The 115343-nt window shown below is 59.5% G+C and carries 105 protein-coding genes and 1 pseudogene (1 of these 106 running past the window's edge); 56 read left to right on the forward strand and 50 right to left on the reverse strand.

What is annotated here, in order from left to right; translation table 11 throughout:
- Positions 1–9 precede the first annotated feature (9 nt).
- On the reverse strand, positions 10–885 hold the full coding sequence (locus tag P3G59_RS04780; protein WP_141128500.1) for an AraC family transcriptional regulator: 876 nt from the start codon (positions 883–885) through the stop codon (positions 10–12).
- Positions 886–1024: 139 nt separating this feature from the next.
- Between P3G59_RS04780 and P3G59_RS04785 the strand changes: the two genes are divergently transcribed.
- Entirely contained in the window at positions 1025–1927 is a 903-nt protein-coding gene (locus P3G59_RS04785; protein WP_277760649.1) for a DMT family transporter, read from the forward strand.
- 19 nt (positions 1928–1946) lie between these two features.
- On the opposite strand, the gene P3G59_RS04790 is transcribed toward P3G59_RS04785, so the two are convergent.
- Both P3G59_RS04790 and P3G59_RS04795 read right to left on the reverse strand, forming a co-directional pair.
- Complete coding sequence (locus P3G59_RS04790) at positions 1947–2456, reverse strand: DUF2165 domain-containing protein (protein ID WP_277760650.1); 510 nt, start codon at positions 2454–2456, stop codon at positions 1947–1949.
- Positions 2457–2604: 148 nt separating this feature from the next.
- Complete coding sequence (locus P3G59_RS04795) at positions 2605–3579, reverse strand: D-glycerate dehydrogenase (protein ID WP_277760651.1); 975 nt, start codon at positions 3577–3579, stop codon at positions 2605–2607.
- 288 nt (positions 3580–3867) lie between these two features.
- On the opposite strand from P3G59_RS04795, the gene P3G59_RS04800 reads away from it, so the two are divergent.
- Positions 3868–5046: an IS481 family transposase gene (locus P3G59_RS04800; protein ID WP_277758418.1), complete on the forward strand. Its 1179-nt coding sequence runs from the start codon at positions 3868–3870 to the stop codon at positions 5044–5046.
- A gap of 401 nt (positions 5047–5447) precedes the next feature.
- On the opposite strand, the gene P3G59_RS04805 is transcribed toward P3G59_RS04800, so the two are convergent.
- From P3G59_RS04805 to P3G59_RS04815, 3 genes are all read right to left on the reverse strand, one after another.
- A complete protein-coding gene (locus tag P3G59_RS04805) occupies positions 5448–5942 on the reverse strand; it encodes a hypothetical protein (RefSeq protein ID WP_277760652.1) in 495 nt (164 codons plus the stop codon).
- A 321-nt stretch (positions 5943–6263) separates the two neighbouring features.
- Positions 6264–6638 carry a DUF6124 family protein gene (locus tag P3G59_RS04810; RefSeq protein WP_277760653.1) on the reverse strand — a complete coding sequence of 125 codons (375 nt, stop codon included), beginning with the start codon at positions 6636–6638 and terminating at the stop codon, positions 6264–6266.
- A 412-nt stretch (positions 6639–7050) separates the two neighbouring features.
- Positions 7051–8019 (reverse strand): LysR family transcriptional regulator, encoded by a 969-nt coding sequence (locus P3G59_RS04815; protein WP_007914118.1) that lies wholly within the window; start codon positions 8017–8019, stop codon positions 7051–7053.
- A 281-nt stretch (positions 8020–8300) separates the two neighbouring features.
- Between P3G59_RS04815 and P3G59_RS04820 the strand changes: the two genes are divergently transcribed.
- The 4 genes from P3G59_RS04820 to P3G59_RS04835 all read left to right on the forward strand — a co-directional run bounded on the left by P3G59_RS04820 (position 8301) and on the right by P3G59_RS04835 (position 13202).
- Positions 8301–9800, forward strand: a complete 1500-nt coding sequence (locus P3G59_RS04820) for an efflux transporter outer membrane subunit (protein WP_277760654.1) — start codon at positions 8301–8303, stop codon at positions 9798–9800.
- A gap of 142 nt (positions 9801–9942) precedes the next feature.
- On the forward strand, positions 9943–12135 hold the full coding sequence (locus P3G59_RS04825; protein WP_277760655.1) for an FUSC family protein: 2193 nt from the start codon (positions 9943–9945) through the stop codon (positions 12133–12135).
- Positions 12125–12325 (forward strand): DUF1656 domain-containing protein, encoded by a 201-nt coding sequence (locus tag P3G59_RS04830; RefSeq protein WP_007914106.1) that lies wholly within the window; start codon positions 12125–12127, stop codon positions 12323–12325. Before P3G59_RS04825 ends, P3G59_RS04830 begins: the two co-directional genes overlap by 11 nt.
- Positions 12326–12335: 10 nt before the next feature.
- A complete protein-coding gene (locus P3G59_RS04835) occupies positions 12336–13202 on the forward strand; it encodes an HlyD family secretion protein (RefSeq protein ID WP_277760656.1) in 867 nt (288 codons plus the stop codon).
- Between the two features lie 109 nt (positions 13203–13311).
- Here P3G59_RS04835 and P3G59_RS04840 read toward each other — a convergent pair whose 3' ends face one another.
- From P3G59_RS04840 to P3G59_RS04865, 6 genes are all read right to left on the reverse strand, one after another.
- A complete protein-coding gene (locus P3G59_RS04840) occupies positions 13312–14136 on the reverse strand; it encodes an SDR family oxidoreductase (RefSeq protein WP_277760657.1) in 825 nt (274 codons plus the stop codon).
- 38 nt (positions 14137–14174) lie between these two features.
- A complete protein-coding gene (locus P3G59_RS04845; protein ID WP_095112632.1) occupies positions 14175–14639 on the reverse strand; it encodes a multidrug transporter in 465 nt (154 codons plus the stop codon).
- Positions 14640–14904: 265 nt separating this feature from the next.
- Positions 14905–16356, reverse strand: a complete 1452-nt coding sequence (locus tag P3G59_RS04850) for a mannose-1-phosphate guanylyltransferase/mannose-6-phosphate isomerase (RefSeq protein WP_277760658.1) — start codon at positions 16354–16356, stop codon at positions 14905–14907.
- Between the two features lie 207 nt (positions 16357–16563).
- A complete protein-coding gene (locus P3G59_RS04855) occupies positions 16564–17220 on the reverse strand; it encodes an alginate O-acetyltransferase AlgF (protein WP_277760659.1) in 657 nt (218 codons plus the stop codon).
- Positions 17221–17234: 14 nt separating this feature from the next.
- Positions 17235–18410 carry an alginate O-acetyltransferase gene (locus P3G59_RS04860; RefSeq protein WP_277760660.1) on the reverse strand — a complete coding sequence of 392 codons (1176 nt, stop codon included), beginning with the start codon at positions 18408–18410 and terminating at the stop codon, positions 17235–17237.
- Between the two features lie 10 nt (positions 18411–18420).
- Positions 18421–19986 carry an MBOAT family protein gene (locus tag P3G59_RS04865; RefSeq protein ID WP_277760661.1) on the reverse strand — a complete coding sequence of 522 codons (1566 nt, stop codon included), beginning with the start codon at positions 19984–19986 and terminating at the stop codon, positions 18421–18423.
- Positions 19987–20080: 94 nt separating this feature from the next.
- On the opposite strand from P3G59_RS04865, the pseudogene P3G59_RS29445 reads away from it, so the two are divergent.
- A pseudogene (locus P3G59_RS29445) lies at positions 20081–20188 on the forward strand (metal ABC transporter ATP-binding protein); the annotation flags it as partial.
- A gap of 12 nt (positions 20189–20200) precedes the next feature.
- Here the strand turns inward: P3G59_RS29445 and P3G59_RS04870 are convergent.
- From P3G59_RS04870 to yaaA, 9 genes are all read right to left on the reverse strand, one after another.
- Positions 20201–21325, reverse strand: coding sequence for a mannuronate-specific alginate lyase (locus P3G59_RS04870; protein ID WP_277760662.1), 1125 nt, complete (start codon positions 21323–21325; stop codon positions 20201–20203).
- A gap of 8 nt (positions 21326–21333) precedes the next feature.
- Complete coding sequence (locus P3G59_RS04875) at positions 21334–22794, reverse strand: alginate O-acetyltransferase (RefSeq protein WP_277760663.1); 1461 nt, start codon at positions 22792–22794, stop codon at positions 21334–21336.
- Positions 22795–22804: 10 nt separating this feature from the next.
- Positions 22805–24391, reverse strand: coding sequence for a mannuronan 5-epimerase AlgG (algG, locus tag P3G59_RS04880; RefSeq protein WP_277760664.1), 1587 nt, complete (start codon positions 24389–24391; stop codon positions 22805–22807).
- 26 nt (positions 24392–24417) lie between these two features.
- Positions 24418–25905, reverse strand: coding sequence for an alginate export family protein (locus tag P3G59_RS04885; protein ID WP_277760665.1), 1488 nt, complete (start codon positions 25903–25905; stop codon positions 24418–24420).
- Positions 25902–27407: an alginate biosynthesis TPR repeat lipoprotein AlgK gene (gene algK, locus P3G59_RS04890; RefSeq protein ID WP_277760666.1), complete on the reverse strand. Its 1506-nt coding sequence runs from the start codon at positions 27405–27407 to the stop codon at positions 25902–25904. Before algK ends, P3G59_RS04885 begins: the two co-directional genes overlap by 4 nt.
- Before the next feature lie 9 nt (positions 27408–27416).
- Positions 27417–28586 (reverse strand): alginate biosynthesis protein Alg44, encoded by a 1170-nt coding sequence (locus tag P3G59_RS04895; protein WP_277760667.1) that lies wholly within the window; start codon positions 28584–28586, stop codon positions 27417–27419.
- A 35-nt stretch (positions 28587–28621) separates the two neighbouring features.
- Positions 28622–30103, reverse strand: coding sequence for a mannuronan synthase (alg8, locus tag P3G59_RS04900; protein ID WP_277760668.1), 1482 nt, complete (start codon positions 30101–30103; stop codon positions 28622–28624).
- 85 nt (positions 30104–30188) lie between these two features.
- Positions 30189–31505 carry a UDP-glucose/GDP-mannose dehydrogenase family protein gene (locus P3G59_RS04905; RefSeq protein ID WP_277760669.1) on the reverse strand — a complete coding sequence of 439 codons (1317 nt, stop codon included), beginning with the start codon at positions 31503–31505 and terminating at the stop codon, positions 30189–30191.
- Between the two features lie 808 nt (positions 31506–32313).
- A complete protein-coding gene (yaaA, locus tag P3G59_RS04910; protein ID WP_277760671.1) occupies positions 32314–33093 on the reverse strand; it encodes a peroxide stress protein YaaA in 780 nt (259 codons plus the stop codon).
- 328 nt (positions 33094–33421) lie between these two features.
- Between yaaA and P3G59_RS04915 the strand changes: the two genes are divergently transcribed.
- From P3G59_RS04915 to P3G59_RS04940, 6 genes are all read left to right on the forward strand, one after another.
- A complete protein-coding gene (locus tag P3G59_RS04915) occupies positions 33422–34546 on the forward strand; it encodes a polysaccharide deacetylase family protein (protein WP_277760672.1) in 1125 nt (374 codons plus the stop codon).
- A 337-nt stretch (positions 34547–34883) separates the two neighbouring features.
- Complete coding sequence (locus P3G59_RS04920; RefSeq protein ID WP_277760673.1) at positions 34884–36278, forward strand: PhoH family protein; 1395 nt, start codon at positions 34884–34886, stop codon at positions 36276–36278.
- 226 nt (positions 36279–36504) lie between these two features.
- A complete protein-coding gene (moaC, locus tag P3G59_RS04925; RefSeq protein ID WP_007914310.1) occupies positions 36505–36978 on the forward strand; it encodes a cyclic pyranopterin monophosphate synthase MoaC in 474 nt (157 codons plus the stop codon).
- A complete protein-coding gene (locus P3G59_RS04930) occupies positions 36975–37217 on the forward strand; it encodes a MoaD/ThiS family protein (RefSeq protein ID WP_277760674.1) in 243 nt (80 codons plus the stop codon). The genes moaC and P3G59_RS04930 overlap by 4 nt, the downstream gene beginning before the upstream one ends.
- A gap of 3 nt (positions 37218–37220) precedes the next feature.
- Complete coding sequence (moaE, locus tag P3G59_RS04935) at positions 37221–37673, forward strand: molybdopterin synthase catalytic subunit MoaE (protein ID WP_016771590.1); 453 nt, start codon at positions 37221–37223, stop codon at positions 37671–37673.
- Between the two features lie 267 nt (positions 37674–37940).
- The gene (locus P3G59_RS04940; RefSeq protein WP_277760675.1) at positions 37941–38717 is read left to right on the forward strand and encodes an ABC transporter substrate-binding protein; all 777 of its coding nucleotides are present in this window, start codon (positions 37941–37943) and stop codon (positions 38715–38717) included.
- An 84-nt stretch (positions 38718–38801) separates the two neighbouring features.
- Here P3G59_RS04940 and P3G59_RS04945 read toward each other — a convergent pair whose 3' ends face one another.
- From P3G59_RS04945 to P3G59_RS04965, 5 genes are all read right to left on the reverse strand, one after another.
- Positions 38802–39428: a PAS domain-containing protein gene (locus P3G59_RS04945; protein WP_007914317.1), complete on the reverse strand. Its 627-nt coding sequence runs from the start codon at positions 39426–39428 to the stop codon at positions 38802–38804.
- Between the two features lie 93 nt (positions 39429–39521).
- Positions 39522–40649, reverse strand: coding sequence for an FAD-binding oxidoreductase (locus tag P3G59_RS04950; RefSeq protein ID WP_277760676.1), 1128 nt, complete (start codon positions 40647–40649; stop codon positions 39522–39524).
- A gap of 123 nt (positions 40650–40772) precedes the next feature.
- The gene (locus tag P3G59_RS04955) at positions 40773–41717 is read right to left on the reverse strand and encodes an ornithine cyclodeaminase family protein (RefSeq protein WP_277760677.1); all 945 of its coding nucleotides are present in this window, start codon (positions 41715–41717) and stop codon (positions 40773–40775) included.
- A 135-nt stretch (positions 41718–41852) separates the two neighbouring features.
- A complete protein-coding gene (gene rhlB, locus P3G59_RS04960; protein WP_277760678.1) occupies positions 41853–43331 on the reverse strand; it encodes an ATP-dependent RNA helicase RhlB in 1479 nt (492 codons plus the stop codon).
- A gap of 96 nt (positions 43332–43427) precedes the next feature.
- On the reverse strand, positions 43428–44084 hold the full coding sequence (locus tag P3G59_RS04965; protein ID WP_277760679.1) for an alpha/beta fold hydrolase: 657 nt from the start codon (positions 44082–44084) through the stop codon (positions 43428–43430).
- 467 nt (positions 44085–44551) lie between these two features.
- On the opposite strand from P3G59_RS04965, the gene P3G59_RS04970 reads away from it, so the two are divergent.
- The 4 genes from P3G59_RS04970 (at position 44552) to P3G59_RS04985 (ending at position 48712) form a co-directional block, all read left to right on the forward strand.
- A complete protein-coding gene (locus P3G59_RS04970) occupies positions 44552–45583 on the forward strand; it encodes an amino acid ABC transporter substrate-binding protein (RefSeq protein WP_103305207.1) in 1032 nt (343 codons plus the stop codon).
- A gap of 66 nt (positions 45584–45649) precedes the next feature.
- Positions 45650–46831, forward strand: coding sequence for an amino acid ABC transporter permease (locus tag P3G59_RS04975; protein ID WP_277760680.1), 1182 nt, complete (start codon positions 45650–45652; stop codon positions 46829–46831).
- A 10-nt stretch (positions 46832–46841) separates the two neighbouring features.
- A complete protein-coding gene (locus P3G59_RS04980; RefSeq protein WP_277760681.1) occupies positions 46842–47936 on the forward strand; it encodes an amino acid ABC transporter permease in 1095 nt (364 codons plus the stop codon).
- 11 nt (positions 47937–47947) lie between these two features.
- The gene (locus P3G59_RS04985) at positions 47948–48712 is read left to right on the forward strand and encodes an amino acid ABC transporter ATP-binding protein (RefSeq protein WP_008080191.1); all 765 of its coding nucleotides are present in this window, start codon (positions 47948–47950) and stop codon (positions 48710–48712) included.
- A 52-nt stretch (positions 48713–48764) separates the two neighbouring features.
- Here the strand turns inward: P3G59_RS04985 and P3G59_RS04990 are convergent, their stop codons facing one another.
- Complete coding sequence (locus P3G59_RS04990; protein ID WP_277760682.1) at positions 48765–49256, reverse strand: type II toxin-antitoxin system MqsA family antitoxin; 492 nt, start codon at positions 49254–49256, stop codon at positions 48765–48767.
- Entirely contained in the window at positions 49253–49561 is a 309-nt protein-coding gene (locus tag P3G59_RS04995; protein WP_277760683.1) for a type II toxin-antitoxin system MqsR family toxin, read from the reverse strand. The genes P3G59_RS04990 and P3G59_RS04995 overlap by 4 nt, the downstream gene beginning before the upstream one ends.
- A gap of 166 nt (positions 49562–49727) precedes the next feature.
- Between P3G59_RS04995 and P3G59_RS05000 the strand changes: the two genes are divergently transcribed.
- The 5 genes from P3G59_RS05000 to P3G59_RS05020 all read left to right on the forward strand — a co-directional run bounded on the left by P3G59_RS05000 (position 49728) and on the right by P3G59_RS05020 (position 53722).
- Positions 49728–50387 (forward strand): FadR/GntR family transcriptional regulator, encoded by a 660-nt coding sequence (locus tag P3G59_RS05000; RefSeq protein WP_277760685.1) that lies wholly within the window; start codon positions 49728–49730, stop codon positions 50385–50387.
- The gene (locus P3G59_RS05005) at positions 50377–51681 is read left to right on the forward strand and encodes a CynX/NimT family MFS transporter (protein WP_277760686.1); all 1305 of its coding nucleotides are present in this window, start codon (positions 50377–50379) and stop codon (positions 51679–51681) included. The genes P3G59_RS05000 and P3G59_RS05005 overlap by 11 nt, the downstream gene beginning before the upstream one ends.
- 208 nt (positions 51682–51889) lie before the next feature.
- Complete coding sequence (locus P3G59_RS05010) at positions 51890–52360, forward strand: nuclear transport factor 2 family protein (RefSeq protein WP_277760687.1); 471 nt, start codon at positions 51890–51892, stop codon at positions 52358–52360.
- A 39-nt stretch (positions 52361–52399) separates the two neighbouring features.
- A complete protein-coding gene (locus tag P3G59_RS05015) occupies positions 52400–52702 on the forward strand; it encodes a GIY-YIG nuclease family protein (RefSeq protein WP_277760688.1) in 303 nt (100 codons plus the stop codon).
- 84 nt (positions 52703–52786) lie between these two features.
- Positions 52787–53722 (forward strand): glutathione S-transferase family protein, encoded by a 936-nt coding sequence (locus P3G59_RS05020; protein ID WP_277760689.1) that lies wholly within the window; start codon positions 52787–52789, stop codon positions 53720–53722.
- Between the two features lie 116 nt (positions 53723–53838).
- On the opposite strand, the gene P3G59_RS05025 is transcribed toward P3G59_RS05020, so the two are convergent.
- On the reverse strand, positions 53839–54189 hold the full coding sequence (locus P3G59_RS05025) for a glutaredoxin family protein (protein ID WP_034154584.1): 351 nt from the start codon (positions 54187–54189) through the stop codon (positions 53839–53841).
- Entirely contained in the window at positions 54189–55193 is a 1005-nt protein-coding gene (yejK, locus tag P3G59_RS05030) for a nucleoid-associated protein YejK (protein ID WP_016984999.1), read from the reverse strand. Before yejK ends, P3G59_RS05025 begins: the two co-directional genes overlap by 1 nt.
- A gap of 395 nt (positions 55194–55588) precedes the next feature.
- On the opposite strand from yejK, the gene P3G59_RS05035 reads away from it, so the two are divergent.
- Positions 55589–55870, forward strand: coding sequence for an HU family DNA-binding protein (locus P3G59_RS05035; protein WP_003221909.1), 282 nt, complete (start codon positions 55589–55591; stop codon positions 55868–55870).
- Between the two features lie 195 nt (positions 55871–56065).
- On the opposite strand, the gene rlmF is transcribed toward P3G59_RS05035, so the two are convergent.
- The 5 genes from rlmF to P3G59_RS05060 form a co-directional block, all read right to left on the reverse strand.
- A complete protein-coding gene (gene rlmF / locus P3G59_RS05040; protein WP_277760690.1) occupies positions 56066–57085 on the reverse strand; it encodes a 23S rRNA (adenine(1618)-N(6))-methyltransferase RlmF in 1020 nt (339 codons plus the stop codon).
- 232 nt (positions 57086–57317) lie between these two features.
- The gene (locus tag P3G59_RS05045; RefSeq protein WP_277760691.1) at positions 57318–60164 is read right to left on the reverse strand and encodes a valine--tRNA ligase; all 2847 of its coding nucleotides are present in this window, start codon (positions 60162–60164) and stop codon (positions 57318–57320) included.
- A gap of 194 nt (positions 60165–60358) precedes the next feature.
- Complete coding sequence (locus P3G59_RS05050) at positions 60359–60751, reverse strand: DNA polymerase III subunit chi (RefSeq protein WP_277760692.1); 393 nt, start codon at positions 60749–60751, stop codon at positions 60359–60361.
- 8 nt (positions 60752–60759) lie between these two features.
- Positions 60760–61188, reverse strand: coding sequence for a DNA polymerase III subunit chi (locus P3G59_RS05055; RefSeq protein WP_277760693.1), 429 nt, complete (start codon positions 61186–61188; stop codon positions 60760–60762).
- Positions 61189–61245: 57 nt separating this feature from the next.
- The gene (locus P3G59_RS05060) at positions 61246–62736 is read right to left on the reverse strand and encodes a leucyl aminopeptidase (protein ID WP_277760694.1); all 1491 of its coding nucleotides are present in this window, start codon (positions 62734–62736) and stop codon (positions 61246–61248) included.
- A gap of 308 nt (positions 62737–63044) precedes the next feature.
- On the opposite strand from P3G59_RS05060, the gene lptF reads away from it, so the two are divergent.
- The 8 genes from lptF to pdxJ all read left to right on the forward strand — a co-directional run bounded on the left by lptF (position 63045) and on the right by pdxJ (position 71449).
- A complete protein-coding gene (gene lptF / locus P3G59_RS05065) occupies positions 63045–64166 on the forward strand; it encodes an LPS export ABC transporter permease LptF (protein WP_277760695.1) in 1122 nt (373 codons plus the stop codon).
- Positions 64159–65220, forward strand: coding sequence for an LPS export ABC transporter permease LptG (gene lptG, locus P3G59_RS05070; RefSeq protein ID WP_277760696.1), 1062 nt, complete (start codon positions 64159–64161; stop codon positions 65218–65220). The genes lptF and lptG overlap by 8 nt, the downstream gene beginning before the upstream one ends.
- Positions 65221–65393: 173 nt before the next feature.
- Complete coding sequence (gene lepA / locus P3G59_RS05075; protein WP_007909029.1) at positions 65394–67193, forward strand: translation elongation factor 4; 1800 nt, start codon at positions 65394–65396, stop codon at positions 67191–67193.
- 5 nt (positions 67194–67198) lie between these two features.
- Positions 67199–68053 carry a signal peptidase I gene (lepB, locus tag P3G59_RS05080; protein ID WP_277760697.1) on the forward strand — a complete coding sequence of 285 codons (855 nt, stop codon included), beginning with the start codon at positions 67199–67201 and terminating at the stop codon, positions 68051–68053.
- 169 nt (positions 68054–68222) lie between these two features.
- Positions 68223–68912 carry a ribonuclease III gene (gene rnc, locus P3G59_RS05085; RefSeq protein WP_277760698.1) on the forward strand — a complete coding sequence of 230 codons (690 nt, stop codon included), beginning with the start codon at positions 68223–68225 and terminating at the stop codon, positions 68910–68912.
- Entirely contained in the window at positions 68905–69807 is a 903-nt protein-coding gene (gene era / locus P3G59_RS05090) for a GTPase Era (RefSeq protein ID WP_016771562.1), read from the forward strand. Before rnc ends, era begins: the two co-directional genes overlap by 8 nt.
- 166 nt (positions 69808–69973) lie before the next feature.
- The gene (gene recO, locus P3G59_RS05095; RefSeq protein ID WP_277760699.1) at positions 69974–70663 is read left to right on the forward strand and encodes a DNA repair protein RecO; all 690 of its coding nucleotides are present in this window, start codon (positions 69974–69976) and stop codon (positions 70661–70663) included.
- A gap of 39 nt (positions 70664–70702) precedes the next feature.
- Entirely contained in the window at positions 70703–71449 is a 747-nt protein-coding gene (gene pdxJ, locus P3G59_RS05100) for a pyridoxine 5'-phosphate synthase (protein ID WP_047292711.1), read from the forward strand.
- 83 nt (positions 71450–71532) lie between these two features.
- Here pdxJ and mltF read toward each other — a convergent pair whose 3' ends face one another.
- On the reverse strand, positions 71533–72993 hold the full coding sequence (gene mltF, locus P3G59_RS05105; protein WP_277760700.1) for a membrane-bound lytic murein transglycosylase MltF: 1461 nt from the start codon (positions 72991–72993) through the stop codon (positions 71533–71535).
- Between the two features lie 285 nt (positions 72994–73278).
- Between mltF and purL the strand changes: the two genes are divergently transcribed.
- The 4 genes from purL (at position 73279) to P3G59_RS05125 (ending at position 79350) form a co-directional block, all read left to right on the forward strand.
- Positions 73279–77175: a phosphoribosylformylglycinamidine synthase gene (purL, locus tag P3G59_RS05110; RefSeq protein ID WP_277760701.1), complete on the forward strand. Its 3897-nt coding sequence runs from the start codon at positions 73279–73281 to the stop codon at positions 77173–77175.
- A gap of 5 nt (positions 77176–77180) precedes the next feature.
- A complete protein-coding gene (locus tag P3G59_RS05115; RefSeq protein ID WP_025112172.1) occupies positions 77181–77492 on the forward strand; it encodes a YqfO family protein in 312 nt (103 codons plus the stop codon).
- A gap of 789 nt (positions 77493–78281) precedes the next feature.
- A complete protein-coding gene (locus P3G59_RS05120) occupies positions 78282–78920 on the forward strand; it encodes a DUF6036 family nucleotidyltransferase (protein WP_277760702.1) in 639 nt (212 codons plus the stop codon).
- Positions 78904–79350 carry a hypothetical protein gene (locus P3G59_RS05125; protein ID WP_277760703.1) on the forward strand — a complete coding sequence of 149 codons (447 nt, stop codon included), beginning with the start codon at positions 78904–78906 and terminating at the stop codon, positions 79348–79350. The genes P3G59_RS05120 and P3G59_RS05125 overlap by 17 nt, the downstream gene beginning before the upstream one ends.
- A 56-nt stretch (positions 79351–79406) precedes the next feature.
- On the opposite strand, the gene nagE is transcribed toward P3G59_RS05125, so the two are convergent.
- The 7 genes from nagE to P3G59_RS05160 all read right to left on the reverse strand — a co-directional run bounded on the left by nagE (position 79407) and on the right by P3G59_RS05160 (position 88161).
- The gene (nagE, locus tag P3G59_RS05130) at positions 79407–81122 is read right to left on the reverse strand and encodes an N-acetylglucosamine-specific PTS transporter subunit IIBC (RefSeq protein ID WP_277760704.1); all 1716 of its coding nucleotides are present in this window, start codon (positions 81120–81122) and stop codon (positions 79407–79409) included.
- Between the two features lie 23 nt (positions 81123–81145).
- Positions 81146–83659: a phosphoenolpyruvate--protein phosphotransferase gene (gene ptsP / locus P3G59_RS05135; protein ID WP_277760705.1), complete on the reverse strand. Its 2514-nt coding sequence runs from the start codon at positions 83657–83659 to the stop codon at positions 81146–81148.
- 182 nt (positions 83660–83841) lie between these two features.
- A complete protein-coding gene (locus P3G59_RS05140) occupies positions 83842–84864 on the reverse strand; it encodes an SIS domain-containing protein (protein ID WP_277760706.1) in 1023 nt (340 codons plus the stop codon).
- Positions 84845–85951: an N-acetylglucosamine-6-phosphate deacetylase gene (gene nagA / locus P3G59_RS05145; RefSeq protein ID WP_277760707.1), complete on the reverse strand. Its 1107-nt coding sequence runs from the start codon at positions 85949–85951 to the stop codon at positions 84845–84847. Before nagA ends, P3G59_RS05140 begins: the two co-directional genes overlap by 20 nt.
- Positions 85952–85973: 22 nt before the next feature.
- Complete coding sequence (locus P3G59_RS05150) at positions 85974–86705, reverse strand: GntR family transcriptional regulator (protein WP_277760708.1); 732 nt, start codon at positions 86703–86705, stop codon at positions 85974–85976.
- Between the two features lie 340 nt (positions 86706–87045).
- On the reverse strand, positions 87046–87561 hold the full coding sequence (locus tag P3G59_RS05155; protein WP_095050942.1) for a L,D-transpeptidase family protein: 516 nt from the start codon (positions 87559–87561) through the stop codon (positions 87046–87048).
- Between the two features lie 48 nt (positions 87562–87609).
- Positions 87610–88161 carry an NUDIX hydrolase gene (locus tag P3G59_RS05160; protein WP_095119357.1) on the reverse strand — a complete coding sequence of 184 codons (552 nt, stop codon included), beginning with the start codon at positions 88159–88161 and terminating at the stop codon, positions 87610–87612.
- 147 nt (positions 88162–88308) lie between these two features.
- Between P3G59_RS05160 and P3G59_RS05165 the strand changes: the two genes are divergently transcribed.
- From P3G59_RS05165 to purT, 5 genes are all read left to right on the forward strand, one after another.
- Positions 88309–88908: a CoA pyrophosphatase gene (locus P3G59_RS05165; RefSeq protein WP_277760709.1), complete on the forward strand. Its 600-nt coding sequence runs from the start codon at positions 88309–88311 to the stop codon at positions 88906–88908.
- Positions 88909–88953: 45 nt separating this feature from the next.
- The gene (locus tag P3G59_RS05170) at positions 88954–89478 is read left to right on the forward strand and encodes a gamma carbonic anhydrase family protein (RefSeq protein ID WP_034154816.1); all 525 of its coding nucleotides are present in this window, start codon (positions 88954–88956) and stop codon (positions 89476–89478) included.
- Positions 89475–89687 carry a DUF1289 domain-containing protein gene (locus P3G59_RS05175; RefSeq protein ID WP_277760710.1) on the forward strand — a complete coding sequence of 71 codons (213 nt, stop codon included), beginning with the start codon at positions 89475–89477 and terminating at the stop codon, positions 89685–89687. Before P3G59_RS05170 ends, P3G59_RS05175 begins: the two co-directional genes overlap by 4 nt.
- 244 nt (positions 89688–89931) lie before the next feature.
- Positions 89932–90399, forward strand: coding sequence for a VUT family protein (locus P3G59_RS05180; RefSeq protein WP_277760712.1), 468 nt, complete (start codon positions 89932–89934; stop codon positions 90397–90399).
- A gap of 100 nt (positions 90400–90499) precedes the next feature.
- On the forward strand, positions 90500–91681 hold the full coding sequence (gene purT / locus P3G59_RS05185) for a formate-dependent phosphoribosylglycinamide formyltransferase (protein ID WP_277760713.1): 1182 nt from the start codon (positions 90500–90502) through the stop codon (positions 91679–91681).
- A gap of 88 nt (positions 91682–91769) precedes the next feature.
- Here purT and P3G59_RS05190 read toward each other — a convergent pair whose 3' ends face one another.
- The 3 genes from P3G59_RS05190 to ccsA all read right to left on the reverse strand — a co-directional run bounded on the left by P3G59_RS05190 (position 91770) and on the right by ccsA (position 95463).
- A complete protein-coding gene (locus P3G59_RS05190) occupies positions 91770–93086 on the reverse strand; it encodes an MFS transporter (RefSeq protein ID WP_277760714.1) in 1317 nt (438 codons plus the stop codon).
- A 310-nt stretch (positions 93087–93396) separates the two neighbouring features.
- On the reverse strand, positions 93397–94638 hold the full coding sequence (locus P3G59_RS05195; protein ID WP_277760715.1) for a transporter associated domain-containing protein: 1242 nt from the start codon (positions 94636–94638) through the stop codon (positions 93397–93399).
- A gap of 12 nt (positions 94639–94650) precedes the next feature.
- The gene (gene ccsA / locus P3G59_RS05200; protein WP_277760716.1) at positions 94651–95463 is read right to left on the reverse strand and encodes a cytochrome c biogenesis protein CcsA; all 813 of its coding nucleotides are present in this window, start codon (positions 95461–95463) and stop codon (positions 94651–94653) included.
- 210 nt (positions 95464–95673) lie between these two features.
- On the opposite strand from ccsA, the gene ffh reads away from it, so the two are divergent.
- The 6 genes from ffh to P3G59_RS05230 all read left to right on the forward strand — a co-directional run bounded on the left by ffh (position 95674) and on the right by P3G59_RS05230 (position 99799).
- Positions 95674–97050 (forward strand): signal recognition particle protein, encoded by a 1377-nt coding sequence (gene ffh, locus P3G59_RS05205; protein WP_277760717.1) that lies wholly within the window; start codon positions 95674–95676, stop codon positions 97048–97050.
- A gap of 249 nt (positions 97051–97299) precedes the next feature.
- Positions 97300–97551 (forward strand): 30S ribosomal protein S16, encoded by a 252-nt coding sequence (gene rpsP, locus P3G59_RS05210; protein WP_003185073.1) that lies wholly within the window; start codon positions 97300–97302, stop codon positions 97549–97551.
- Between the two features lie 5 nt (positions 97552–97556).
- Positions 97557–98093, forward strand: a complete 537-nt coding sequence (rimM, locus tag P3G59_RS05215) for a ribosome maturation factor RimM (protein WP_007908985.1) — start codon at positions 97557–97559, stop codon at positions 98091–98093.
- Positions 98094–98095: 2 nt separating this feature from the next.
- Entirely contained in the window at positions 98096–98848 is a 753-nt protein-coding gene (gene trmD, locus P3G59_RS05220) for a tRNA (guanosine(37)-N1)-methyltransferase TrmD (protein WP_090281920.1), read from the forward strand.
- A 45-nt stretch (positions 98849–98893) separates the two neighbouring features.
- A complete protein-coding gene (gene rplS / locus P3G59_RS05225) occupies positions 98894–99244 on the forward strand; it encodes a 50S ribosomal protein L19 (RefSeq protein WP_003175895.1) in 351 nt (116 codons plus the stop codon).
- A 141-nt stretch (positions 99245–99385) separates the two neighbouring features.
- Complete coding sequence (locus P3G59_RS05230) at positions 99386–99799, forward strand: acyl-CoA thioesterase (protein WP_277760718.1); 414 nt, start codon at positions 99386–99388, stop codon at positions 99797–99799.
- Positions 99800–99827: 28 nt separating this feature from the next.
- Here the strand turns inward: P3G59_RS05230 and P3G59_RS05235 are convergent, their stop codons facing one another.
- A complete protein-coding gene (locus P3G59_RS05235; protein WP_277760720.1) occupies positions 99828–101636 on the reverse strand; it encodes a sodium:proton antiporter in 1809 nt (602 codons plus the stop codon).
- A 108-nt stretch (positions 101637–101744) separates the two neighbouring features.
- Between P3G59_RS05235 and xerD the strand changes: the two genes are divergently transcribed.
- The 7 genes from xerD to P3G59_RS05270 all read left to right on the forward strand — a co-directional run bounded on the left by xerD (position 101745) and on the right by P3G59_RS05270 (position 109005).
- The gene (xerD, locus tag P3G59_RS05240) at positions 101745–102641 is read left to right on the forward strand and encodes a site-specific tyrosine recombinase XerD (protein WP_277760721.1); all 897 of its coding nucleotides are present in this window, start codon (positions 101745–101747) and stop codon (positions 102639–102641) included.
- A 254-nt stretch (positions 102642–102895) separates the two neighbouring features.
- On the forward strand, positions 102896–103627 hold the full coding sequence (gene dsbC, locus P3G59_RS05245) for a bifunctional protein-disulfide isomerase/oxidoreductase DsbC (RefSeq protein ID WP_277760722.1): 732 nt from the start codon (positions 102896–102898) through the stop codon (positions 103625–103627).
- Positions 103628–103758: 131 nt separating this feature from the next.
- Positions 103759–105063, forward strand: a complete 1305-nt coding sequence (locus P3G59_RS05250; protein ID WP_277760723.1) for a homoserine dehydrogenase — start codon at positions 103759–103761, stop codon at positions 105061–105063.
- A gap of 66 nt (positions 105064–105129) precedes the next feature.
- Positions 105130–106539: a threonine synthase gene (gene thrC / locus P3G59_RS05255; RefSeq protein ID WP_277760724.1), complete on the forward strand. Its 1410-nt coding sequence runs from the start codon at positions 105130–105132 to the stop codon at positions 106537–106539.
- A 120-nt stretch (positions 106540–106659) separates the two neighbouring features.
- Positions 106660–108033 (forward strand): transporter substrate-binding domain-containing protein, encoded by a 1374-nt coding sequence (locus P3G59_RS05260; protein WP_277760725.1) that lies wholly within the window; start codon positions 106660–106662, stop codon positions 108031–108033.
- A 116-nt stretch (positions 108034–108149) separates the two neighbouring features.
- Positions 108150–108557: a response regulator gene (locus tag P3G59_RS05265; RefSeq protein ID WP_277760726.1), complete on the forward strand. Its 408-nt coding sequence runs from the start codon at positions 108150–108152 to the stop codon at positions 108555–108557.
- A 166-nt stretch (positions 108558–108723) separates the two neighbouring features.
- Positions 108724–109005, forward strand: coding sequence for a DUF3509 domain-containing protein (locus P3G59_RS05270; RefSeq protein ID WP_134174817.1), 282 nt, complete (start codon positions 108724–108726; stop codon positions 109003–109005).
- Between the two features lie 176 nt (positions 109006–109181).
- On the opposite strand, the gene P3G59_RS05275 is transcribed toward P3G59_RS05270, so the two are convergent.
- Together P3G59_RS05275 and P3G59_RS05280 are read right to left on the reverse strand one after the other, a co-directional pair.
- The gene (locus P3G59_RS05275; RefSeq protein WP_277760727.1) at positions 109182–110132 is read right to left on the reverse strand and encodes a TIGR02285 family protein; all 951 of its coding nucleotides are present in this window, start codon (positions 110130–110132) and stop codon (positions 109182–109184) included.
- Positions 110089–111288: a CaiB/BaiF CoA-transferase family protein gene (locus P3G59_RS05280; RefSeq protein ID WP_277760728.1), complete on the reverse strand. Its 1200-nt coding sequence runs from the start codon at positions 111286–111288 to the stop codon at positions 110089–110091. The genes P3G59_RS05275 and P3G59_RS05280 overlap by 44 nt, the downstream gene beginning before the upstream one ends.
- Positions 111289–111434: 146 nt before the next feature.
- On the opposite strand from P3G59_RS05280, the gene P3G59_RS05285 reads away from it, so the two are divergent.
- The 3 genes from P3G59_RS05285 to P3G59_RS05295 all read left to right on the forward strand — a co-directional run bounded on the left by P3G59_RS05285 (position 111435) and on the right by P3G59_RS05295 (position 115103).
- Positions 111435–111977: a YaeQ family protein gene (locus tag P3G59_RS05285; protein ID WP_007908961.1), complete on the forward strand. Its 543-nt coding sequence runs from the start codon at positions 111435–111437 to the stop codon at positions 111975–111977.
- 55 nt (positions 111978–112032) lie between these two features.
- Positions 112033–113742: a single-stranded-DNA-specific exonuclease RecJ gene (recJ, locus tag P3G59_RS05290; protein ID WP_277760729.1), complete on the forward strand. Its 1710-nt coding sequence runs from the start codon at positions 112033–112035 to the stop codon at positions 113740–113742.
- 254 nt (positions 113743–113996) lie between these two features.
- A complete protein-coding gene (locus P3G59_RS05295) occupies positions 113997–115103 on the forward strand; it encodes an NADH:flavin oxidoreductase/NADH oxidase (RefSeq protein ID WP_277760730.1) in 1107 nt (368 codons plus the stop codon).
- A gap of 206 nt (positions 115104–115309) precedes the next feature.
- Here P3G59_RS05295 and P3G59_RS05300 read toward each other — a convergent pair whose 3' ends face one another.
- Positions 115310–115343, reverse strand: the 3' portion of a protein-coding gene (locus tag P3G59_RS05300; RefSeq protein ID WP_277760731.1) for a glucan biosynthesis protein D. The gene runs 1595 nt beyond the window's last position; only the last 34 of its 1629 coding nucleotides appear in the window; its start codon lies beyond the right edge, outside the window — the gene reads right to left on this strand; the stop codon is at positions 115310–115312.

Below are 115343 nucleotides of genomic sequence, written 5' to 3' on the forward strand. Positions count from 1 at the left end.
GAGAAGGGCTCAACGCAAAAACGCCTGCCGATACTCACCCGGCGTCCCGCCCAACACCTGCTTGAACCGATTAGTGAAATGACTCGCGCTGGCAAAGCCGCACGCCAGCGCAATCTCACCCAATGGCAACGCCGTCCCGCGCAACAATTCCCGTGCCCGACTCAAGCGCCGCGCCAGCACGTATTGATGCGGCGGCAGGCCGAAACTGGTGCGAAACATCCGCGCAAAGTGGTATTCCGACAGCGCACACAACCCGGCCAGTTGACCGAGGCTGATCGGCTCGGCCAACTGAGTGTCGATGAACTCCACCAATTGCCGACGCTGATGCGGTGCGAGCCCGCCCTTCAAACGCAGACCCTGACGCGCGCCGACCTGACTGAGCAAGGTGTGGCTGATCAGTTCATGGGCGAGGCTGCTGGTCAGCAAACGTTCGGCGGGTTCGTCCCAGTTCAGCGTCAGCAACTGCCGGAAGCGTTGTGCTTGTTGTGGGTCTTCGAGGAAGGTCTGCTCGCGCAATTGCATCTCTCGGGGTTCGCGATCGAGCAACGTGACGCAACCGAGGGCAAATTGTTCGGCGCTGAAATACAGATGCGCCAAGCGAATATCGCCGTTGATCACCCAACCCGATTCATGGTCGGCCGGAAGGATACAGAGCTTGTCCGGCCCGCCTTTTTGCCCGGGTTGATCGCGACGGAAGGTACCGGTACCTCCGGCGATGTAGCAGGACAGGGTGTGATGGCTCGGCGCTTCATAATCCTGCGCATCGTGGTGGTTGGTCCACAAAGCGGCAGACAAGCCGTCGCCGAGCTCGGCGCTGTGCACAAGGCGTGCGTTCGGCGAGCTGTTCAATGCTTGAAAGACTTGCAGGGTATCGATGGCGGCCATGGTCGGTTCTCTTCAACGCCTTGCATCCTACTCCGTAGACACCGCCCTGCCAGCCTGCCGCCAGACAAAAGCGCAAGAATCTGCAAGCGCTCGAACCAGGTCCGGGCTGACACTCAAGGCCTATCGAGGAGTGTGTGCCATGAACCTGTCGTTGTATTTGTTGACCGTGCTGATCTGGGGCACCACGTGGATTGCCTTGAAATGGCAACTGGGCGTGGTAGCGATTCCCGTATCGATCGTCTATCGCTTCGGCCTCGCCGCGCTGGTGCTGTTTGCGTTGTTGCTGCTCAGCCGTCGCCTGCAACCGATGAACCGTCGCGGGCACTTTATCTGCGTGGCTCAGGGGTTGTGTCTGTTCTGCGTCAACTTCATGTGCTTCCTGACCGCCAGTCAATGGATCCCCAGCGGTCTGGTCGCGGTGGTGTTCTCCACCGCAACGCTGTGGAACGCGCTGAATGCGCGGGTCTTTTTTGGCCAGCGCATCGCGCGCAATGTGCTGCTGGGTGGCGGGCTCGGGTTGTTTGGGTTGGGCATGTTGTTCTGGCCGGAACTGGCCGGGCATCAGGCCAGCCCGCAAACCTTGCTCGGTCTGGGCCTGGCGTTGTGCGGCACGTTGTGTTTCTCGGCGGGCAACATGCTCTCGAGCCTGCAACAGAAGGCCGGACTCAGACCGTTGACCACCAATGCCTGGGGCATGGCCTATGGGGCGGCGATGTTGTCGGTGTGGTGCCTGGTCAAAGGCATTCCATTCGACATGGATTGGAGCCCGCGTTACGTCGGTGCGCTGCTGTATCTGGTGATTCCGGGTTCGGTCATCGGTTTTACCGCGTATCTGACGCTGGTCGGGCGCATGGGGCCGGAGCGCGCGGCGTATTGCACGGTGCTGTTCCCGGTGGTGGCGTTGAACGTCTCGGCGTTTGCTGAAGGTTACCAATGGACAGCGCCGGCGCTGGTCGGGCTGGTATTGGTGATGCTGGGCAATGTGCTGGTGTTTCGCAAACCGAAAGCGCGTGTGGCGCCGGTGCAGGGAAAGTTGGCCTGAAGTAAACGAGCGCTGAACCTCAGCGCTCGACTTTCAAGGTGATGTAAATCATCACCGGGAACATGAAGTCAACGATATGACGCGCCCAATCCTTAGCGTTCCATGATTGCGAAGTGTCCATGTCAAACCATTCAACTCCCACGGTTTGCAGGCACACGTAATAAATGAAGATGGCCGCGAGTATGCCCATGATCGAGAACTTCTTTGCCTCATGGAAGACCTCGGCAGGGGCATTGATATGGCGCAACAACTGATACGTGCCCATCAGGCATAGCACCGTGTAGATGACTTCCAGGGTGATGATGAACCAGTAGATACGGTGATGAATCATCGGTGATTCGATGGCCCGATACTTGATGGTTTCGCTGGCCGTGGTGGTGTCCATGCTCAGGATATGGGCCACGTAAATGTAGTTTGAGTCATAGTCGGTGAAGTTGTGGATCATCACCAGCAGGCCAAAGAAACTGATGTAGGCCATTAATATAACTTTGCTGTAACGGATAAGTTTGTCGGTGGTCAGGGTGTTCAAGGTTTTAGCTCTCCATAGCGCTTGTCGATTATTCGGCAGCCAGGCAGAGCTTATAATGCTGTTGTTTAAATTGGTTTGTTGTTCAATTTCAAGTTGTGTATGGCAATAACTAACGGGCAAGTGCGAGGTTGCACTTGCCCGTATTTTTTTATCCGCGCCAGACTTGCGGGTTGACCAGATCCTGCGGGCGTTCGCCGAGCAGGGCGCTACGCAGGTTGGCGACTGCACGATTGGCCATGGCTTCGCGGGTTTCATTTGTCGCCGAGCCGATGTGCGGCAGGGTCACGGCGTTGCTCAGCTGGAACAGCGGCGATTCGGCCAGCGGTTCTTTTTCGTAGACGTCGAGGCCGGCGCCGCGAATGCGCTTGTTTTGCAGGGCTTCGATCAGTGCCGGTTCATCGACGACCGGGCCACGAGAGATGTTGACCAGGATGGCGCTCGGCTTCATCAGGGCCAGTTCGCGGTGGCTGATCAGGTGGCGGGTCTTGTCGCTGAGTGGCACCACCAGGCAGACGAAGTCGGCTTCGGCGAGCAGTTGGTCGAGGCTGCGAAATTGCGCGCCGAGTTCCTGTTCGAGTTCAGTCTTGCGGCTGTTACCGCTGTAGATGATCGGCATGTTGAAGCCCAAGCGTCCACGGCGGGCGACGGCGGCGCCGATGTTGCCCATGCCGACGATGCCAAGGGTTTTGCCGTGCACGTCAGTGCCGAACAGCGGGGCGCCGACGCTGGCTTGCCATTGGCCGGCCTTGGTCCAGGCGTCGAGTTCGGCGACGCGGCGGGCGCTGCTCATGATCAGGGTGAAGGCGAGGTCGGCGGTGCTTTCGGTGAGTACGTCGGGGGTGTTGGTGAGCATGATCCCGCGTTGGTTGAAGTAGTCGAGGTCGTAGTTGTCGTAGCCGACGGAGACGCTGGAGACCACTTCGAGTTTTGTCGCGTTTTCGAGTTGGGCCTGGCCTAGTTTGCGGCCGACGCCGATGAGGCCGTGGGCGTGGGGGAGGGCTTCGTTGAATTGGGCGTTGATGTCGCCGGCTTTTGGGTTGGGGACGATGACGTCGAACTCTTGTTGCAGGCGTTCGATCATGGGCGGGGTGATGCGGCTGAAGGCCAGGACAGTTTTTTTCATCGTTTTTGGCTCTTGTTCGGGCTTGATACCAAGCACGCTAACATTTCTGCCTTGGGGTTGTCTTGGCGGCCTCTGGGCCGACCAGGCTTTGGGTGGTTTTGTGTGTATATCCGTTTTTTGGGTGATGGCGGGTTAGGGTTCCGCCCTTACGGCGGGTCACTTTTTCCAGACGCCGAAAAAGTAACCAAAAAGGCTTGCTGGTATGACTCACCCACATAGGTAACAAAACAGTTCAAGCACATAGGTAACAGTTTTTAACTGGCACTGGTCGATTCCGAGGATCTGACCATGCCGTGGCGAGAGCTGAAACCTATGGACCTTAAAGTGATGTTCATCGCCGACTATCTGTCCGGTCGGCTCAACTTCAGTCAACTCTGTGCGGCTCACAGCATCAGTCGCAAGACTGGCTACAAGTGGGTGGCCCGCTACAACGCGGACAGCATCAATGGCTTGGCGGAGTGCAGTCGCAAGCGTCATTCTCAAGCACAGGCTGTGCCGTTTGCGGTCAAAGAAGCCATTCTTGAGCTGCGGCGCCAAGGTCAAACCACGCCGGGCCCGAAAAAGATCCAGACAGCCCTGCAAGAGCGGTTTCCAGATCAGCCGCCGCCCTCCAAAACCACGATCTACAACGTGCTTAAAAAAGCGGGGCTAGTGGTGTCTCGACGGTTGCGTCAGCGTGTCGCTGTCTATCCAAAACCACTCCAGAAAGCCGACCTTCCTAATCAGCTCTGGAGCGCTGATTACAAAGGCCAATACCTGACAGGAGACGGTGTCTGGTGTTACCCGTTGACGGTAATGGATCACGCCAGTCGATTTTTACTGGCTTGTGAAAGTATGCCGAGCACGACTTTCAAGGACGCCAAAGCCACCTTCGAACGGTTATTTAAGACGTATGGGATGCCTGAGCGGATCCGCACTGATAACGGTGTCCCTTTTGCCAGCGGCGGGCGTGCGGGGTTATCACAATTATCCATTTGGTGGGCTCGTCTAGGCATCATTCATGAGCGGACTCAACCTGGGCGACCTGAGCAAAACGGACGGCATGAACGCATGCACCGCACGCTTAAAAGTACATTGCCAAGACCGCCGGAAATTGAGTGGGGAGCTCAGCAGAAGCATTTTGATCTGTTCATGCAGCACTATAATCATGAGCGTTTTCATGAGGCATTGGGGCAGAAAACCCCGGCCTCTTGCTACATCAGCTCTTCACGGGTATTTCCGAGAAAGTTGCCGGAGATGAAATACCCCAGCCATGTTGAGGCATACCGAACGGACTCCAACGGCGTAGTGAACAAAGGAAGGCTCAGAATCTATGTGGGCTATGTCCTGAAACATCAGATAGTCGGATTGGAGAGCATCAGCGAGGGTGTTTGGGACATCATCTTTGGGCCTGTTCTACTGGGACGTGTTGATGAACGAGACGCTAAGGATGGTTATCTGACGCTCAAAGTAATCAAAAATAAGTGATCAGGTGTTACCCATGTGCCTGAACTTAACTGTTACCTATGTGGTTGTCCCGTTCATGCTCCTACGTGCGGCCCGCTCGCTGGGGCTCGGGGTTCCTTCGCTCCGGGATCGATCCGGGCGCAGCGCCTACGGTTTGCTTCGCTGCACCTCCTCTCGCTGTGTTTGGCTGCGCCAAACGGTCGCTGCGCTCCCACGCCCGGATCGATCCCTGCGCTCAGCCTTCCGACGTCGCCCGTGGATCAAGATCAAGAGCTGCAGCCGAGCTAACGCTCATCCTGTTGAGTGGTGAGAGCCGATGGGGTGGAGATGGCGCTGCTTGAAGAAAAGCGGACGCAGCAAGGCGGCGTCCTCAAACAATGGAGTTCATAAGTTTTATTTGATAATCATCGAGCTATCAGTTGCTAATCATTAATGATGAGTCCGGATGCGAATAAGCTGACATTGTCGATGCTGATGTTTGCTTTCCCGTTTTTTTGTGCGAGTTTGATGTTGTGAAGTCGCGCCAGCAACGTGCCGTGGTTCTTGTCAAAGACAATATACACAAAACCTTCGTTATCTCTGACACCCTCGAATGCAGGAGTGTCATAGTCATAATTTTCGGCGTATTGAATAACACCGATGCGGCTCTCTTCGTTAAAGTAATGCTCTCCATCGGGTAGATCGTATGGAAAGGTAAAAAAAATAGTTTTGCCGTAGGGGTTTTTGTTTCGATCTGGATCCGTAGCTAAAACAATGACGGTTTTTTCTGTAACCGAAAAACTGGAAATCTTTAAGTCAATTTCATTGCTGGTACGTTGCCCTAAAGTTCCTTTGGCGAAATCAGTGCCTGAACTGGTTTCTGTAATGTTTTTAACAAGGCTTGCATCTGAATTGCGTTTCTTGAGGAAGTCGAGCATTTTGTGCACCTTCTGAGTGGGTAATATGCAGCCTTAGTTTTTCTTAATTCAGAAAGGTTGGTAACTGTCACATTTGACAGGTTCTTAGCTCGTTTCGCGATATAGGCAATAGCCAATAATCAGGCAAGTTTGCGAGTAAGCGTTTTGGCTCCCCTGCTGTTGGAATAGGAAGCACGTGCAACCACAGGAGCCCACTTGTGGGCCTTCAGAATCTGAGTTCGACTCGGTATCGCACGTCGGCGTAACTCTCGCAAACACCTCGGTCAGTCCCCTCTCCCTTTGGGAGAGGGTTAGGCGGGCGGCGTTCCGATGAGGGGCTTCTCAGTTGTGTGCCTCGGGTTGTGGGATTTCGTGGTTATCCAGCACGCGGTTCACGGCCAGTTCGGCGAGCATGATGATCTGCTGAATGGCCAGGATCGTGCGCCTTTGCGGCAGGTCGATGTAGGCGGCGATGTCGCTGGTCATGAGGCTGGCCTGTGCCAGTGATTCGCAGGCGTGGACCAGCAGGCTTTCGCTGTCTTGGTCGGGGGCGACCTGGAACATGGTGCTGGGTTTGTGGAAGCGCAGGGTTAAGGCGTTGGGCTTGAGGTAGTGGTCGAGGGCGCGGTCGGCGGCTTCGTGGAATTTCTTTGAGCCGGGGAATTCGTAGGGGGTGGTGTCGTTGGTTTCAGGTGGATTAGGCGTTGGTTTGAACATAGGAAACATACTCGTGGCAAGTTGAGTTGAAGCTGCCACTTTTCGTTTTCCAGACGATAGGGTGGCAGCTGTACGCGGACTGGAAAAAACCGGCCCAACTCACCAAAACCGGCAGGCCCAAGGGCCTCCCGCGCACAGCCGCCATAACATTGCGAGCTAAAAAGCGCCGCAGTATGCCATGAGCTTTGGTAGTTGAAATCGGGTTTTCCAGACCCGGTCGCTGATTCGTCAGCGACCCCCAAACCCTATCCACCGCACTTCCGACGAGCAACCTGCAAAACCTGTCGGAAACTTCCGCGAAATTCCCGCAATGTAGGAGCTGCCGTAGGCTGCGATCTGTTGATTTTTAAACAGCAAGATCAAAAGATCGCAGCCTGCGGCAGCTCCTACGGGTTTCGGGGGGTGTTGAAAATCAGTTGGCGACGCGCGCGCCGGCGAGGCTGCCGCTTAATTCGTAAGCGGCCAATTCGGCCTGATGCGCTGCGAGAATTTCCGGCAACGACCCGCGCAGATACTCAACCCACGTCTTGATCTTCGCATCCAGATATTGCCGCGACGGGTAGATCGCATACAGGTTCAGCTCTTGCGAGCGGTAGTTCGGCATGACCCGCACCAGTGTGCCGTTACGCAAGCCCTCGATCGCCGCATACACCGGCAACACGCCCACGCCCATGCCGCTGGTGATCGCGGTTTTCATCGCGTCGGCGGAGTTGACCAGAAAAGGCGAGCTGTTGATGGTGACCATTTCCTGGCCTTCCGGACCGTCGAAGGCCCATTTTTCCAGGGGGATCACCGGGCTGACCAGGCGCAGGCAGGCATGGTTGAGCAGGTCGCTGGGCTTTTGCGCGGCGCCGTTGGCTTTCACGTAGGCGGGTGAAGCGCAGACTATGCTGTAGGTGATGCCCAGCCGTTGCGAAACAAAGCCTGAATCCGGCAGTTCGCTGGCGAGCACGATGGACACGTCGTAGCCCTCGTCGAGCAGGTCCGGCACGCGGTTGGCCAGGGTCAGATCGAAAGTCACGTCCGGGTGGGTCTTGCGGTAGCGGGCAATGGCGTCGATGACGAAGTGCTGGCCGATGCCGGTCATGGTGTGCACTTTCAATTGCCCGGCCGGGCGCGCGTGGGCGTCGCTGGCTTCGGCTTCGGCCTCTTCGACGTAGGCCAGAATCTGTTCGCAGCGCAGCAGGTAGCGTTTGCCCGCTTCGGTGAGGGCAATGCGCCGCGTGGTGCGGTTGAGCAAACGGGTTTGCAGGTGGGCTTCCAGGTTGGAGACCGCGCGCGAGACGTTGGCGGTGGTGGTGTCGAGTTGCACGGCGGCGGCGGTGAAGCTGCCGGCTTCGGCGACACAACTGAAGGCGCGCATGTTTTGCAAAGTGTCCATGGGGTGCTCTCAAGGGAGATGGCAAATTGTGACACGAAGTTTCGGGGGCTGAGACCCCAGACTTAAGGATTATCTCGTTAACCGTAACAAAGATTCACAGAAATCCCAGCTTATCGCCGTACAGGGCCTTCCATAGAATTGCGCCGATCCCATGTAGGAGCTGCCGCAGGCTGCGATCTTTTGATTTTGTTTTAAGGGAATCAAGATCAAAAGCTCGCAGCCTGCGGCAGCTCCTACAGGAAACAAGCCCCGCCTTATCCTCTTCTCAGGAATTCGCAGCTGTGCCGCGTCGCATCAACAGAGCGCTTTTGCCGCTCAGTGTTCTGGCTTTTACCCTGGGTCTTGGCGGCTGCATCTCAACGGACGGAATTGCCCCACAGGGCAACGCATTGGAGGCCAATACACTGGCCACCGACGACGCCATCGCCCACGCCGCCCGTGACGCCCACTGGCCCACCGCGCAATGGTGGCAAGCCTACGGCGATCCGCAACTCAATCGCTGGATCGACCTCGCCGTGCAAGGCAGCCCGAGCATGGCCATGGCCGCTGCGCGGGTGCGTCAGGCCAAAGCCTTGGCCGGTGTCGCCGAGGCGGCCGAGTCGTTGCAGATCAACGGCGAGTCGACGCTCAAACGGCACAACTGGCCGACCGATCAGTTCTACGGTCCGGGCGAGCTGGCCAACACCACCACGTGGGACAACAACGCCGCGCTTGGCTTCAGCTACGCCCTCGATCTCTGGGGCCGCGAAAGCAATGCCAGCGAGCGCGCGGTGGATCTGGCGCACATGAGCGCCGCCGAAGCGCGGCTGGCGCAGCTCGAATTGCAGAACAACATCGTGCGCGCCTATATCGAACTGTCGCTGCATTACGCCCAACGCGACATCGTTGCCGCGACGCTCAAACAGCAGCAACAGATTCTCGATCTGGCGCAGAAGCGTTTGAACGGCGGGATCGGCACGCACTTTGAAGTCAGCCAGGCCGAAACGCCGCTGCCGGAAACCCATCGTCAGCTCGATGCGCTGGATGAAGAAATCGCCCTGAGTCGCAACCAGATCGCCGCGCTCGCCGGTAAAGGTCCGGGGGCGGGCGCGCAGTTGCAGCGTCCGACCTTGTCCCTCGCTGCCGCACTGAAATTGCCGTCGGCGTTGCCCGCCGAACTTCTTGGTCAGCGCCCTGACGTGGTCGCCAGCCGCTGGCAGGTCGCGGCGCAGGCGCGCGGTATCGATGTGGCGCATGCCGGGTTTTACCCCAACGTCGATCTGGTCGGCAGCCTCGGCTACATGGCTACCGGCGGGGGCGCGCTGGAGTTTTTGACCGGCAAGAAACTCAACTACAACGTCGGCCCGGCAATCTCGCTGCCGATCTTTGACGGTGGTCGACTGCGCGCCGAATTGGGTGAAGCCTCCGCTGGTTACGACATCGCCGTGGCGCATTACAACCAGACACTGGTCAATGCGCTGAAGAACATCTCCGATCAGTTGATCCGTCGTGAGTCGATGGACAAGCAACAAGGCTTCGCTGCCGAGTCGGTCGCCACAGCGCAGAAGACCTATGACATCGCGATGATTGCTTATCAGCGCGGCCTCACCGATTACCTCAACGTGCTCAATGCGCAGACGTTGCTGTTCAAGCAGCAGCAGGTGCAGCAGCAGGTGCAGGCGGCGCGGTTGACGGCGCATGCCGAGTTGGTGACGGCGTTGGGTGGCGGCCTCGGTGCTGGCAACGATGTGCCGACTGCCGAGCAAACCCAAGCGCCGAAAACCCCGGCCCTCCTGCGTTGAACACACGACCCAATGTGGGAGCGAGCCTGCTCGCGAAAGCGGTTTACCCATCGACATCAATGTTGAATATGAAAACGCATTCGCGAGCAGGCTCGCTCCCACAGGTCCTGCGACCAAACCGAATCTCATTGAGCACCTCTGAATGACTCCCTTGCCCGCACCACTGCGCTGGCTCTACGCCCTGGAATGGCGCCGCGGTTTCTTCGACTGGGCGCGCAGCGATGGCGTGACCTGGGTCTACATCTTCAAGGTATTGCTCGCCGCATTCCTCACCCTGTGGCTGGCCATGCGCCTGGAACTGCCGCAACCACGCACGGCGATGATCACGGTGTTTATCGTCATGCAGCCGCAGAGCGGCCAGGTATTCGCCAAGAGTTTCTATCGCTTCCTCGGCACGTTGGCCGGCTCGGCGATGATGGTCACGCTGATCGCGCTGTTCGCGCAGAACACCGAACTGTTTCTTGGCTCCCTGGCGATCTGGGTCGGCATCTGCTCGGCCGGTGCCGCGCGTTGTCGCAACTTCCGCGCTTACGGTTTTGTCCTCGCGGGCTACACCGCCGCGATGGTCGGCTTGCCGGCGCTGGCGCACCCGGATGGCGCGTTCATGGCTGCCGTGTGGCGGGTGCTGGAGATCTCGTTGGGGATTCTCTGCTCGACCCTGATCAGCGCCGCGATCCTGCCGCAAACCGCCAGCGCCGCCATGCGCAACGCCTTGTATCAGCGCTTCGGCGTGTTCGCGCTGTTCGTCACCGATGGCTTGCGCGGGCGCAGCAAAGCCGAGTCCTTCGAGGCGAGCAACGTGCGCTTCATTGCTGAAGCCGTGGGGCTGGAAGGGCTGCGCAGCGTGACCGTGTTCGAAGACCCGCACATGCGTCGGCGTAACGGTCGACTGAGCCGGTTGAACAGCGAGTTCATGGGCATCACCACGCGCTTCAACGCGCTGCATCAGTTGCTCGAACGCCTGCGCGGCAATGGTGAAGAACACGTCGTCGCGGCGATCAGACCGGGTCTGCAGGATCTCGCCGAAGTGCTCGACGGCTTCAGCGGTCGCGCCCTTACCAGCCCCGATGCCGCCCGTCTGGCGACTGCGCTGGCGACCTACAAGGAAGGCCTGCCGGCGCGGGTGCGCAGCCTGCGTGCGATCTTTCAGGAAACCGATCCAAGCGACGCCGAACAACTGGATTTTCACACCGCGTACGAATTGCTTTATCGCTTCGTTGACGATTTGCACAGTTATGCACAGACCCACGCCTCACTGGCCGATCACCGCCACGAACGCGAGCGCTGGGATGAACCGTTCACCCCGCAAACCAACTGGTGGGCCGCCGCTGCGTCGGGCATTCGCGCCTCGTTCATCCTCATCGTGCTGGGCAGTTATTGGGTTGCCACCGCATGGCCAAGCGGCGCGACCATGACCCTGATCGCTGCCGCCACCGTGGGCCTCTCGGCGGCCACGCCGAATCCGAAACGCATGGCATTCCAAATGGCTTGCGGCACTTTTCTGGGAGCGTTGATCGGCTTCGTCGAGATGTTTTTCATCTTCCCGTGGATCGATGGTTTTCCGCTGCTGTGCGTGATGCTCGCACCGGTGATCGTGCTCGGCTCGTTTCTCACTTCACGGCCGCAATACGCCGGTGTCGGCCTCGGTCTGCTGATCTTCTTCAGCACCGGTTCGGTGCCGGATAACCTGACCATTTACAACCCGTACACCTTCATCAACGACTACATCGCCATGGTCATGGGCATGCTGGTCTGTGCTGCCGCCGGGGCAATTATTCTGCCGCCGAACAGCCGCTGGTTGTGGAAGCGTCTGGAGCAGGATTTGCGCGGGCAAGTGGTCTATGCGATCAGCGGCAAGCTCAAAGGCCTGGCCTCGAGTTTCGAGAGCCGCACCCGCGATCTGCTGCATCAGGCTTACGGTCTCGCGGCCGGGCAGCCGACAGTGCAGAAGAACCTGCTGCGCTGGATGTTCGTGGTCCTGGAAGTCGGTCACGCGATCATCGAGTTGCGCAAGGAACAGGCGATCTTGCCGGTGCACCCGGCCTATGCCGAATCGCAGCCGTGGCGCCAGGCGATCCGCGTGATGGGCCGGGCGCTGGTGCGCCTGTTCCTGCAACCGAACACCAGCAATCTCGAACGCGCACTGGTCGCGGTCGATCACGCGATCAGCCGCGTCGCGGCCACCGATGAGCCGTTCGCACCACACTTCGATACCTCGGCATTGCGCCGGGTGAAGAGCTACCTGCACTTCATCCGCACCTCGCTGCTCGATCCGCAATCACCGCTAGCCGCCTACGCCATCGCCAAGCCCGAAGGACTTGCCCATGCCTCGTGAAATCGCCTTCCACGGCGTGTACATGCCGACCATGACCCTGATGTTTTTCATCGCTGCGGCACTGGCCTGGGCGGTGGACCGGTTCCTGTCCGGGTTCGATCTGTACCGCTTTTTCTGGCACCCGGCGCTGCTGCGTCTGAGTCTGTTTACCTGTCTGTTCGGCGCCATGGCGCTGACTGTCTACCGTTGAGACTATCTTGATGAAAAAGTTTTTCAGCCTGCTCGCAACCCTGCTGGTGCTGGCCCTGGCGCTGTGGATCGGCCGCACGTTGTGGGAGCATTACATGAACACGCCGTGGACCCGCGACGGCCGCGTGCGTGCCGACATCATCAACGTTGCCGCCGACGTCACCGGTGAAGTGATCGACGTGCCGGTGCGCGACAACCAGTTGGTGAAAAAGGGCGACCTGTTGATGCAGATCGACCCGGAGCACTACCGCATCGCGGTCAAACAGGCGCAGTCGCTGGTCGCCTCGCGCAAGTCGACGTGGGAGATGCGCAAGGTCAACGCCCATCGCCGCGCCGACCTCGACAACCTGGTGATCTCCAAGGAAAACCGCGACGACGCCAGCAACATCGCCGACGCCGCGCTCGCCGATTACCAACACGCGCAAGCACAACTGGAAGCCGCCGAACTCAACCTCAAACGCACCGAAGTGCGCGCGGCGGTCGACGGTTATGTGACCAACCTCAACGTGCATCGCGGTGACTACGCGCGCATCGGCGAAGCGAAAATGGCCGTGGTCGACATGAACTCGTTCTGGGTTTACGGCTTCTTCGAAGAAACCAAACTGCCCCACGTGAAAGTCGGCGACAAGGCCGACATGCAGTTGATGAGCGGCGAAGTCTTGAAGGGCCACGTCGAAAGCATCTCGCGCGGCATCTACGACCGCGACAATCCGGAAAGCCGTGAACTGATCGCCGACGTCAACCCGACGTTCAACTGGGTGCGGTTGGCCCAGCGAGTGCCGGTAAGGATTCACATTGATGAAGTGCCGGAGGGGGTTTTGTTGGCGGCGGGGATTACGTGCACGGTGGTGGTGAAGCAGGACGCTGGGGATAACTGACAGACTGAGGTGCTGCCATTCGCGAGCAGGCTCGCTCCCACACTGGATTCGCGTTGCACTGAAGATCCCTGTGGGAGCGAGCCTGCTCGCGAAGAACGGTAACGCGGTGTCAGAGTTGGCCGCGCAACCCGAACCGCCGCATCAACGTCGACTCCAGCAACCCCTTCGGCAGCAAAGCAGCCAACAACGGCAGCGCCCGACTGCCGTTGCCGATGCGGATCAGCCGTGGCGGCTTGCTCTGTTGCACTGCTTTTAACATTTGAGCGGCAAACTCACTGGCCGGTGTCGGCTTGTCCTGCGACGCCTTGGCCCGCGCGCGAATGCCCTCACGCAGCGGAAACCACGGCGATTGCTCATTGATCAATTGTTCGGCTTCATGCCCGGCGTTCTTGGCAAAGCTCGACTGGATCGCCCCCGGCTGCACTTCCATCACGCGAATGCCGAAAGGTGCCAGTTCCATGCGCAGCGCATCGCTCAACGCATGCACCGCTGCTTTCGAGGCGCAGTAAGCACCGGCAAATGGCGTGACCAATACGCCGGAAACACTGCCGATGTTCACCACCAGTCCTTTGGACCGGCGCAGGACCGGGAACAGCGCGCGGGTAACCCCGACAATCGAAAACACATTGGTTTCGAACTGGCGCTGCATGGCCGCTACACCGCCATCGAGCAACGGCCCCATGGCACCGTAACCGGCATTGTTGATCAGCACATCGAGGCCGCCGTGTTGCTGGTTGATGCGTTCGCCGAGTTGTTCCAGCGCTGCACCGTCGTTAACGTCCAGCTGGATCGCGGTGAACCCGGCAGCGGCCAGTGCGGCGACATCTTCAGCCTTGCGCGCCGTGGCCCAGACTTCGAAACCGGCGCTTTTGAACGCATCGGCGAGGGCGCGGCCAATACCGCTGGAGCAACCGGTTATCAACGCAACGGGCATGGCGCATTCCTTGTGCAAAAAGAGTGGGGAAGGGAGGATCAGTCGGAGAAACTACCCTGCAATCGCTCGGCGCGAAACTCCAGGGTTTGCGGGCGATAACCGGGACGCAGTGGCGGCATGGGCAGGCAGTCTTCCCAGTCGCCGCCGGCCTGCAACTCGCCGGGGCCACGATAGCGTGGCGCGGTGTATTGGTTGTCGGCCAGATTGACCGTGTCGCCCGGCGCATAGGCGGCGATGCGCCAGCGCAGTTCGGTCAGGGGCACGTCGTTGGCGTTTTTCATTTTCAGTTGCAGCGGGCGATCTGCTGGGCATTGTTCCGGGGCGTAAGCGATACGCATCTCAAGACGCGCCAGTTGCTTGACCTCGCGGTTGTCCAGCCACACCACCCACATGGCCACGAAACCCAGGCCAATCGCCGCCGCCACCGAAACCGGCAAGGCTTTGGCCGGGTAGCGTAAAAGGAGGATCAGCCAGGTGATGACCAGCAGAATGCCGATGAACATGTCGCACAACCTCGAGAGGAGAGAGGGTCATCCTACCTAAGCGTAGGTGAGGTTGGCGATGGGCAGGGGGACTTGAGGTGTCCGGCCGGGCCTCTTCGCGAGCAGGCTCGCTCCCACAGGGGAATGCATTTCAAGTGTGGGAGCGAGCCTGCTCGCGAAGAGGCCATTTCCGGCGACACAGAGTCAGGACAAAAAAAGCCCCCGCCCAACCCGCTGCGGATAGGGGACGCAGCGGGCTGGACGGGGGCTTCTTATTGCAGATCGATCACTGCGCGATGGTTTTCACCGACACGCCGCGCTCGATCGGGGTGGAGCGGCCGTAGATATCTTCGAAACGCTCGATATCGTCTTCACCCAGGTACGAACCCGATTGCACTTCGATGATTTCCAGCGGGATCTTGCCCGGGTTGCGCAGGCGATGCACCGAGGCGATCGGGATGTAGGTCGACTGGTTTTCGCAGAGCAGGAACACGTTGTCATCGCAAGTCACCTCAGCGGTGCCGCTGACCACGATCCAGTGTTCGGCGCGGTGGTGGTGCATCTGCAGCGACAGGCACGCGCCCGGTTTCACCGAGATGTGCTTGACCTGGAAACGCCCGCCCATATCCACCGAGTCATAGGAGCCCCACGGGCGATAGACTTCGCAGTGGTTCTGGGTTTCGCTGCGGCCCTGCTCGTTGAGCGTGTTGACCATCTGCTTGACGCCCTGAACCTTGTCTTTGTGGGCGATCATCATGGCGTCTTTGGTTTCGACCACGACGATATTTTCCAGACCGATCACCGACACCAGTTTGCCGTTGCCGTGGATCATGCAGTTCTTGCTGTCCTGAATCACCACATCACCTTTGGTGACGTTGCCGTTGGCGTCTTTCTCGTTGACTTCCCACAGCGACGACCAGCAACCGACATCGCTCCAGCCAGCGGTCAACGGCACGACGCAGGCGCGCTGGGTTTTTTCCATGACCGAGTAGTCGATGGAATTGTCCGGGCAGCAGGCGAAGGTGGCTTCGTCCAGCGTGACGGTGTCGGCGTCCTGCTGGCTGCGCTCGAGGGTCAGCAGGCAGGTGTCGTAGATGTCCGGATCGTGCTTTTTCAGCTCTTCGAGGAAGCGGCTGGCGCGGAACAGGAACATGCCGCTGTTCCAGTAGTAGCCGCCTGATTCGACGTACTCGGTGGCACGTTTGACGTCAGGTTTTTCAACGAAGTGCGAGACGCGGCTGACGCCTTCGGGCAGCAGCGAATCGCCGGTGGATTTGATGTAGCCGTAACCGGTTTCCGGTTTGGTCGCCGGTACGCCGAACAGGACCATTTCGCCATTTTCGGCGGCGACGGTGGCCAGGGCGAGGGCGCGTTGCAGGGCTTTCTGATCTTCCAGCACGTGGTCGGCCGGCAGCACCAGCATCAGTTCGTCACGACCTTCGTTGACCAGCATCATCGCGGTCAGCGCCACGGCCGGCGCGGTGTTGCGGCCGAACGGTTCCATGAGGATGCGCTGGCATTCCAGATTGCGATTGGCCAACTGCTCGTTGACGATGAAGCGGTGATCCTTGTTGCAGACCACGATCGGGGTGTCCATGCCTTCGAACACCAGACGCTCGAGGGTTTGCTGGAAGAGGGTGTGTTCGCCAGTCAGGGCGAGGAATTGCTTAGGGAACTGCTTACGCGAAAGCGGCCAGAGACGCGAACCGCTACCACCTGACAAGATCACCGGAATCATATTGTTTACTCCATAAAATCGATTGGTTAGAGGCACGAACGCTGTGTCGTTTCACTCTTGTTTTTGTCTCGTACCGAGAGGCCGCCGCATTCCCCTGTAGGAGCTGCCGAAGGCTGCGATCTGTTGATCTTGATCTTCAAAAACAAAGTCAAAAGATCGCAGCGTGCCGCAGCTCCTACAGGGGTCAGCGTCTCATCGGAAAAATAATTAGCGGGTCGATACCGGACGTTTCACCCAGACTGGCGACAGGCTGCTGCCGCTGCCGGTGACGTACAGCACCGCGGCTTCACCGCGTTCCAGCGCGACCGGCTTCACGTCGCCGACTTTCTTGTCGCCTTCGTACAGCGCCAGGCTGACTTTCACCGGGTTGATTTCACGTTCGCCACGGCCCTTGGCGGCCACGTTCGGCACCACGTCGGTCTTGCCGTCGGCGGTCTTGAGAGTCAGCGGTTTGTCGCTGAGGTTCTGCACGCGCACCAGGGATTTCTGCTTGTTCTTGAACGGCGGCTCTTCGATCAGTTGCGGCGCGCCGGAAGCGTTGTTGACCAGGGTGTAGTAGTGGTCACCGGCGAGTTTCACCGGCAGGGTCTGGCTGCCGATTTTGGCGCTGTAATCACCGCCCGGCATGAAGCTGAAGTCGCTGCTGGCCAATGGCGCAACGTCGCTCAGGTTGGTGCTGCCGACAGTCGCGCTGACTTCAGCGTTGCTGGCGTTGTAAACGCGCACAAAGGTCGAGCCTTTCGGTGCGGTCGGGCCGTACAGCGCAGCGTCGCCACCGGCGAAAGCCTGAACCGACAACACGCTCAGACCTGCAACCAGTGCAATGCGTTTTGCGAGACGACGAGGAGTAGTAGTGAAAGTCATGGTGTACCTCTCTTTCAGTTTTGCGCCCGATCGGGCGTCTCGGATTTAGTGTTGATGGCTACGTTTTGTTGGCGCGCGCCGGCTTGTTTAAGCTCTGCGACCCACTGCGGGTCGGCGTCACCGATTTCGTTGTTCACAGGCAGATAACGTTCAGGAAACTCCCAGATCAGCACCTGTGGCGGGCTGTTCTTGAAGTCATCGCTTTTCAGGTAGCTGAGCATCGGCAGGATCGGGCCGTGGCCGTCTTCGGCGTAGCTCACCACGTCGCTGTGCAGCGCTTGTTTCAGCGCACCGACGAAGTTCCAGTTGGGGTTGGCGCTGTAGCTGGTACCGACCAGTGCCACCGGCACTTCATGGCTGGCGAACAGCGCGTCGTCACCGGCAGGCTGATCGCCGGCCGCGACGGTGTTGCGCTTTTGCAGCGGCTCTTGCGCCGGCATCAGGTTTTCAAACAGCGGATCGAGCGGCAGGAACAAACGCAGGTCGCCCTTGTGCGTGACCTTCTCCGCCGGTGTGGTGACGAAGCGCTGCGGCTCGCCGCTGAGCGGGAACTTGTCGGCGATGGTTTTCGCCAGGGTGTTCGCCGCAATCTCGGCGCCCTCAGGTGTCCAGTGCGTGTCGGTGCGCAGGAACACTTGCTGACCGTTCTGCTTGGCCTGCTGGAAGGGCTTGAGCAGGTCGGGGGCGAGGATCTTGTCGGCTGCCACACGGTTGTGGAAATCCTGATACAGGTTGGCGTGGATGCTCGCCGGTTTCACTTCACCCAGATGCTCCGGGTACAAGCGAACCTTGGCCGGCACAATCGCCATCACCAGTTTCACGCCTTTCTCTTTCAGGGTCTGGCGCACGCCTTCGACCAGCGCATAGTTACCTTGCAGGTTCAGCTCTTCATTGACGATCGGGTTGAATTCCTCATCGCTGTACAACCACTGATCGCGACCGAGCACCACGCCCGGACGACCTTCGTTGAACAGTTTGAAATCCAGCGCGGCCCAGAGGTTGGTGCCCAGACGCTTGATCGGGAATTCATCGTCGTAGTGCGTTTCCACAGCCTTGGTCCAGCGGCCGTTGAGCACCGTTGCATCGGCGTTGGTGCTGAAGCCGAAGAAGCTGCGTACCGACCACAGACCGAGCACCAGCAGGGTCACCAGGAACAGGGCGATGTAGAAGATGCGTAATGAGCGGGTCATGTCAGATCCCTCAGAACTGGAAGTAAAGGAACGGCGAGAAGCTTTGCGCCGAGAGTTTGAGAATCGAGGCAATGAACAGCAGCAGGATCAGGCCGCGCATCACGTAATGTGACCAGTCAGCGCTCCAGTAGGCCGGTTGCACCTGGGCTTCGACGCCGACGGTGTAGCCAGGCTCATGGATGCTCGCCGGGTTTTCGCCAGGCGCTGCCTTGATCATTCCCGGGGTCGCGGTGGCAGGGCCGTTGGCCTCGACGTTGACTTCAGGTTTGGTTTTGGCTGGCGGCTGGTTGGTGTACAGATCGCGCAGGCCGAAGAACGCCAGCGTCACGTAAGCCACAACGAGGGTCGCCACTTGCAGACCGGTGAGGCTGGCCTGATTGAGTTCCGACAGCGACCAGTCGCCGAAGCTGAACATTGCGCCGTACATACGCCCGGCAACGTGCAGGTTCTCGGCACGGAAGATCACCCAGCCCATGACCACGAGCAGGAAGGTCAGCGCCCAGCGGATCGGGTTGAGGCTGCGTGGTGAAGTGTTCAGGCCCAGGGCTTTTTCAATCGCCAGCCACATCCCGTGCCAGGCACCCCAGACGATGTAAGTGATGTTCGCGCCGTGCCACAGACCACCGAGCAGCATGGTCAGGAACAGGTTGCGATAGGTCATCAGCGTGCCTTTGCGGTTGCCGCCGAGGGTGATGTACAGATAGTCACGCAGCCAGGTCGACAGGCTGATGTGCCAGCGGCGCCAGAACTCGGTGATCGATTGGCTGATGTACGGCTGCTTGAAGTTTTCCATGAAGCGGAAACCCATCATCAAGCCCAGACCGATGGCCATGTCGCTGTAACCGGAGAAGTCGAAATACAGCTGCGCGGTGTACGCCAGCGCGCCGAGCCAGGCATCGCCCGTGGTCGGGTTTTGCAGGGCGAAGCAATGGTCGGCGACCACCGCGAGGGTGTCGGCGATGAAGACCTTCTTGATGAAACCCTGCATGAACCGCGTGCAGCCCTCGGAGAACTTGTCGAGGGTATGGGTGCGGTTGTTGAACTGGTCGGCGAGGTCGCGGAAGCGCAGTACCGGGCCGGCAATCAGGTGCGGGAAGATCGCCACGAATGCAGCAAAGTCGATCAGGTTACGGGTGGCCGGGGTGTCGCCGCGATACACGTCGATGATGTAGCTGATCGACTCGAAGATGTAGAACGAGATACCGATCGGCAGCAGCACGTGGGTGAGGATGAACGGCTCAAGACCGACCGACGTCATCATCGCGTTGATGCTGTCGACGCCGAAGTTGGCGTACTTGAAGTAGCCGAGGATGCACAGGTCCACCGCGACGCCAAGCAACAGCCAGCGCTGCGCCGGTTTGGTTCTGACACCGGCGGCACCGACTTTGAGGCCGATCCAGTAGTTCCACAGCGTGACGGCGGCGAACAGCGCGAGGAAGTCCACACGCCACCAGGCGTAGAACACGTAGCTGGCGATCAGCAGCAGCAGGTTGCGATAGCGTTGCCCGCTCAAGTAGTACAAGCCGAGAAAGATCGGCAAGAACAGAAACAGGAACACGTTGGATGAAAATACCATCCCGATCTCTCCATGTTTGAACCAACAGTCAAGGGCCAAAGCCCCCCCAAACCCCCCACGAAAAACCGGCGGGCCAACTCACAAATCTCTAAACCTGACACTGGCCCCTGTGGGAGCGAGCCTGCTCGCGAAAGCGTCGTGTCAGTCGACATCACTTTTGAATGTCAGACCGTATTCGCGAGCAGGCTCGCTCCCACAGGTTTTGCGTCTGGTCTTACGAACCCTTGTTGCCCTTTTCATGGAACGGGTCGTAGACCTTGGTCAGGTCCCCGCCGAGGCGGAAGGTCTTGAACGGCTGCATGCCGCGCTTCTTCTCGATGACATCCGCCGGGCAGGTGTAGAGCGTGCAGAACGGTTCAAGCCAGGCGAATTTCATGTCCTCTTTCAAGTCGGTCATGTCCTGCTTTTTGCCGTTTTTCTTCTCGAATTCGTCCGGGTCTTTCACCCCCGACAACACTCGATCACCCAGACGTTTCAGCGCACCATTGTTTTCCTGACGCAAATCAACCCCGTTGACCTGGGCGAAACTGGCGATCATCGCCAGCGGCGGCAGGGCGTAGTTGTGATAGGCGAGGGCGCGTTGCTGGCGCTTGAGTTCGTTCGGCAGGTAACCGTCGGCATCGACTTGATTGGCGCCGACCTTGTATTCCTTCACCGCCCAGTCAAACAGGTCGCGGCGGTTGGTCGCGACCGAGGTCGCCATCACCGACCATGCGGCCCAGTACGAGTGGTTGTTGGTTTTTTCCAGTGGCAGGTTGTCCCAGTCGCTGACCACCTGATCGGCCATTTTGCTGAACCACGCTTCGATCTCCTGCGACTCTTGCTGGTGTTGAGCCAGCGGATGCGAGTCGGAGAATTTCAGGCGAATGTACGAAGACGCCATGCTGCCCAGCGCCCATTTGCGCATCGACTTGCCGGTGTGGTTGAAGTCTTTCGACATCAACGCGTCGGCCTTGGCCCACGCGGTCAACCAGTTGAGCGTGCAATCAAGCTGCTCCGGACGACCGTCGCGCATGAACTGCATCACCCGTTTGGCGGTGCCGCGTTCCAGCGTGGTGATGTCTTTGGTGGTGTCGCGGAAGGCTTTTTCCGACTGCACGTTCAGGGTCGAACGGGCCTTGTCCGAGCCTTCGTATTTGCTGCGAAATTGCAGCGGCCCGGTGTACGGCGCCGGCATTGCATCGCAGCCTTCGCTGTTATCGCCGGTCTTGAATTTATCCACAGGCGCGAAATAGCCCTGAGGTGGACGCAGTGGCGCGGCGGCCTGAGTCGCCCCGGCGAACATCGCCAGGCTCAGCAGCGTCGGTGCCAGAAAAGATTTCAATTTCGGATTTCGCATAGCAGACCTCATTGCCCGACCTGAGCGGTTTGTGGCCCAGCGCCCGGGAATACGTTGCGTTTGCAGATTTTCGCTTCGACTTTCTGTGGCGCGGTACCCGCTTCCGGGCCCTGGACTTCGACCGCCAGCAGGTTTTGCGAGGCCCAGTCTTCGTCCGTGCGCAGCTCAAAGGCGAAACGACCGTCGGTGTCGGAGGTTTCCGGTTTCTCGATCTTGATGTCCTCGTGGCGACCGTTCATGTACCAGAGGGTGGCTTGCAGGGTTTTCACCGAGGGGTCGGCGAAGCGGATGTCGACCTGATGGCTGCTGTTTTGCAGGTTCAGGTTCTTGCTGTTGACCAGCAGTTCTTGTTTGCCGCCAGGCTTGAGCGTGGTGCTCGCGGTCATCTGTGCGTCTTTGCCTTCGCAGCCGTTGTCGAGAAGAGACATCATCTGGCGATAGATGGTTTCCTGGTCGAGGCGGTACAGCGGCGAGAATTCCCAGATGAGAATTTTCGGCGGGGTCTTCTGGAATTCGTCGCTGCCGAGGTACTGCAACATCGAACCTTCCAGACCACCGCCGGGGAACGCGACGTTGAGAATGTCAGCACCGATGGCTTCTTCGAGGAAGCCGGCGAAGTTGTAGTTCTTGCCGCTGTGCGAAGTACCCACGAGGGTGATTTGCGGGTTGCCGGAATCGCCGAACAGATCGCCGTCGCCGGCCTCACCTTTCGGCTCGGTGGTGAACTGGTCCATGTACTGGATCGCGTAACTGGTGCCGCACAGTTGCCCGGCCATGTTGTGCAGGGTGCCGGTCTTGCCCATGCGCCCGGAGCGTTTGGTTTCGAATTCACGCTTGGGCACGTCGGCGAAGGCCGGGATCTGCTTGACCTTCTCGGCGACGATTTTCGCCGTGCGCTGCGCACCGTAGGGCGTCCAGTGCTGGTCGCCGCGGAAGTAGAAATCGTGGGCGGGCAGGGTGTCCGGCAGCGATTCGTTGGTCAGCGGCGACAGGTCTGGCACCACGTAGCCCATCTTGGCGAAACGGCCGAGCATGGTCTTGTAGTTGCCCAGCGCTTTCTCGTAATCGAACGCGGCTTTTTCCTGCGGGTTGAGCTTGTTGCGATTCACCAGACCTCGGGTCGGCTGGTAAACGATCACCAGCTCGACGCCTTTGGCCTTGAACGCATCGTGCAGCTGTTGCAGGCGTTTGTAGCCGGCCGGGGTGGTGTCGAACTCGGTACGCAGGTCTTCCTGAGTCCGGAACAGCCAGTCGCCTTGTGCCTGCACCAGGGTGGTGAAGTTCTGCTGGTAACGCGTGGTGTAGTTCTTCGCGTCATGGGCGGCCGGGCACAGGTTGCAGCACGGTTCGGCGCTGAACTTCGGCGGCGTGGCGGCGGCGCCTTCATCGGCGCGGGCGCCGTTGCTGGCCGCGAGAATGCCCACGGTCAGGGCCGACAGGCTGAGTAATCTGATCAAGTGTGGGTGCATAAAATTATCCTCAGTCCTGCAGTTCGGTCTGGCGTTCGACAGGGTCGATCAGCACGGCTTTCTGCTGGCGCACCAGCAGGTCGAGAATTTCATCCTGGCGCTCGCCGAGGATGCCGTTGAAGCTGATGCCGCTGGATTTGGTCGGCGCCAGCATCGACACGCGATACAGCTCGACACTCAAAGGCGAATCAATCGACAGCGGGCCGCTGCCGTTGGCCGCCAGTTCACCGCCGACGACGATCAGCGACACCTGCGCATCGAACGGGTCGAGCTTGATGTCACGGTCGGTGTCGGTGAGGTCCTTGATGTGCCCGTAGACGCCGGTCAAACCGTTGGCCATGGCGACGTTTTCGTAGAGGCGAATGTTCACGCTGTTACGAATGCGGATGCCGTGGCGCTTGTTGCTGATGACCTTGTTGCCCCACAGCAGGTTGTCGGCGGACTCGTAAAGGGTGATGCCGTCAGTGTGGTTCTTGTAGATCTCGTTGTAGGCAATGATGTTGTTGACGCTGTTACGGTCGATCACCAGGCCCGAGAGGTGGTTGTCGAAGCTTTTGTTGTTGAAGATGAAGCTGTCGTTGACCTCACGGGAAATAATGATCCCGTGCTTCTTCTTCGTACCGTGCACGGTGTTCTCGGCAATGATCAGGCCGTGGGAACGGTCGTGCGGGTCGATGCCGTAGACGATGTTGTCTTTGTAGGTGTTGCCCTTGACCACGAAGTCGCGGGTCTCGTAGCAGTAGAAGCCGTACCACATGTCGGAGAACTCGGAGCCGACGATCCAGCCCGTCGGCTCAGGACGCTTGAGGACCTTGGCCATGTTCGGCGTGTACTGGGAAATACTCACGCCGTACGACTTACTGTTGGCGTAGCCGAAACTGGCCATCTTGCTGTTGACGATGTAGGTCTCGGTGCCACCCCAGGCGAGCAGGAACGGACGGAATTCCTTCGGCGAGCGGAAGGTCGCCGGGCCGTTGTCCTTCTCGCGCCAGCCAGTGATTTTGGTGTCACGCACAAACAGCTGACCGTCGTTGACCAGGAACGAACCGGCCTCTTGCGACAGGCGCAATTCCTGGGTCTGACCGTCGATTTCGAGAATGCCTTTACGGCCGACCACGATCGGCAGCTTCGACAGGTACACGCCCGGCGAGGTCTCGCTGAAGTACTGCTTGGGCAGTTTCTGCGCCAGATCCTTGAGGTTCATGTAGCCGTCGTCGACGAAGATCGCCTGCGGGATGCCGTGCTGACGCACCACCCATTCGGCCATCTTGTTGTCGCCGCCGATGAAGTCCTTCAGCGCGTCTTCCTGCATCATCCGGCGCACGCTGATCTTGCCCGCTTTGCTGCGGTTGATCTTCGCGGCGGCGGCCTCGGCGGTGAAACCGGACAGGTCAGGCAGCTTCGGCTTGGCCAGTTGCAGCGCCTCGGTCGGCGCGCTGCTGACGGTGTAGGTCTTGGCTTGTTGCAGCTCTTTGGCGGTGGTCGCCGGTTTGCCCTGTTGGGGCACAGTCGGTTCCACCGTGGCGAAGGCGCCAGCGGAGGCCAGCAGCATGGCGCCGGCCAACAGGCTGAGCGAGCCTTTCCTTGCATGGTGCATGTCGGGCACTCCCTTGGCGGTTTGCATCAGAAGCGCCAGATCACGTCGATGAACGCGCGGTGCATGTACGAATCAACCTGCTTGCCATAGGCATCGCCCGGTTTGAACACACCGCCACGGAAACGCACCAGGGCCGATGGCTCGTCGATCGACTGGCTCAACGCCGCCGGCAACAGGCCTTGCTTGAAATACTTGGTGACGACCAGGTCCATCTCCTGACCCAGATCCTTGTTGCCGTCTTCAAGCGGCAGCGAGGTGCTGGAAAGGATCGCGCCGGTGGCGTCGTCGGTGTTGTTTTCCACGGCGTTGATGCCGTTGCTGCCCACCGGTTTGTTGCCGTCGACGCGCCAGAACTTGTGGTAAATCAGGCTGGCGTCGTACTCGTCGTTGACCATCCACGAACCGAACAACGTCGCGGTCTGCATGTTGTTCATTTCGCCACGGAAGGCTTCGCCGAAACGGTGAACGCGCGAGCGCGTACCGGTGTAGTTGGAGCGGTTGCTTTCCAGACCGTTCTGTTCGTAATCGGCGCTGGCGCGGGCGTAGGCACCACCGACTTGCCATTGCGGATCGAGGCGCAGACGCACGCCGATGTCGGTGGCCCAGCCGTTGACGTCATCGCTGCGCTTGGCTTGTGCCGGGCGCGAACCATCGGCGTTGAGGGCGTTGACCGAGTCGCGGTCGCCGCTCATGCCGGTGATGCTGCCCCAGTAATTGACGGTGTTGGTGTTGCGCCAGTTGTAGGCGTCGCTGTCGGCGGTGAGGCCGAGCCAACTGATGTCGCCGTTCTCGGTTTTATCCAGCGAGTCGCGGGGTACGCCCGGCTCGGCATAATCGAGTTTGCCGTCATCGTGGGTGTGGTGACCGCGAATGCCGACCCATTGCCCCGGTGTCCACTGGTAAGCGGCGTCGGCATAGGCGTGCAGGCGATCCTTGTCTTTCGGCGCCAGCTCTTTGAGGTCGGTGCGGTATTCGCTGAAGCGTTCGGCGACACCGGCGTTGGCGCGCAACAGGGTGGTGTCGAAGGTCCAGTTCAGCGCTTCGATGTTGGTGTCGCGCCATTGGCCGTCGTCGTTGCGCAGGCGCTGGCGACCGAACTTGAGGATCTCGCCCGGGTACGGAGTGAGGCCGCTGTAGCCGACCCAGAACTCGCGCATCGCCAGGTAGTTTTTCTTGGTTTTGCGATCACCGTTGTCGGTGGTCTGTGCGCCTTCGCTGTCGGACTGCTGCAGGGTGTCGGTTTCGATGATGTCGGTCGAGGTCACGGCCTGGCCCATGGCGTAAGCGCTCCACGCGCCGCTTTCGCCGTAGACCCACGGACGCAGGTCAAGGCCGACGCCGTTGACGTCGCCGCCCTTGGCGGTGCCGAGGTCACGGTCGTCTTCGGACTGGCCGGTGACTTTCACTTCGAGGCCGAAGTTTTTGCTTTCAGTCATCGCGGCCAGGGTCGGGCAAGACCAGATCAGCGCGAAGGTGAGGCCAATACCGGCTTTCACGAATGGATTCAACTTCATAATTTTTCCTCGCCGTCTTCTTCTTGCAGGGCGTGCAGTTGCAGCGTGTTCTGGTTCAGAGCGCCACGGCTGGCTTGCTCTTGTTGCAGCAGACGTTGGGCTTGGGCCAAGCGCTCGGGCGGCAGTTGCGCGGCGAGGGTGGTCGCCAGCTCATCGGCTTGCGGGGTGTTTTGCGCCTTGGCCAATTGGCTGAAGACGTAGGCGTTGACCGGGTCGGGCTGGGTGCCTTTGCCTTGCGAGAACAGTTGGGCGATGGCGAAATCGGCGCTGTTCTGGCCGTTGCGCGCAGCGGTCAGCAGATGATCGAGGGCTTTCTGCGGATAGACCTTGCCGAGGTAGCCCCGGCGATAGATCTGCCCGAGGTAGTAGTCGGCGGCGACTTCGCGGCCAACGGCTTTCTGGAAATGTTCTTCGGCGACTTTGGCGTCGGCCGGGACCATTTTGCCTTCGTAGTAGAGCTTGCCCAGCAACAGCTCGGCGCGCGGCTGGTCGGCGGCTCGGCCGTTGTCGAGGTACTTCATCATCTGGTCGACGTCGCCCAGTTCCGGGTAGTCGTAGAGCAATTGCGCGAGGGTCACCCACGACGCCGGGTAGCCCGGAGCGATCGGCTCGAGCAGCGACTGCGCGGTTTTTTCGTCAGGTTTGCCCAGGGTCGAATCGGCCAGTACACGGGCCACGGAATCGACGCGCTGCGCGGTGACGGTGCCACGGCTGTAACCGGCCTGCAGCTGCTTGATCAGCTCGGCCTGCTGCTCTGGCTGAGCACGTTTCTGGTAAACGGTGGCCAGTTCGACGTAGCAGATGTCGGTGGTGTTGAGCGCGGCTTTGCAGATTTTTTCCACGTCATCCAGGTGCTGGTCGTAGGTGCCTTGGGTGCGATACAGCAGCACCTGCGCCAGACCCGCTTCCGGGTAACCGGATTTGCGCCACTGATCGATCTGCTGCTGCGCGTTGATGTTCGGGAAGCTGTGCGGGTATTGCAGATACAGCATCGCCAGCGGGATCAACGTGTTGCCTTCGCCATTGGCGGCGGCTTTTTTCAGCAGGCTTTCGGCTTCCTGATGCTCGGCTTCGGTGGAACCCGGTTTGGCCACCAGCAGGCGACCGAGACGCGCCTGCGCACGCGGCGAAACACTGGCGGCGGCGCGGTAAGTCGCCTCGGCCTGTTTCATTTGCGCAGGGTCACGGCTGTCGACCTGGATATCGGCGAGGCCGACTTGCGCCTCGCTGTAACCCAGATCGGCCAGTTGCTGATAGTTCTGCGCGGCGGTGGCGGTGTCGCCACGCTTGAGCGCTTCGTTGGCCAGACGCTGATCGGGCAGGCCGGCGCAACCGGCCAGACTCACCGCCAATGCCAAGGCGCACACCGTCCCCCTGTAGGAGTGAGCCTGCTCGCGATTCAGGCAACTCGGTACATCAGACAAACCGCGGCGCTCCCATCGCGAGCAGGCTCGCTCCCACAGGGTCGGCGGTGTGTTGAAGATATGAGTAGTCACAGGCATGTCCTCGACTTAAAGACCGGCAGCCATGGCTTTGTCGATCAGCCAGTTCAGGTTCGGGCCACGGTCGCTGTTCACTTCCACCGGGCGGCCGGCGAGGCTGCTGTCGAGCGGCTCGTCAGGCTTGATCTGCACGCGGATGTCGGAGGACAGGTCTGCGCTTTTCAGGCTGGTGCTGCTGACAATCTTGCCGGAGCGGGTCTTGTCTTCGCCGGCAATCTGGAAGTTCACCGGGGTGCCCGGACGCACGTCGCCGAACTGGCGATAGGAGAAGCGCGCATCAACGTTGGCCAGGGTGTTGCGCGGCACCAGTTGGAAGATCACATCGCCCTTGCTCGCGTACTGACCGTCAGCCACCAGTTGCTGGGCCACGGTGCAGTCGCACGGCGAAGTCAGGGTGCCGGTCATTTGCTTGCCGAACAGTTCTTCCACCTTGGCCGGGGACAGTTGATCTTCTTCCAGATGGCCCTTGAGGACGTCGAGCATGCTGGTGCTGAAGGTCGCCAGTGGCGCGCCTTTGGCCGCAACGCCGTCGGACTTGACCAGGCTCTGCACGGTGCCGTCGCGCGGCATGGTGATGTTCATCCCCGGCACGCTGACGAGGCCAGCCTGCGCGTGGCTGACGAAGTACATGCTGTACACCGATTTGAAAATGAAACCCGCCGCGACCAGGCCTACCGCGAAAATGCCGGCGCTGAAGGTCACCGCTTTCAGGCGACCGAACGGGGTCATGCCAGAGCCGCCGTCCTTGACCTTGCGTGCCTTGGTGAAGTTGTCGCGCTGCAGGGTCGCCAGCACTTCACCGATGCTGACGATGTCGCCGGCCAGGTGCGAGGTGATCAAGTGGCGCAGGGTGGAAATGTCCTGCTGCTCGAGGTTCTGGAACTGGCAGCCGACTCGACCGGTCTGGCGGTCGTAGGAACGCACTTGCAGTTCAACGTCCATGGCCAGGCCGAGGTTGTCGATGACGAATTGCAGACGCGCCTTGTACACCTCGCCGAGGGTCAGCGGCATTTGCCCGGCGTTGAACGCCAGACCACCGGCGGACAGGTCGAGAACCCGCGCTTCAACCGGTGTCCGGTCGGGACCGAAAAAGCGCAGCTTGGCCGGGATTTTCACGCGGGCGTGTTGGCGCTGGGCTTCGGATTCATGCACTACGTTGGCGTTGACGGCGGTATTCATGGGGGCGATTTCCTTGTTAATTCAATAGGGGCAGGTCAGACCATCATCAGCAGCACGGCGACGAAAATGCTGCCGGCGGAGAAGGTCATGGTCCGAGACGACCAGGTGTTGAACCAACGTTGAAAGCTGGCGAGATCACGGGTCAGGGATGTGGGTTGGCGAGTCCAGGATTGTTGGTCGAGGCGGAAGAACACGTAGATCTTCACCAGCGCGCCGACGATCTGGTTGTAATAGAGAATCACCGGGTAAGCCGGGCCGATGCGGTGACCGGAGCACGACAGCAGCAGGGTCAGGATCAGACGGGTGATGCCGATCCACAGCAAGTAAACGAGGATGAACGCGGTGCCGTATTTGAAGCTGGCGATGAGCGCCACGGTCAGGCCGAGCAAGGAGGTCCACATCGACACGCGCTGGTCGAACAGCACCACCGAGGTGAAGGCGCCGAGGCGTTTCACACCCAGGCCCAGCGCTCGCGAGTTCTGGCGCAGGTTGTTGCCGTACCAGCGGAACATCAGTTTGCGGCTGGCCTTGATGAAGCTTTTTTCCGGCGGGTGTTCGACGGTGTTGATCGCTGCGTCAGGCACGTAAAAGGTGTCGTAGCCGAGGCGCATCAGGCTGAACCAGCTCGACTTGTCGTCGCCGGTCAAGAACTTGAAACGGCCCAGACGCCAGTGTTGCAGCGAATCGCTTTCAACGTCGGCGATGAATTCCGGGTTGGTCACCACGGTGGCGCGGAACACCGACATACGACCGGTCATGGTCAGCACGCGTTTGGACAGGGCCATCGAGCACATGTTGATGTGGCGCTGGGCGAAGCGCAGCTTGTGCCATTCGCTCATGATGTAGCCGCCGCGCACTTCGCAGAATTCGTTGGTGGTCAGGCCGCCGACGTTACCGAACAGCTGGAACCACGGCACGGTCTTGCGCACGGTGCCTTCGCCGAGCACGGTGTCGCCATCGATCACGGCCACCACGGCGCGGTCGTCCGGCAGGTGGCGGGAGATTGCGCGGAAACCATAGGCCAGGCCATCACGTTTGCCGGTGCCGGGAATGCGCACGAAGTCGAGCTTCACGCGGTCTGGCGGATTCATCCGCGCCCACAGTGCCTTGACCAGCAGCTCATCGGACATTTCGACGATCGAGCAGACCACGGTGGTCGGCAGTTCGCAGTCGATGGCTTCGCGGATCACCGAGCTGTAGACCTGCGCAGTCGTCAGCGCGTCGATACGGAAACTGGTGACCATCAGGAACACATGCGACGGGTCCGCCGCCTTACCCAGCTTGCGCACTTTGCGGCGCAGGTGCGGGTAAACGATGTAGAGAAAAATCATGCCGCGCACAAAGTGCGTTGCACCCATCGAGTAGCGCCAGATACCCACGGCGCCAATCAGGAAAATGAAGTCCTTCGACTCGGAGTCGAACGTGGACGTGGGCAGCATCAAGGCCAGGCCCATCAGCAGACTGAGATAAAAAAGCCAGCCGGCGGATTGCAGAAAAAAATGTTTGAGCTTGCTCATCAGCGTCATCCGAAGGTGATGGAGGCTTCAAGCCGCAAGCGTGGTGCCTTTGCTTGCGGCTTGAAGCTTGAGGCTTGCTGCTGCCTTACCAGCAAATGCCTTCGGTACGGGTGCCGGCGTCGGTGGCCTTGGCCATGAAACCGACTAGGTCGATGACCTGTTTGCCGTGCGGTGCCTGCTGCGCCAGCGCGCGGAACTTCTCGTCGCGGTTACCCAGGATGATCACGTCGGAGTTGTCGATCACCGAATCGAAGTCCGCGTTGAGCAGGGACGACACGTGCGGGATTTTCGACTCGATGTAGTCCTTGTTCGCGCCGTGAACACGGGCGTACTCGACGTTGCTGTCGTAGATGCTCAGGTCGTAACCCTTGCCGATCAGCATTTCGGCCAGTTCCACCAGCGGGCTTTCGCGCAGGTCGTCGGTGCCGGCCTTGAAGCTCAGGCCGAGCAGGGCGACTTTGCGTTTGTCGTGGCTTTCAACGATGTCGAAGGCGTTCTGCACTTGCGATTCGTTGCTGCGCATCAGCGAGTTGAGCAGCGGCGCTTCGACGTCCAGGGAACCGGCGCGGTAGGTCAGGGCGCGCACGTCTTTTGGCAGGCACGAACCGCCGAAGGCGAAGCCCGGGCGCATGTAGTACTGGGACAGGTTGAGGGTCTTGTCCTGGCAGACCACTTCCATCACTTCACGGCCATCGACGCCGACCGCTTTGGCGATGTTGCCGATCTCGTTGGCGAAGGTCACTTTGGTCGCGTGCCAGACGTTGCAGGTGTACTTGATCATCTCGGCAACGGCGATGTCCTTGCGGATGATCGGTGCGTCGAGTTCTTCGTACAGCGATTGCAGAACGTCGCCCGAGGCCTTGTCGAACTCGCCGATGACGGTCATCGGTGGCAAGTCGTAGTCGGCGATGGCGGTGGATTCGCGCAGGAACTCAGGGTTGACCGCAACGCCGAAGTCGACACCGGCCTTCTTGCCCGAGCAGTCTTCGAGAATCGGGATCACCACGTTGGCAACGGTACCCGGCAATACGGTGCTGCGCACGACAATGGTGTGGCGGGTGGTTTTTTCACGCAGGACAAAACCGATCTCGCGGCATACCGCTTCGATGTAGTTGAGTTCCAGGTCGCCATTCTTCTTGCTCGGCGTGCCGACGCAGATCATCGACAGGTCGGTGTCGCGAATCGCTTCGGCGAAGTTGGTCGTGCCACGCAGACGACCGGTCTGAATACCTTGTTGCAGAAGTTCGCCCAGACCCGGTTCAACAATGGGGGATTTGCCAGCGTTGATCATGTCGATCTTGTCTTTGGCAACATCGACGCCAACCACGTTATGGCCCCGTGCAGACAGGCAACCGGCACATACTGCGCCAACGTAACCCAAACCAAATATGCTGATGCGCATCGCAATTACCTCTGTATATATCAGGCCTTAGAGGGCCGGAGTTAATGGTGTTCAGCGTTCACTAGTGCACTCGAAAGTGCGGCTTACAGGCGCCACAATGCCGTGTGCAGGCATAGAAAGTTCCGAGTGTCTAAATAAGTGCACTCAAGATGTGCGCAACCAGGCCTTATAGTTATGACTTGCCCTGTTATGCAGCGGATCTTCTTTGTGGAAGACTCTCGTGCAATCGTCTTGCGCGCTCAATGTCAGGCGAAAAGCCCGTAGATCAAGCGGTCTGGTGCTCTGGCGAGCACGTTTATAGGGGCGCGGCCATGGCCTTGTAGGGGATATTAATGCTGCCTATCTCCTGTCCTTCGTTTGTTTTGAGACTAGTTAGTCATCTAGGCAAGTTGCTGTGACAACTTGGTTACATGGCTATCTGCTCCGCGTAAGTTATCTCGTACAAACTCGGCGAGAATCGTTACCGGTGGTATGAGCTACGCATTTGGACATAGTTCCAGTCCGCTCATCGCGCGATCTGAAATTTCTTGAAATATTGCCGAAGATGGCACTGGTCTCAATTTGATAGCACTTTCCGTTTCGCCCTTTATTACTAGGCGGATACTAGCGCTCGATAGTTTTGTGCCACTACTGTGAAAAAATTTAGGTGCCACTACTGAAAAAAATGATCAGTGTCGAGTGAAACTAAAATTAGAAAGGATAGGGAATATTTTCTGGCGCCATAAAAATGGCGAAATAAGGCGAGGGATTTTTGACATCGTGCGAGCTGCACGACTCTTTATAGAAAGAGTCGTGCATTGGGCATGCTTTATTCGGGGGCGTGGTCGCGCAAAAACACCAGATTGTCCGGTTTCGACTGCTCGGCGCTGTAGCGATAACCCTGCACATCGAACTGCTTGAGCAGGGCCGGATCGTTGATCTTTTCCTGGATCACGAATCGGCTCATCAGGCCACGGGCCTTCTTTGCATAGAAGCTGATGATCTTGTACTGGCCGTTCTTCTGATCCTTGAACTCGGTGTTGATGATCCGCGCGTTCAGCGCCGTGCGTTTAACCGCCGAAAAGTATTCGTTGGAGGCGAGATTGAGGAGTACATCGTCGCCCTGTTCGACCAGCGCTTCGTTCAGCCATTCGCTGATGCGCGTGCCCCAGAAGGCGTACAGGTCTTTGCCGCGGGCGTTGGCCAGTTTGGTGCCCATTTCCAGGCGATACGCTTGCATCAGGTCGAGCGGACGCAGCAGCCCGTAGAGGCCGGAGAGCATGCGCAGGTGTTTTTGCGCGTAATCGAAGTCGGTTTCGCTGAAGGACTGTGCGTCGAGACCGGTATAAACGTCGCCCTTGAACGCGAGCAGCGCCTGCTTGGCGTTTTCCGGGGTGAATGCTGGCGTCCAGCTGCCGAAACGTGCGGCGTTGAGCCCGCCGATCTTGTCGGATACGTGCATCAGTTCGCTGATCTGCGCCGGTGTCAGATCGCGCAATTGCTGGATCAGCTCCTGGGAATGGTCGAGGTATTGCGGCTGGGTGAAGCGCTGGGTCGCCGGCGGTGTTTCGTAATCGAGGGTCTTGGCGGGGGAAATCACCATCAGCATGAAGTCTTCTCCTTTAATCGTGGGGGCGATTCTAGGGGGTTGGGGCGGTTGACTCCAGCTATGGGGGTTATAGGCATGTTCCAGCCCGGGCATTTGCGACGGCTGGTGGATTTTTCCCTCACCCTAGCCCTCTCCCAGAGGGAGAGGGGACCGACCGAGTGGCTCTTTCGATATCCGCCGACCTGAGCTATCGAGTTGAATGCTGATTTTGAAATCAACGAAGATCGGCTCCCTCTCCCTCCGGGAGAGGGCTGGGGTGAGGGTAGCGTCCGTGAATCTTGCACATCAGCTATAGTGCCGCGCGGGTTTTGTTATGGAGACATCCCTTTTGCGCATTGTTCTTTTATTCGCCGCGTGGCTGTTGAGCGTCGGTGCCGTCGCGGCGCCGGGCGATGTGGCGACGCTGGATCGCAGCACCTGGCCTGAGCAGCTCAGCAACCCGACGCTGTTTGACGTGGCTTCACGGGCGGAAATCCTCATGTTCGCCCGGGGCCTGCTCGGCACTGAATCGATGGACGAAGCCGCGCTGGCTCAGCGTCTGGGCCTGCGCACGGTCAATATCGACGCGGTCAACAGCCTGCGCCAACGCCTCTGGCAGCGCCTGTTGAGCAACTACAACTACGCCCAGCAAAGCTGTGATCAGGACGCCTCGTTCTGTTTCCTCGTCGAAGACCTGCCGACCCTGCGCGAGCAAGCCGCCAAGTTCGTGGTCAGCGACGACAGCTATTACACCAAGTGGGCTGAACCGAGCCGGATCTTCCATTTGCAGTATCTGGATGAGTTGATGCGCAAGGCGGCGTTGTCACCGCAGACCAGCAATGAATTCGATCGTTTCGGTGACTACGAGCGCAACGGCGACGAGATGCACGACCGGCTGTTTCTGCTGACCTTCGATAGCGCCGCCAATGTGCAGCCGGACAACACTGACTGGCTCACCGAATACCTGCGCAAGTCGAACCTGAGCGGTACCTTCTTCGTATTGGGCAAGGATATTCAGGCGCGCCTGGCTGATCGTTCGGTGAGCGGCCTGCAGGCCGGGTTCTCGAAACAGTGCGTCGGTGTGCAGGGTTGGGAGTTCCGCTCCCACAGCCATTGGCAGGACTGGCAGGATTCGGTGCGGCGCAGCGCTGATCTGGTGAAAAGCAAGTTGCCGGAAAACTACGTGCCGCTGTTCCGGCCGCCGGAAGGGCAGCGCCGCAGCGACGCCCAGGGTTTCTTCAACACCCAGGGCCTGCAAGTGGCGCTGTGGGACATCGATGCCCAGGACGGCGCCGGCAAACTCAAGGGTGCCCCGAGCGCGCAGCGGGTACTGACGCTGATGTTGCTGTGGCGACACGGGGTGATCAATTTCAACCTGAAACAGGACGCGGTGAAGACCTCGTTGCCGTGGCTGATCACGCAAACCGCGCAGAGCGGCATCGGTTGGGAAGACTGTCAGGACGCATTTCGCTGAGAAACGCTGAAAGCCCGGAAACATTGGGCTTGGGGCGAATTTTTTGAAGAATTCGTTGCAGGCGGACTTCCGACTTTAGCGGGCTATGGACAGTCCGCCAAGGGCTTTTCGTCACTCTGCAAAATAAACTTAAAAAAACCGTCAAAGTACTTTTTTATGTCATCGGTTTTGGAGTATTACGAAGACAGACCGCCGAAACCTGCAACACAGGTGGCGTCTTCCAAGACCCGTTTGTTTGCAGTCACTTGAATCTCCGCAGGTGAGATTTCGGCAGTCACTTCGAGGCGCAGCACCGCCCAGGTATTGCGTCTACTGGCTCTGACAAAGGTGACCGAGTATGGATGATCACGGACGTAGCCCTTCCTCCAACCAGCCAATCCTTTATGTACTCGATACCAACGTATTGATTCACGATCCAAACGCCCTGCTGAATTTCGAAGAACACCACGTCGCGATCCCGATGACCGTGCTTGAAGAGCTGGACAAGCTCAAGAGCGGGCATCACAGCGTGGCCGCCGAATGCCGTCAGGCCATCCGGCTGATCGACAAGACCCTGGGCGATGCGTCCCCGGAAGATGTCGAACTGGGTGTGCCGATCCAGCGCGGTAAAGGCGGGCCGAAGGGCTTGCTGTCAATTCTGATGAGCAAGCAGGCCGAATCGAATCTGATTCTGCCCGAGCACCTGAACGACAACAAAATCATCAACCAGTTGATCGACCTGCACACTCGCGAACCGAAAAAACCGGTGGTGCTGGTCACCAAAGACATCAACATGCGCCTCAAGGCGCGTGCCTGCGGGATCGATGCCGAGGATTACAGCACCGACCAACTGGTCGATGACGTGTCCCTGCTGCCCAACGGCTACCACAACATGACCGGCTCATTCTGGGACCGCGTGAGCAAGGTCGATACCCGTCAGGATCACGGCCGCACCTGGCATCAGGTGCAATTGATCGACAACCTGCCGGCGGTGCACATCAACGAGTTCATCATTGACGAACAGGGCTTTGTCGGCTGGATCAAGGAGATCGACGAGGCCAAGCTGCTGATCCTCGACCTGCATCAGGAACCGCTGTTGCATCAAGAGGCCTGGGGGCTCAAACCGCGCGACATCTATCAAAGCCTGGCGCTGTACGCGCTGCTGGATCCGGACATTCATCTGGTCAACCTGTCGGGTGCCGCCGGTTCCGGTAAAACCATTCTGGCGCTGGCCGCTGCGATCGAGCAGACCATGGTCAGCAAACGTTATCGCCGCATCATCGCGACGCGTAGCGTGCAGGGCCTGGACCAGGAAATCGGTTTCCTGCCCGGCACCGAAGCGGAAAAAATGGAGCCGTGGCTGGGTGCCATCACCGACAACCTCGAAGCCTTGCACATGGATGACGAAAACACCCATGGCAGCGTCGATTACATCCTCAGCAAAGTGCCGTTGCAGTTCAAGTCGCTCAACTACATTCGCGGTCGCAGCTTCCAGCAGAGCCTGATCCTGATCGACGAATGCCAGAACCTCACGCCACACCAGATGAAAACCATCATCACCCGTGCCGGCGCCGGTTCCAAAGTGGTGTGCCTGGGTAACCTGGCACAGATCGATACCCCTTACCTGTCCGCGACCAGCTCCGGACTGACCTACCTGACCGAACGCTTCAAGGATTTCCCCAACGGTGTGCACATCACCCTGCAAGGGGTGCCTCGCTCGATTCTGGCCGAATACGCCGAATCGCATCTGTAATCCTTCAGCCAAAACCGGGCGGCCCAACAGCCGCCCGGTTTTTTATGCCCGAACACAAATCCCCTGTAGGAGCTGCCGAAGGCTGCGATCTTTTGATCTTGTTTTTAAAAATCAAAGTCAAAAGATCGCAGCCTTCGGCAGCTCCTACACGAAGAACACCATATTCGTGCGTGCGGAAATTTGACCCGCAGGTTTACAATTGACGCTCCTGATCAGGAGTAATCCCGTGCTGACTCATCTCGATTCCCAAGGTCGCGCCAACATGGTCGACGTCACCGAAAAAGCCGTGACGTTTCGTGAAGCGACGGCCCAAGCGCTGGTGCGCATGCTCCCTGCAACGCTGCAGATGATTGTCAGCGGCGGCCACCCAAAGGGTGACGTGTTCGCCGTGGCGCGTATTGCCGGCATTCAGGCCGCAAAAAAAACCAGCGATCTGATTCCCCTGTGCCACCCGCTGATGCTCACTGGCGTCAAAGTCGAGCTCAGCGCTGATGGCGAAGACACCGTGCGCATCGTCGCTCGCTGCAAACTGTCCGGGCAGACCGGCGTCGAGATGGAAGCGTTGACGGCTGCCAGCGTCGCCGCCCTGACCATCTACGACATGTGCAAAGCCGTCGATCGTGGCATGACCATCGAAAGCGTGCGTCTGCTGGAGAAGGTCGGCGGCAAGAGCGGGCACTTTCAAGCGGAGCAGCCATGAACCTGACCGTGAAGTTTTTTGCCCGTTACCGTGAAGCGCTGGGCGTGGATTCGGTCAAGGTTGAAGGCGATTTTGCTAGCGTAGACGACGTGCGCGCATTGCTCGCGCAACGTGATGGCGCCGAGGTGCTAAGCGAGCAGAACCTGATGTGCGCACGCAACGAAGACCTCTGCCAACTCGATGAGCCGGTGGTCGATGGCGACGAAGTGGCGTTTTTCCCCACCGTGACCGGAGGCTGAGCCATGGCGATTCGTGTGCAGGCCACGCCGTTCGATCCGGGCGCTGAAGTCAACGCGATGCACGCGGCGAATGTCGGCGTCGGTGCGGTGGTGAGTTTTGTCGGTTACGTGCGCGACTTCAACGATGGCCTGGATGTGGCCGGGATGTTTCTCGAGCACTATCCGGGCATGACCGAGAAGGCGCTGGGCAAAATTGCCGTTGAAGCCGAGCAGCGCTGGCCGCTGTTGAAACTGGAAGTGCTGCATCGCATCGGTGCACTCGAACCTGGCGAGCCGATCGTGTTTGTCGGCGCCGCCAGTGCCCATCGCCAGGCCGCATTCGATGCCTGTGCCTTCGTCATGGACTACCTGAAAACCCGTGCACCGTTCTGGAAGAAAGAAAACACCAGCGACGGGCCGCGTTGGGTTGAAGGGCGGGACAGTGATCATGCCGCGGCGGATCGCTGGAAAAAGTAATTCCTGTAGCGCTCTTCAGTAAGCCTTCGCGAGCAAGCTCGCTCCCACATGGGATTTGTGTCATTCACTAATCCAATGTGGGAGCGAGCTTGCTCGCGAAGGGGCCATCTGCAACACCAAAAACCTCGCGGACACTCTCTTCTCCCTGATTGACGACTTGTACCTATAAGTCCAATATGGATTTCCAAGTACAAAAATAGCGTCTCCCCCGTTTCAGCTCTTTCTTCTGTCTTGCCAAACCAACAACAACCCCGCGAGAGAACGAACATGAAGAAGCTCCCCCTCATCACCGGTCTGGCCTTTAGCCTGTTGGCCTCCGCCAGCGTGTTCGCCGCCGAGCAAACCCTGCGCATTGGCATCGAAGCCGCCTACCCGCCATTCGCCTCGAAATCCGACAAGGGCGAAATCGTCGGTTTCGATTACGACATCGGCAACGCTTTGTGTGCGCAGATGAAGGTCAAGTGCGTGTGGGTCGAAGGTGAGTTCGATGGTCTGATTCCTTCGCTGAAAGTGAAGAAGATCGACATGGCCCTGTCGTCGATGACCATCAACGAAGACCGCAAGAAGTCGGTGGATTTCACTCACAAGTACTACTTCACTTCGTCACGCCTCGTGATGAAAGAAGGCGCCACGGTTGATGATCAATACGCCAGCCTCAAGGGCAAGAATATCGGCGTACAGCGTGCAACGACGACTGATCGTTACGCCACCGAGGTGTTCGAGCCCAAGGGCATCAACGTCAAGCGCTACAGCAACAACGAAGAGATCTACATGGATTTGGCGGCGGGGCGGCTCGATGCGATTTTTGCCGACACCATTCCGCTGAATGACTTTTTGTCGATGCCCCGTGGCAAGGGTTATGCGTTTGTCGGGCCTGAGTTGAAGGATCCGAAATACGTCGGCGAGGGTGCCGGGATTGCGGTGCGCAAGGGCAATAGCGAATTGGTCAGCCAGTTGAATGGCGCCATTGATGGCATTCGCGCGAGTGGCGAATATCAGAAGATTTCCGAGAAGTACTTCAAGTCCGACATTTACGGCGACTGATAAAAAAGATCGCAGCCTTCGGCAGCTCCTACATGGGAATGCGTTCTCCTGTAGGAGCTGCCGAAGGCTGCGATCTTTTGATCTTCAGCCCTTCAATTCCTTCAAATGCTTGTACACCGTCGCCCGCCCCATGTTCAGCACATTGGCCACATAGTTCGAGGCGCTCTTGCCCTTGAACGCGCCCTCGGCGTGCAGCGCCAGCACCAGTTCGCGTTTGTGATCGCGGGTCAGCACATTCAGGCTCAATTGGCGTTCACGCAGCCAGGCGTGCAGGAAGGTATTGATGCGTTCCTGCCAGTCATCGCGAAACAGTGAATCCGGTTGCGGGATCAGTTTGCTCGGCGACAGGAACAGGTCCAGCGCCGCCTTGGCATTCTCGAACAGCGAAATATTCAGGTTGATGCACAGCACCGCCAGCGGCAGGCCTTCGCTGTCGCGCAGGACGCTGCTCAGGCTGCGAATCTTCTGGCCGTCCCAATTGAGCTTTTCGTACGGACCGATATTGCGGTCGCTGACATCCTCGCTGAGCATGTCTTCCAGTGACGAGTCGTCGCCGATCTCGCGTTTGGACAGGTTGTTGGCGATGTAGTCGACCTTCTGCGTGCGCAGGTCGTGCAGCACCACTTCGGCGTGCGGAAAGAACAGCGTGGCGATGGCATCGGCGATGGCGCGAAAGTTATCCAGGGCCGGGTCGAATTCAGGGGCGGTCATGACAGTGGAGCTCCAGGCAGCGTCAACGCCCCCGTGATCAGGGGGCGCTGCGAGTGTGCCGCAATCCGTTGGGCGCGTCATCCGGATGGACGATCAGGCGAGGCGTGCAGGGGAGAGCATGGCACTGCTCAGGCCGAAGTTATGCAAGTGCTCGGGCAACGGCTCACCACGTACCAGCGCGGCGCTGGCCTGGCCCATCGCCGGCGAAGTCTGGATGCCGTAGCCACCCTGCGCCGCGACCCAGAACAGCCCCGGCACCTGCTGGTCGAAACCGCTGAGCAGATCACCGTCGCCGACGAAACTGCGCAGCCCGGCCCAGGTGCGGGTCGGGCGGCGGATGGTCAGCGTGGTGGCTTCTTCGATCTGGTAAATGCCCATGGCAATGTCCAGTTCTTCCGGCTGTACGTCGTGGGGCTCGACCGGGTCGGCGTTGGCCGGTGATCCGAGAAACATGCCGGCGTCAGGCTTCATATAGAAGGATTCGTCGAGGCTGACCAGCATCGGCCAGTGATGAATGTCGACGCCTTCGGGGCCGGCGAAGATGAACGCGGCGCGACGTTTCGGTTGCAGGCCCAGCGGACGCGCGCCGGCCAGTGCACCGATCTTGTCGGCCCAGGCGCCGGCGGCGTTGATGATCACGGGTGCGCTGAAGGTCTGGCCGTTGGTCTGGACGTACCAGTGACCATCGGCATCGCGGCTGAGGCCGAGCACTTCGCAATCGGTATGGACTTCACCGTCGTTGCGGCGGATTCCGCGCAGGTAGCCTTGATGCAGAGCGTCGGTGTCGATGTCGCTGGCGCTCGGGTCGTAGATCGCGCCGTGGACTTTTTCCCGACGCAGGATCGGTAACCGCGCGCAGGCTTCGTCGGCGCTGAGCAGTTGCATCTCCGGTACGGTGGCTTTGGCGCTGAGGTATTGGTTATTGAGTTCGGCAGCGTCACCGGTGAAGTCTACGGTCATTTCGCCGCGCGGGGTCAGCAAGGGGTGTTCACAGAAACCGCTTGGCGGATTGTCGAAGAACGCCCGGCTGGCCTGCGTCAGTGCACGCACTTGCGGTGTGCCGTACGCGGCGGTGAACAGCGCGGCGGAGCGGCCGGTGGAGTGATAGGCCGGGTGGGATTCACGTTCGAGCACGATCACTTTGCCGTGCGGCGACAGCCAGAAACCGGTGGAAGCGCCGGCAATTCCGCCGCCGATGATGATGAAATCTGCCTGGCTCATGCATATCTCCAAAAGTATCGAGAACCTGTGTAGGAGCTGCCGCAGGCTGCGATCTTTTGATCTTGCTTTTAAAGGTCAAAAGATCGCAGCCTGCGGCAGCTCCTACACAGGGGGATTGAGGTGTTAGTTCTGTAGGTGATAAACCGCATTGGCCAGGGCGATGTCTTCGAGGCCCAGGCCGATCGAGCGGAAAAACACGTGACGGGCGTAATCCGGGCGCTGCACTTTTTCACTGAGCAGATCCGCCAAGTCGCCAATGATCGAGTCCTTGTTCCAGCCGTGCTGCTCGGCGGCAATCAACATCTCACCCGCCGAACCCGGCGTGGTCAGACGATAGTCGCAGAACACCTGCATGTTGTTGAGGCTCTGCGGTGGTACTTCGTGGGCGCGTGGGGCGTTTGTGCTGATCGACGTGATCAGTGCCGGTTTGCTCAATGCGGCAGGATCGATCACCGGTCCGGCGGACGAGGTGCAAAGCATGATCACGTCGGCCTCGGCGAGGGCGGCTTCGCGGCTGTTGGCAATGTTCAGATCGGCAGAGATGGCTTTCAACCGTGCCTGAGTATCAGCGTCTTCGAGCAGGGACGGTGAATACACGCTGATGCTCTGCCAGTCACGCAGCGATTTCACATAGTGCAGATGCGCCTGAGCAACCTTGCCGCTGCCGATGATTGCCAGTCGCGTGGCACTCACCGGCGCGAGGGCGTCGACGGCCACAGCCGTGGTCGCTGCCGTGCGCGCGGTGGTCAGTTCACCGGCATCACACAACAGCAACGGCTGGCCGGTTTTCATCGACATCAATAATGTCCACGCCGTCACCAGCGCACCTTGCTCGCGAACGATGTAGGGCGAGGTCTTCACGCCGTAAACGCCGTCCTCGGCCAGCACGCCCAGATAGTTGATGAAGTCGCCGGCGCCCTGCGGGAACTCCACCAGTTGCTGCGCCGGTTGTACGGCGTTGCCCGCCGCGAGGTCGCGAAACAGCTTGCGCAGGATCTGCGGCACATTGATGCGCGCCAACAGCTCACGGGCCTGGGCTTGGTCGATCACGTGGGGCGTACTGGACATGTCAGGCTCCGGAGTCTGGATCTAAACTAATTTGTCCATTATGGACATTTAGTTTTCTCTCGCAAGCGCCAGATGAAATGCCGGGCGAAAAAAAAGCGCAGTCCGTTGCCGGCTGCGCTTTTCTTCTAACGTCGCTTACTGCGGACGCTTGCGCTCGACCGCCCGCAACAGATGCGTCGGCGGCGTTTCGCAGCTGATCTTGCGACCGAGCTTTTCTTCGATGGACGGCAACTGGTATGAGTCATCCTCACCGGCGAAGCTGATCGACACACCATCGGCGCCGGCACGACCGGTACGACCGATGCGGTGCACGTAGTCGTCCGGGACTTCCGGCAGGGTGAAGTTGATCACGTGGCTGATGCCGTCGATGTGAATGCCGCGACCGGCCACATCGGTGGCGACGAGCACGCGAATCTTGCCCTCGCGGAAACCTTCGAGGGTCTTGATGCGTTTGTGTTGCGGCACGTCGCCGGACAACTGCGCAGCATTCACACCGTCGCGCACCAGACGCTCTTCGATACGGCGGACTTCGTCCTTGCGGTTGGCGAAAACCATCACCCGCTCCCAGCCATTATCGTTGACCAGGTTGTAGAGCAATTTGTACTTGTCGGCAGCGGCCACGGCGTAGATGTGTTGCTCGACGTTTTCGCTGGCGACGTTGGTGACTTCAATTTCGACGATGGACGGATCGGTCGTCCATTGCTTGGCCAGGTTCATCACGTCTTCGGTGAAGGTCGCGGAGAACAGCAGAGTCTGGCGCTCGGACTTCGGCGGGGTCTGGCGAATGATCTGGCGTACTTGCGGGATGAAACCCATGTCGAGCATGCGGTCGGCTTCGTCCAGCACCATCACTTCGACCATGTCCAGGTGCACGTCGCCGCGCTGGTTGAAGTCGAGCAGGCGGCCTGGCGTCGCCACGAGAATGTCGCAGTGACGCGCTTCGAGGTGCTTGAGCTGCTTGTCGAAGTCCATGCCACCCACAAACGTCATGACGTTGAGGCCGGTGTACTTGGTCAGATCAGCGGCGTCCTTGGCGATCTGCACCACCAGCTCACGGGTTGGCGCGATGATCAGCGCACGGGGTTCGCCCATGTAGCGTTCTTTCGGCGGTGGCGTTTGCAGCAGCTGGGTGATGATCGAGATCAGGAACGCGGCGGTTTTGCCGGTACCGGTTTGCGCGCGGCCAATGGCGTCTTTGCCGGCGAGGGTAAAGCCCAGCACCTGTGCCTGAATCGGTGTGCAATACGGGAAGCCCAGATCCTGAATGGCGTGCATCAGTTCTGGAGACAGCTTGAAATCGTGGAAGCGGGTTTTGCCTTCCTGTGGCTCGACAACGAAATCTTCGAGTTTCCACGGAATAACCGGTGCCTTGGGCTTCGGTTCGCGACGCGGTCTGGCCTGTTTCGGCTCTTCACTGCGCGCAGGCTCGGCGGCGATTGGCGCGGCCGGAGCGGGTTTCGGGTCTTGCTTCGGTGCTGCTACGGCAGCGGGGCGGTCGGCCTGGGGCGCATCGTTGCGATGACCGGGGGCGTGCGACGGCGCACTGGGAACTGGCGCGAGCTGCTCAGCCTCGCTTTTACCGAACATTTTCTTGAGTGCTTCGAGCACGGTCATCTCATCAATTGGTTAAGGAATGTACGCCGGCCAGTGTAATGCAAGAAACGGGCGCGGCGTAGTGTGATGATCAAAGGGCAGGCATTGCTCGCGTCATCAGCGCAGACGTTCGCTCAACCAGACGCCAATGTCGCGAATTTCCTCGGGTAACACTTCGTGCTCCATTGGGTATTCCTGCCATGTCACGGTGACACCATGCTTCACCAAATGCTCATAGGCACTGCGGCCCATCGAGTTTTGCACCACCCCATCGAACTGGCCGTGCAGACAAATAGCGGGAATGCGCTGCTGACTGGCTGAAAGCTCCATCTCATCAGTGAAGGTCGGCGCATACGTCGACAACGCCAGCACACCGCCCAACGGCCCCTGCCATTTCATAAAGGCGGTGTGCAACACCACGGCGCCACCCTGGGAAAAACCGGCGAGGAAAATCCGCGAGGCGTCTATTCCGCTGGTGCGCTGTTCTTCGATCAGTTCGATGATGCGATTCGCCGACGCTTCCAGCTCGTCACGGTCAATCGCGCGCGCCGGGCTCATGGCTTTAATGTCGTACCAGCTCGGCATGGCATATCCGCCATTTATCGTCACTGGACGAGTCGGCGCCTGCGGCAGCACGAAGCGCGTGCTCAGCAGGCTTTCCTGCAACGCTTCCGCGACCGGCAAGAAGTCGTAGCGGTCGGCGCCGAGGCCGTGCAGCCAGATCACGCAGGCGTCTGCGGGCTTAACAGGCTGAAGAATCAAGGGCTCGGTCATGGCTGCTCCAAATATGTGCGGGCGCTCTCAATGAGTGCGTGATTTGCGTGCGCGCCCGGTTGATCCGTTAAGAAGATGTCGCAAGGTTACAAGTTTTGCTATTGACCTGTCGCTCAAACGCTTCAGCGGTCGGTGTGGTACGGGCTTTGCTATGGCTTCCAGCGTGCAACCGATCCCGCTCTTGGCGGTAACACTATCAGTGTACCCCTAGCGACGGGATGCAAAGAATCCGGTGATGGATGTTCGCCAATGGCCACTACGGGCTTAGCGAACGTGAAAGGGCTACAGCCCGTTCGGCCGATTGGTGAGAAGTGAGTTGTCCATGATGTGGATTTTCTCCTACTAGACTCATAGCGAAGGTCTTACGTCGGTTGACCCCAAAAAAAGCCAACACGGGTCAACAACGCCTCAAAAGGGTGCGACTGGACTCAAGCTCCGACACAACAAGAGCAAAACTGGAGGTTTGAATGAAGATGTTGAAATCCACTCTGGCGGTCGTGACTGCTGCAGCAGTACTCGGCGTCAGCGGGTTCGCTCAGGCGGGTGCAACCCTGGATGCGGTGCAGAAGAAAGGTTTCGTGCAGTGTGGCGTAAGCGACGGTCTGCCGGGCTTCTCGGTTCCGGACGCTACCGGCAAGATCCTCGGGATCGACGCTGACGTCTGCCGCGCTGTGGCCGCTGCCGTATTCGGCGACGCGACCAAGGTCAAATTCAGTCAGTTGAACGCCAAGGAGCGCTTCACCGCGCTGCAATCGGGCGAGATCGACATCCTGTCGCGCAACACCACCATGACCAGTTCGCGTGACGCGGGCATGGGCCTGAAATTCCCGGGCTTTATTACCTACTACGACGGCATCGGCTTCCTGGTGAACAACAAGCTGGGCGTGAAGAGTGCCAAAGAGCTGGACGGTGCAACCATCTGCATCCAGGCCGGTACCACCACCGAGCTGAACGTTTCCGACTACTTCCGTGGCAACGGTCTGAAATACACCCCGATCACTTTCGACACCTCCGATGAAAGCGCCAAGTCGCTGGAATCCGGTCGTTGCGACGTGCTGACCTCCGACAAGTCCCAGCTGTTCGCCCAGCGCTCCAAGCTGGCGTCGCCGAAGGACTACGTGGTTCTGCCGGAAACCATTTCCAAAGAACCACTGGGCCCTGTCGTGCGTAACGGCGACGACGAGTGGCTGGCCATCGTGCGTTGGGTTGGCTACGCGCTGCTCAACACCGAAGAAGCCGGCATCACGTCGAAAAACGTCGAAGCTGAAGCCAAGTCGACCAAGAACCCGGACGTCGCCCGTATGCTCGGCGCTGACGGCGAGTACGGCAAAGACCTGAAACTGCCGAAAGACTGGGTTGTACAGATCGTCAAACAAGTCGGCAACTACGGCGAAATCTTCGAGAAAAACCTCGGCAAGAGCACTCCGCTGGAAATCGACCGCGGCTTGAACGCCCTGTGGAACAACGGCGGCATTCAGTACGCACCACCAGTGCGCTAATGGTTCTATCACCCGGCGGGCCAACCGCCGGGTGATGTTCTTGTTCCATTTTTTCCGGGGCACTTCATGCAAAATTCAATCGGCGCACCAAAGCAGAGGCTCAGCCTCAGCGATCCGCGAGTGCGTGCGTGGCTATTCCAGATCATCACCGTTGTGGCGGTGGTCTCGCTGGGCTGGTACTTGTTCGACAACACGCAAACCAACCTTCAGCACCGGGGCATTACCTCCGGTTTCGGCTTTCTGGAGCGCAGTGCCGGGTTCGGCATCGCTCAACACCTGATCGACTACACCGAAGCGGACAGCTATGCCCGCGTCTTCGTTATCGGTCTTCTCAACACCCTGTTGGTGACCGTGATCGGCGTGATTCTGGCGACGATTCTCGGCTTCATCATCGGCGTGGCGCGGCTGTCGCAGAACTGGATCATCAGCAAACTGGCGACCGTGTATGTGGAAGTGTTCCGCAACATTCCGCCGCTGCTGCAAATCCTGTTCTGGTACTTCGCGGTGTTCCTGACCATGCCGGGGCCGCGCAACAGCCATAACTTCGGCGACACCTTCTTCGTCAGCAGCCGTGGCCTGAACATGCCGGCGGCGCTGATGGCTGATGGCTTCTGGGCTTTTTTCGGCAGCGTCGTGGTGGCGATCATCGCTACCGTGCTGATGTGCCGGTGGGCCAACAAGCGCTTTGAAGAAACCGGCGTACCGTTCCACAAGTTCTGGACGGGGCTGGCGATCATGTTGGTGATCCCGGCCTTGTGCGCACTGATCTTTGGCGCGCCGCTGCACTGGGAAATGCCCAAGCTGCAAGGCTTCAACTTCGTCGGCGGCTGGGTGCTGATCCCGGAACTGCTCGCCTTGACCCTGGCCCTGACCGTGTACACCGCGGCGTTCATCGCCGAGATCGTGCGTTCGGGGATCAAGTCGGTCAGCCATGGCCAGACCGAAGCGGCGCGTTCGCTCGGCCTGCGCAACGGTCCGACCCTGCGCAAGGTGATCATTCCGCAAGCCCTGCGCGTGATCATTCCGCCGCTGACCAGCCAATACCTGAACCTGGCAAAAAACTCTTCGCTGGCTGCCGGTATCGGTTACCCGGAAATGGTTTCTTTGTTCGCCGGCACCGTGCTCAACCAGACCGGTCAAGCGATCGAGGTGATTGCCATCACCATGAGCGTGTACCTGGCGATCAGTATCAGCATTTCCCTGCTGATGAACTGGTACAACAAGCGCATTGCGCTGATCGAGCGGTAAGGAAAAGCGCATGAGTACTCATACTTTCAAACCCGACATGCCCCCACCGAACAGCAGTATCGGCGTGGTGGCGTGGATGCGCGCGAACATGTTCTCCAGCTGGCTCAACACCCTGCTGACGCTGTTTGCGTTCTACCTGATCTACCTGGTGGTGCCACCGATCCTCAGTTGGGCCATCCTCGATGCCAACTGGGTCGGCACTACCCGAGCCGACTGCACCAAGGACGGCGCCTGCTGGGTGTTCATCCAGCAGCGTTTTGGCCAGTTCATGTACGGCTATTACCCGCCGGAACTGCGCTGGCGCGTCGACCTGACCGTGTGGTTGGCGGTAATCGGCGCGGCGCCATTGTTCATCTCGCGGGTACCGCGTAAAGCGATCTACGGGCTGAGCTTTCTGGTGTTGTACCCGATCATCGCCTTCATCCTGCTGCACGGCGGTTTCGGCCTGACCAATGTGGCGACCAGCCAGTGGGGCGGTCTGATGCTGACCCTGGTCATCGCCACTGTCGGCATCGCCGGTGCCTTGCCGCTGGGGATTGTGCTGGCGCTGGGCCGTCGGTCGAACATGCCGGCGATTCGTGTGGTCTGCGTGACCTTCATCGAGTTCTGGCGCGGCGTGCCGTTGATCACGGTGCTGTTCATGTCCTCGGTGATGCTGCCGCTGTTCCTGCCTGAAGGCATGAACTTCGACAAACTGCTGCGCGCGCTGATCGGCGTGATCCTGTTCCAGTCGGCCTATGTGGCCGAAGTGGTGCGCGGTGGTCTGCAAGCGATCCCCAAAGGTCAGTACGAAGCGGCTGCAGCGATGGGCCTCGGTTACTGGCGTTCGATGGGGCTGGTGATCCTGCCGCAAGCCCTGAAGCTGGTGATTCCCGGCATCGTCAACACCTTCATTGCGCTGTTCAAGGACACCAGTCTGGTGATCATCATCGGCCTGTTTGACCTGCTCAACAGCGTCAAGCAAGCCGCTGCCGATCCGAAATGGCTGGGCATGGCCACCGAAGGCTACGTATTCGCCGCCCTGGTGTTCTGGATTTTCTGTTTTGGTATGTCGCGCTATTCCATGCATCTGGAACGCAAGCTCGACACTGGCCACAAGCGTTAGGAGTTGTGTAAATGAGTGAAGCAATCAAAAAGCCTGTAGGTCCTGAAGGCATTATTCAGATGCAGGGCGTCAACAAGTGGTACGGCCAGTTCCACGTGCTCAAAGACATCAACCTCAACGTCAAGCAGGGCGAGCGTATCGTTCTGTGCGGGCCGTCGGGTTCCGGCAAATCGACGACAATTCGTTGCCTCAATCGTCTGGAAGAACACCAGCAGGGCCGCATCGTCGTCGACGGCGTGGAACTGACCAACGACCTCAAGCAGATCGAAGCGATCCGCCGTGAAGTCGGCATGGTGTTCCAGCATTTCAACCTGTTCCCGCACCTGACCATTTTGCAGAACTGCACCCTGGCGCCGATGTGGGTACGCAAGATGCCCAAGCGCAAGGCCGAAGAAATCGCCATGCATTACCTGGAGCGCGTACGCATTCCGGAGCAGGCGCATAAATTCCCGGGGCAACTTTCCGGTGGTCAGCAGCAGCGCGTGGCGATCGCCCGTGCTCTGTGCATGAAGCCGAAAATCATGTTGTTCGACGAACCGACTTCGGCACTCGATCCGGAGATGGTGAAGGAAGTACTCGACACCATGATCGGTCTGGCTGAAGACGGCATGACCATGCTCTGTGTGACCCACGAGATGGGCTTTGCCCGCACCGTGGCCAACCGCGTGATCTTCATGGACAAAGGTGAAATCGTTGAGCAGGCGGCGCCGAATGACTTCTTCGATAACCCGCAGAATGAGCGGACGAAGTTGTTCTTGAGTCAGATTTTGCATTGATGGTTTGTGAGTAAAACGAACCCGGCCTTGTGCCGGGTTTGTTTTTTGTGCGTCAGGACACAGAAAGCGTTTCGTGTTCTTTGTGCTCGGTATATTTGAACGCGCCCCGCAAATCCGCCCCTTCACCGAGGATTTTCGCGTCGGCGAGCAAATGAGGATAACGATCCAACAAACGCATGAGCAGCATCAGCGCTTTCGGTGGAAGTACTTCGCCGCGCTCATAGCGGGAAAACGCGTTGTGCCCACCACCTGACAGCAGCTGCACTGTCTCTTTCTGTGTCAGGTGCAATTTGCGGCGGATACGCTTCATCTCAGAGCCGATCATTTGCCTTGCAGCGATAACCAGCGCATCACCTGCTTGCCCCCAACGTTCTGCGCTATCGGTATCGGCATCCCACTCGACTTCACCACACTTCTGGCACTCCCAGCCAGAAAGATCATCTACACGGCGCTCCATGCCTTTGACACTGATGGTTTCGCCACGCCCATCAAAATGTTTCATTCCCTCAAGTGCACCGCAGCTGAAGCATTGCCGGGTTTTCATGGGTTCTTCTCCTTGAAAGAGATTACCGGTGGGCCGCCGGTGCGGTACGTCACCTTGATGTAAATCTCCAGACCTTGTGAATTGATGTGATACACGTCCTGCCAGACTCGATGATCGTCATAGGTGGTCATCGATTTGTACAACATCCTGTTCTGCAACTCGAAAACGATCTCCTGCATTTCTGTGAAGTCAAAACCGAGATCCAGACCGGTTTTTTCCGCGGTCTTGGTGAAAGCTTGTCTGCCAAGCCGCCTGACTTCTGCCTTGATCACCGCCAAGTCGTAATGGGGCGTGTTCTTTTCCATAAGAAACCAAAACCCTGTCCCTGAAATTACCCTTAAAGGGTAATTTTGACCAATCGAAAATGCCGCTCCATGTGTCTCCGATTGACCCTAGGTGGTTGCCGTCCTACACGGGTCTGACTAACATGTCGGAAAATTCATCCTATGATTGGATGAAAGGGCGAATCCTATGTCAGACATTTCTCCACTCATTAAGCGATCCTTGGTCGATCAGGCCTTGGATCAATTACGACAGCGCATCAACAGCGGCGTCTGGCAAGTCGGCGAGCGATTGCCGACCGAACCGGAGCTGTGCGCCGAGCTGGGCATCAGCCGCAACACCGTGCGCGAAGCCATGCGCGTGCTCGCATTTTCCGGATTGATCGAGATTCGCCAGGGCGATGGCAGTTACTTGCGCGCCGTGGTCGATCCGCTCGATACGCTGAAGGCGTTATCGCGCTGCTCACTGGAACAGGCGCGGGAAACCCGGCATATCCTCGAAGTCGAGGCGATCGGCCTGGCCGCGTTGCGCCGCACCGACGAAGACCTCGCCGCCTTGCGCGAGGCGCTCGGCACCAGCGGCAGCCACTATCACGGCGACCTCGACACCTACATCGCCTGCGATCTGGTGTTCCACCGCCGGCTGGTCGACGCCGCGCACAACCCGACCCTCAGCGAGTTGTATCGCTATTTTTCCAGCATCGTCGGCGCACAACTGCGTCAGACCCTGAACATCGTCCCGCGCCGTCAAGAAGTGTTTGACCTGCACATCGCATTGCTCGATGCGGTCGAACAACGCGATCCGGAACGGGCCAAAGCCTTGTCGAGGCAGTTGATCAATGAACCTTGAAACCGAGAAATCCATGTCCCGCAGTGAGATATCCACAACCCCGAAGCGCACGGCAGAGCTTGAAGAGCTGTTGATCGACGCCGAGGCCGATGACGAGCAAGTTCAACAAAGCCATCCGCTGGTGCGCCGGCCGTGGTTGTTGTTGCTGGGCTTGATTCTGGTGGCGCTGAACCTGCGTCCGGCGCTGTCGAGCATGGCGCCGCTGCTCAGCGACGTCTCCAAAAGCCTTGGTTTGTCGGCGGCACAGGCCGGTCTGCTGACCACGCTGCCAGTGTTATGCCTCGGTTTGTTTGCACCGCTGGCACCGATTCTGGCGCGGCGTTTTGGTGCCGAGCGGGTGGTCCTGGGGATTCTGCTGACGCTCGCTGGCGGGATCATTTTGCGCAGTAACTTCGGCGAGATCGGCTTGTTCGCCGGCAGCGTATTGGGTGGCGCCAGCATCGGCATCATCGGTGTTCTGCTGCCGGGCATCGTCAAACGCGATTTCGCCAAACATGCCGGCACCATGACCGGTGTCTATACCATGGCGCTGTGCCTGGGCGCAGCGATGGCGGCCGGTTCCAGCGTGCCGTTGAGTGAACACTTCGGGCACAGCTGGGCGATGGGCCTGGGCTTCTGGGTGATTCCGGCGTTGGTTGCAGCGGTATTCTGGCTGCCGCAAGTCGGGCAGAAACATGGCGCGCACAACGTCGCTTATCGCGTGCGCGGTCTGCTGCGTGATCCGCTGGCGTGGCAGGTGACGTTGTACATGGGCTTGCAATCGTCGCTGGCCTACATCGTGTTCGGTTGGTTGCCGTCGATTCTGATCGGGCGTGGATTGACGCCGACCCAGGCCGGTCTGGTGTTGTCCGGTTCGGTGATTATTCAGCTTGCCAGCTCGTTGGCTGCGCCATGGATGGCAACGCGTGGCAAGGATCAGCGTCTGGCGATTGTGGTGGTGATGGCGCTGACCCTTGGCGGTCTGTTCGGCTGCCTCTATGCACCGATTGAAGGCCTGTGGGGCTGGGCGATTCTGCTGGGGCTGGGGCAGGGCGGGACGTTCAGTCTGGCGCTGACGTTGATCGTGCTGCGTTCGCGTGATTCACATGTTGCGGCGAACCTGTCGAGCATGTCCCAGGGTTTCGGTTACACCCTGGCGTCGATGGGGCCGTTCGCGGTCGGCGTGGTGCATGACTGGACTGGCGGCTGGAATGCCGTGGGCTGGATCTTCGGCATCATTGGAACTGGCGCCATTATTGCTGGCCTCGGGGCCGGGCGCGCGCTGTACGTGCAAGTGCAAAGCGAGAAAATCTGAATGCACTGATTTAAATGTGGGAGCGAGCCTGCTCGCGAAGGCGATTTTACATTCAATATCTGTGTCGACTGACACGCCGCTTTCGCGAGCAGGCTCGCTCCCACATTGGTTTTGCGTGCTGCAGGTATTCGGTTTACGAATGCCGATAGTGTTTCTGCGCATTGCAGATTATCGTGCTGGCAATCTGTACCTATTTTGGAGTTTGCCCATGAGCGAAGCCCACGCCGCGTTGATCACCCGCTTTTACCAGGCTTTCCAGCGCCTCGATGCCGAAGCCATGGCCGCCTGCTACACCGACGACGTAGTGTTCAGCGATCCGGCCTTCGGTGAACTGCGCGGGCGCGATGCCGGCGACATGTGGCGCATGCTCACCACCCGGGCCAAAGACTTCTCGCTGACCTTCGACAACGTTCGCGCCGACGACCGCAGCGGCGGTGCGCATTGGGTCGCGACCTACCTGTTCAGTCAGACCGGCAATGTCGTGGTCAACGATATCCAGGCCCGTTTCGTCTTCCGTGACGGCAAGATTTGCGAGCACCACGATCACTTCGACCTGTGGCGCTGGTCGCGTCAGGCTTTGGGTTTCAAAGGTCTGCTGCTCGGCTGGACACCGCTGGTGCGCAACGCCGTTCGCGCTCAGGCGCTGAAGGGACTGAAGGCATTTCAGGCCGGTCGCTGATAAGATCGCCGCCTGTTTCCTACATGTCTTGATCCCGAAGTGACCAGCCTTAGCGAAAAAACTGTCGATGTGGCCAAACCGGTGAGCAAGTCCTGGTTCGTCTACCTCGTTCGCGCGGCCAATGGTTCGTTGTACTGCGGGATCAGCGACGATCCGGTGCGCCGTTTCGCCAAACATCAAAGCGGCAAAGGCGCGCGGTTCTTCCTCTCCAGCCCGGCCATGGCGCTGGTCTACACCGAGCAGTGCCGCGACAAGAGCGATGCACTGCGCCAGGAACACTTGATCAAAAAACTCAAGAAGAGCGCCAAGGAATGTCTGGTGGCGTCTTATCAATCTGACTGATCAGTTCCCATCAGGCAGATCTGTAGGCTGCTAAGCAAATGCACGCTAAGCTGCTGGCTCACTATCTGAGCGGCGGAGCCGAGCATGTCTGAGTTGATTCTGCACCACTACCCGACCTCCCCCTTTGCCGAGAAGGCCCGCCTGCTGCTGGGTTTCAAAGGCTTGTCGTGGCGCTCGGTACACATCTCGCCGGTGATGCCGAAACCGGATCTGACCGCCCTGACCGGTGGCTACCGCAAGACCCCGGTTTTGCAAATTGGCGCTGACATCTATTGCGACACATCGTTAATCGCTCGGCGTCTGGAGCAGGAAAAGGCGTTGCCGGCGTTCTTCCCCGAAGGTCAGGAATTTACCGCTGCCAGTTTTGCCACGTGGGCTGACTCGGTGGTGTTTCAACATGCGGTGAGCCTGGTGTTTCAGCCGGAATCGGTGGCGGTACGCTTCGCCAAGTTGCCGCCAGAAGCGATCAAGGCTTTTATTGCCGACCGCGCCGGTCTGTTCAGTGGTGGCAGCGCCACGCGTTTGTCTGCCGAACAAGCCAAGCATCAGTGGCCGACGATCATGGCGCGGCTGGAGCAGCAATTACAGCGCGAGCAAGGCGACTTCCTGTTCGGCGAACCGTCGATTGCCGACTTCGCATTGGCGCATCCCCTGTGGTTCCTCAAGGCCACGCATGTCACCGCTCCACTGGTGGATGAGTATCCGGCTGTTGCGGCCTGGTTGGGCCGAGTGCTGGGCTTTGGCCATGGCGCAGCCAGTGAGATGACGTCGCAAGAGGCGCTTGAGGTTGCACGCAATGCGACACCGGCGGCATTGCCGGATGAGCAGTTTGTTGATCCGAATGGATTCAAGGCTGGCCAGCGGGTGGCAATCTCGGCGACGGATTACGGGGTTGATCCGGTGGTGGGCGAGTTACTGTTTGCCGGTAGCGAAGAGTTGATCATTCGTCGCGAAGACGAGCGTGGCGGTGTGGTGCATGTGCACTTTCCGCGTTTTGGTTTCCGTATCGAAGCCCGCTGATCTCTCAAGTCTGTAGCAAAACTTTGTAGGAGTGAGCCTGCTCGCGATAGCGGTGTGTCAATTGGCGGATTTATCGACTGACACACCGCTATCGCGAGCAGGCTCACTCCTACAGGTTACTTCAGGGCAGCGAGAATTTCGTCCGGGTCGAACCCGCGAATCAACGTACCGTTAACGTCAATCAGCGGAATCCCGCGCCCGCCCAATGCCTCATACGCCTTGCGCGCCTCGGCATCCTTCTCGATGTCGAACTCCTTGAAAGGAATGCCCTTGCTGTCGAGAAAGCGTTTGGTCTGCTTGCAGTAGCCGCACCAGTCGGTGGCGTAGAGCACGACGTTGGCCTGCGCACGGGTCTGCTCTGCCACCATTTGCGAGGGATTGAACACCCGCTCGATCTTGCCCCAGTTCTGATAGACGACCACCACCAGCAGAACCAGTGCAACCTTCTTCAGCACATTGCCGAGCATCAGTTACGGCGCTTCAGCTGATCGGTGAGAGACGTTGGCAGGCCCTTGATCACCAAGGTTCCAGCTTCTTCGTCGTACTCGATCTTCGAGCCCAGCAGATGAGCTTCAAAGCTGATCGACAGGCCCTCGGCGCGGCCGGTAAAGCGGCGGAATTGATTCAGGGTGCGTTTGTCCGCCGGAATCTCAGGCGACAGGCCATAGTCCTTGTTGCGGATGTGATCGTAGAAGGCCTTCGGGCGCTCCTCGTCAATCAGCTCGGACAGTTCTTCCAGGCCCATCGGCTCGCCGAGTTTGGCCTGGCTGCTGGCGTAATCGACCAGGGTTTTGGTCTTCTCGCGGGCGGAGTCTTCCGGCAGGTCTTCGCTCTCGACGAAGTCACTGAAGGCCTTGAGCAGTGTGCGGGTCTCACCCGGGCCGTCGACGCCTTCCTGGCAGCCGATAAAGTCGCGGAAGTATTCCGAAACCTTTTTACCGTTCTTGCCCTTGATGAACGAGATGTACTGCTTGGACTGCTTGTTGTTCTGCCATTCGGAGACGTTGATCCGCGCCGCCAGGTGCAACTGGCCGAGGTCGAGGTGGCGCGACGGGGTCACGTCCAGCTCGTCGGTTACAGCCACGCCTTCGCTGTGGTGTAGCAGGGCGATCGCCAGGTAATCGGTCATGCCTTGCTGATAGTGGGCGAACAGCACGTGGCCGCCCACCGACAGGTTCGATTCTTCCATCAGCTTTTGCAGGTGCTCGACGGCCACTTTACTGAACGCAGTGAAGTCCTTGCCGCCCTCCATGTATTCCTTCAGCCAGCCGCTGAACGGGAACGCTCCGGATTCCGGATGGAACAGGCCCCAGGCTTTGCCCTGTTTGGCGTTATAACTCTCGTTGAGGTCGGCGAGCATGTTTTCGATGGCAGCAGACTCGGCCAGTTCGGTGTCACGGGCGTGCAGAACTGCGGGCGTGCCGTCGGGTTTTTTGTCGATCAGGTGGACGATGCAATGACGGATCGGCATGGGCTTCTCGGCTGTTGGAAGGGAGGAGGGCAGGCTCCCCCGAAAAAGCGCTCAGTGTACCGCAACCACTGGTTTTGGCGCGGGTTGTAGGGCAAAACCGGGGCGCACGACCGGCCTTATGCAGTTATTTACCGATTTAGAGCAATAAAGCTGACCAAATGGGTAGCTAGAGGCGGATATTTCCCCGTCTCTGTGCTAGTTTTGCCCGGTCTTACGCGAAGTCACTGCGTTAAGCGTGCAATCAGCATTTGTCAGGTCGAACCAAACCCTGATTTCGGTATCTATAACCCGACTCGTCGTGGTTATCGCCGAGGGTGCCAGATCCAGAAGATCGGGCTCGATGGCTGACACTGCACTCTGCAATCCATATGAATTTGATAGGGAAGGAACACTACATGGCTCTTACTAAAGACCAACTGATCGCCGACATCGCTGAAGCTATCGACGCGCCGAAAACCACCGCGCGTAACGCTCTGGACCAACTGGGCCAAATCGTTGCCGATCAGCTGGAAAACGGCGGCGAAATCACCTTGCCAGGTATCGGCAAGCTGAAAGTGACCGAGCGTCCTGCCCGCACTGGCCGTAACCCTTCGACTGGCGCTGCCATCGAAATCCCTGCAAAGAAAGTGATCAAGCTGGTTGTGGCCAAAGGCCTGACCGACGCTGTGAACAAGTAAGACGCAGCGATAAAAAACCGTGCACCGGAGCGATCCGGGCACGGTTTTTTTGTGCCTGCGATTTGGCGAGGCGTTACGCCGCCCTGTAGGAGCTGTCGAGTGAAACGAGGCTGCGATCTTTTGATCTTGTTCTTAAGGATCAAGATCAAAAGATCGCAGCGTGCCGCAGCTCCTACAGGTTCGCCGGTGCAGACGTTAGCGCGTCCAGCGCTCGCGGCGCCAGATCTGCTGCTCGGACTTGGTCTGGAACGTCCACGCCACGAAACGGCTTTGCTTCTGCCCCTGGGACATCTCCACCACCTGGCTTTCCAGCACGCCGGCCTTTTTCAGTGCGGTTTCGATAGCTGGCAGGTTCGAAGCTTTCGACACCAGCGTGCTGAACCACAGCACCTTATGCTGGAAGTTCGCGCTCTCGGCGATCAGTTGCGTCACGAAGCGCGCTTCGCCGCCTTCACACCACAACTCCGCCGATTGCCCGCCGAAGTTCAACACCGGCAGTTTGCGCTTCGGATCGGCCTTGCCCAATGCGCGCCATTTGCGCTCGCTGCCCTTGGTCGCTTCGTCCATCGAAGCGTGGAACGGCGGATTGCACATGGTCAGGTCAAAGCGTTCGCCCGGCTCCAGCAGGCCGATCAGGATGTGCTTGCGGTTTTCCTGCTGGCGCAGCTGGATGACCTTGCTCAGATCGTTGGACTGGACGATGGCCTTGGCGGCCGCCGCGGCGGTCGGGTCGATCTCGGAGCCGAGGAAGTGCCAGCGGTATTCGCTGTTGCCGATCAGCGGATAAACGCAGTTGGCGCCCATGCCGATGTCCAGCACGTTGACGATCGCGCCACGCGGCACCTTGCCGTCGTTCATGCTCGCCAGCAAATCGGCGAGGAAATGCACGTAATCGGCGCGGCCTGGTACAGGCGGGCAGAGATAATCCGCCGGGATGTCCCAATGCTGAATGCCATAAAACGACTTGAGCAGCGCCCGGTTGAACACGCGCACCGCATCGGGACTGGCGAAGTCGATGCTTTCCTTGCCGTACGGGTTGGTGATCACAAACTTCGCCAGTTCCGGCGTGGTTTTGATCAGCGCCGGGAAGTCGTAACGACCCTGATGGCGATTGCGCGGGTGCAGACTGGCCTTTTCACGCGGCTCGGCGGTCTTGGCCGGGGTCGCGGAGTCAGGCTTCTTGCGCGCAGGTTTGGGTGTGCGGGGGGCGTTCATGGGCGTGGTCGATTCGGGTATGGCTGAAAGTGGCGGGTATTGTCCCACATCTAAAGGCAACACCGTTCAAACTGTAGGAGTGAGCCTGCTCGCGATGACGGAGTGTCAGTCTAAAAATCAGCTGACTGATCCACCGCTATCGCGAGCAGGCTCACTCCTACAGAGGATTTGTGGTGATCTGGAATAAAAAAGGGAGGCCACTTGGGCCTCCCTTTTTTATTGCGATTTGCCGTTACAGGCTGGCAATCCGCGCGTGCTGCTCGGCCAGTTTGCCCAAGGCTTGTTCAGCCTCGGCCAGTTTGGCGCGTTCTTTCTCGATGACTTCAGCCGGGGCCTTGTCAACGAAACCGGCGTTGGACAGTTTGCCGCCCACACGCTGGACTTCGCCCTGCAGGCGCAGGATTTCCTTGTCCAGACGTGCCAGTTCAGCACCCTTGTCGATCAGACCGGCCATCGGCACCAGCACTTCCATCTCGCCAACAAGCGCGGTCGCGGACAGCGGTGCTTCTTCGCCAGCCGCCAGAACGGTGATCGATTCCAGACGTGCCAGCTTCTTCAGCAGCGCTTCGTTCTCGGTCAGGCGGCGCTGATCTTCAGCGCTGACGTTCTTCAGGTAGATTGGCAGTGGTTTGCCCGGGCCGATGTTCATTTCGCCACGGATGTTACGCGTGCCGAGCATCAGTTCCTTGAGCCATTCGATGTCGTTTTCGGCGGCCGGATCGATGCGCTCTTCGTTGGCCACGGGCCACGCTTGCAGCATGATCGTCTTGCCCTGAATGCCGGCCAGCGGCGCGATGCGCTGCCAGATTTCTTCAGTGATGAACGGCATGAACGGGTGCGCCAGACGCAGCGCCACTTCCAGCACGCGAACCAGCGTACGGCGAGTGCCGCGCTGACGTTCAACCGGCGCGTTCTCGTCCCACAGCACAGGCTTGGACAGTTCCAGGTACCAGTCGCAGTACTGGTTCCAGATGAACTCGTACAGCGCTTGCGCGGCGAGGTCGAAACGGAACTGATCGAGTTGACGGGTCACTTCGGCTTCGGTGCGTTGCAGTTGCGAGATGATCCAGCGATCCGCCAGCGACAGCTCGTAGGCTTCGCCGTTCTGGCCGCAGTCTTCGCCCTTGTCCAGAACGTAACGCGCAGCGTTCCAGATCTTGTTGCAGAAGTTGCGATAGCCTTCGACGCGGCCCATGTCGAACTTGATGTCGCGACCGGTCGAGGCCAGCGAGCAGAAGGTGAAGCGCAGGGCGTCGGTGCCGTAGCTGGCGATGCCGTCGGCGAACTCGTCGCGGGTCTGCTTCTCGATCTTCTTCGCCAGTTTCGGCTGCATCATGCCGGAGGTGCGTTTTTGCACCAGCTCTTCCAGCTCGATACCGTCGATGATGTCCAGCGGATCCAGGACGTTGCCCTTGGACTTGGACATCTTCTGGCCCTGGCCATCGCGCACCAGACCGTGCACGTACACGGTCTTGAACGGAACCTGCGGCGTGCCGTCCTCGTTCTTGATCAGATGCATGGTCAGCATGATCATCCGGGCAACCCAGAAGAAAATGATGTCGAAGCCCGTCACCAGTACGTCGGTGGAGTGGAATTTCTTCAGGAACTCGGTCTGCTCAGGCCAGCCCAGGGTGGAGAAGGTCCACAGGCCGGAACTGAACCAGGTATCGAGTACGTCGTTATCTTGCTGCAGCGCGATGTCCGGGCCGAGGTTGTGCTTGGCACGCACTTCAGCTTCGTCGCGACCGACGTAGACCTTGCCCGACTCGTCGTACCAGGCCGGAATCCGGTGGCCCCACCACAGCTGACGGCTGATGCACCAGTCCTGGATGTCACGCATCCACGAGAAGTACATGTTTTCGTATTGTTTCGGCACGAACTGGATGCGGCCGTCTTCAACAGCAGCAATCGCAGGCTCGGCCAGCGGTTTGGTCGACACATACCACTGGTCGGTCAGCCACGGCTCGATCACGGTGCCCGAGCGGTCGCCTTTCGGCACTTTCAGGTTGTGGTCGTCGACGCTGACCAGCAGGCCGGCGGCGTCGAACGCAGCCACGATCTGCTTGCGTGCTTCGAAACGCTCGAGACCGGCGTATTCAGCCGGGATCTGGCCGTCGATGCTTTCGTTCAGTGTGCCGTCGAGATTGAACACCTGTGCGGCTGGCAGCACGTTGGCGTTCTTGTCGAAGATGTTCATCAGCGGCAGGTTGTGGCGCTTGCCGACTTCGTAGTCGTTGAAATCGTGGGCCGGGGTGATTTTCACGCAGCCGGTGCCGAATTCAGGATCGCAGTAATCGTCGGCGATGATCGGGATGCGGCGGCCAACCAGTGGCAGCTCGACGAATTTGCCGATCAAGGCTTTGTAGCGCTCGTCGTTTGGGTTCACCGCGACGGCGGAGTCGCCGAGCATGGTTTCCGGGCGGGTGGTCGCGACGATCAGGAAATCGTTGCCTTCAGCGGTTTTCGCGCCGTCAGCCAGCGGGTATTTCAGGTTCCACAGGAAACCTTTCTCGTCGTGGTTTTCCACTTCGAGGTCGGAAATCGCCGTGTGCAGTTTGGTGTCCCAGTTGACCAGACGCTTGCCGCGGTAGATCAGACCGTCTTCGTGCAGACGCACGAAGGCTTCTTTCACCGCTTCCGAGAGGCCGTCGTCCATGGTGAAGCGCTCACGGCTCCAGTCAACGGACGAGCCGAGGCGGCGGATCTGACGGCTGATGTTGCCGCCGGACTGATCCTTCCACTCCCAGACTTTCTCGAGGAATTTTTCGCGGCCCAGGTCGTGACGGTTCTGGCCCTGGGCTTCGAGTTGACGCTCCACCAGCATCTGCGTGGCGATACCGGCGTGGTCGGTGCCCGGCTGCCACAGAGTGTTGCGACCCTGCATGCGGCGGAAACGGATCAGCGCGTCCATGATCGCGTTGTTGAAACCGTGGCCCATGTGCAGGCTGCCGGTGACGTTCGGCGGCGGGATCATGATGGTGTAGGAGTCGCCCGCGCCTTGCGGGGCGAAGTAGTTCTCGGACTCCCAGGTGTTGTACCAGGAAGTTTCAATGGCGTGCGGCTGGTAGGTCTTATCCATGCGCGGCGGGACCCTATTGGCATTAATTCAGGAAAAGCCGACGAGTATAGCGGGGCATGGGGCCGAGGGCGAGCGGGGCGGGCCCGGAGGCCATCTAAATGTAGGAGCTGCCGCAGGCTGCGATCCTTTGATCCTGTCTTTAAAAAACAAAGGTCAAAAGATCGCAGCCTGCGGCAGCTCCTACATGGGGCGGGTTATTCGTATTGGCTGAGCAGCCGTTCCATGCGCGCGTCGAGGCGGCGTTTGATTTCGGTTTCGATGTGCGGGGCGAAGTCGTCGATCACGTCTTGCATGATCAATTGCGCGGCGGCGCGCAGTTCACTGTCCAGGTGGAGCAGGGCGTCCGGGCCTTTATTCGCAGGAGCCGCAGGTGGTGCGGCTGTCGGGGCTGGCGCGGGAGGTGGTTCGACAACGGCCGGCTCGGCGCCGACAGAATCGAACAGCATCGGAATCTGTTCCTGTTCGCCGTCATCGACCGTATCGGTCAACAGTGGCGGTTGCAGGTTGTCGTCGCCGAGCAACTGGCGGATCGATTCGAGATCGTCCAGCAGATGCGCGGACTTTTGCTGCGGTTTCGGAGTGTCCATTGGAATGCTCAGAGTCGCTGTAAACGGTGATCTTGCAGAGGATAGCCCTGTTCGCGGTAGAAACGGAAACTCTCCCGCGCAGCCGCTCGAATCGTCGGATCTTCCACTACCACTTCCGCCACACGGGTGAATTTGCTGGCGAAGGCCGGGACTTTCAGGTCGAGATTGACCAGCAAATCCTGATGCTGGCCGCAGTCGTCACCCAGCCCCAGCACAATCAAACTGTCCGGTTCGCTTTCAGCCGGGCCGTGAGGCACGAACGTTTCGCCCTTGAATGCCCACAGGCGCGCATCGAGATCGTCGCGCTGAGCTGCGTCGCTGCAGTGCAGGTAGATGCGGTGACCCATGCGCCAGGCTTTCTCGGTGAGTTTGCAGGCAAAGTCCAGGCGAGCCGAAGGGTCGGCGCTGGGCAGGATATAAAAGTCGACTTTGGTCATTGCGGTTCCAGAGCAGCAAGCGGCGTCATCCGAAAATGACGCCGCCCATCAGCGGGTTCAGGCTTTGGCGCGATCGAGCAGGTACTGGGTCAGCAGGGGTACTGGACGACCAGTGGCGCCCTTGTCCTTGCCGCCGCTGGTCCATGCGGTGCCCGCGATGTCCAGGTGCGCCCAGTTGAGGTTTTTGGTGAAGCGCGACAGGAAGCACGCGGCGGTGATCGTGCCGGCTTTCGGGCCGCCAATGTTGGCGATGTCGGCGAACGGGCTGTCCAGTTGTTCTTGGTACTCGTCGAACAATGGCAACTGCCAGGCGCGGTCGTCAGCGGCTTTACCGGCGCTGAGCAGTTGGCCGATCAGTTCGTCGTTGTTGCCCAGCAGACCCGAAGTGTGGGCGCCCAAGGCAACGACGCAAGCGCCGGTCAGGGTGGCAATGTCGATCACTGCTTGCGGCTTGAAGCGCTCGGAGTAGGTCAGCGCGTCGCACAGCACCAGACGGCCTTCGGCGTCGGTGTTGAGGATTTCCACAGTCTGGCCGCTCATGGTGGTGACGATGTCGCCCGGGCGCGAAGCGTTGCCGCTCGGCATGTTTTCGGCGCAGGCGAGGATGCACACCAGGTTGATCGGCAGCTTCAGCTCAAGCACGGCGCGCAGGGTGCCGAACACGGAGGCAGCGCCGCCCATGTCGTACTTCATTTCGTCCATGCCGGCGCCCGGTTTCAGGCTGATGCCGCCAGTGTCGAAGGTGATGCCTTTGCCGACCAGTGCGTACGGCTTCTCGGATTTCTTGCCGCCGCTGTATTGCATGACGATCAGGCGCGGTGGCTGGGCGCTGCCCTGGCCAACGGCGTAGAACGAGCCCATGCCCAGGGATTTGATCTTCTTCTCGTCAAGGACTTCGACTTTCAGATCCTTGAATTCTTTGCCGAGGTTCTTCGCTTGTTCGCCGAGGAAAGTCGGGTGGCAGATGTTCGGCGGCAGATTGCCCAGATCGCGGGTGAAGGCCATGCCGTGCGCGATCGCGGTGGCGTGGTTCACGGCGCGTTGCACTTCGGCCTGGGCGGCCTTGATGGTCAGCAGGGTGATTTTCTTCAGGGCGCGCGGTTCGGCCTTCTGGCTCTTGAACTGGTCGAAGGTGTATTCGCCGTCCACCAGGGTTTCCGCCAGCAGACGGGTTTTACCGTAGCTGTCGCGGTTTTTAACAATAATTTCATCCAGCGCCAGTACGGCGTCGCTGCCGCCCAGGCCCTTCAGGGTGTTGAGGATGCCGGCAACGATTTTGCGGAACGGGCGGTCGCCCAGTTCTTCATCCTTGCCCACGCCGACCAGCAGCACGCGCTCGGCTTTCAGGTTCGGCAGGCTGTGCAACAGCAGGCTCTGACCGACTTTGCCGGACAGATCGCCACGCTTGAGAACGGCGCTGATCGCGCCACCGCTGAGTTCGTCGACCTGTCTGGCCGCGACACCGAGTTTGCGGCCTTCACCGACGGCAACCACCAGGGTGGCGGTTTTCAACGTTTCTGGGCTAACGCTTTTTACAACCAGTTCCATGTCCGGATCCCTGAATGAATGGTCAACACGCAGGCGTTCGACGGTGTCCGCAGTCGCCTGCTTATAGATAGAAGAGGCGCAGGCCAAAGCCTGCGACAAGGGCCGCAGTTTGAACCTCGCTCCCCGCGCCTGACAACCCTCGGTTGTATGATCTGCAAAGGATTACAGACATGGATGAGTGTGCGCAGTGACAGGCGCCTCCAATCACAGGATAATGCCGCATCTTTTTTCGACGGCTCTGCGTTGCGGGCCGGTCGATGTGTTTGCTTGTTTGGCCGCCTTAGCCTGACAACCCTGGAGTGTCTGGTTTGATCGTCTTCCGTTATCTGTCCCGCGAAGTCCTGTTGACCCTCAGTGCCGTGAGTGCCGTGCTGCTGGTCATCATCATGAGCGGTCGCTTCATCAAATACCTCGCTCAGGCCGCTGCCGGTCAGCTCGATCCGGGCTCCCTGTTCCTGATCATGGGGTTCCGTCTGCCGGGGTTCCTGCAACTGATTCTGCCGCTGGGCCTGTTCCTCGGGATCCTGCTGGCCTACGGTCGTCTGTATCTCGAAAGCGAGATGACCGTGCTCTCGGCCACCGGCATGAGCCAGCAGAAACTGTTTCGCATGACCCTGTTTCCGGCGACGCTGGTCGCGCTGGTGGTGGCATGGCTGAGCCTCGGGCTGGCCCCGCAAGGCGCCAACCAGTTCCAGTTGCTGCTCAACAAGCAGGACGCCCTGACCGAATTCGACACTCTCGAGCCAGGTCGATTCCAGGCTTTGCGTGACGGCACTCGGGTGACGTACACCGAAACGTTGAGCGACGATCGCGTCAATCTGGGCAGTGTATTCATTTCGCAGAAAAACCTCGGCGCCGATCAAAAGGATCGCGGGATTTCCGTACTGGTGGCCGAAAAGGGCCGTCAGGAAATGCGCCCCGACGGCAATCGCTACCTGATCCTTGATAACGGTTACCGCTACGACGGCAGCCCGGGTCAGGCCGATTACCGCGCCATTCATTACGAAACCTACGGGGTGCTGTTGCCCAAGCCGGATGTCAGCGAAGAAGTCACCGACCGTGACGCCATGCCGACCTCGGCACTGCTGGGCAGTGATGACATCCGCTCCAAAACCGAACTGCAATGGCGTTTGTCCCTGCCGCTGCTGGTGTTTATCGTGACCTTGATGGCGGTGCCGCTGTCGCGAGTCAATCCGCGCCAAGGGCGTTTCCTCAAGCTGCTGCCGGCGATTCTTCTTTATATGGCTTACCTGACCATCCTGATTGCCGCCCGCGGCGCCCTTGAAAAAGGCAAGATCCCGCCGGCCCTCGGCTTATGGTGGGTGCATGCGATCTTCCTGTTCATCGGTCTCGGCCTGCTCTATTGGGAGCCGCTGCGCCTGAAGATGGCCAGCCGTCGCGCTGCTGCACTGGAGGTGGCCCGTGGTTAAACTCGACCGCTACATCGGCAGCAGCGTGTTCATGGCGATCATTGCCGTGCTGGCAATCATTCTCGGTCTGGCAACACTGTTCGCGTTCATCGATGAAATGGGCGACGTCAGCGACACCTACACCCTCGTAGATGTCCTCAGTTTCGTGCTGCTGACCGCGCCGCGCCGTCTCTACGAGATGCTGCCGATGGCCGCATTGATCGGTTGCCTGATCGGCCTTGGCAGTCTGGCCAGCAGCAGTGAACTGACGGTTATGCGCGCCGCTGGCGTATCCATCGGCCGTATTGTCTGGGCTGTCATGAAGCCAATGCTGGTGCTGATGCTGGCCGGTGTGCTGATCGGCGAGTACGTTGCTCCGGCAACCGAAAGCATGGCGCAGGCCAACCGCTCGCTGGCGCAGGGCAGCGGCGACGCGCAAAGCGCCAAGCATGGTATGTGGCACCGCCAGGGTGAGGAATTCATACATATCAACGCTGTGCAACCCAACGGCCTGCTGTATGGCGTGACTCGCTATCACTTTGATAAAGAGCGCCATCTGATGAGTTCGAGCTTTGCCAAGAAGGCTGAGTTCGACGGCAGCAAATGGCAGCTAACCGACGTTGCCACCACCAAGTTTCATGAGCGCAGCACTGAAGTCGTCAATACCCCGAGCGAGGAGTGGGACGTGGCGTTGAGCCCGCAACTGCTCAGCACCGTGGTCATGGCCCCGGAATCGCTGTCGATCAGTGGTCTGTGGGGTTACATCCACTATCTGTCCGAGCAAGGCTTGAGCAACGGTCGCTACTGGCTGGCATTTTGGGTCAAGGTGTTGCAGCCGCTGGTCACTGCCGCTCTGGTGCTGATGGCGATTTCCTTTATCTTCGGCCCGCTGCGTTCGGTGACTCTTGGTCAGCGTGTGTTCACCGGCGTGTTGGTGGGCTTCACCTTCCGTATCGTCCAGGATTTGCTCGGTCCATCGAGCCTGGTGTTCGGTTTCTCGCCGCTGTTCGCGGTGCTGGTGCCGGCCGGTGTCTGTGCGCTGGCGGGCGTTTGGTTGCTGCGACGAGCCGGTTGATGAACAAGCTTTCATCCATCGCTTGAACCCTGAAAACGCCTCGGTCGACAGATCGGGGCGTTTTTGCATGCAATCCGGGTGACAGGTGAACGTGACGCTTGCGCCGTGTATCAGGTACAATTCCCGGCTATTTTTCGGCGGGCTATGCCTGCAGCCTTTTTGAGTGTTGATCCGTGAGTGATTTGAGTCATATCCGCAATTTCTCCATCATCGCCCACATTGACCATGGCAAGTCGACGCTGGCCGATCGCTTCATCCAGATGTGCGGCGGCCTGGCCGAGCGTGAAATGGAAGCCCAGGTACTGGATTCCATGGATCTGGAGCGTGAACGCGGGATCACCATCAAGGCCCACAGCGTCACTCTTTATTACACCGCCAAAGACGGCATCAAGTATCAGTTGAACTTCATTGACACCCCGGGCCACGTCGACTTCACCTACGAAGTCAGCCGTTCCCTGGCCGCGTGTGAAGGTGCCTTGCTGGTGGTCGATGCCGGTCAGGGTGTTGAAGCCCAGTCCGTGGCCAACTGCTACACCGCCATCGAGCAGGGCCTCGAGGTCATGCCGGTGCTGAACAAGATCGACCTGCCGCAGGCCGATCCTGAGCGCGTCAAGGACGAGATCGAAAAGATCATCGGCATCGACGCCACTGACGCCGTCACCTGCAGCGCCAAGACCGGCCTGGGTGTCGACGAAGTGCTTGAACGCCTTGTGCAGACCATTCCTGCGCCGACCGGCAACATCGAAGATCCGCTGCAAGCGTTGATCATCGACTCCTGGTTCGACAACTACCTGGGCGTTGTCTCCCTGGTGCGCGTGCGTCACGGCCGCGTGAAGAAGGGTGACAAGATCCTCGTCAAGTCCACCGGCAAGATCCACCTGGTCGACAGCGTTGGCGTGTTCAACCCGAAACACACCGCTACCGCTGACCTCAAGGCCGGCGAAGTGGGCTTCATCATCGCCAGCATCAAGGACATTCACGGTGCACCGGTCGGTGACACCCTGACCCTGAGCTCGACGCCGGACGTCGAAGTGCTGCCGGGCTTCAAACGCATCCAGCCGCAGGTTTACGCCGGTCTGTTCCCGGTCAGCTCCGACGACTTCGAGGATTTCCGCGAAGCGCTGCAGAAGCTGACCCTCAACGACTCGTCGCTGCAATACACCCCGGAAAGCTCCGACGCACTGGGCTTCGGCTTCCGTTGCGGGTTCCTTGGCATGCTGCACATGGAAATCATCCAGGAGCGCCTCGAGCGCGAGTACAACCTGGACCTGATTACCACCGCGCCGACGGTGATTTTCGAGCTGGTGCTGAAAACCGGTGAAACGATTTACGTCGACAACCCATCCAAGCTTCCGGATGTGTCGTCGATCGAAGACATGCGCGAGCCGATCGTGCGGGCCAATATCCTGGTGCCGCAGGAACACTTGGGCAACGTCATCACCCTGTGCATCGAGAAGCGTGGCGTTCAAGTCGACATGCTGTTCCTCGGCAATCAGGTGCAAGTCACTTACGACCTGCCGATGAACGAAGTGGTCCTGGACTTCTTCGACCGTCTCAAATCCACCAGCCGTGGCTATGCTTCGCTGGATTACCATTTCGATCGTTACCAATCGGCTAATCTGGTGAAACTGGACGTGCTGATCAACGGCGACAAGGTCGATGCCCTTGCATTGATCGTGCACCGTGACAACTCGCACTACAAAGGTCGCCAGTTGACCGAGAAGATGAAAGAACTGATTCCTCGTCAGATGTTCGACGTAGCCATTCAGGCCGCCATCGGTGGTCAGATCGTTGCCCGGACAACCGTCAAGGCGCTCAGAAAGAACGTATTGGCCAAATGCTACGGTGGTGACGTCAGCCGTAAGAAGAAACTGCTCGAGAAGCAAAAGGCCGGTAAGAAACGCATGAAACAGGTCGGCAACGTGGAAATTCCACAAGAAGCCTTCCTTGCCGTGCTCAGGTTGGATAGTTAGGTCCTATGTCACTAAATTTCCCGCTGTTGCTGGTCATCGCCGTGTTCGTCTGCGGCCTGTTGGCGTTGCTTGATCTGTTGATCCTGGCACCGCGTCGGCGTGCTGCCATTGCCTCTTATCAAGGCAGCGTCAGCCAGCCTGACGGGGTGGTCGTTGAAAAACTGAATAAAGAGCCGCTGCTGGTCGAATACGGCAAGTCGTTCTTCCCGGTGTTGTTCATCGTGCTGGTACTGCGCTCGTTCCTCGTGGAGCCGTTCCAGATCCCGTCGGGCTCGATGAAGCCAACTTTGGACGTCGGCGACTTCATTCTGGTGAACAAGTTTTCTTACGGGATCCGCCTGCCGGTGATCGACAAGAAAATCATCGAAGTCGGTGATCCGCAGCGCGGCGATGTGATGGTGTTCCGCTACCCGAGCGATCCGAACGTCAACTACATCAAGCGTGTAGTCGGTCTGCCAGGTGACACGGTGCGTTATACCGCCGACAAGCATCTGTTTGTGAATGGCGAGTCGATTGCCGAGCAGATGGTCGGCGCCGAGCCGGGCACGCTGGGCAGCGCCGAACTGTATAAAGAGAAACTGGGCGCCGCCGAGCATCTGATCCGCAAGGAAATGAGCCGTTACCGCGCCACGCCGGACCGCTCGTGGACAGTGCCCGCCGGGCACTACTTCATGATGGGCGACAACCGCGACAACTCCAATGACAGTCGCTACTGGGATGATCCGAACATTCCCAAGGATCTGCTGGGCATGGTTCCCGACCAGAATATCGTCGGCAAGGCCTTCGCGGTCTGGATGAGCTGGCCAGAGCCGAAACTCAGTCACCTGCCGAATTTCTCGCGGGTTGGCCTGATCAAGTAATCACACACGGCGCTGTTGACCACAGCGCCGAATGCATTTCTGGAGCCGGCACAATCGGCTTCGCAATCGCCAGGATTTAATTTTTGAACACAGCGTTAATTGTCCCAGGCCTGCGCCGCATCCCGGCGATGGCAGTGGAATCCAGCCACGAACTCAGCGTGGGTAAACCGTGAGCGTTTCTCTAAGCCGTCTCGAGCGTCAGCTCGGTTACACCTTCAAGGACCAGGAGCTGATGCTGCTGGCTCTGACGCACCGCAGTTTTGCCGGGCGCAACAACGAACGCCTGGAATTCCTTGGCGATGCCATCCTCAACTTCGTTGCCGGCGAGGCGCTGTTCGATCGCTTCCCGCTGGCCCGCGAAGGCCAGTTGTCGCGTTTGCGCGCACGTTTGGTAAAAGGTGAGACGCTGGCCGTACTGGCGCGCGGTTTCGACCTTGGCGAGTACCTGCGACTGGGTTCCGGCGAGTTGAAAAGCGGCGGTTTCCGTCGCGAATCGATTCTGGCCGATGCCCTCGAAGCCTTGATCGGTGCAATCTATCTCGACGCAGGCATGGACATGGCGCGTGAGCGCGTGCTGGCCTGGCTGGCCGGTGAGTTCGAAGGCCTGACGCTGGTCGACACCAACAAGGATCCGAAAACCCGCCTGCAGGAACACCTGCAATCGCGCGGTTGCGATCTGCCACGCTACGAAGTGGTGGATATCCAGGGCGAGCCGCACTGCCGAACCTTCTTCGTCGAGTGCGAAGTTGTCTTACTGAATGAAAAAAGCCGAGGTCAGGGTGTGAGCCGTCGTATTGCCGAACAGGTAGCGGCCGCCGCAGCACTGATTGCCCTGGGCGTGGAGAATGGCAATGACTGATACAAACGCAACTCGCTGTGGCTATGTTGCCATCGTCGGCCGTCCCAACGTTGGCAAGTCCACGTTGCTGAACCACATCCTTGGCCAGAAGCTGGCGATCACTTCGCGCAAGCCGCAGACCACGCGCCACAATATGCTCGGGATCAAAACCGAGGGTGACGTGCAGGCGATCTACGTCGACACCCCCGGCATGCACAAGGGTGGCGAAAAGGCCCTGAACCGCTACATGAACAAGACCGCTTCGGCAGCCTTGAAAGACGTTGACGTGGTGATCTTCGTGGTCGATCGCACCAAGTGGACCGACGAAGACCAGATGGTTCTCGAGCGCGTGCAGTACGTGACGGGGCCATTGATCGTTGCGTTGAACAAGACCGACCGCATCGAAGACAAAGCCGAGCTGATGCCGCACCTGAGCTGGTTGCAGGAACAGCTGCCGAACGCGCAGATCATTCCGATTTCGGCGCAGCACGGGCATAACCTCGAGGCGCTGGAAAAGGTCATTGCCGATCATCTGCCGGAGAACGATCACTTCTTCCCGGAAGACCAGATCACCGACCGCAGCAGCCGTTTCCTCGCCGCTGAACTGGTGCGCGAGAAAATCATGCGCCAGATGGGCGCCGAGCTGCCGTACCAGATCACCGTCGAGATCGAAGAGTTCAAGCAGCAGGGCAAAACCCTGCACATCCATGCCTTGATCCTCGTTGAGCGCGACGGCCAGAAGAAGATCATCATTGGCGACAAGGGCGAGCGTATCAAGCGCATCGGCACCGAAGCGCGCAAGGATATGGAGTTGCTGTTCGACTCCAAGATCATGCTCAACCTGTGGGTCAAGGTGAAGGGCGGCTGGTCCGACGACGAGCGTGCGCTGCGTTCGCTGGGTTACGGCGACCTGTAATCACCGATCCAGAGAACACCGATACCCACTGTGGGAGCGAGCCTGCTCGCGAAGAGGATGTAACATTCAGCCTTGATGTTGACTGTCACTCCGCTTTCGCGAGCAGGCTCGCTCCCACAGTGGTTTTGGGTTGTGTGTAAAACTGCGTTTCTTCATCGAGAACCCAATGTCGCAAAACCCACCTCCCGCCCAACCCGCCTACGTCCTGCACAGTCGCGCCTACCGCGAAACCAGTGCGCTGGTGGATTTCCTCACGCCGCAAGGTCGGCTGCGGGCGGTGTTGCGCAGTGCGCGAGGCAAGGCCGGGACACTGGCGCGGCCCTTCGTGTCGCTGGAAGTCGAGTTCCGTGGCAAGGGTGAGCTGAAGAATGTCGGGCGCATGGAGAGCTCTGGCACCTCTGCGTGGCTTAACGGCGAGGCGCTGTTCAGTGGCCTCTATCTCAATGAGTTGCTGATCCGCTTGCTGCCCGCCGAAGATCCGCATCCGGGTGTCTTCGATCACTACGCCGCGACCTTGCTGGCATTGGCCGAAGGCCGTCCTCTGGAGCCGTTGCTGCGTTCCTTCGAGTGGCGACTGCTGGACGATCTCGGCTACGGCTTTTCCCTGAATAGCGATATCCACGGTGAGCCCATTGCGCCCGATGGCCTGTATCGCCTGCAAGTGGATGCCGGGCTCGAACAGGTTCATCTGCTGCAACCGGGTTTGTTCAACGGCACCGAACTGCTGGCCATGGCCGAGGCCGACTGGACTGCTCCCGGCGCACTCTCAGCCGCCAAGCGTCTGATGCGTCAGGCATTGGCCGTTCACCTGGGCGGTCGACCTCTCGTCAGTCGCGAGCTGTTTCGCAAGCCCTGATATGCTGTGCGCCGAATCTCTCAATTCAGGAGCGCATCCGTGACCACCAGCAATCGCATTCTTCTTGGCGTGAACATCGACCACGTCGCCACCCTGCGTCAGGCCCGTGGCACGCGCTACCCGGACCCGGTCAAGGCAGCACTGGACGCGGAAGAGGCGGGCGCCGATGGCATCACCGTGCACCTGCGCGAAGACCGCCGCCACATTCAGGAGCGCGATGTTCTGCTGCTCAAGGACGTGCTGCAAACCCGCATGAACTTCGAAATGGGCGTCACCGAAGAAATGATGGCCTTCGCCGAACGCATCCGCCCGGCGCACATCTGTCTGGTCCCGGAAACCCGTCAGGAGCTGACCACTGAAGGCGGTCTGGATGTCGCGGGACAGGAAGAGCGCATCAAGGCAGCGGTCGAGCGTCTGTCGAAGATCGGCAGCGAAGTGTCGCTGTTCATCGATGCCGACGAGCGCCAGATTGCCGCGTCGAAGCGCGTTGGCGCGCCGGCCATTGAGTTGCACACCGGTCGTTATGCCGATGCTGAAACCCCGACTGAAGTCGCTGAAGAACTCAAGCGCGTGGCGGATGGCGTGGCGTTTGGTCTGGCCCAGGGCCTGATCGTCAATGCCGGTCACGGCTTGCATTACCACAACGTTGAAGCCGTCGCGGCGATCAAGGGCATCAACGAACTGAACATCGGCCATGCGCTGGTGGCGCATGCGTTGTTCGTCGGGTTCAAGTCTGCTGTGTCCGAAATGAAAGCGCTGATCCTGGCCGCTGCTCTCAAGGGCTAAGATCAAAAGATCGCAGCCTTCGGCAGCTCCTACAGGTGTACGCATAACCCTGTAGGAGCTGCCGAAGGCTGCGATCTTTTGCTTTAAAGAGGGGCAGGTTCTTGCGCCGGTTTTGACTTGTCGATGCCCGGCACATGCAGATTGCCCTCGGCCACCTGATCGCCCTCAAGCTGTGGCTGGGTCACCCACGTCAGAATGTCGTAATAACGACGAATGTTCGCCACAAAATGTACCGGCTCGCCGCCTCGGGCGTAGCCATAGCGCGTCTTGCTGTACCACTGCTTTTGCGACAGGCGCGGCAGGATCTTTTTCACGTCCAGCCATTTGTCCGGGTTCAACCCTTCCTTGGCTGCCAGTTTGCGCGCGTCATCGAGATGACCGCTGCCGACGTTGTACGCCGCCAGGGCGAACCACGTGCGATCCGGTTCCTTGATCGAATCGTCGAGCTGATCCTTCATATAAGCCAGGTATTTCGCTCCGCCCATGATGCTCTGCTTCGGATCGAGGCGGTTGGACACGCCCATCGCCTGAGCGGTGTTCTGGGTCAGCATCATCAGCCCGCGCACGCCGGTCTTCGAGGTAACCGTCGGCTGCCACAGCGATTCCTGATAACCAATGGCTGCCAGCAGGCGCCAGTCGACTTTCTCTTTCTTCGCGTAGTTCTTGAAGTGCTGTTCGTACTTCGGCAGGCGCTGCTGCAGGTGTTGGGCGAAGGTCGTGGCGCCCATGTAGCCGAGGACATCGACGTGGCCGTAATAGCGATCCTTCAAGCGTTGCAACGTGCCGTTCTTCTGGACTTTGTCGAGGTACGCGTTGATCTCGTTGAGCAGGCTGTTGTCTTCACCCGGGCCGACCGCCCAGCTCTGGCTGCGCGCATCACCGAGGTCGAAGGCCACACGAATATTGGTGAAGTACACCTGGTTCATCGCCACTTCGTTGGAATCGACCAGCGTCAGGTCAATCTGGCCTTCATCGACCATGCGCAGCAGGTCGACCACTTCAACTGCGTCGGACTCTTCGTACTCGATGCCGGGAAATTTCTTTTTCAGCTCGGCCAGCTGCTCGGCGTGAGTGCTGCCTTTAAGCACCATTATCTTCTTGCCGACCAGATCGCCGGGATCGGTCGGCCGCGACTGGCCATTGCGGTAAATGATCTGCGGGGTGACTTCGAGATAGGAGTGCGAGAACCGCACCTGCTTCTTGCGTTGCTCGCTGCTGACCAGACCGGCAGCAGCCAGTACCGGGCCGTTCGGTTTACCGATCTGGTCGAAAAGATCGTCGAGGTTGTCGGCGGTCTCGATCTTCAGTTCGACCCCCAAATCGTCGGCGAAACGCTTCACCAGCTCGTATTCGAAGCCGGTTTCACCGCTGCGATCCTGGAAGTAGGTGGCGGGGCTGTTACGGGTGATCACCCGCAGCACACCATCCTCCTTTACGCGCTCGAGTGTGTTGGGTTTATCAACACAGCCACCGAGCATCAGGAAGAGTCCGGTTGCGATCAGCCATTTGGCGTACCGCGGACGCAAAGCCGTTGGGAAAAACATCTGCGCAGTATACGCAAACGGCCACGGGCGCCATATCTCGACAGTGCAGGGCGAGTCTGCTAGCGATCACAAAACCGGACGAAACCCCGCAGAAACGGGCCCTTACGGCTTTTTGTTACAGTAAAAATAAGTGCCCCCTGAACAGCTGATTTACCTGACTCTGAAGTCGGAAACACAGATTGATACCCGAGTGCAACCGTGCGTAGCGTTTCGGGTGATGTTGAAGGCGGTTTAGGCTAGAATGCACGGCCTCAAAGCACACCCCTTCCCGAGGCTGTCCCGAAGATGTTGATCCTGCGCGGCGCTCCTGCCCTTTCTGCCTTTCGCCACAGCAAACTCCTTGAGCAACTGAGCCAGAAGGTTCCAGCTGTCAGTGGCCTGTATGCTGAATTCGCTCACTTCGCCGAAGTCACCGGCGTCCTGACCGGCGACGAACAGCAGGTGCTTGCGCGCCTTCTGAAGTACGGCCCAAGCGTTCCGGTACAAGAGCCGACCGGTCGTCTGTTCCTGGTGTTGCCGCGTTTCGGCACCATCTCGCCATGGTCGAGCAAGGCCAGCGACATTGCCCGCAACTGCGGTCTGAGCAAGATCCAGCGTCTGGAGCGCGGTATCGCCTTCTACGTGGCCGGTCAGTTCAGCGAAGCCGAAGCGCAGCAGATTGCCGACGTCCTGCATGACCGCATGACCCAGATCGTGCTGGCCAACCTCGAACAGGCCGCCGGTCTGTTCAGCCACGCCGAACCGAAGCCGCTGACCGCCATCGATATCCTCGGTGGCGGCCGCGGCGCGCTGGAAAAAGCCAACACCGAGCTGGGCCTGGCCCTGGCCGAAGACGAAATCGACTATCTGGTCAACGCCTTCAACGGTCTCAAGCGCAACCCGCACGACATCGAACTGATGATGTTCGCCCAGGCCAACTCCGAGCACTGCCGCCACAAGATCTTCAACGCCAGTTGGGATATTGATGGCGAGAACCAGGAAAAAAGCCTGTTCGGCATGATCAAGAACACCTACGTGATGCACAGCGAAGGCGTTCTGTCGGCTTATAAGGACAACGCCTCGGTAATCGTCGGCAACGTGGCCGGCCGTTTCTTCCCGAACCCTGAGACCCGCCAGTACGGCGCGGTGCAGGAGCCGGTGCACATCCTGATGAAGGTCGAGACCCACAACCACCCGACCGCGATCGCTCCGTTCCCGGGCGCGTCCACCGGTTCCGGCGGCGAGATCCGTGACGAAGGTGCAACCGGCCGTGGCGCCAAGCCAAAGGCCGGCCTGACCGGTTTCACCGTGTCCAACCTGCAGATCCCGGGCTTCGAACAGCCGTGGGAAGTGCCATACGGCAAGCCTGAGCGCATCGTTACCGCGCTGGACATCATGATCGAAGGCCCGCTCGGCGGCGCTGCGTTCAACAACGAATTCGGTCGTCCGGCCCTGACTGGCTACTTCCGTACCTTCGAACAGTCGATCACCACCCCGCACGGTGACGAAGTTCGTGGTTACCACAAGCCGATCATGCTGGCCGGCGGCATGGGCAACATCCGCGAAGAACACGTCAAGAAAGGCGAGATCGTGGTCGGCTCCAAGCTGATCGTGCTCGGCGGCCCGGCGATGCTGATCGGTCTGGGCGGTGGCGCGGCTTCCTCGATGGCCACCGGCACCAGCTCGGCGGATCTCGACTTCGCTTCCGTGCAGCGTGAGAACCCTGAAATGGAGCGTCGCTGCCAAGAAGTCATCGACCGTTGCTGGCAGCTGGGCGACAAGAACCCGATCAGCTTCATCCACGACGTGGGTGCGGGCGGTCTGTCCAACGCCTTCCCGGAACTGGTCAACGACGGCGACCGCGGTGGCCGTTTCGAACTGCGCAACATTCCAAACGACGAGCCGGGCATGGCCCCGCACGAAATCTGGTCCAACGAATCCCAGGAACGTTATGTTCTGGCCGTCGGCCCGGAAGACTTCGAGCGTTTCCAGGCAATCTGCGAACGCGAGCGCTGCCCGTTCGCCGTAGTGGGCGAGGCGACTGCCGAGCCGCAACTGACCGTGACCGACAGCCACTTCGGCAACAACCCGGTGGACATGCCACTGGAAGTGTTGCTGGGTAAAGCTCCGCGCATGCACCGTTCTGTAACCCGTGAAGCTGAGCTGGGCGATGATTTCGATCCGTCGAACCTCGACATCAGCGAAAGCATCGAGCGCGTTCTGCATCACCCGGCCGTGGCGAGCAAGAGCTTCCTGATCACCATCGGCGACCGCACCATCACCGGCCTCGTCGCCCGTGACCAAATGGTCGGCCCGTGGCAGGTTCCGGTGGCCGACGTTGCCGTCACCGCGACCAGCTTCGACGTTTACACCGGTGAAGCGATGGCGATGGGCGAGCGTACTCCGCTGGCATTGCTGGACGCTCCGGCGTCGGGCCGCATGGCCATCGGCGAAACCCTGACCAACATCGCCGCATCGCGTATCAACAAGATCTCCGACATCAAACTGTCGGCGAACTGGATGTCCGCTGCCGGCCACCCGGGCGAAGACGCGCGTCTGTACGACACCGTGAAAGCGGTCGGCATGGAACTGTGCCCTGAGCTGGGCATTACCATTCCGGTGGGCAAGGACTCGATGTCCATGGCCACCCGCTGGAACGACAACGGCGAAGAAAAAACCGTGACCTCGCCGATGTCGCTGATCGTGACCGGTTTCGCGCCAGTGGCTGACATCCGTCAGACCCTGACCCCGGAACTGCGCATGGACAAGGGCACCACCGACCTGATCCTGATCGACCTCGGTCGCGGTCAGAACCGTATGGGCGCCTCGATCCTTGCTCAAGTCCACGGCAAACTCGGCAAACACGCGCCGGACGTCGATGACGCCGAAGACCTGAAAGCCTTCTTCGCGGTGATCCAGGGCCTCAACGCCGACGGTCACCTGCTGGCTTACCATGACCGTTCCGACGGTGGTCTGCTGACCTCCGTAGTGGAAATGGCCTTCGCCGGTCATTGCGGTCTGAGCCTGAACCTCGACGGTCTGGCGGAAACCAGCGCCGACATCGCCGCCATCCTGTTCAACGAAGAGCTGGGCGCGGTCATTCAGGTTCGTCAGGACGCCACGCCAGACATCCTCGCGCAATTCAGCGCGGCCGGTCTGGGTGACTGCGTGTCGGTGATCGGTCAGCCGATCAACAATGGCCAGATCAACATCACCTTCAACGGTGACACCGTGTTCGAAGGCCAGCGTCGTCTGCTGCAGCGTACCTGGGCTGAAACCAGCTACCAGATCCAGCGTCTGCGCGACAACGCCGACTGCGCCGAACAAGAGTTTGACGTGCTGCTGGAAGAAGACAACCCGGGCCTGAGCGTCAAGCTGAGCTACGACGTCAATCAGGACATCGCTGCGCCTTACATCAAGAAAGGCATTCGCCCACAGGTTGCCGTTTTGCGTGAGCAGGGCGTCAACGGTCAGGTGGAAATGGCAGCAGCGTTCGACCGCGCCGGTTTCAACGCGATCGACGTGCACATGAGCGACATTCTCGCTGGCCGCGTTGACCTGAACGAGTTCAAAGGTCTGGTGGCCTGCGGTGGTTTCTCCTACGGCGACGTTCTCGGCGCCGGTGAAGGCTGGGCCAAGTCGGCGCTGTTCAACAGCCGCGCCCGCGATGCGTTCCAGGGTTTCTTCGAACGTAACGACAGCTTCACCCTCGGCGTGTGCAACGGTTGCCAGATGATGTCCAACCTGCACGAGCTGATCCCGGGCAGCGAGTTCTGGCCGCACTTCGTGCGTAACCGCTCCGAGCAGTTCGAAGCGCGCGTGGCGATGGTGCAGATCCAGGAATCGAACTCGATCTTCCTGCAGGGCATGGCCGGTTCGCGCATGCCGATCGCCATTGCTCACGGTGAAGGTCACGCCGAGTTCTCCAGCGAAGAAGCACTGCTGGAAGCCGATCTGTCCGGTTGCGTGGCGATGCGTTTCGTCGACAACCATGGCAAGGTCACCGAGCGTTATCCGGCCAACCCGAACGGTTCGCCGCGCGGGATTACTGGTCTCACCAGCCGTGATGGCCGTGTGACGATCATGATGCCGCACCCGGAGCGGGTGTTCCGTGCGGTGCAGAACTCGTGGCGTTCGGAAGACTGGAACGAGGACGCACCCTGGATGCGTATGTTCCGTAATGCTCGTGTCTGGGTTAACTAAGGCCTGTGTACAAGCTCGGTTTTTTTGTTCCTGACAGTCATGTCGAGGTGGTCAAAGGCGCTGTGTTCGCTGCCGGTGGTGGGCGGATCGGTGACTATGACCACTGTGCCTGGCAGGTGCTTGGTCTGGGCCAGTTTCGACCTTTGGACGGCAGTCAGCCGTTTATTGGGGAAGCGGGGCAGGTTGAGCGGGTTGAGGAATGGAAAGTCGAGCTTGTGGTGGCGGATGAGTTGATCGTCGCTGTTGTGGCTGCGTTGAAGCTCAGTCATCCCTATGAGACACCGGCTTATGAAGTGTGGCGGCTGGAAGATTTCTGATCTTTCTGCCGCTGGAATGAGAGACCCGCAGATGAGCAATTGTCTGCGGGTTTTTTGTTGCCTGCGATTTGGTTGGCGACTTCATTCAACTGTGGGAGCTTGCTCGCGAAAGCGATGGGTCGGGCAATGATGTTCTGGCTGACCGGGTACATATCCATTGCTGCGGTAACGGCTGCTCAGGGTTCCGCCCTTACGGCGGGTCACCTTTTCCAAACGCCGAAAAGGTAACCCAAAAGGCTTGCCCCAACGTTCGGCCCGCTCGCTAAAGCTCGGGGTTCCTTCGCTCCGGGATCCATCCGGGCGCATCGCCTACGGTTTGCTTCGCTGCACCTCCTCTCGATGCATTTGGCTGCGCCAAACGGTCGCTGCGCTCCCACCCCCGGATAAATCCCTCCACTCAGCCTGTCGACGGGGTCGGTGGATCAAGATCAAGAGCTGCAGCCGAGCTAACGCTCATCCTGTTGAGTGGTGAAGAGAATGCGGTCGGCTCTTGCTCTTCCAGGGCCTGCACCTGCTCGCGAAGGCGGCCTGACGGCCGAACTGTTTTTACAGATGTACTCAGTCCAACTCTAGGAGTGAGCTTGCTCACGAAAGCATTTTCACGGCTGTCGGAATACTTCCTGTACCTCTTCAGATAACAGATTTTTCCTACCGGTTTTTCAGGTTGTCCCTCGGAAGTGGCCTCTCTACCTTGGGCTGTCTCTGGCAAAAAAGAAAACTTGGCGATAGACCGAAAACGGGACGTTGCTCCTTTTGCTAAAGCCGTCGATATGACTTTGAGGATGAAAAATGGAATTACTTCCCGTCGTCACACCGCGCATCAACACGAACACCGCGTTGGGGCGGGCGCTGGTATCTATGTTTAAGTCAGTCGAGGCGGAATTGGTTCAAGAGAGTGCAGCACCTGGAGCGGTCAAGATCATTGTGTTTGGAGGATGTGCAGTTCACCTCTACACCCATCACCGCATATCGTTGGACGTAGACGCGGAGATCTATGAGGCATGCATTCCGGCAGGACTCGACCTGCGCACGCTACTGGCGGGGGTGCCGGAGACCTTTGTCGATGAGCTTTCTGCTCGAAGGATGGAGTTGAACTACGACCTGCAATACAACACTAGCTTTGGTCCGATTCATGAGGACTATTGGTCTCGAAGTATCCCCTTGTCGGAGTTTTCGCTGGAGTCTCCTCTACACATCCATATTGCTGCCCCCGTCGACATCGCCATTACAAAGCTGGGCAGGGCTACAGATCACGATATCGCAGACATCAATGCACTTCTAAGGTGTGGATTCATACTGACCAGCGAGCTTCGGCATCTGGCATTGCAGGCAATTGATGTATATGTTGGCAACAAAGAGCCACCAACCTCGGTTCTGACTAACATCTTGCGGGACTATCTGGAGAAAGCAGATGACGAAGCCGAATGACGCTCACGTGCTCTCATCCGCATTAGACACGCTCGTCAGAAGCCCTTTGAATCAGGCTGATGACGTCGCACTAGTGAATGCCGCCAAAGAAGTCTGGTACTCGGATTCAAATGTTGAAAGCGAGGTTAAGGCGTTTCTGCAGCATCATAGTGATGATATTGAACGTCGTCGTGCCGCCTATCTGTTGGAGCGATTTACGCGTTTCTCTTGTGTCTCTGATACCCGCGTATTGGAAACGCTTCATGCGTTGGAACTTTTCGCTCACTCGACACCGAAGCAGGATGTTGCGCCTCAGACGAAGGCTTCATTACGCAATCGCAAAGATGAATTGGCCGTTTCTTGGGGATTGGCAGAAAGCCTTGGATTGAAGGTTCAAACGCTGATGCCATTTCAGACCCGCCATTACCAATCGGAACAGCATTCATCCTGAACCGAATTTTTTTGGCGATAAAAACCCGGCCTAAGCCGGGTTCTTTTTTGTGTAGATTAAACCTTGGCACTGATTTCACTGCGACTGACCAGCGCCTCAAGCGCTCCACTCAAACTCGCGGCCTTATCCCCCACCAGCAAATGCCAAACCCCACCTTCCAACTGGCTGACACCCTGACACCCCAGTTCTTTCAACTGCACCTCGGACAGCGCCTTGCCATCTGCCAGCAACAAGCGAATCCGGCTCATCGCAATGCAGTCCAGTTGCAGCACATTGTCGCTACCCCCCAGCGCTTTCAGCCATTGCTGAGCTTCCGAACTTGCGACCACAACCGCCTTAGGTTCTTCGACAGCCACTACAGGTGCAGCCACAAGCGCACGCCCCAACGCCGGCATCGCCAGGCGAATCTCATCAGCGATGCTGTCGGCCAGCGGCCCGACCACTACTTGCAAACTCCCACCCTTGCCCGGACGCACAACCGCCATCGCGCCCAGCGCTTTCAGATCAGCATCGGATGCCTTGTTGCGATCGACCATCTCCAGTCGCAGACGCGTGGTGCACGCACCGACAGTCACCAGATTCTCGGCACCGCCCAAGGCTTTGATGTACGCAGCGGCGCGCTCGTTTTCTGTCAGCACAGATTTCTCTGCAGCGGCCACATCCTCACGTCCCGGCGTTTTCAGATTGAAACGACGGATACAGAAGTCGAACACCGCGTAATAGATGACCGCATAAGCCAGCCCGACCGGAATCACCAGCCAGCCATTGGTCGACCGGCCCCAGCCCAGCACCATGTCGATAAAACCGCCCGAAAAGGTAAAGCCCAAATGGATGTTCAGTGCATTGGTAATCGCCATCGACAACCCGGTCAGCAGCGCATGCAGCAGATACAACAGCGGCGCCAAAAACATGAAGGCGAATTCAATCGGTTCGGTCACGCCGGTCAGGAATGAAGTCAGCGCCATCGACAGAAAAATCCCGCCCATCACTTTGCGCCGCTCCGGCAGGGCATTGCGATACATCGCCAGACACGCGGCGGGCAGGCCGAAGATCATCATCGGAAACATGCCGGTCATGAACTGGCCGCCCTTCGGATCGCCGGCGAAGTAGCGCGACAGGTCGCCCGTCACCAGTGCGCCGGTGGTTGGATCGGTGAAGTTGCCGAATACAAACCACGCCATGTTGTTGAGGATGTGGTGCAGGCCGGTGACGATCAGCAGGCGGTTGAACACGCCAAACACGAACGCACCGATGCTGCCGCTTTCCATCATCAGCGCACCGAAAGCATTGATGCCGTGCTGGATCGGCGGCCAGATGTAGCCAAACACCACGCCCAGACCGACCGCCGCAAACCCGGTGACTATCGGCACAAAGCGCCGTCCGCCGAAGAACGCCAGATACTCCGGCAGCTTGATGTCCTTGAAGCGGTTGTACAGCGCGCCGGCCATCAGGCCGCTGACGATCCCGGCGAGCATGCCCATGTTGATGCTCGCATCGAGCACCTTGAGCGTTGAGATCATCACCAGATAACCGATCACCCCGGCCAGACCGGCAGTGCCGTTGTTGTCCTTGGCGAAGCCGACGGCGATGCCGATGGCGAAGATCATTGCCAGGTTGGCGAAAATCACCTGGCCGGCGTCGTGGATGATCGCGATGTTCAGCAGGTCGGTATCGCCCAGACGCAGCAGCAGGCCGGCAATCGGCAGGATCGCGATCGGCAGCATCAGCGCGCGGCCGAGGCGTTGCAGGCCTTCGATGAAGAGTTGGTACATGGCGTTTGTCCTTTTTGTTTTTGTTAGCGCAGTGGCCAATGTTGATGACAGGCATGACGCACGGCGGCGGCGCTGCTCAGCTTGAGCAGGTCGTGGCTGAGGCGCCGGCATTCGGTTTCGTGCACCTGGCGCACGCGATCCTTGATTTCACCGATCTGCACCGGACTGACCGACAGTTCAGTGACGCCGAGGCCGATCAGCACCGGCGTCGCTAGCGGTTCGGAAGCGAGAGCGCCGCAGACGCCGACCCAACGTTTGTGCACCGCCGCGCCTTCGCAGGTCATGGCGATCAGGCGCAGCAACGCCGGGTGCAGGGCGTCGACGCGGGCGGCCAGGCCTGCATGGTCGCGGTCCATGGCCAAGGTGTATTGCGACAAATCGTTGGTGCCGATCGAGAGGAAGTCGGCGTGTTCGGCGAGTTGTTCGGCTTGTAATGCGGCAGCGGGGACTTCGATCATCACGCCGATTTCCGGGCGTTGACTCACACCCAACTCGATGCACAACGCATCGACACGCTGGCGAATGTGCAGCAGCTCATCGACTTCGGTGACCATCGGCAACAGGATCCGGCAGCGACGCAGCGGGCTGACTTGTAGCAATGCGCGCAGTTGCTGATCGAGGATTTCCGGGCGCGCCTGGGCCAGACGAATGCCGCGCAGACCGAGCACCGGGTTGGCTTCGATTGGCAGCGGCAGATAGTCGAGTTGCTTGTCGCCACCGACGTCGATGGTGCGGATGATCACCGAGTGGTCGCCCATCGCATCCAGCACGTTTTGATAGGCTAAACGCTGTTCTTCGACATCCGGCGCGGTCTGCCGATCAACGAATAAAAACTCAGTGCGCAACAGGCCTACACCATCGGCGCCGTTAGCGAAGGCGTCCGCCGCTTCAGCGCTGGAGGCAACGTTGGCGACGACTTCTATAACCACGCCATTGCGGGTTTCGGCGGGCAGATGAGCTTTGGCTTGTTGAGCATCGCGGCGTTGCTGGCGATCAATTTGCGCCTGCTTGACTTCAGCCAGGCGCTCGGCGTCGGGCGTCAGTTCCAGACGACCACCGTCGGCATCGAGCACGACCGATTGACCTTGCGGTTGATCAAGTAATGCCGAGCCCAGCGCGACCATGCACGGCAGACCTTTGCCACGCGCCAGAATCGCCACGTGCGAAGTCGCGCCACCCTCGGCCATGCACAACCCGGCGACACCTTGCGCGCTGAGTTGCAGAAGATCCGAGGGGGTCAATTCATGTGCGGCAACAACAGCGCCGGCCGGTACATCGTAATGCCAAGCTTCGCCGAGTAATGCGCGCAGCACGCGTTGTTTGAGGTCGCGCAGATCGTTGGCGCGTTCGGCCAGCAGCGCGCTGCCGGTGTGTTGCAGCACTTCGCATTGCACATCGATCGACTGGCTCCAGGCGTGAGTCGCCGCAGTGCCTTGTTCGATGGATTGCTGCGCGGCGTCGACCAGTGCCGGATCTTCAAGCAATGCCAAATGCGCGGCGAAGATCGCTTCTTCATCGGTATTCTTGTGTTTTTTCGCTTGGGCGAGGGTGCCGTCGATTTCGCTGCGCACTTGAGTCAGCGCCGCCTCAAGAATCTGCTGTTGTTGCAACGGGTCATGATCACCGGCATCCGCTGGCAAACTGATCGCGTTCAAGTGAAACAGCGGCCCCCCGACCAGCCCCGGCGCGGCGCACACACCGTGCAGCACACCGGCTTCGGCAGGGCGTTGAAGAGACGCAACACTGACCGGTGCAGCGGCGTGATGATCATCCGGCAGGGCCGTCGCCAACGCAGTGAGCAACGCTTGCAGCGCCGCCTCAGCATCCGGGCCCTGACAGCTGACCTGCACTTCATCCTGCTCGCCAACCGCCAAACCCATCAAACCGATCAGGCTGTTGCACGGCGCCGATTTGCCGGCAAAGTGCAGTTGCGACTGGCTCTTGAAACCTTGCGCGGTCTGACGAATCAACGCCGCCGGGCGCGCATGCAAACCGCCGCGATGAGCCACCAACGCCTGACCATGAACCTCAGGCCCGCCGATGACTTCTGCGCTCGCTGCCGAACCGTTGCGCGCAACGATGTGCAGCAGCGGCTCACCGACTTTCACGGCTTTGAGCGTGATCGGTCGTAGCTGGAAATCCTGGCTGTTGGTCAGGATCAACAGGCTGACGAGGCTTTTGCATTGCTGGCCCACCTTGTCGAGGTCATAGCGCAGCAACGGCTGACCCTTGGTCACGCGGCCACCTTCCTTGACCAGCATCGAGAAGCCTTCGCCGTTCAACTCTACGGTGTCGAGGCCCAAATGCAGGAGGATTTCCGCACCGTTGTCGGCACGCACGGTGAGCGCGTGGCCGGTGCGCGCGACGTGAATGATCACCCCGGCGCACGGCGAGTACAGCGTGTCGTTGATCGGGTCGATCGCGATGCCGTCACCCATTGCGCCGCTGGCGAATACCGCGTCCGGAACGTTGGCGAGCGTGAGCACCGGGCCGCTGAGCGGGGCGCTGAGGGTCAGCTCTTTATTGTTGTTGTGCATGGCTCGTTCTCATCAGGAAATTCGCTGGCCCCTGTAGGAGCTGCCGCAGGCTGCGATCTTTTGATCTGGTTTTTTGTGAATCAAAATCAAAAGATCGCAGCCTGCGGCAGCTCCTACAGGACGGTGCATCGATCAACAGCGTTTTGCGTCCGCCAATCGGGTTGTGCATCCAGCAATCGTTGTTAATGGGTGCGGGTCACTTTGCTCAGGTGGCGCGGCTGATCCGGGTCCATGCCACGGGCCACGGCGAGACCAGCGGCCATCACGTAGAAACTCTGGATCGCCAGAATTGGATCGAGGGCCGGGTGTTCGGCGCGGGTCAGGGTCAGGTCGCGCTCGCTCACATCGTCCGGTGCGGCCAGCAAGACGCGGGCGCCGCGTTGACGCATTTCTGCCGCGAGGCTCAACAAACCTGCCTGCTCGGCACCGCGCGGGGCGAACACCAGCAACGGATAGTGTTCATCGATCAGTGCCATCGGGCCGTGACGCACTTCGGCGCTGCTGAACGCTTCGGCCTGAATCGCCGAGGTTTCCTTGAATTTCAGCGCCGCCTCTTGGGCGATGGCAAAACCGGCGCCACGACCGATCACCATCAACCGTTCGCAATCGCGTAGCGCTTCGATGGCCACGCTCCAGTCCTGTTGCGCCGCTTCGCGCAAGCCATCAGGCAGGGCGTTGTGGGCCTCCAGCAATTCGCTGTCCTCTTTCCAGTGTGCGATCAGGCGAGCGCTGGCGCTGAGGGTAGCGATAAAGCTTTTGGTCGCGGCGACGCTGCTTTCAGTCCCGGCGAGCAATGGCACGCTGAATTCACAGGCTGCTTCCAGCGGTGAATCGGCGGCGTTGACCATCGACACACTGAGCGCGCCACGCTTGCGCAACAGGCGCAGGCTGTTCACCAGATCCGGGCTTTGCCCCGACTGGGAAAAGGCAAACGCGACCTGACCGCTGACCTTCAACGGCGCCTGCTGCATGGTCACCACCGACATCGGCAACGACGCCACCGGCACACCCAGTTGCTGCATGGTCAGGTAGGCGAAGTAGCTCGCCGCGTGGTCGGAACTGCCACGCGCAACCGTCATTGCCACTTGCGGCGGCTGACGGCGCAGGCGCCCGGCGATCTCGATCATCTGCGGGTCGAGCTGTTGCAGTTGGGCTTGCACGGCCTCGAACGAGGACAGCGCCTCTTCAAGCATTTTTGAAGTCAATGTCTTCTCCTTCGACCATGACGGCGGTCAGTGTGAGTGAGCGATCGAGCCGTACGCAGTCGGCCCAGGCGCCAGGTGCAAGGCGCCCGCGTTCGTTGATGCCGAGGTAGTCGGCGGGAAATTGCGACAGACGCTGCGACGCTTCGGCGATCGGCAAACCGATCTTCACCAGGTTGCGCAGGGCCTGATCCATGGTCAGCGTGCTGCCGGCCAGGGTGCCGTCGGGCAGGCGTACGCCGCCCAGGCATTTGGTCACGGTGTGGCTGCCGAGCTTGTATTCACCGTCGGGCATGCCGGCGGCGGCGGTCGAATCGGTGACGCAGTACAGGCACGGGATCGAGCGCAGTGCCACACGAATGGCGCCGGGATGTACATGCAGCAAATCCGGAATCAGCTCGGCGAATTTGGCGTGGGCCAATGCGGCGCCAACGATGCCCGGCTCGCGGTGATGCAGCGGGCTCATGGCGTTGTAGAGGTGGGTGAAACTGGTCGCACCGGCCTCCATTGCGGCGACGCCTTCCTCGTAACTGCCGAGGGTGTGGCCGATCTGCATGCGGATACCACGGCTGCTCAGCTCACGAATCAAACCGTCGTGGCCGGCGATTTCCGGGGCGATGGTGATCACGCGGATCGGCGCCAGTGCCAGATATTCTTCGACTTCGGCCATCAACGCGGTGTGGGCGAAGTTCGGTTGCGCGCCGAGTTTTCCCGGATTGATGTACGGGCCTTCGAGGTGTACGCCGAGTACTCGCGCGGCACCTTTCGGACGCTGTTCGCAGAATGCTTCGACTTCCTTGAGCACACTGGAGATCTCAGCGCTCGGCGCGGTCATGGTGGTGGCCAGCAGCGAGGTGGTGCCGAAACGCACGTGGGTTCTGGTGATGGTTTCGAAGGCGCTGGCACCTTCCATGATGTCTTTGCCGCCACCGCCATGAACGTGCAGATCGATGAAACCCGGCAGCAGATAGGGCAGGTCATTGCTCGCCGGATCGCAGGGCATACCTTCGATCGACACGACTTTGCCGTGTTCGTGGATCAGCCGGCCGCGAATCCAGCCGCTGGCGGTGAGGATGTTGTCTTCGGACATTTTGGTTCTCGCTTTGGGCCGCCTAGCGGCGCAGCTCTGCAACAAAGTCGTAGTAGTCGTTGCGGCAATAGGTGTCGGTGACTTCGATCGGTGTGTTGTCTTCGAGGTAGCCGACCCGGGTCATCAGCAACATGGCGGTGCCCGGGGCGATGCCGACCAGCGCGGCGAACTCGTCCGAGGCGTTGATCGCCTGAATGTGCTGCAAGGCGCGGACGATCGGTTTGCCGATGCCGTCGAGGTATTCGTAGAGCGAATCGCCGACCAGTTGCGGCTTGGGCATGATCGAGGCGGGCAGGGTGCTCATTTCGATGGCCATGACTGTGTCATCGGCTTTGCGCAGACGCTTCATGCGCGCGACCTTGTCGTTCGGCGACAGGCTGAGGCGGATCAGTTCTTCGTGGGTTGGCAAGGTCACTTCGCGCTCCAGCCATTGAGAGCTGGGGACGAAGCCCTTGAGCCGAAGCATTTCGCTGAAACCGGAGAGGCGCGACAGCGGTTGTTCCAGGCGCGGCGTGATGAAGGTGCCGGAACCTTGCAGACGGCGAATCAGGCCTTGATCGAGGAGAACTTCCAGCGCCTTGCGTGCGGTGACCCGGGAGATACCGAGCATTTCGCTGAGATTGCGCTCTGACGGCATCGCCTGCTCGGACTTCCACTGCCCGGCATGAATCGCCGCTTCCAGATTGCGCGCCAGTTGCAGGTACAGCGGCGTCGGCTGGGAGTCATCGGGGCGTAGGGCGTGGAGGTCGTTCATGTAGGTTATTTCCGACGCGAGTATAGGATTGTTGTGGCTCGCTTGTGGGGCGGAAATTAATACCACTTGAATACCATGTCAACGCACGGAAATGGGCTTTGGCCCAATGGGATAGCGGGTTTCAAAGGGCATGGTTTCAAGTGGTATTAGGGCTGGCCTATAAAAAGCAAAAGATCGCAGCCTGCGGCAGCTCCTACAGTTGAGAGTGGTATCACCTCTGTAGGAGCTGCCGCAGGCTGCGATCTTTTGATTTATTTTTTAACGCCGACCGACGGTAACGGCTGAATGAGCACTTTGTGGCGAGGGAGCTTGCTCCCTCGCCACAGGTTATTGGGTGTGGTCAAGGGCGGATTTCGACCATCGTGCCATCCGGCACCAGGTTCCAGACTTCGCGCATATCCACGTTGCGCATGGCGACGCAGCCATCAGTCCAGTCCAGGGTGTGGAACAGGTCTTCCGGGGTTTCTTCCGAGTCCGGCGTGCCGTGGATCATGATCATCCCGCCAGGTTCGACGCCTTCACGCCGGGCGCGGGCCGAATCGCTGATGTTCGGGTAGGAGATGTGCATCGACAGGTTGAATTTGTCGCTCGTCTTGCGCCAGTCGATCCAATAAAAGCCTTCCGGTGTGCGCTTGTCGCCTTCAATCAGTTTCGGGCCTTTCTTCGCGCCTTTGCCCAAAGAAATTCGATAGGTCTTCAGCGGCTTGCCGTCGGCGATCAACTGCAGTTGATGAGCCGATTTAAGCACCAGGACTTTCTCGATGAGCGGGGTATTCGAAGGCGTCACGGTAGTCACGAATGACGCTTGGGAGACGGTAACGAATGACAGGCAGAACAGGGCAAGCAACCAGCGCATTGAAACGATTCCCCAGGGAGTGACGCAGATATTTTATTTATGGATATTTTAGGTGATGGCAGGCTGAGCGAGCGGTGGAATCGATTCCGAACGAACCGGATACACCTCAACACGCCGATCAGCGAAGAAGCATTCTAAGGTACGCCCCACCGTGCGGAAAGCCAGCTCGTCCCATGGAATGTCGGCTTCGTCGAATAGTTGCACTTCCAGGCTCTCGGGGCCGGCGGCAAAGTCCAGATCAACCAGTTCGGCGCGGAAGAACACATGCACCTGACTGATGTGCGGCACATCGATCAGTGTGTAAATGCTCAGGTTGCGCACCCGGGCGCAGGCCTCTTCGGCGGTTTCACGCACGGCGGCCTGTTCGATGGTCTCGCCGTTCTCCATGAAGCCCGCCGGCAACGTCCAGTAACCGAGGCGCGGCTCGATGGCGCGACGGCAGAGCAACACTTTCGTGCCCCAGGTCGGCACGCAGCCGGCGACAATATTGGGGTTCTGATAGTGAATGGTCTGACAGCTGTCACAGACAAATCGCAGCCGCGAATCGCCTTCGGGAATGCGCTGGGTGACCGGGTTACCGCAGTGGCTGCAAAATTTCATGCTGGGCTTCCTGAATGCTGCGCCTATCTTGGCGTGCAGCGGTGTCGGTCGGCAAGTTGTCGTTTCGCGACATGGCGGGATTCGGGGGCTTGGGCGGCTGCAATGATTGGTGCATGATGCAGGGTAAGGCACCGATCGAGAACACTCATGCTGGACGAGCTACTGCATAGGGTAAGCAACCACACACCGCGCACGCTGGAGACCGACACACGTTTCCCCGAGGCCGCCGTTCTGGTGCCGATCACCCGCAGTGACCAACCGGAACTGGTACTGACCCTGCGCGCCAGCGGGCTCTCGACCCACGGCGGCGAAGTCGCCTTCCCCGGTGGGCGCCGCGATCCGGAAGACCCGGACCTGATCTTTACCGCACTGCGTGAAGCCGAAGAAGAAATCGGCTTGCCGCCCGGACTGGTCGAAGTCATCGGCCCGCTCAGCCCGCTGATCTCCCTGCACGGCATCAAGGTCACGCCTTATGTCGGCGTCATCCCCGACTTTGTCGAATACCGCGCCAACGATGCCGAAATCGCCGCCGTGTTCAGCGTGCCGCTGGAGTTCTTCCGCAAAGACCCTCGCGAACACACGCACCGCATCGACTATCAGGGGCGCAGTTGGTATGTGCCGAGTTATCGATACGGTGAATACAAGATCTGGGGCCTGACCGCAATCATGATCGTCGAGTTGATCAATCTGCTCTATGACGCCAGGATCAGTCTGCATCAACCCCCTAAAAGTTTTATTAACACTTAAGCCATCGTTCGAATGGCCATCACCGTGAGCCCTGAGGAAAACAAGATGAAATACCGCTTGGGCGACGCCCGTGTCGAGACCCACCCACAGAGCTGGGTCGCGCCCAATGCCGTGCTGGTGGGCAAGGTCAAACTGGAAGAGGGCGCCAACGTCTGGTTCAACGCCGTGCTGCGCGGTGACAACGAACTGATCCTGATCGGCAAGAACAGCAACGTGCAGGACGGCACGGTGATGCACACCGACATGGGCTTTCCGCTGACCATCGGCACTGGCGTGACCATCGGCCACAACGCCATGCTGCATGGCTGCACCGTCGGCGATTACAGCCTGATTGGTATCAATGCGGTGATTCTCAATGGTGCGAAGATCGGCAAGAACTGCATCATCGGCGCCAATTCGCTGATCGGCGAGGGCAAGGAAATTCCTGATGGTTCGCTGGTGATGGGTTCGCCGGGCAAGGTTGTGCGTGAGCTGACCGAACCGCAGAAAAAGATGCTAGAGGCCAGCGCCGCGCACTATGTGCATAACTCGCAGCGTTATGCGCGTGATCTGGTAGAGCAGGAAGAATGAACACGCCAGAAAGACCGGTTGCCTCGCCATGCGTGAATATTTGTGCGCTGGATGAGGATGACATTTGTACGGGGTGCCAGCGTACGGTCGCTGAGATCACGCGCTGGGGCCGCATGACCAACGACGAGCGGCGGGTGGTGCTCGGGTTGTGTCATGAGCGGGCGAAGGCGAGCGGGTTGGTGTGGATGGTGCCGTCGTCGAAGTCGTGATCGGCTCGGGAAGGCCCTCACCCTAACCCTCTCCCAGAGGGAGAGGGGACTGACCGAGGTGTCTTTCGCCATACGCCGACCTGATATACCGAGCCGAACTCGGGTCTTGAACATTCTGGAGATCGGCTCCCTTCCCCCTCGCCCCCCTTGGGGGCGGTCCGACGTTTCGGGAGGGCTGGGGTGAGGGGGTGGCTCTTGATCTACCGCTCCAGTACCCTGTGCGCCAAATTGACAGGTCGCCCCCATGATTTTCCTTATCGCCTACATCAGCAGCGTCGTGCTGATCAACTTCGCCTTCTCCACCGCGCCACACCTGGACATCATCTGGTCGGCCTGGGGCGGGTTGGTGTTCGTGTTGCGCGACATGGTGCAAACCCGTTTCGGCCACGGCGCCATCGTGGCGATGCTGGCGGCGCTGGTGCTGTCTTACGTCACGTCCGATCCTTCCATCGCCCTGGCCAGCGCCACCGCGTTCGCGATCTCCGAGTGCATCGACTGGCTGGTGTTCAGCATCACCAAACGACCATTGCGCGACCGTCTGTGGATCAGCTCGGCACTGAGCATTCCCCTCGACACGTTCATCTTCTTCGGCATGATCGACCTGCTGACGCCACCAGTGATCATCACTGCTCTGCTGTCGAAATTCGCTGGCGTCACCGCCGTCTGGCTGATCATGGCCTGGCGTGAGCGCAAACAGGCCGTCGCCGGCTGAAGCCAAACCCTCAGGTTCATGTAAAATGCCGCGCTTTCTCCCCATGGAAAGCGCGTCTGGCGCTGCTTTCCTCGATGATCCGCTTCTTTGAGGACCTGAGATGACCCGTATCGGAACTCCGTTGTCGCCAACCGCGACCCGCGTATTGCTGTGTGGCTGTGGTGAGTTGGGCAAGGAAGTGGTGATCGAGCTGCAACGCCTGGGCGTTGAAGTGATCGCCGTTGACCGTTACGCCAACGCGCCGGCCATGCAGGTTGCGCATCGCAGCCACGTGATCAACATGCTCGACGGCGCCGCTCTGCGTGCCGTGATCGAGGCCGAGAAACCGCACTTCATCGTGCCGGAAATCGAAGCCATCGCCACCGCCACCCTGGTCGAGCTGGAAGCCGAAGGCTTCACCGTGATCCCGACCGCGCGTGCTGCGCAACTGACCATGAACCGCGAAGGCATCCGTCGTCTGGCCGCTGAAGAGCTGGATCTGCCGACTTCGCCGTACCACTTTGCCGACACCTTCGAGGACTACAGCAAAGCCGTTGAAGACCTCGGCTTCCCATGTGTCGTCAAACCGGTGATGAGCTCGTCGGGCAAAGGCCAGAGCCTGTTGCGCAGCATTGATGACGTGCAGAAAGCCTGGGAATACGCGCAAGAGGGCGGTCGCGCCGGCAAAGGTCGGGTAATCATCGAAGGCTTTATCGATTTCGACTACGAAATCACCCTGCTGACCGTGCGCCACATCGGCGGCACTACGTTCTGTGCGCCAGTCGGCCACCGTCAAGAGAAGGGCGACTATCAGGAATCGTGGCAGCCACAAGCGATGAGCCCGATTGCCCTGGCTGAATCCGAGCGGGTTGCCAAAGCGGTGACCGAGGCGCTCGGTGGCCGTGGTCTGTTCGGCGTTGAGCTGTTCATCAAAGGTGATCAGGTGTGGTTCAGCGAAGTCTCGCCGCGTCCGCATGACACCGGTCTGGTGACGCTGATTTCGCAGGATCTGTCGCAGTTCGCGCTGCACGCGCGGGCGATTCTGGGGCTGCCGGTACCGTTGATCCGTCAGTTCGGGCCTTCGGCTTCGGCGGTGATTCTGGTGGAAGGGCAGTCGACGCAGACGGCGTTCGCCAACCTTGGTGCTGCATTGAGCGAGCCGGACACGGCGTTGCGTCTGTTCGGCAAGCCTGAAGTGAATGGCCAGCGTCGTATGGGTGTGGCGCTGGCGCGGGATGAGTCGATCGAGGCTGCTCGTGCCAAGGCGACCCGCGCTGCTCAGGCTGTTGTTGTAGAGCTGTAAACCGGGGCGCGGCATTCGCGAGCAGGCTCACTCCTACAATTGGAATGCGTTCCCCTGTAGGAGTGAGCCTGCTCGCGATAGCGATCTATCAGGCAACCTGATTCAGATCGTTGCCACGCGTTTCCTTCAGGCACAACACCGCAATCAAACTCAGCACCGCCGCCGCCGACACATACCCGCCGACGTAACTCAAACCCCCCATCGCCACCAGTTTCTGCGCAAAGAATGGCGCCGCCGAGGCCCCGACAATGCCGCCCAGGTTATACGCCGCCGAAGCGCCGGTATAACGCACGTGGGTCGGAAACAACTCCGGCAACAGCGCGCCCATCGGTGCGAATGTCACCCCCATCAGAAACAGCTCGATGCACAGAAACAGCGCCACACCCCAGGTCGAACCCTGTGTCAGCAGCGGTTCCATCAGAAACCCGGACAGAATCGCCAGCACGCCACCAATGATCAGCACCGGTTTGCGCCCGTAACGGTCGCTGGCCCAGGCCGACAACGGCGTCGCGGCCGCCATGAACAACACGGCAAAGCACAGCAGTCCCAAGAATGTCTCGCGGCTATAACCCAGTGTGGAAACCCCATAGCTCAGGGAAAACACCGTCGAGATATAGAACAGCGCGTAGCACACCACCATCGCCGCCGCGCCCAACAAAGTTGGGGCCCAATACTGGCTGAACAGCTCGACCAGCGGCACTTTCACCCGCTCCTGACGAGCGATGGCGTTGGCGAAAACTGGCGTTTCGTGGAGTTTCAGGCGCACATACAGGCCAACCATCACCAGCGCCGCGCTGAGCAGAAACGGAATGCGCCAGCCCCAGCTGCGGAACTGCTCGTCATCGAGGGTCATGGCTAGGGTCAAGAACAAGCCGTTGGCCGCGAGGAAACCAATCGAAGGGCCAAGCTGCGGAAACATACCGAACCACGCGCGTTTGCCTTTCGGCGCGTTTTCCGTGGCCAGCAGGGCGGCACCGCCCCATTCGCCACCCAATCCCAGCCCCTGCCCGAAGCGCAGCACGCATAGCAGAATCGGTGCCCACGCGCCAATCGTGGCGTAACCCGGCAGCACGCCGATCAGCGTCGTACACACGCCCATCAACAGCAAGGATGCGACCAGTGTCGATTTACGCCCGATACGGTCACCGAAGTGGCCGAACAGCGCCGAGCCCAGCGGCCGGGCCAGAAAAGCGATGCCGAAAGTGAGGAACGCCGAGAGCATCTGCGCCGTGCCGGACGTCTGCGGAAAGAATACCGGCCCAATCACCAGCGCAGCCGCCGTGGCGTAAACATAGAAGTCGTAGAACTCGATCGCGGTGCCGATAAAACTCGCCGTTGCCACGCGGGTGGCGGAGTTGGCCGGTTGGGCAGGCGCGGTGTCACTGAAAGCGGTACTGGTCGTCATGCGGTGATCCCTGACAGTCATGAGCTCCGTTGGAGCGAATTATTATGGTCGAACACCCAGGGATGTGGGATGAGGCGCGGTCGCTGTTTCAGGTAGGAACAGTCGCCGCAGTACAGCGAAAATGGCCGAAACCTGTTGTGTGCGGGGTAAGCACGAGGCTCGGCGGCGCTTGGGTAAGCGCCTCGATTATAGGAAGGGGGCTAACGATCAAACAAGAGCAAAAAGATCGCAGCCTGCGGCAGCTCCTACATGGGAACGCATTTCAAATGTAGGAGCTGCCGAAGGCTGCGATCTTTTGATCTTTGATCTTTTATCGGGCCGGCACCAAGGCTGGTACTGAGGAGGTATGCCAGATCAACACCTTGCTCACCCGGTTCTCCTCGGTCTCGAGAATCTCCAGACGATAGCGGCCAATCTTCAAGCAAACCGCACTCTCGGGAATGGTTTCCAGTGCTTCGGTCACCAGGCCGTTCAGCGTTTTGGGCCCATCGCTCGGCAAATGCCAGCCCAGGCACTTGTTCAATTCACGGATCGACGCAGTGCCATCAATGACCATCCGCCCATCGGCTTGCGGATGAATGTGCTGGTTGTCGAGGCTGTGCTCGCTTTCGAACTCGCCGACGATTTCTTCAAGAATATCTTCCAGCGTCACGATACCGAGCACTTCGCCGTATTCGTCGACGACCATGCCCAGTCGGCGCTGTTGCTTGTGGAAGTTCAGCAACTGCAGTTGCAGTGGCGTGCTTTCCGGTACGAAGTAGGGCTCGTAACTGGCGGCCAGCAGCGCTTCGCGAGTCAAATCACCATTGTTCAGCAAGTGACGGATCTGCCGCGTGTTGAGTACCGCTTCGACCTGGTTGATGTCGCTATGGAACACCGGCAGGCGAGTGCGCTTGTTATGCCGCAGTTGTTCGATGATTTCTTCGATCGAGTCGTCGAGATTGATGCCGTCGACGTCACTGCGTGGCACCAGAATGTCATTGACCGTGATGTTGTCCAGCGCATGAATGCCCGAAACCGGGTGTGCCCGGACCGGTTGATCCTGATCGTCATAGCGGTCGGCAGGCGAGTCATCTTCGCTTTGCTGCACGACCTGAACCTTGCGCGCAAACGGGCTCATCAGCAAACCGCTGACACGGCTGAGTAGCCAGGCCAGTGGATAAACCATCTTCAGTGGCACCGCCAACAACGAATTGCCGAAAGCCAATACGGCATCCGGATAACGCTGGGCGAAGGTGCGCGGGAAATAATCGGCGAACACCAGCAACACGGCACCGGCTCCCAGGCATGCTGCCCACGGGCCGTTTTCTTCGCAGAGAAAAATCGCCAACAACGTCGCAATGATCACTGCGAGCGCACGGCACAAAGTGTTGCAGAGGATCAGGCTGTCGAGCGGGAAGCTCAGCTTCGCCAGCGGTTTATCGCTGGCGCGCGAGGCGGTGCGTTGCGCGAGCAGGTGCTGTTGCGCGATTTCGACGGCGGTAAACAGCCCTGACCATAAAATCAGCAGGACAAATACCGCGAGCATCGGCCCTATGGGCAAACCGTCCATTTATGCCGCCCGTCAGATGTGCAGGATGTATTCACGAACCAGTTTGCTGCCGAAATACGCCAACATCAGCAGACAGAAACCGGCGAGGGTCCAGCGAATCGCCTTGTGACCGCGCCAGCCGAGACGGTTGCGGCCCCACAGCAGCACGCTGAAGACGATCCAGGCCAGGCACGCCAGCAGGGTCTTGTGCACCAGATGCTGGGCGAACAGGTTCTCGACGAACAGCCAGCCGGAGATCAGCGACAGCGACAGCAGCGTCCAGCCGGCCCAGAGGAAACCAAACAACAGGCTTTCCATGGTTTGCAGCGGCGGGAAGTTCTTGATCAGCCCGGACGGGTGCTTGTGCTTGAGCTGGTGATCTTGCACCAGCAGCAGCAAGGCCTGGAACACCGCGATGGTGAACATACCGTAGGCGAGGATCGACAACAGGATGTGGGCGAGGATGCCCGGCTCTTCATCGATGATCTGCACCGTGCCGGCCGGCGCGAATTGCGCCAGCAACACGGTGACTGCGCCGAGCGGGAACAGCAGCACCAACAGGTTTTCCACCGGAATCCGCGAACAGGCAATCAGTGTCAGCGCGATTACCGCCGCCGCGATCAGGCTGGAGGCGCTGAAGAAATCCAGGCCCAGACCGATCGGGGTCAGCAAATGCGTGAGCAGGCTGGCGCCGTGGGCCACCACGGCGAGAGCGCCGAGGCTAACCAGCAGGCGCTTGTTCGCCTTGGCGCCGGTGGCCAGGCGGGTGCTCTGATAAAAGGTCGCAGCGGCATATAGAAGGGCGGCGGCGAGGGTGGTCAATAAACTGGGTGACAAAGGGAGCATAAATCCTGTTAGGCAGGCCCGAAAGGGGCTGAGTTTGGCATAGAACCGCCATGGCACGAAAGACTCAGGAAGCTGACAGCGAGGTGTCCGCCGGCCGCAGTCTTCGCTATAATCCGCGACCTGCCCACGCCGCAGGCTCGCCGAGCACATGTTGATTCCGGTCTGGGCCGCCATTATCCCGGTCTACACAGGGCCTGAAAGGATCGCGCAATGTTTGAAAACTTAACCGACCGTCTCTCGCAGACGCTGCGCCATGTCACCGGCAAGGCGAAGCTGACCGAGGACAATATCAAAGACACCCTGCGTGAAGTGCGCATGGCGTTGCTCGAAGCCGACGTCGCCCTGCCGGTGGTCAAGGACTTCGTCAATTCGGTCAAGGAGCGCGCTGTCGGCACCGAGGTGTCGCGCAGCCTGACGCCGGGCCAGGCGTTCGTGAAGATCGTCCAGGCCGAACTCGAAAGCCTGATGGGCGCGGCCAACGAAGATTTGAACCTGAGCGCTGTGCCGCCAGCCGTCATTCTGATGGCAGGTCTGCAGGGCGCTGGTAAAACCACTACCGCCGGTAAACTTGCGCGCTTCCTTAAAGAGCGCAAGAAGAAGTCGGTCATGGTTGTGTCGGCGGACGTTTACCGCCCGGCAGCTATTAAACAGCTGGAAACCCTGGCCAACGACATCGGCGTGACGTTCTTCCCGTCCGACCTGAGCCAGAAGCCGGTCGACATCGCCACCGCGGCTATTAAAGAAGCCAAGCTGAAATTCATCGACGTGGTCATCGTCGATACCGCCGGTCGTCTGCACATCGACGAAGAGATGATGGGCGAGATCAAGGCGCTGCACGCCGCGATCAACCCGGTCGAAACCCTGTTCGTGGTCGACGCCATGATTGGCCAGGACGCCGCCAACACGGCCAAGGCCTTCGGTGATGCGTTGCCGCTGACCGGTGTGATCCTGACCAAGGTCGACGGCGATGCCCGTGGCGGTGCCGCACTGTCGGTGCGCGCCATCACCGGCAAGCCGATCAAGTTCATTGGTATGGGCGAGAAGAGCGAAGCGCTCGATCCGTTCCACCCCGAGCGTATCGCCTCGCGAATTCTCGGCATGGGCGACGTGCTCAGCCTGATCGAACAGGCCGAAGCGACCCTTGACAAGGACAAGGCCGACAAACTGGCCAAGAAGCTGAAAAAGGGCAAGGGCTTCGACCTCGAAGACTTCCGCGATCAGTTGCAACAGATGAAAAACATGGGCGGCCTCGGCGGCCTCATGGACAAACTGCCGAGCATCGGTGGCGTCAACCTGTCGCAAATGGGCAATGCCCAGAACGCCGCAGAGAAACAGTTCAAGCAGATGGAAGCCATCATCAACTCCATGACCCCGGCCGAGCGCCGCGACCCTGAGCTGATCAGTGGTTCGCGCAAGCGCCGGATCGCCATGGGTTCCGGCACTCAGGTGCAGGACATCGGTCGCTTGATCAAGCAGCACAAGCAGATGCAGAAGATGATGAAGAAATTCACCGCCAAAGGCGGAATGGCGAAAATGATGCGCGGCATGGGCGGTATGTTGCCCGGCGGCGGCATGCCGAAAATGTAAAGAACTCGCCGGTCGTCGCACCGGCGCAGGCCCCGCAAGGATGCGGGATCAACAGCAAACCCGCACTCGGCGGGAGCTGACTGGCCGTTTTCATCGACGGCTCTCTATGCAAATCTGCACGGCATGCCATAGGCGCCGGAAAAAGTCATTTGCAAAAGTCCGGATATTCCTTAGAATATGCGGCCTTTCGGGCACCCATGCCCGCTGTGCATTTAGATTTGCAGCACCGACTACAGGAACGATGTTCACATGCTAACAATCCGTCTTGCCCTTGGCGGCTCCAAAAAGCGCCCGTTTTACCACCTGACCGTAACCGACTCGCGTAACCCGCGTGACGGCTCCCACAAAGAACAGGTTGGTTTCTTCAACCCTGTTGCCCGTGGTCAGGAAATCCGTCTGTCCGTGAACCAAGAGCGCGTAGCCTACTGGCTGAGCGTTGGTGCACAGCCTTCTGAGCGTGTTGCTCAGTTGCTGAAGGAATCTGCAAAGGCTGCGGCCTGAGCAATATGAACGCGACGCCTGCTGTTGCCGATGATTTGATCGTTATTGGCAAAATTTATTCTGTTCATGGCGTTCGCGGCGAAGTGAAGGTTTATTCCTTTACTGATCCGACTGAAAACCTGTTGCAGTACAAAACCTGGACGCTCAAGCGTGAAGGCAATGTCAAACAGGTCGAGCTGGTCAGTGGACGCGGGAGCGATAAGTTCCTGGTCGCAAAGCTCAAGGGTCTTGATGATCGTGAAGAAGCTCGTCTTCTGGCCGGTTATGAGATCTGCGTGCCGCGCAACCTGTTCCCTGAATTGACCGACGGCGAGTACTACTGGTACCAGCTGGAAGGTCTGAAGGTTATCGATCAACTGGGGCAAATGCTCGGGAAAGTCGATCATCTTCTGGAAACCGGCGCCAATGATGTAATGGTAGTCAAGCCTTGCGCTGGCAGCCTGGATGATCGCGAACGCTTGTTGCCCTATACGGCGCAATGTGTGTTGGCCGTTGACCTGGCCGCGGGCGAGATGAAGGTGGATTGGGACGCGGACTTCTAAGCGTGGCTAACTTGCGCGTAGAAGTGATCAGTTTGTTTCCCGAGATGTTTTCCGCCATCGGCGACTACGGCATCACCAGTCGAGCGGTCAAACAGGGGCTCTTGCAGCTGACCTGTTGGAACCCGCGGGATTACACGACGGATCGGCATCACACTGTGGACGATCGCCCGTTTGGCGGTGGTCCGGGCATGGTGATGAAGATCAAGCCCCTGGAAGATGCTCTGGTTCAGGCCAAGGCAGCAGCCGGGGAGGCGGCGAAGGTGATTTACCTGTCCCCCCAAGGCCGTCAACTGACTCAGTCGGCGGTACGCGAGCTGGCACAATCGGATGCATTGATCCTGATTGCCGGCCGCTATGAAGGCATTGACGAGCGCTTTATTGAGGCTCATGTCGATGAAGAGTGGTCGATTGGCGACTATGTATTGTCTGGCGGCGAGCTGCCGGCCATGGTCCTGATCGATGCGGTTACACGACTGCTGCCTGGAGCTTTAGGGCATGCGGATTCCGCTGAGGAAGATTCCTTTACGGATGGTCTGCTGGATTGCCCGCACTACACCCGACCTGAGGTGTATGCGGATCAGCGTGTTCCCGACGTGTTGCTGAGTGGCAATCACGCGCATATCCGGCGTTGGCGTTTACAGCAGTCCCTTGGTAGGACCTATGAACGACGCGCCGATCTTCTGGAAAGCCGCTCGCTTTCTGGAGAAGAGAAGAAGCTGCTCGAGGAATACATCCGCGAGCGGGACGATAGTTAACAACGTATCGATGGTAGATCGAACGATTTACCTTAGGAGCACAGCATGACCAACAAAATCATCCTTGCACTCGAAGCAGAGCAGATGACCAAAGAAATCCCTACCTTCGCCCCAGGCGACACTATTGTCGTTCAGGTGAAAGTGAAGGAAGGCGATCGTTCCCGTCTGCAAGCGTTCGAAGGCGTTGTAATCGCCAAGCGTAACCGCGGCGTGAACAGTGCGTTCACCGTTCGTAAAATCTCCAACGGTGTTGGCGTAGAACGTACTTTCCAGACCTACTCCCCGCAGATCGACAGCATGGCTGTTAAACGTCGCGGTGACGTACGTAAAGCCAAGCTGTACTACCTGCGCGACCTGTCGGGTAAAGCAGCTCGCATCAAGGAAAAACTGGCTTAAGTCCAGCTTCCGATGCAGAAAAAAGCAGCCTACGGGCTGCTTTTTTGTTGCCCGCAATTCCCCCTTTTGTAGGAGCTGCCGCAGGCTGCGATCTTTTGATCTTGCTTTTAGCGGTGGCCAAACACACGAGCAGTAACCGCCATGACCCCCCGCGACCAGGAAATCGAACGCCGCACCGAACTCTCGGTAACCCGCGTGACCAAAGCCGTCTTCCCGCCGACCACCAACCACCACAACACCCTGTTCGGCGGCACTGCGCTGGCATGGATGGACGAAGTGTCGTTCATCACCGCCACACGCTTTTGCCGCTTGCCACTGGTGACCGTGTCCACCGACCGCATCGACTTCAACCACGCGATCCCGGCCGGCTCCATCGTTGAACTGGTGGGGAAGGTGATCAAGGTCGGCAACACCAGCCTCAAGGTCGAGGTGGAAGTGTTTGTCGAAAGCATGAGCTGTGATGGCCGCGAGAAGGCGATTCATGGCCAGTTCAGCTTTGTTGCCATTGATGATGACAAGCGACCAGTGCCGGTGCTGCCTGGGTTTTCGGCCTGATCCGAGACCGCGTCGCGAAGGCGTCAGGTCAGGCGCCGCTGATCTCAGGCTGAATCAGAGCCAGCACTGTCCACCCGGATCCCGGCTTCACCGTAGTCTCCGGCGTCACCACATGCACCCAGCCGCTTTCATCGCGCATGAACAGCAAGGTCGCTCGATTACCATGCAGCGTCCGGTAATCCTCCCAGCCAAACCCGTCCGTTAACGTCGTGCTGTACAACTCCGCGCCTTGGCCCATCTGGCTGGCCAACTTGGCATAGGTAAACGCCTCACTGCCCAATTGATTGCCGCGATGCTCAAGGCTGGCGCGATGTTTATCGCTGCGACGGCTTTCATGCCCGCTGGCCAAACCAAACAAGCGCTGATGGCCGAAGTCATGCCGAAAACGCATCGCCGCCAGTGTATTGAGCTCACCCGACGGCGACAGCGCCAGCAAATGCCCCAGCCCGACCAGATCCAGATGCGCGTCGGCATGCTGCGAGGCCGGGTTGCCGAAATAGGTCGGTAGCCCTTCCATACGCGCCGCGCGAATGTTTTCCCAGCTTGAATCGGTCAGCAACACGCGGCTGCCCAGTTGCTGCAGTGACTTGCCGAGCATGCGCGAAGGCGCGTTGGCTCCGACGATCAGGAAACCGCTTGGCGCAGGTTCGGCAACTTTGAGCAACCGTGCCAACGGTCGTGCAGTGGCGCTTTGCAGCACAACGGTGCCGATGATCACTGCAAACGTCAGCGGCACCAGCAGCAATGCGCCCTCGTGCCCAGCCTCATCCAGACGAATCGCAAAAATCGCCGACACCGCCGCCGCGACAATCCCGCGTGGTGCGATCCAGCACAGCAAGGCACGCTCACGCCAACTCAGGTTGGAACCGGCCGTGCTGAGCAGCACATTCAACGGTCGGGCGATCAGTTGAATCACCAACAACAGAATCAGCACCAGTGGACCCAGGCCGATCAGCGCGTTCAGATCCAGCCGCGCCGCCAACAGAATAAACAGCCCGGAAATCAGCAAGACACTGAGGTTTTCCTTGAAGTGCAGAATGTGCCGCACATCCACGCCCTTCATGTTCGCCAGCCACATGCCCATCAGCGTCACGGCCAGCAGTCCGGATTCATGCATCACTTCGTTGGAGGCAATGAAAATCCCCAGCACCGCCGCCAGCGAAGCGAGGTTATGCAAGTACTCCGGCAGCCATTGCCGGCGAATCACCGTGCCGAGCAGCCAGCCACCGACAATGCCGAATACTGCGCCGCACAGAATCACCCCGCCGAAGGTGAACAGGCTCTGCTTGAGGCCATGACCTTCAGCACTGGCAATGATGAAGCTGTAGACCACCACGGCGAGGAGGGCGCCGATCGGGTCGATGACGATGCCTTCCCAGCGCAGAATATTGGCGATCGAAGCTTTCGGCCGCACTACTCGCAGCATCGGCACGATCACCGTCGGGCCAGTGACCAGCGTCAGGCTGCCGAACAGGATGGCCAGCATCCAGTCGAAGCCGAGCAGGAAATGCGTGGCGACCGCGATGACGATCCAGGTCGAAATTGCGCCAATGGTTACCAGTCGATGGACGACGCTGCCGATTTCCTTCCATTCCGACAGGTGCAGCGTCAGGCTGCCCTCGAAAAGAATCAGCGCGACGGCCAGTGATACCAATGGCATCAGCAGCGGGCCGAACATTTCCTGCGGATCGAGCCAGCCCAGCACCGGGCCGACCAGAATTCCCGTCAGCAACAAAAACAGAATCGCCGGCAGCTTCAGGCGCCAGGCCAGCCATTGGCAACCCAGCGCCGCCGCGCCAATCCCGCCAAATGCCAAGAGAATTTGCTGCTCGTTCATTGCTGCTCCCTGTTCCTTGAAATAGCGGGCTATGAAAGACTAGCGTCCATTCCTACAGTTCACTCTACATTTGCGCACAGTCCATGAGGCTGTGTGTCTTGAGCGCCCATGCCTGCCATCGACCATCCGCTGATTGACCAATTCCTCGACGCTCTATGGCTGGAAAAAGGCCTGTCCGATAACACCCGCGGCGCTTATCGCAGCGATCTGGCGCTGTTCAATGGCTGGTTGCAGGAGAAGAATCTGCAGCTGATCAACGCCGGCCGTGAGCTGATCCTCGATCACTTGGCCTGGCGTCTGGAGCAGAACTACAAGCCGCGCTCCACTGCCAGATTCCTCTCCGGGGTGCGTGGCTTTTATCGCTATCTGCTGCGGGAAAAGATGATCAGCGTCGACCCGACGTTGCGCGTCGACATGCCGCAATTGGGCAGGCCGTTGCCCAAGTCTTTGTCGGAAGCCGACGTCGAGGCGCTGCTCAAAGCGCCGGATCTGAGCGAAGCCATCGGCCAGCGTGACCGCGCCATGCTTGAAGTGTTGTATGCCTGCGGTTTGCGCGTGACCGAACTGGTGAGCTTGACGCTGGAACAGGTCAACTTGCGTCAGGGCGTGTTGCGGGTGATGGGCAAGGGCAGCAAGGAGCGGCTGGTGCCGATGGGCGAGGAGGCGATTGTCTGGATCGAGCGTTATATGCGTGATGGCCGTGGCGAGCTGCTCGGCGGCCGGCCAAGTGATGTGCTGTTCCCCAGTCAGCGGGGTGAGCAGATGACCCGCCAGACCTTCTGGCACCGGATCAAGCATCAGGCCAAGGTAGCGGGCATCGGCAAGTCGTTGTCGCCGCACACCTTGCGCCACGCGTTTGCCACCCACCTGCTCAACCATGGCGCGGATTTGCGCGTGGTGCAGATGCTGCTCGGCCACAGCGACCTCTCGACTACGCAAATCTACACCCATGTCGCGCGTGCCCGCCTGCAAGACCTGCACGCCAAACACCACCCGCGAGGCTGAACAAAATCCCTGTGGGAGCGAGCTTGCTCGCGAAAGCGGTATGTCAGGCAGCACATATTTTGAATGTGCTGGCCCCTTCGCGAGCAAGCTCGCTCCCACAGGGGGTATGTCGTCCTGAAAGTGTGGCGACAGGCGCATTCGGCCACCGTGGCCTTATGTGTTAGGCTTTGCCGGTTTGCACGATGGACGGTTATGACCCGGTGTTCCGGCACGGGCGTTCTGATCGTTTCATTTGTCCGCCTTCAGGAGTTCTCATGCGTCTGACCCAGATTTTCGCCGCCGCAGCCATTGCGTTGGTCAGCACCTTTGCCGTCGCCGATGACGCGGCCGACAAAGCCATTCGTCAAAGCCTGGAAAAACTCGAACTCGAGGTTCCGGTAGAAAGCATCAGCGCCAGTCCGTTGCCGGGCATGTACGAAGTCAAACTCAAGGGCAGCCGCGTGCTCTACGCCAGCGCCGACGGCCAGTACATCGTTCAGGGCTACCTGTTCCAGCTCAAGGACGGCAAACCGGTCAACCTGACCGAGAAGACCGAACGCCTGGGCATCTCCAAACTGATCAATGCCATTCCGGTTGCCGAAACCGTGGTCTACCCGGCCGTGGGCGAAACCAAATCGTTTATTACCGTGTTCACCGACACCACCTGCCCGTACTGCCACAAACTGCACGCCGAAGTGCCCGAGCTGAACAAGCGCGGCATCGAAGTGCGCTATGTAGCGTTCCCGCGTCAGGGCCTCGGTTCACCGGGCGACGAGCAGTTGCAAGCCGTGTGGTGCTCGAAAGACAAGAAAGCCGCCATGGACAAAATGGTCGATGGCAAGGAAATCAAGGCCGCCAAGTGCGATAACCCGGTTTCCAAACAGTTCGCCCTCGGTCAGTCGATCGGCGTGAACGGCACACCGGCCATCGTTTTGGCTGACGGACAAGTGATTCCGGGCTACCAGCCTGCGCCACAAGTCGCCAAACTGGCGCTGGGCGCGAAGTAATTCGCATCGTCGCGGTCAGCCGCTGACGATCATGGCCTGGCAGCCACATTGCCGGGCCATTAATAGAGAGCCGCGAGCACGCGGTTGTTTTCCGGCCGACCCCGCGTCGGCCGTTTTATGGGGAGTTCACAGTGAATCCGGTCAAAGTAGGCATCTGTGGGTTAGGGACCGTCGGTGGCGGTACCTTCAACGTACTTCAGCGCAACGCCGAGGAAATTGCTCGTCGTGCCGGGCGTGGAATCGAAGTGGCACAAATTGCCATGCGCACGCCAAAGCCTCAGTTCCAGACGACCGGTATTGCGATTACCAACGATGTCTTCGAAGTGGCCACGAACCCTGAGATCGACATCGTCATAGAGCTGATGGGCGGCTACACCGTTGCCCGCGAGCTGGTACTCAAGGCCATCGAGAATGGCAAGCATGTGGTCACCGCGAACAAGGCTCTGATTGCCGTTCACGGTAATGAAATTTTCGCCAAGGCACGCGAGAAAGGCGTGATCGTGGCGTTCGAAGCGGCTGTGGCCGGTGGCATTCCGGTGATCAAGGCAATCCGTGAAGGCCTGTCCGCCAACCGCATCAACTGGGTGGCCGGGATCATCAACGGCACCGGTAACTTCATCCTCACCGAAATGCGCGAGAAGGGCCGTACCTTCGAAGACGTGTTGGCCGAAGCTCAGGCACTGGGTTACGCCGAAGCCGATCCGACCTTCGACGTTGAAGGCATCGACGCTGCGCACAAGCTGACGATCCTGGCCTCCATCGCGTTCGGCATTCCGCTGCAATTCGACAAGGCTTACACCGAAGGCATCACCAAGCTGACCACCGCCGACGTCAACTACGCCGAAGCGCTGGGCTACCGCATCAAGCACCTCGGTGTGGCGCGCAGCACCGCCGCCGGTATCGAGTTGCGCGTACACCCGACGCTGATCCCGGCCGATCGCCTGATCGCCAACGTCAACGGCGTGATGAACGCGGTGATGGTCAACGGTGACGCCGCCGGTTCGACGCTGTTCTACGGTGCTGGCGCCGGCATGGAGCCAACCGCTTCGTCGGTGATTGCCGATCTGGTCGACGTGGTTCGCGCCATGACCTCCGATCCGGAAAACCGCGTGCCGCATCTGGCCTTCCAGCCGGACTCGCTGTCGGCCCATCCGATCCTGCCGATCGAAGCCTGTGAAAGCGCTTATTACCTGCGCATTCAGGCCAAGGACCATCCGGGCGTACTGGCTCAGGTGGCAAGCATCCTGTCGGAGCGCGGTATCAACATCGAGTCGATCATGCAGAAGGAAGTCGAGGAACACGACGGTCTGGTGCCGATGATCCTGCTGACCCACCGTGTGGTCGAGCAGCGCATCAACGATGCCATCGCCGCCCTCCAAGCGCTGGCCGGCGTCAACGGTCCGGTTGTACGGATCCGCGTCGAGCACCTGAACTAAGTCGTTGTCCTGCACCCGCCCCGTGAACGGGGCGGGTGTTGTGAACACTCTCCATTGGAGTCAGTCATGCGTTACATCAGTACCCGCGGCCAGGCACCGGCCCTGAATTTCGAAGACGTCCTGCTGGCTGGTCTGGCGACCGACGGTGGTCTGTACGTTCCGGAAAACCTGCCACGTTTCACCCAGGAAGAAATCGCCTCGTGGGCCGGCCTGCCGTATCACGAGCTGGCCTTCCGGGTGATGCGCCCGTTCGTCACCGGCAGCATTCCCGATGCCGATTTCAAGAAGATCCTTGAAGAAACCTACGGCGTGTTCTCGCACAGCGCCGTGGCGCCGTTGCGTCAGCTGAACGGCAACGAATGGGTGCTGGAGCTGTTCCACGGCCCGACCCTGGCGTTCAAGGACTTCGCCCTGCAATTGCTCGGTCGTCTGCTCGACTACGTGCTGGAAAAGCGCGGTGAGCGCGTAGTGATCGTCGGTGCCACCTCCGGTGACACCGGTTCGGCCGCCATCGAAGGCTGCAAGCACTGCGAAAACGTCGACATCTTCATCCTGCACCCGCACAACCGTGTGTCCGAAGTGCAGCGTCGCCAGATGACCACGATTTTCGGCGAGAACATCCACAACATCGCCATCGAAGGCAACTTCGATGACTGCCAGGAAATGGTCAAGGCGAGCTTCGCCGACCAGAGCTTCCTCAAGGGCACGCGTCTGGTGGCGGTGAACTCGATCAACTGGGCGCGAATCATGGCCCAGATCGTTTACTACTTTCACGCAGCCCTGCAGTTGGGCGGCCCGGCGCGTTCGGTGTCGTTCTCGGTGCCGACCGGCAACTTCGGCGACATCTTCGCCGGCTACCTGGCACGCAACATGGGCCTGCCGATCAACCAGTTGATCGTCGCCACCAACCGCAACGACATCCTGCACCGCTTCATGAGCGGCAATCAGTACGTCAAGGAAACCCTGCACGCGACGCTGTCGCCGTCGATGGACATCATGGTTTCGTCTAACTTCGAACGCCTGCTGTTCGACCTGCACGGTCGCAACGGCGCAGCGATTGCTGGTCTGATGGATTCGTTCAAGCAGGGCGGCGGTTTCAGCGTCGAGCAAGAGCGCTGGACTGAAGCGCGCAAACTGTTCGACTCGCTGGCCGTAGACGATGCGCAGACTTGCGAAACCATCGCCGAAGTCTACGAGCAGACCGGCGAAGTGCTGGATCCGCACACTGCCATTGGCGTCAAGGCTGCGCGCGAATGCCGCCGTAGCCTGGATATCCCGATGGTCATTCTCGGTACCGCGCACCCGGTGAAATTCCCTGAGGCGGTAGAGAAAGCCGGTGTAGGAAAAGCGCTTGAACTACCTACACATCTTTCTGATTTGTTTGAGCGAAACGAGCGCTGCACCGTTCTGCCAAATGAGCTGAAAGCTGTGCAAGCCTTTGTCAGCCAGCATGGCAACCGCGGCAAGCCGCTTTAAGCCTGCAAAAGCTGTCACATTTTGAAGCCCGTCTCCTGACGGGCTTTTTTGTTTCTGCTGCCACACTGCTCGGGTTTTCACCCATGAAGGACGGGTGAGTCGATCACGAAGGAAGTGGCAATGCTGTTTTATAGAGGTTTGAAACCGGCACTGGGTGTGTTGTTTTTGTTCGGATTATTGGCGTTGATGCGCTGCAGCGTGGCGGCGCAATTGGCGCTGCACGCTGATCCCGTGACGTCCAGAGTCCAGCCCATCGAACTGGCTGCACACGAGCGTCAATGGATTCGCGACAACCCCACGGTGACGGTGACGTCGGTGCAGTATCCGTTGTACCTGTTTCAGGATGAGCACGGGCAGTGGAGCGGCTTGAACAACGACGTGCTCAAGCGCGTGACGGCGATGACCGGGCTGCAGTTTGTGCATCAGGAGTCGTTCTCGACGGATCACATGCTCGAGCGCCTGGAGAGCGGAGCCGCCGATATCAGTACAACCTTGGCCATGAGCGAGGAGCGCAAGGCATTCCTGGATTACAGCCACGCGTTCGGTGGCGCGGGCTGGGTGTTTGTCGGACGCGCTGACGCACCTCGGCTGGATGCGTTCGAGCAATTGAGCAAACGGGTGCTGGTGCTGCCGGCCCGGCATGCGCTGGAGGACATGATCAGGCGTGACTTTCCCTCGATCGAGATTCGCTCGGTCAAGACCTACGCCGAAGCGCGGGCACTGGTCGAAAGTGGCGATGCCTACGCCACTATCGAAAACGAAATCGGTGCGCAGCTTTACCCGCTGGGTATGCTCAAGGTCGGCGGTCTGGTCGAAGGCAAATGGGAAGCGGATAACCTGGCTGTGCGCAAAGGCATGCCCGTGCTCCTGAGTATTCTCAACAAGGCCCTTGAGGCGTTTCCCGCAGCCGAATTGCGCGCGATCCGCCTGAAATGGCTGGAAGGTATTGCACCGGCGCCCGTGCCGTCAGTCTGGCAGCAAATGCTTGAATGGGGTTGCTGGGGCATGGTCGGGCTTGGCGTGTTCGGCCTGCTGTCGCTGATATGGAATCGGCGTCTGACCGCCGTGATCAAACTGCGGCGCGCGGCAGAAAAGGATCTGGGCGATCAACTGGCGTTTCAGCATGCGCTGATCGATTCCATGCCGGATCCGGTGTTCGTCCGTGATCTGCAAGGGCGGCTGATCATGTGCAATCGTAGCTATGAGGACGCGCTGTCGGTTCGACTGGATCAGGTGCTGGGGCGGTTGTTGATAGAGGTCGACGCGATGCCCGAAGCGACGGCGCTGATGTTGCACGATGAGTACATGGTGCAGTTGCGCACGCGCAAGTCGCGTTTCAGCAAACGGCGATTGCAGTTCAAGAGTGGCCCCCGTGAGATCTATCAGTGGACGGTGCCGTTTTACAGCGCCGACGGCAAACTGCGGGGGCTTTTGGGCGGTTGGACAGACATCACCCAGCGTCGTGCAGAGAGCGGGTGTCGATGTCCGCAATGAAGATGGGAAATGTCCTATAAGACGCGGCTACTTTTCCGATGGGAGGCTTAGGACGGCTGTCCTAGAGTGACAACAACTGCGGTGAGAGTCCGCGATTGTCGCTTCAGAGGTCGCTTATGCGCTCGCTTAAAGTCCTGATACTTGAACCCAATCCGTTCCAGCTGATGGCATTGCATCAAATGCTCAATGCCATTGGCATCTACGACGTACTGACGGCGCCGTCGCTGGCGTCGGCCTTGTGTTCGTTGAGCCATCGCGGCGCGGTCGACATCGCCATCTGCGATCCACAACTCAAGGGGGGCGATGGCCTGGCGCTGATTCATCATCTGGCGATTCAGCATGAGGCGCGTGCGCTGATCCTGCTGGGGGCGGTCGCACCGAGCCTGCTGAACGATCTCGAACCCCTGCTGTGCGAACACCACCTGCGGCTGTTGGGTCGTCTGCAAACGCCGGTGTCGGCGGTGTTGATGCGCGGTTTGCTCGACAGTTACCTGACCGCTGCTTCGCCACCCGTGCGAGGTTGACGGGGACGGTTATTTTTCTGTCATCTTCGCCGTGCATGCTCTGACAGACCGGTGACACTCCAGGAACGGGGCAGTCGGTTTGCAGAACTTTCTTCTCGGGCCGGTGGTCATTTATTGTGAACACGCCCCAGGCACACAGTTTTCGGACTATTGAGTGGAGATCGAGATGGAAAGTATCAGTCTATTGCTCGGTGAGGCTCTGAGCCCGTATCAGGTTTCGTTGTCTCCAAGCGGTTCCCATGGCGAATGCCTGGTGACCTTGAAGAACAGCAGCGGCGCCATTGTGGTGGAACGCGAATTCAATCAGGCACAGCTGAGCGACAAGCGCCAACTGACCGATGTCGTTGACGGCTTGCACCGCGACGTTCTGATAGCTGAAGGACGGCTGGAGCCCTGTGTGATCGCGGCTTTGCGCAACGCTGCGCTGGACAAACGTGCGGCGCTGTAAAGATGAAATATTTTTTGTGGGAACCTTCCTGCATCCCTGTCAGTCAGACCCCATAACAGCAGGATCAAGCATTGTGCTCCGGTGCTTGTCGCTTGCTGCTACGGGTCTTTATGTAGGCCACGTTTAACCCCGAGTCGTCTCCCCACTTCTCGGGGTTTCTTTTGTCCGGCGTTTGCTCATTGCGCTGCCTGTTGCTCGAAAAACGCCCGGGCCTGCTCCAGGTAATCGGTGCGCATGTCGGGATCCAGCCAGTCGGCATAGAGCTGGTTCAGTTGATCGTGGGGCAGGGTACGCAGTAACTGGTTGATCTCACTGATCGCCTGGCGGCCCTCAGTGGTGTCGGAGCAGCCGATGTACCCCGACAGGTATTTACCGTTGCCGCGGATTGGATAGAACAGCAATTCGTCATCGGCAATTTGCGCCAGATGAGCCTGATAACGGATCTCAGGCCAATAGCCCAACACCACTTGTAACCGTCCCAGTCGCTGCATCGATAGAAGACTGTTCAGGGCGTCGTTGCCGTAATGGGATGTCAGTGCGTCTTTCGGGGCCTGTCGCAACAGGTTGTCGACCCGCTCACCGTAACTGCGCTCCGCCACGACACCGACCTTCTCTCTGCCATTGGCCAAAAGCGCCGCCAGATCTACTTCCCCGTCCACCAGAAACGGTGCCAGCACTTCGCGATCTTTCTGACGCACCACCAGGCCATTACTGACAGCGCGGAAGGCCGGGATGGAAAACGCGATCCATTGCGCCCGCTCTTTGCTCCAGATCAGCGATGGGTCACAGGTGAAGGACGCTTCGTGGAGCATTTGCATGCCCCGGGCGCGGTTGACCCGCATCAGTGTGTGTTCGTATTGCGGCATGCCGGCGATGAGCATTGGCATGAGGTGATCAATGACGCCCTGACCTTTTTTCGGGCCTTCGAAAATCGTCAAGGGCGGTAAGTCGCGCAGTAACCAGATCAACGTCGGTTTGGCCTGCGCCCAAGTGGGCAGGGCCAGCAGAAACAATAAGCCGAACAACCGCCACGTCCACCAATTGTGGGCGCGGTGGGTGTTCGATGTCGGCGGGCGTTTCAGCTCAAATGGCTCCGTCTTCGCGCAGTTGGGTGATCTGCTTTTCATCGTAGCCAAGATCGTGGAGTACCTGCGCATTGTGTTCACCGAGCTGCGGTCCGACCCATTCGGACGAGCCTGGCGTCTCAGAGAGTTTCGGCACAATGCCCGGCATCTTGAAGTCTTTGCCGTCAGGCAACTTGGCGTGCAGGAACATCTCTCGGGCCAGGTACTGTGGATCGTTGAACATGTCCTCGGCACTGAAGATGCGGCTGGCCGGCACCTCGGCTTGATTGAGCAGGTCGAGCACGGTTTGCAATGGCAGCGAATTGACCCAGCGATCAATCACCCCGTACAACTCGTCACGGCGACTGTCGCGCCCGTCATTGCTGGCCAATGTCGGATCGTTGGCCAGATCTTCGCGACCGATGATCAGCATGAAGCGTTTGAAGATCGCATCCCCGTTGGCGCCGATCTGCACGTGTTTGCCGTCGGCGCTGGTGTGAATCGAAGAGGGCGTGATGCCGGGCATGATGTTGCCGGTGCGCTCGCGGATAAAACCGAACACATCGAACTCGGGCACCATGCTTTCCATCATCGCGAAAATCGCTTCATACAACGCCACATCGACAACCTGGCCGAGGCCACCGTTGACCTCGCGATGACGCAGGGCCATCAGCGCGCCGATCACGCCCCACAGCGCCGCAATCGAGTCGCCAATGGAAATCCCGGTGCGTACCGGCGGTCGGTCCTCGAAACCCGTGATGTAGCGCAGACCGCCCATGGACTCGCCGACCGCGCCGAAGCCCGGCTGATCTTTCATCGGCCCGGTCTGACCGAAACCGGAAAGGCGCACCATCACCAGTTTCGGGTTCAACGCGTGCAGGGTTTCCCAGCTCAGGCCGAGTTTTTCCAGTACGCCGGGGCGGAAGTTCTCGATGAGGATGTCGGCTTCACCGAGCAGTTTTTTCAGGATCGCCAGACCTTCAGGGTGTTTGAGGTTCAGCGTCAGTGATTTCTTGTTGCGCGCCTGGACGAACCACCACAGCGAGGTGCCTTCGTACAGTTTTCGCCATTTGCGCAAGGGATCACCGCCGTCGGGCGACTCGATCTTGATCACTTCGGCACCGAACTCGCCGCAAATGCGCGAGGCAAATGGCCCGGCAATCAATGTACCCAATTCAATGACTTTCAGACCCGAGAGCGGTTTGCTGGTGAACGGCATGCGAAATCCTGTAGGACAAGGCTGAGCGGATACAGCGTTTTAACATAGCCGGCGGTCAGACGCCGCAGGTTGATCGCCATCAATTCGATGATTGCCTACCGCATCGGTTAGACTTGCCGACTTTCCTCGTATCAAGAAGCCCGTTCATGGCCCAGCCGTCCACTACCTACAAGTTTGAACTGAACCTCACCGACCTCGACCGCAGTGTTTACGAGAGCGTCAAGCAGACCATCGCCCGTCACCCTTCGGAAACCGAAGAGCGCATGACCGTGCGACTGCTGGCCTACGCGCTCTGGTACAACGAGCAGTTGTCGTTTGGCCGTGGTCTGTCAGACGTGGATGAACCTGCGCTGTGGGAAAAGAGCCTGGATGATCGTGTTCTGCACTGGATCGAAGTCGGCCAGCCAGACGCCGACCGTCTGACCTGGTGCTCGCGTCGCACCGAGCGCACCAGTTTGCTGGCCTACGGCAGCCTGCGCGTTTGGGAAACCAAAGTGATCCCGGCGATCAAGAATCTGAAAAACGTCAACATCGCTGCCGTCCCGCAAGAAGTGCTGGAAACCCTGGCCAAGGACATGCCCCGCGTTATCAAGTGGGACGTGATGATCAGCGAAGGGACGATCTTCGTCACCGACGACCGCGGTCAGCACGAAGTCCAGTTGCAATGGCTGCAAGGTGAGCGCGGCTGATCCCGCGCCTTCAACTGAATAATCCCACGTATTAAAGAGAAGTCTCCTTCACCCCATGCGCATCGAACCTCGTCAACTGCCTGCCACTCTGCCCTTTCTGGGTGATATTCCGCCGCTGCTGACCCGCCTGTACGCGGCACGGGGCGTGCAGTCCGAGGCAGAACTGGACAAGAGCCTGGCGCGGTTGATCCCGTTCCAGCAGCTCAAGGGCATAGACGCAGCGGTGGACTTGCTGGTGACGGCGCTGGAGCAACGCCAGCGCATTCTCATCGTCGGCGACTTCGATGCGGACGGAGCGACGGCCAGCACCGTTGGCATGCTCGGCTTGCGTTTGCTCGGTGCAGCGCACGTCGATTATCTGGTGCCGAACCGCTTTGAATATGGCTACGGCCTGACCCCTGAAATCGTCGAAGTCGCTTTGACCCGCGAGCCGCATTTGCTGGTCACCGTCGACAACGGCATTTCCAGCGTCGAGGGCGTGGCAGCGGCCAAGCGTGCCGGCCTGAAGGTGTTGATCACCGACCACCACTTGCCCGGCGATGAACTGCCGCAGGCCGACGCGCTGGTCAACCCCAACCAGCCCGGTTGCGAATTCCCAAGCAAGGCGCTGGCCGGCGTCGGGGTGATTTTCTACGTGTTGATGGCGTTGCGCGCGCGTTTGCGTAGCCTCGGCTGGTACGAGAACAAGCCGCAGCCGAACATCGGTGAACTGCTTGATCTGGTAGCGCTGGGCAGCGTTGCCGACGTGGTGCCGCTCGATGCCAACAACCGGATTCTGGTGCATCAAGGTCTCGAACGAATTCGCGCCGGACGTGCGCGGCCAGGGATCAAAGCGATTCTTGAAGTGGCCAAGCGTGACGCTGCACGCATTACTTCCACGGATCTGGGGTTCATCGTCGGCCCCCGACTCAACGCCGCCGGGCGTCTGGATGACATGAGCCTGGGCATCGAATGCCTGCTCACCGCCGACATCAACCTGGCCCGGGAAATGGCCGGGCAACTGGACGGCATGAACCAGGATCGCAAATCCATCGAGCAGGGCATGCAGCGCGAAGCGCTGGCGCAGCTCAAGGACTTGCCGGTGGAGTCGATGCCGTTTGGTTTGTGCCTGTTCGATCCGGAATGGCACCAAGGTGTGATCGGTATCCTTGCGTCGCGGATGAAAGAGCGTTATTTCCGTCCGACCATTGCCTTTGCCGATGCCGGTGATGGTTTGCTGAAAGGTTCGGGGCGCTCTGTTCAAGGCTTCCATATCCGTGATGCCCTGAGTGTGGTTGCGGCGCAGCATCCGAACCTGATCGCCAAGTACGGTGGTCACGCGATGGCTGCCGGTCTGACCTTGCCGCAGGAGAATTTTCCGCTGTTCGCCGAGGCGTTCGACGCTGAAGTGCGCAGGCAACTTCGCGAGGAAGACCTGACCGGGCGCATGCTCTCGGACGGCACGCTGGCGGTCGAAGAGTTCCACCTCGAACTGGCCCGCGCGCTGCGCCACGCCGGGCCTTGGGGGCAGCACTTTCCGGAGCCGCTGTTTCATGGCGTGTTCCAGTTGGTCGAACAGCGCGTTGTCGGCGAACGGCATTTGAAAGTGGTGCTCAAGAGTGAATGCGGCTCGGTGAAACTGGATGGCATCGCCTTTGGCATTGACCGCGATATCTGGCCGAATCCGACGATTCAGTGGGTGGAGTTGGCTTATAAACTCGACGTGAACGAGTTCCGGGGCAACGAGACCGTGCAACTGATGATTGCCCATATCGAACCGCGTTAAAGACTAAAAGATCGCAGCCTGCGGCAGCTCCTGCCGTAATCGCATTGCAATGCAGGAGCGGCCGAAGGCTGCGATCTTTTCAGGAACCCTCCGAGATCACCGGTTGTCGACTAGGCTCTAAGCACTGCTTGATTGGCCTTGTGACGTCTCGTCGAATTTTTTGCCCGCGGGGGCGGGTGCTGCACCTTTTCCTGTCACTCGTCGACTATTCAAACAGAACCCTGGAGCCTGCCCACTGATTTGAGAGGTGCCCCATGAGTCTGCTGCTTGAACCCTTTACCCTTCGCCAACTGACGTTGCCCAACCGCATCGCCGTCTCACCGATGTGCCAATACTCCAGCGTCGACGGCCTGGCCAACGACTGGCACCTGGTGCACCTCGGCAGCCGCGCCGTGGGCGGCGCCGGTCTGGTATTTACCGAAGCCACAGCCGTCACGGCCGACGGGCGGATCACCGCCGAAGACCTTGGCCTGTGGAACGACGAACAGATCGAACCGCTGCAACGCATCACCCGCTTCATCACCGCCCAAGGCGCAGTCGCCGGCATTCAATTGGCCCACGCCGGGCGCAAGGCCAGCACCCATCGGCCGTGGATCGGCAAGCATGGCAGCGTCAAACCCGATGACGGTGGCTGGACCCCGGTCGGGCCGTCGCCGATTGCCTTTGACCCACAACACACGCAACCGAAGCCGCTCGATGAAGGGCAGATCGCCGACGTCATCCAGGCGTTTGTCGATGCCGCGAAACGCGCGCTGACGGCCGGTTTCAGCGTGGTCGAGGTACACGCGGCGCATGGTTATCTGCTGCATCAGTTTCTTTCGCCGTTGAGCAATCAGCGCCGCGATCAGTACGGTGGTTCGTTTGAAAACCGCATTCGTCTGGTGCTGCAAGTCACTGAAGCGGTGAGAGCGGTCTGGCCTGAGGAATTGCCGGTGTTTGTCCGCGTGTCGGCCACTGACTGGGTGGAGGACGGCTGGAACCCGGATGAAACCGTGGAGCTGGCGCGGCGTCTGCACACCTTGGGCGCCGACCTGATCGACGTTTCCTCGGGCGGCACGGCGGCCAATGCAGAGATTCCCGTTGGCCCGGGCTATCAGACACGCTTCGCCGAGCGTGTACGCAAAGAGTCAGGCATCGCCACTGGCACCGTAGGAATGATTACCGAGCCGGCGCAAGCCGAGCACATCCTGCGCACCTGTCAGGCCGACATCATCTTCCTCGCCCGCGAGCTGTTGCGTGATCCTTACTGGCCACTGCATGCCGACGATGATCTGGGTGGGCGCAAAGCGGTGTGGCCGGCGCAGTATCAGCGCGCGACTCATCGGGATCAGCCGATTCATGAGTCTGATTTGCGCGATTGAGTCGGTAGCGGCAAAGCAAAAAGCCCCGGTCAGTGATGGCCGGGGCTTCTTTCTAGTTGGTGTTTTTGTGTTGAGTGGGCGGACGCTATCGCGAGCAGGCTCACTCCTACAGTTGATCTGCATCGAACACTCATTTTGTGAACGATAGATCCCCCTGTAGGAGTGAGCCTGCTCGCGATGAGGCCCGATCAGACGCTAGAGAACCCTCAAGGATACTTACGCTTGTCCGGCGCCGGCGGG

It is taken from the genome of Pseudomonas sp. A34-9 (genome assembly GCF_029543085.1).
Taxonomy (GTDB): domain Bacteria; phylum Pseudomonadota; class Gammaproteobacteria; order Pseudomonadales; family Pseudomonadaceae; genus Aquipseudomonas.

Excerpts from the sequence above, each read along its gene's own strand:
- P3G59_RS05035 (WP_003221909.1), top strand. The coding sequence starts at position 55,589 with ATGGCTCTTACTAAAGACCAACTGATCGCCGACATCGCTGAAGCTATC.
- recO (WP_277760699.1), top strand. The coding sequence starts at position 69,974 with ATGTCGCAAAACCCACCTCCCGCCCAACCCGCCTACGTCCTGCACAGT.
- P3G59_RS05020 (WP_277760689.1), top strand. The coding sequence starts at position 52,787 with ATGTCTGAGTTGATTCTGCACCACTACCCGACCTCCCCCTTTGCCGAG.
- nagE (WP_277760704.1), bottom strand. The coding sequence starts at position 81,122 with ATGTACCAACTCTTCATCGAAGGCCTGCAACGCCTCGGCCGCGCGCTG.
- P3G59_RS05155 (WP_095050942.1), bottom strand. The coding sequence starts at position 87,561 with ATGCGCTGGTTGCTTGCCCTGTTCTGCCTGTCATTCGTTACCGTCTCC.
- yaaA (WP_277760671.1), bottom strand. The coding sequence starts at position 33,093 with ATGCTGATGGTGATTTCCCCCGCCAAGACCCTCGATTACGAAACACCG.
- P3G59_RS04990 (WP_277760682.1), bottom strand. The coding sequence starts at position 49,256 with ATGAAAACCCGGCAATGCTTCAGCTGCGGTGCACTTGAGGGAATGAAA.
- P3G59_RS04795 (WP_277760651.1), bottom strand. The coding sequence starts at position 3,579 with ATGAAAAAAACTGTCCTGGCCTTCAGCCGCATCACCCCGCCCATGATC.
- purT (WP_277760713.1), top strand. The coding sequence starts at position 90,500 with ATGACCCGTATCGGAACTCCGTTGTCGCCAACCGCGACCCGCGTATTG.
- P3G59_RS05175 (WP_277760710.1), top strand. The coding sequence starts at position 89,475 with ATGAACACGCCAGAAAGACCGGTTGCCTCGCCATGCGTGAATATTTGT.
- P3G59_RS05010 (WP_277760687.1), top strand. The coding sequence starts at position 51,890 with ATGAGCGAAGCCCACGCCGCGTTGATCACCCGCTTTTACCAGGCTTTC.
- P3G59_RS04905 (WP_277760669.1), bottom strand. The coding sequence starts at position 31,505 with ATGCGCATCAGCATATTTGGTTTGGGTTACGTTGGCGCAGTATGTGCC.
- P3G59_RS04850 (WP_277760658.1), bottom strand. The coding sequence starts at position 16,356 with ATGATTCCGGTGATCTTGTCAGGTGGTAGCGGTTCGCGTCTCTGGCCG.
- P3G59_RS04785 (WP_277760649.1), top strand. The coding sequence starts at position 1,025 with ATGAACCTGTCGTTGTATTTGTTGACCGTGCTGATCTGGGGCACCACG.
- P3G59_RS04955 (WP_277760677.1), bottom strand. The coding sequence starts at position 41,717 with ATGTCCAGTACGCCCCACGTGATCGACCAAGCCCAGGCCCGTGAGCTG.
- P3G59_RS05025 (WP_034154584.1), bottom strand. The coding sequence starts at position 54,189 with ATGCTCGGCAATGTGCTGAAGAAGGTTGCACTGGTTCTGCTGGTGGTG.
- P3G59_RS04815 (WP_007914118.1), bottom strand. The coding sequence starts at position 8,019 with ATGGACACTTTGCAAAACATGCGCGCCTTCAGTTGTGTCGCCGAAGCC.
- P3G59_RS04885 (WP_277760665.1), bottom strand. The coding sequence starts at position 25,905 with ATGAAGTTGAATCCATTCGTGAAAGCCGGTATTGGCCTCACCTTCGCG.
- nagA (WP_277760707.1), bottom strand. The coding sequence starts at position 85,951 with ATGTCCGAAGACAACATCCTCACCGCCAGCGGCTGGATTCGCGGCCGG.
- dsbC (WP_277760722.1), top strand. The coding sequence starts at position 102,896 with ATGCGTCTGACCCAGATTTTCGCCGCCGCAGCCATTGCGTTGGTCAGC.
- yejK (WP_016984999.1), bottom strand. The coding sequence starts at position 55,193 with ATGCCGATCCGTCATTGCATCGTCCACCTGATCGACAAAAAACCCGAC.
- P3G59_RS04950 (WP_277760676.1), bottom strand. The coding sequence starts at position 40,649 with ATGAGCCAGGCAGATTTCATCATCATCGGCGGCGGAATTGCCGGCGCT.
- P3G59_RS04860 (WP_277760660.1), bottom strand. The coding sequence starts at position 18,410 with ATGACCCGCTCATTACGCATCTTCTACATCGCCCTGTTCCTGGTGACC.
- P3G59_RS05165 (WP_277760709.1), top strand. The coding sequence starts at position 88,309 with ATGCTGGACGAGCTACTGCATAGGGTAAGCAACCACACACCGCGCACG.
- rimM (WP_007908985.1), top strand. The coding sequence starts at position 97,557 with ATGAACGCGACGCCTGCTGTTGCCGATGATTTGATCGTTATTGGCAAA.
- P3G59_RS05170 (WP_034154816.1), top strand. The coding sequence starts at position 88,954 with ATGAAATACCGCTTGGGCGACGCCCGTGTCGAGACCCACCCACAGAGC.
- P3G59_RS04965 (WP_277760679.1), bottom strand. The coding sequence starts at position 44,084 with ATGACCGAGCCCTTGATTCTTCAGCCTGTTAAGCCCGCAGACGCCTGC.
- P3G59_RS04975 (WP_277760680.1), top strand. The coding sequence starts at position 45,650 with ATGCAAAATTCAATCGGCGCACCAAAGCAGAGGCTCAGCCTCAGCGAT.
- P3G59_RS04980 (WP_277760681.1), top strand. The coding sequence starts at position 46,842 with ATGAGTACTCATACTTTCAAACCCGACATGCCCCCACCGAACAGCAGT.
- P3G59_RS05045 (WP_277760691.1), bottom strand. The coding sequence starts at position 60,164 with ATGGATAAGACCTACCAGCCGCACGCCATTGAAACTTCCTGGTACAAC.
- P3G59_RS04920 (WP_277760673.1), top strand. The coding sequence starts at position 34,884 with ATGGATGATCACGGACGTAGCCCTTCCTCCAACCAGCCAATCCTTTAT.
- P3G59_RS05120 (WP_277760702.1), top strand. The coding sequence starts at position 78,282 with ATGGAATTACTTCCCGTCGTCACACCGCGCATCAACACGAACACCGCG.
- thrC (WP_277760724.1), top strand. The coding sequence starts at position 105,130 with ATGCGTTACATCAGTACCCGCGGCCAGGCACCGGCCCTGAATTTCGAA.
- rpsP (WP_003185073.1), top strand. The coding sequence starts at position 97,300 with ATGCTAACAATCCGTCTTGCCCTTGGCGGCTCCAAAAAGCGCCCGTTT.
- P3G59_RS05230 (WP_277760718.1), top strand. The coding sequence starts at position 99,386 with ATGACCCCCCGCGACCAGGAAATCGAACGCCGCACCGAACTCTCGGTA.
- P3G59_RS05190 (WP_277760714.1), bottom strand. The coding sequence starts at position 93,086 with ATGACGACCAGTACCGCTTTCAGTGACACCGCGCCTGCCCAACCGGCC.
- algK (WP_277760666.1), bottom strand. The coding sequence starts at position 27,407 with ATGCCTGTGACTACTCATATCTTCAACACACCGCCGACCCTGTGGGAG.
- recJ (WP_277760729.1), top strand. The coding sequence starts at position 112,033 with ATGCGCATCGAACCTCGTCAACTGCCTGCCACTCTGCCCTTTCTGGGT.
- algG (WP_277760664.1), bottom strand. The coding sequence starts at position 24,391 with ATGCACCATGCAAGGAAAGGCTCGCTCAGCCTGTTGGCCGGCGCCATG.
- P3G59_RS04895 (WP_277760667.1), bottom strand. The coding sequence starts at position 28,586 with ATGAATACCGCCGTCAACGCCAACGTAGTGCATGAATCCGAAGCCCAG.
- P3G59_RS04805 (WP_277760652.1), bottom strand. The coding sequence starts at position 5,942 with ATGCTCGACTTCCTCAAGAAACGCAATTCAGATGCAAGCCTTGTTAAA.
- xerD (WP_277760721.1), top strand. The coding sequence starts at position 101,745 with ATGCCTGCCATCGACCATCCGCTGATTGACCAATTCCTCGACGCTCTA.
- rlmF (WP_277760690.1), bottom strand. The coding sequence starts at position 57,085 with ATGAACGCCCCCCGCACACCCAAACCTGCGCGCAAGAAGCCTGACTCC.
- P3G59_RS05260 (WP_277760725.1), top strand. The coding sequence starts at position 106,660 with ATGCTGTTTTATAGAGGTTTGAAACCGGCACTGGGTGTGTTGTTTTTG.
- P3G59_RS04825 (WP_277760655.1), top strand. The coding sequence starts at position 9,943 with ATGACTCCCTTGCCCGCACCACTGCGCTGGCTCTACGCCCTGGAATGG.
- P3G59_RS05275 (WP_277760727.1), bottom strand. The coding sequence starts at position 110,132 with ATGAAAAGCAGATCACCCAACTGCGCGAAGACGGAGCCATTTGAGCTG.
- mltF (WP_277760700.1), bottom strand. The coding sequence starts at position 72,993 with ATGTTTTTCCCAACGGCTTTGCGTCCGCGGTACGCCAAATGGCTGATC.
- P3G59_RS05050 (WP_277760692.1), bottom strand. The coding sequence starts at position 60,751 with ATGGACACTCCGAAACCGCAGCAAAAGTCCGCGCATCTGCTGGACGAT.
- rhlB (WP_277760678.1), bottom strand. The coding sequence starts at position 43,331 with ATGACCGTGCTCGAAGCACTCAAGAAAATGTTCGGTAAAAGCGAGGCT.
- P3G59_RS05295 (WP_277760730.1), top strand. The coding sequence starts at position 113,997 with ATGAGTCTGCTGCTTGAACCCTTTACCCTTCGCCAACTGACGTTGCCC.
- P3G59_RS04875 (WP_277760663.1), bottom strand. The coding sequence starts at position 22,794 with ATGCACCCACACTTGATCAGATTACTCAGCCTGTCGGCCCTGACCGTG.
- P3G59_RS04855 (WP_277760659.1), bottom strand. The coding sequence starts at position 17,220 with ATGACTTTCACTACTACTCCTCGTCGTCTCGCAAAACGCATTGCACTG.
- moaE (WP_016771590.1), top strand. The coding sequence starts at position 37,221 with ATGGCGATTCGTGTGCAGGCCACGCCGTTCGATCCGGGCGCTGAAGTC.
- P3G59_RS04845 (WP_095112632.1), bottom strand. The coding sequence starts at position 14,639 with ATGTTCATCGGCATTCTGCTGGTCATCACCTGGCTGATCCTCCTTTTA.
- P3G59_RS05055 (WP_277760693.1), bottom strand. The coding sequence starts at position 61,188 with ATGACCAAAGTCGACTTTTATATCCTGCCCAGCGCCGACCCTTCGGCT.
- P3G59_RS04930 (WP_277760674.1), top strand. The coding sequence starts at position 36,975 with ATGAACCTGACCGTGAAGTTTTTTGCCCGTTACCGTGAAGCGCTGGGC.
- P3G59_RS04940 (WP_277760675.1), top strand. The coding sequence starts at position 37,941 with ATGAAGAAGCTCCCCCTCATCACCGGTCTGGCCTTTAGCCTGTTGGCC.
- P3G59_RS04995 (WP_277760683.1), bottom strand. The coding sequence starts at position 49,561 with ATGGAAAAGAACACGCCCCATTACGACTTGGCGGTGATCAAGGCAGAA.
- P3G59_RS04870 (WP_277760662.1), bottom strand. The coding sequence starts at position 21,325 with ATGCGAAATCCGAAATTGAAATCTTTTCTGGCACCGACGCTGCTGAGC.
- P3G59_RS05150 (WP_277760708.1), bottom strand. The coding sequence starts at position 86,705 with ATGAACGACCTCCACGCCCTACGCCCCGATGACTCCCAGCCGACGCCG.
- ffh (WP_277760717.1), top strand. The coding sequence starts at position 95,674 with ATGTTTGAAAACTTAACCGACCGTCTCTCGCAGACGCTGCGCCATGTC.
- P3G59_RS04830 (WP_007914106.1), top strand. The coding sequence starts at position 12,125 with ATGCCTCGTGAAATCGCCTTCCACGGCGTGTACATGCCGACCATGACC.
- P3G59_RS04865 (WP_277760661.1), bottom strand. The coding sequence starts at position 19,986 with ATGGTATTTTCATCCAACGTGTTCCTGTTTCTGTTCTTGCCGATCTTT.
- P3G59_RS05125 (WP_277760703.1), top strand. The coding sequence starts at position 78,904 with ATGACGAAGCCGAATGACGCTCACGTGCTCTCATCCGCATTAGACACG.
- ccsA (WP_277760716.1), bottom strand. The coding sequence starts at position 95,463 with ATGCTCCCTTTGTCACCCAGTTTATTGACCACCCTCGCCGCCGCCCTT.
- P3G59_RS05180 (WP_277760712.1), top strand. The coding sequence starts at position 89,932 with ATGATTTTCCTTATCGCCTACATCAGCAGCGTCGTGCTGATCAACTTC.
- P3G59_RS05270 (WP_134174817.1), top strand. The coding sequence starts at position 108,724 with ATGGAAAGTATCAGTCTATTGCTCGGTGAGGCTCTGAGCCCGTATCAG.
- P3G59_RS05005 (WP_277760686.1), top strand. The coding sequence starts at position 50,377 with ATGAACCTTGAAACCGAGAAATCCATGTCCCGCAGTGAGATATCCACA.
- P3G59_RS05060 (WP_277760694.1), bottom strand. The coding sequence starts at position 62,736 with ATGGAACTGGTTGTAAAAAGCGTTAGCCCAGAAACGTTGAAAACCGCC.
- era (WP_016771562.1), top strand. The coding sequence starts at position 68,905 with ATGACTGATACAAACGCAACTCGCTGTGGCTATGTTGCCATCGTCGGC.
- P3G59_RS05285 (WP_007908961.1), top strand. The coding sequence starts at position 111,435 with ATGGCCCAGCCGTCCACTACCTACAAGTTTGAACTGAACCTCACCGAC.
- P3G59_RS04970 (WP_103305207.1), top strand. The coding sequence starts at position 44,552 with ATGAAGATGTTGAAATCCACTCTGGCGGTCGTGACTGCTGCAGCAGTA.
- P3G59_RS05160 (WP_095119357.1), bottom strand. The coding sequence starts at position 88,161 with ATGAAATTTTGCAGCCACTGCGGTAACCCGGTCACCCAGCGCATTCCC.
- P3G59_RS04800 (WP_277758418.1), top strand. The coding sequence starts at position 3,868 with ATGCCGTGGCGAGAGCTGAAACCTATGGACCTTAAAGTGATGTTCATC.
- P3G59_RS04945 (WP_007914317.1), bottom strand. The coding sequence starts at position 39,428 with ATGACCGCCCCTGAATTCGACCCGGCCCTGGATAACTTTCGCGCCATC.
- P3G59_RS04985 (WP_008080191.1), top strand. The coding sequence starts at position 47,948 with ATGAGTGAAGCAATCAAAAAGCCTGTAGGTCCTGAAGGCATTATTCAG.
- P3G59_RS05235 (WP_277760720.1), bottom strand. The coding sequence starts at position 101,636 with ATGAACGAGCAGCAAATTCTCTTGGCATTTGGCGGGATTGGCGCGGCG.
- lepB (WP_277760697.1), top strand. The coding sequence starts at position 67,199 with ATGTCACTAAATTTCCCGCTGTTGCTGGTCATCGCCGTGTTCGTCTGC.
- ptsP (WP_277760705.1), bottom strand. The coding sequence starts at position 83,659 with ATGCACAACAACAATAAAGAGCTGACCCTCAGCGCCCCGCTCAGCGGC.
- P3G59_RS05280 (WP_277760728.1), bottom strand. The coding sequence starts at position 111,288 with ATGCCGTTCACCAGCAAACCGCTCTCGGGTCTGAAAGTCATTGAATTG.
- P3G59_RS04840 (WP_277760657.1), bottom strand. The coding sequence starts at position 14,136 with ATGCCCGTTGCGTTGATAACCGGTTGCTCCAGCGGTATTGGCCGCGCC.
- P3G59_RS05000 (WP_277760685.1), top strand. The coding sequence starts at position 49,728 with ATGTCAGACATTTCTCCACTCATTAAGCGATCCTTGGTCGATCAGGCC.
- P3G59_RS04780 (WP_141128500.1), bottom strand. The coding sequence starts at position 885 with ATGGCCGCCATCGATACCCTGCAAGTCTTTCAAGCATTGAACAGCTCG.
- P3G59_RS05265 (WP_277760726.1), top strand. The coding sequence starts at position 108,150 with ATGCGCTCGCTTAAAGTCCTGATACTTGAACCCAATCCGTTCCAGCTG.
- P3G59_RS05195 (WP_277760715.1), bottom strand. The coding sequence starts at position 94,638 with ATGGACGGTTTGCCCATAGGGCCGATGCTCGCGGTATTTGTCCTGCTG.
- rplS (WP_003175895.1), top strand. The coding sequence starts at position 98,894 with ATGACCAACAAAATCATCCTTGCACTCGAAGCAGAGCAGATGACCAAA.
- purL (WP_277760701.1), top strand. The coding sequence starts at position 73,279 with ATGTTGATCCTGCGCGGCGCTCCTGCCCTTTCTGCCTTTCGCCACAGC.
- alg8 (WP_277760668.1), bottom strand. The coding sequence starts at position 30,103 with ATGAGCAAGCTCAAACATTTTTTTCTGCAATCCGCCGGCTGGCTTTTT.
- P3G59_RS04810 (WP_277760653.1), bottom strand. The coding sequence starts at position 6,638 with ATGTTCAAACCAACGCCTAATCCACCTGAAACCAACGACACCACCCCC.
- P3G59_RS04835 (WP_277760656.1), top strand. The coding sequence starts at position 12,336 with ATGAAAAAGTTTTTCAGCCTGCTCGCAACCCTGCTGGTGCTGGCCCTG.